Source organism: Streptomyces sp. NPDC058274 (assembly GCF_042881375.1).
Lineage (GTDB): Bacteria > Actinomycetota > Actinomycetes > Streptomycetales > Streptomycetaceae > Streptomyces.
In genome coordinates, this window is record NZ_JBHVXW010000001.1 from 287,287 (window position 1) to 399,096 (window position 111,810).

At 71.1% G+C, this 111,810-nt stretch carries 92 protein-coding genes, 1 tRNA gene and 2 pseudogenes; 40 read left to right on the top strand and 55 right to left on the bottom strand.

Going from position 1 to position 111,810, the window contains the following annotated elements:
- Window positions 1-431: 431 nt before the first annotated feature.
- The gene (gene polA / locus ACFVYF_RS01345) at window positions 432-3,158 is read right to left on the bottom strand and encodes a DNA polymerase I (RefSeq protein WP_389448969.1); all 2,727 of its coding nucleotides are present in this window, start codon (window positions 3,156-3,158) and stop codon (window positions 432-434) included.
- 177 nt (window positions 3,159-3,335) lie between these two features.
- On the opposite strand from polA, the gene ACFVYF_RS01350 reads away from it, so the two are divergent.
- The 8 genes from ACFVYF_RS01350 to ACFVYF_RS01385 all read left to right on the top strand — a co-directional run bounded on the left by ACFVYF_RS01350 (window position 3,336) and on the right by ACFVYF_RS01385 (window position 12,891).
- Window positions 3,336-5,615, top strand: a complete 2,280-nt coding sequence (locus ACFVYF_RS01350; RefSeq protein ID WP_389448972.1) for an FdhF/YdeP family oxidoreductase — start codon at window positions 3,336-3,338, stop codon at window positions 5,613-5,615.
- Between the two features lie 61 nt (window positions 5,616-5,676).
- Window positions 5,677-6,165, top strand: coding sequence for a PaaI family thioesterase (locus tag ACFVYF_RS01355; protein ID WP_389448975.1), 489 nt, complete (start codon window positions 5,677-5,679; stop codon window positions 6,163-6,165).
- 57 nt (window positions 6,166-6,222) lie between these two features.
- Complete coding sequence (locus ACFVYF_RS01360) at window positions 6,223-6,870, top strand: hypothetical protein (RefSeq protein ID WP_389448978.1); 648 nt, start codon at window positions 6,223-6,225, stop codon at window positions 6,868-6,870.
- Between the two features lie 295 nt (window positions 6,871-7,165).
- On the top strand, window positions 7,166-8,386 hold the full coding sequence (locus tag ACFVYF_RS01365) for a branched-chain amino acid ABC transporter substrate-binding protein (protein ID WP_389448981.1): 1,221 nt from the start codon (window positions 7,166-7,168) through the stop codon (window positions 8,384-8,386).
- A 146-nt stretch (window positions 8,387-8,532) separates the two neighbouring features.
- Window positions 8,533-9,465, top strand: coding sequence for a branched-chain amino acid ABC transporter permease (locus ACFVYF_RS01370; RefSeq protein ID WP_389448984.1), 933 nt, complete (start codon window positions 8,533-8,535; stop codon window positions 9,463-9,465).
- Between the two features lie 5 nt (window positions 9,466-9,470).
- Entirely contained in the window at window positions 9,471-11,255 is a 1,785-nt protein-coding gene (locus ACFVYF_RS01375; protein WP_389450581.1) for a branched-chain amino acid ABC transporter permease, read from the top strand.
- Window positions 11,256-11,260: 5 nt separating this feature from the next.
- Window positions 11,261-12,178: an ABC transporter ATP-binding protein gene (locus ACFVYF_RS01380; RefSeq protein WP_389448987.1), complete on the top strand. Its 918-nt coding sequence runs from the start codon at window positions 11,261-11,263 to the stop codon at window positions 12,176-12,178.
- The gene (locus ACFVYF_RS01385) at window positions 12,175-12,891 is read left to right on the top strand and encodes an ABC transporter ATP-binding protein (RefSeq protein WP_389448990.1); all 717 of its coding nucleotides are present in this window, start codon (window positions 12,175-12,177) and stop codon (window positions 12,889-12,891) included. Before ACFVYF_RS01380 ends, ACFVYF_RS01385 begins: the two co-directional genes overlap by 4 nt.
- An 87-nt stretch (window positions 12,892-12,978) precedes the next feature.
- Here the strand turns inward: ACFVYF_RS01385 and ACFVYF_RS01390 are convergent, their stop codons facing one another.
- Window positions 12,979-13,635, bottom strand: a complete 657-nt coding sequence (locus tag ACFVYF_RS01390; protein WP_389448993.1) for an ANTAR domain-containing response regulator — start codon at window positions 13,633-13,635, stop codon at window positions 12,979-12,981.
- 98 nt (window positions 13,636-13,733) lie between these two features.
- Between ACFVYF_RS01390 and ACFVYF_RS01395 the strand changes: the two genes are divergently transcribed.
- Window positions 13,734-13,816, top strand: a tRNA-Leu gene (locus ACFVYF_RS01395).
- 88 nt (window positions 13,817-13,904) lie between these two features.
- Window positions 13,905-14,690: a helix-turn-helix domain-containing protein gene (locus ACFVYF_RS01400; protein WP_389448996.1), complete on the top strand. Its 786-nt coding sequence runs from the start codon at window positions 13,905-13,907 to the stop codon at window positions 14,688-14,690.
- 11 nt (window positions 14,691-14,701) lie between these two features.
- Here ACFVYF_RS01400 and pyk read toward each other — a convergent pair whose 3' ends face one another.
- Window positions 14,702-16,138 (bottom strand): pyruvate kinase, encoded by a 1,437-nt coding sequence (gene pyk / locus ACFVYF_RS01405; RefSeq protein ID WP_389448999.1) that lies wholly within the window; start codon window positions 16,136-16,138, stop codon window positions 14,702-14,704.
- 127 nt (window positions 16,139-16,265) lie between these two features.
- A complete protein-coding gene (locus ACFVYF_RS01410; protein ID WP_389449002.1) occupies window positions 16,266-16,979 on the bottom strand; it encodes an SIMPL domain-containing protein in 714 nt (237 codons plus the stop codon).
- A gap of 138 nt (window positions 16,980-17,117) precedes the next feature.
- On the opposite strand from ACFVYF_RS01410, the gene ACFVYF_RS01415 reads away from it, so the two are divergent.
- Window positions 17,118-18,923, top strand: coding sequence for a bifunctional metallophosphatase/5'-nucleotidase (locus ACFVYF_RS01415; RefSeq protein ID WP_389449005.1), 1,806 nt, complete (start codon window positions 17,118-17,120; stop codon window positions 18,921-18,923).
- A 159-nt stretch (window positions 18,924-19,082) separates the two neighbouring features.
- Here ACFVYF_RS01415 and ACFVYF_RS01420 read toward each other — a convergent pair whose 3' ends face one another.
- The 6 genes from ACFVYF_RS01420 to ACFVYF_RS01445 all read right to left on the bottom strand — a co-directional run bounded on the left by ACFVYF_RS01420 (window position 19,083) and on the right by ACFVYF_RS01445 (window position 26,962).
- Complete coding sequence (locus tag ACFVYF_RS01420; RefSeq protein WP_389449008.1) at window positions 19,083-20,501, bottom strand: lysine N(6)-hydroxylase/L-ornithine N(5)-oxygenase family protein; 1,419 nt, start codon at window positions 20,499-20,501, stop codon at window positions 19,083-19,085.
- Window positions 20,498-21,868, bottom strand: a complete 1,371-nt coding sequence (locus ACFVYF_RS01425; RefSeq protein ID WP_389449010.1) for a pyridoxal phosphate-dependent decarboxylase family protein — start codon at window positions 21,866-21,868, stop codon at window positions 20,498-20,500. Before ACFVYF_RS01425 ends, ACFVYF_RS01420 begins: the two co-directional genes overlap by 4 nt.
- A 387-nt stretch (window positions 21,869-22,255) precedes the next feature.
- The gene (gene pepN / locus ACFVYF_RS01430; RefSeq protein WP_389449013.1) at window positions 22,256-24,793 is read right to left on the bottom strand and encodes an aminopeptidase N; all 2,538 of its coding nucleotides are present in this window, start codon (window positions 24,791-24,793) and stop codon (window positions 22,256-22,258) included.
- A 79-nt stretch (window positions 24,794-24,872) separates the two neighbouring features.
- Complete coding sequence (locus ACFVYF_RS01435) at window positions 24,873-25,505, bottom strand: two-component system response regulator (protein WP_389449016.1); 633 nt, start codon at window positions 25,503-25,505, stop codon at window positions 24,873-24,875.
- A 192-nt stretch (window positions 25,506-25,697) separates the two neighbouring features.
- Entirely contained in the window at window positions 25,698-26,066 is a 369-nt protein-coding gene (locus ACFVYF_RS01440; protein ID WP_389449019.1) for a chorismate mutase, read from the bottom strand.
- Between the two features lie 11 nt (window positions 26,067-26,077).
- Window positions 26,078-26,962, bottom strand: a complete 885-nt coding sequence (locus tag ACFVYF_RS01445) for a helix-turn-helix domain-containing protein (protein ID WP_389449021.1) — start codon at window positions 26,960-26,962, stop codon at window positions 26,078-26,080.
- A 109-nt stretch (window positions 26,963-27,071) separates the two neighbouring features.
- Here ACFVYF_RS01445 and ACFVYF_RS01450 point away from each other — a divergent pair, with 109 nt between their 5' ends.
- Window positions 27,072-28,895: a beta-galactosidase family protein gene (locus ACFVYF_RS01450; protein WP_389449024.1), complete on the top strand. Its 1,824-nt coding sequence runs from the start codon at window positions 27,072-27,074 to the stop codon at window positions 28,893-28,895.
- On the opposite strand, the gene ACFVYF_RS01455 is transcribed toward ACFVYF_RS01450, so the two are convergent.
- The 3 genes from ACFVYF_RS01455 to ACFVYF_RS01465 all read right to left on the bottom strand — a co-directional run bounded on the left by ACFVYF_RS01455 (window position 28,781) and on the right by ACFVYF_RS01465 (window position 33,344).
- Complete coding sequence (locus ACFVYF_RS01455) at window positions 28,781-31,945, bottom strand: endo-alpha-N-acetylgalactosaminidase family protein (protein ID WP_389449027.1); 3,165 nt, start codon at window positions 31,943-31,945, stop codon at window positions 28,781-28,783. The two genes, ACFVYF_RS01450 and ACFVYF_RS01455, sit on opposite strands and share 115 nt — an antisense overlap.
- Before the next feature lie 25 nt (window positions 31,946-31,970).
- Entirely contained in the window at window positions 31,971-32,426 is a 456-nt protein-coding gene (locus tag ACFVYF_RS01460) for a GNAT family N-acetyltransferase (protein WP_389449030.1), read from the bottom strand.
- A 138-nt stretch (window positions 32,427-32,564) separates the two neighbouring features.
- The gene (locus tag ACFVYF_RS01465) at window positions 32,565-33,344 is read right to left on the bottom strand and encodes a S1 family peptidase (RefSeq protein ID WP_389449033.1); all 780 of its coding nucleotides are present in this window, start codon (window positions 33,342-33,344) and stop codon (window positions 32,565-32,567) included.
- 234 nt (window positions 33,345-33,578) lie between these two features.
- Between ACFVYF_RS01465 and ACFVYF_RS01470 the strand changes: the two genes are divergently transcribed.
- A complete protein-coding gene (locus ACFVYF_RS01470) occupies window positions 33,579-34,478 on the top strand; it encodes a hypothetical protein (RefSeq protein WP_389449036.1) in 900 nt (299 codons plus the stop codon).
- Between the two features lie 41 nt (window positions 34,479-34,519).
- Here ACFVYF_RS01470 and ACFVYF_RS01475 read toward each other — a convergent pair whose 3' ends face one another.
- Both ACFVYF_RS01475 and ACFVYF_RS01480 read right to left on the bottom strand, forming a co-directional pair.
- Window positions 34,520-35,443: an SDR family oxidoreductase gene (locus ACFVYF_RS01475; RefSeq protein ID WP_389449039.1), complete on the bottom strand. Its 924-nt coding sequence runs from the start codon at window positions 35,441-35,443 to the stop codon at window positions 34,520-34,522.
- 1 nt (window position 35,444) lies between these two features.
- A complete protein-coding gene (locus tag ACFVYF_RS01480) occupies window positions 35,445-36,185 on the bottom strand; it encodes an SDR family oxidoreductase (protein ID WP_389450584.1) in 741 nt (246 codons plus the stop codon).
- Window positions 36,186-36,277: 92 nt separating this feature from the next.
- Here ACFVYF_RS01480 and ACFVYF_RS01485 point away from each other — a divergent pair, with 92 nt between their 5' ends.
- The 4 genes from ACFVYF_RS01485 to ACFVYF_RS01500 are packed head-to-tail and all read left to right on the top strand — an operon-like array spanning window position 36,278 to window position 39,754.
- Window positions 36,278-37,030 carry an enoyl-CoA hydratase family protein gene (locus tag ACFVYF_RS01485; protein WP_389449041.1) on the top strand — a complete coding sequence of 251 codons (753 nt, stop codon included), beginning with the start codon at window positions 36,278-36,280 and terminating at the stop codon, window positions 37,028-37,030.
- Complete coding sequence (locus ACFVYF_RS01490) at window positions 37,027-37,890, top strand: CoA transferase subunit A (protein ID WP_389449044.1); 864 nt, start codon at window positions 37,027-37,029, stop codon at window positions 37,888-37,890. Before ACFVYF_RS01485 ends, ACFVYF_RS01490 begins: the two co-directional genes overlap by 4 nt.
- Window positions 37,887-38,675, top strand: a complete 789-nt coding sequence (locus ACFVYF_RS01495) for a CoA-transferase subunit beta (protein WP_389449047.1) — start codon at window positions 37,887-37,889, stop codon at window positions 38,673-38,675. The genes ACFVYF_RS01490 and ACFVYF_RS01495 overlap by 4 nt, the downstream gene beginning before the upstream one ends.
- A complete protein-coding gene (locus tag ACFVYF_RS01500; protein ID WP_389450587.1) occupies window positions 38,675-39,754 on the top strand; it encodes an NAD(P)H-dependent flavin oxidoreductase in 1,080 nt (359 codons plus the stop codon). Before ACFVYF_RS01495 ends, ACFVYF_RS01500 begins: the two co-directional genes overlap by 1 nt.
- Before the next feature lie 226 nt (window positions 39,755-39,980).
- Here the strand turns inward: ACFVYF_RS01500 and ACFVYF_RS01505 are convergent, their stop codons facing one another.
- The 3 genes from ACFVYF_RS01505 to ACFVYF_RS01515 all read right to left on the bottom strand — a co-directional run bounded on the left by ACFVYF_RS01505 (window position 39,981) and on the right by ACFVYF_RS01515 (window position 42,639).
- Window positions 39,981-41,138 (bottom strand): acetyl-CoA C-acetyltransferase, encoded by a 1,158-nt coding sequence (locus ACFVYF_RS01505; RefSeq protein WP_389449050.1) that lies wholly within the window; start codon window positions 41,136-41,138, stop codon window positions 39,981-39,983.
- Window positions 41,139-41,157: 19 nt separating this feature from the next.
- Window positions 41,158-41,772 carry a TetR/AcrR family transcriptional regulator gene (locus ACFVYF_RS01510; protein ID WP_389449053.1) on the bottom strand — a complete coding sequence of 205 codons (615 nt, stop codon included), beginning with the start codon at window positions 41,770-41,772 and terminating at the stop codon, window positions 41,158-41,160.
- Window positions 41,773-41,847: 75 nt separating this feature from the next.
- Window positions 41,848-42,639 (bottom strand): SDR family oxidoreductase, encoded by a 792-nt coding sequence (locus tag ACFVYF_RS01515; protein ID WP_389449056.1) that lies wholly within the window; start codon window positions 42,637-42,639, stop codon window positions 41,848-41,850.
- A 73-nt stretch (window positions 42,640-42,712) separates the two neighbouring features.
- On the opposite strand from ACFVYF_RS01515, the pseudogene ACFVYF_RS01520 reads away from it, so the two are divergent.
- The 3 genes and pseudogenes from ACFVYF_RS01520 to ACFVYF_RS01530 all read left to right on the top strand — a co-directional run.
- Window positions 42,713-43,513, top strand: a pseudogene (locus tag ACFVYF_RS01520) (acyl-CoA dehydrogenase family protein); the annotation flags it as partial.
- 180 nt (window positions 43,514-43,693) lie between these two features.
- Window positions 43,694-44,077 (top strand): annotated as a pseudogene (locus ACFVYF_RS01525) (acyl-CoA dehydrogenase family protein); the annotation flags it as partial.
- Window positions 44,077-45,132: an acyl-CoA dehydrogenase family protein gene (locus tag ACFVYF_RS01530; RefSeq protein ID WP_389449059.1), complete on the top strand. Its 1,056-nt coding sequence runs from the start codon at window positions 44,077-44,079 to the stop codon at window positions 45,130-45,132. The pseudogene ACFVYF_RS01525 and the gene ACFVYF_RS01530, both read left to right, overlap by 1 nt.
- Here ACFVYF_RS01530 and ACFVYF_RS01535 read toward each other — a convergent pair.
- Together ACFVYF_RS01535 and ACFVYF_RS01540 are read right to left on the bottom strand one after the other, a co-directional pair.
- Window positions 45,107-46,768, bottom strand: a complete 1,662-nt coding sequence (locus tag ACFVYF_RS01535; RefSeq protein ID WP_389449062.1) for a cytochrome bc complex cytochrome b subunit — start codon at window positions 46,766-46,768, stop codon at window positions 45,107-45,109. The two genes, ACFVYF_RS01530 and ACFVYF_RS01535, sit on opposite strands and share 26 nt — an antisense overlap.
- Before the next feature lie 133 nt (window positions 46,769-46,901).
- Window positions 46,902-47,450 carry a HutD family protein gene (locus ACFVYF_RS01540; protein ID WP_389450590.1) on the bottom strand — a complete coding sequence of 183 codons (549 nt, stop codon included), beginning with the start codon at window positions 47,448-47,450 and terminating at the stop codon, window positions 46,902-46,904.
- 466 nt (window positions 47,451-47,916) lie between these two features.
- Between ACFVYF_RS01540 and ACFVYF_RS01545 the strand changes: the two genes are divergently transcribed.
- Window positions 47,917-48,837, top strand: coding sequence for a chitosanase (locus ACFVYF_RS01545; RefSeq protein WP_389449065.1), 921 nt, complete (start codon window positions 47,917-47,919; stop codon window positions 48,835-48,837).
- Between the two features lie 168 nt (window positions 48,838-49,005).
- Here the strand turns inward: ACFVYF_RS01545 and ACFVYF_RS01550 are convergent, their stop codons facing one another.
- The 3 genes from ACFVYF_RS01550 to ACFVYF_RS01560 form a co-directional block, all read right to left on the bottom strand.
- On the bottom strand, window positions 49,006-50,466 hold the full coding sequence (locus tag ACFVYF_RS01550) for a glutamate synthase subunit beta (protein ID WP_389449068.1): 1,461 nt from the start codon (window positions 50,464-50,466) through the stop codon (window positions 49,006-49,008).
- Window positions 50,459-55,051, bottom strand: a complete 4,593-nt coding sequence (gltB, locus tag ACFVYF_RS01555; RefSeq protein ID WP_389449071.1) for a glutamate synthase large subunit — start codon at window positions 55,049-55,051, stop codon at window positions 50,459-50,461. Before gltB ends, ACFVYF_RS01550 begins: the two co-directional genes overlap by 8 nt.
- A 400-nt stretch (window positions 55,052-55,451) precedes the next feature.
- A complete protein-coding gene (locus ACFVYF_RS01560) occupies window positions 55,452-56,183 on the bottom strand; it encodes a VIT1/CCC1 transporter family protein (RefSeq protein WP_389449074.1) in 732 nt (243 codons plus the stop codon).
- A gap of 282 nt (window positions 56,184-56,465) precedes the next feature.
- Between ACFVYF_RS01560 and ACFVYF_RS01565 the strand changes: the two genes are divergently transcribed.
- The 7 genes from ACFVYF_RS01565 to ACFVYF_RS01595 are packed head-to-tail and all read left to right on the top strand — an operon-like array spanning window position 56,466 to window position 64,816.
- On the top strand, window positions 56,466-57,605 hold the full coding sequence (locus ACFVYF_RS01565; RefSeq protein ID WP_389449077.1) for an ADP-ribosylglycohydrolase family protein: 1,140 nt from the start codon (window positions 56,466-56,468) through the stop codon (window positions 57,603-57,605).
- The gene (locus ACFVYF_RS01570) at window positions 57,602-59,167 is read left to right on the top strand and encodes an ADP-ribosylglycohydrolase family protein (protein ID WP_389449080.1); all 1,566 of its coding nucleotides are present in this window, start codon (window positions 57,602-57,604) and stop codon (window positions 59,165-59,167) included. Before ACFVYF_RS01565 ends, ACFVYF_RS01570 begins: the two co-directional genes overlap by 4 nt.
- A 7-nt stretch (window positions 59,168-59,174) precedes the next feature.
- Window positions 59,175-60,350, top strand: coding sequence for an ADP-ribosylglycohydrolase family protein (locus ACFVYF_RS01575; protein WP_389449083.1), 1,176 nt, complete (start codon window positions 59,175-59,177; stop codon window positions 60,348-60,350).
- Window positions 60,338-61,771: an ADP-ribosylglycohydrolase family protein gene (locus tag ACFVYF_RS01580; RefSeq protein WP_389449086.1), complete on the top strand. Its 1,434-nt coding sequence runs from the start codon at window positions 60,338-60,340 to the stop codon at window positions 61,769-61,771. Before ACFVYF_RS01575 ends, ACFVYF_RS01580 begins: the two co-directional genes overlap by 13 nt.
- Window positions 61,768-62,670 (top strand): ribokinase, encoded by a 903-nt coding sequence (gene rbsK, locus ACFVYF_RS01585; protein WP_389449089.1) that lies wholly within the window; start codon window positions 61,768-61,770, stop codon window positions 62,668-62,670. Before ACFVYF_RS01580 ends, rbsK begins: the two co-directional genes overlap by 4 nt.
- Window positions 62,671-62,711: 41 nt before the next feature.
- The gene (locus tag ACFVYF_RS01590) at window positions 62,712-63,980 is read left to right on the top strand and encodes a CaiB/BaiF CoA transferase family protein (RefSeq protein ID WP_389450593.1); all 1,269 of its coding nucleotides are present in this window, start codon (window positions 62,712-62,714) and stop codon (window positions 63,978-63,980) included.
- Entirely contained in the window at window positions 63,977-64,816 is an 840-nt protein-coding gene (locus ACFVYF_RS01595) for an HpcH/HpaI aldolase/citrate lyase family protein (RefSeq protein WP_389449092.1), read from the top strand. Before ACFVYF_RS01590 ends, ACFVYF_RS01595 begins: the two co-directional genes overlap by 4 nt.
- Before the next feature lie 58 nt (window positions 64,817-64,874).
- Here the strand turns inward: ACFVYF_RS01595 and lgt are convergent, their stop codons facing one another.
- The 11 genes from lgt to hisI form a co-directional block, all read right to left on the bottom strand.
- Window positions 64,875-65,957, bottom strand: a complete 1,083-nt coding sequence (gene lgt / locus ACFVYF_RS01600; protein ID WP_389449095.1) for a prolipoprotein diacylglyceryl transferase — start codon at window positions 65,955-65,957, stop codon at window positions 64,875-64,877.
- A gap of 118 nt (window positions 65,958-66,075) precedes the next feature.
- A complete protein-coding gene (locus tag ACFVYF_RS01605; RefSeq protein ID WP_389449098.1) occupies window positions 66,076-66,855 on the bottom strand; it encodes a DsbA family protein in 780 nt (259 codons plus the stop codon).
- Between the two features lie 112 nt (window positions 66,856-66,967).
- Window positions 66,968-67,783 carry a tryptophan synthase subunit alpha gene (gene trpA, locus ACFVYF_RS01610; RefSeq protein WP_389449101.1) on the bottom strand — a complete coding sequence of 272 codons (816 nt, stop codon included), beginning with the start codon at window positions 67,781-67,783 and terminating at the stop codon, window positions 66,968-66,970.
- Window positions 67,780-69,066, bottom strand: coding sequence for a tryptophan synthase subunit beta (gene trpB / locus ACFVYF_RS01615; RefSeq protein WP_389449104.1), 1,287 nt, complete (start codon window positions 69,064-69,066; stop codon window positions 67,780-67,782). The genes trpA and trpB overlap by 4 nt, the downstream gene beginning before the upstream one ends.
- A gap of 167 nt (window positions 69,067-69,233) precedes the next feature.
- Window positions 69,234-69,590: a tryptophan biosynthesis modulator TrpM gene (gene trpM / locus ACFVYF_RS01620; protein ID WP_389449107.1), complete on the bottom strand. Its 357-nt coding sequence runs from the start codon at window positions 69,588-69,590 to the stop codon at window positions 69,234-69,236.
- A 7-nt stretch (window positions 69,591-69,597) separates the two neighbouring features.
- Window positions 69,598-70,407 (bottom strand): indole-3-glycerol phosphate synthase TrpC, encoded by an 810-nt coding sequence (trpC, locus tag ACFVYF_RS01625; protein ID WP_389449110.1) that lies wholly within the window; start codon window positions 70,405-70,407, stop codon window positions 69,598-69,600.
- Between the two features lie 166 nt (window positions 70,408-70,573).
- Complete coding sequence (locus tag ACFVYF_RS01630) at window positions 70,574-71,032, bottom strand: DUF2752 domain-containing protein (protein ID WP_389449113.1); 459 nt, start codon at window positions 71,030-71,032, stop codon at window positions 70,574-70,576.
- A 108-nt stretch (window positions 71,033-71,140) separates the two neighbouring features.
- Window positions 71,141-71,401: an HGxxPAAW family protein gene (locus ACFVYF_RS01635; RefSeq protein ID WP_389449115.1), complete on the bottom strand. Its 261-nt coding sequence runs from the start codon at window positions 71,399-71,401 to the stop codon at window positions 71,141-71,143.
- 166 nt (window positions 71,402-71,567) lie between these two features.
- A complete protein-coding gene (locus ACFVYF_RS01640; protein ID WP_389449118.1) occupies window positions 71,568-72,206 on the bottom strand; it encodes a TIGR02234 family membrane protein in 639 nt (212 codons plus the stop codon).
- A 52-nt stretch (window positions 72,207-72,258) separates the two neighbouring features.
- Complete coding sequence (locus ACFVYF_RS01645) at window positions 72,259-73,746, bottom strand: anthranilate synthase component I (RefSeq protein WP_389449120.1); 1,488 nt, start codon at window positions 73,744-73,746, stop codon at window positions 72,259-72,261.
- An 11-nt stretch (window positions 73,747-73,757) separates the two neighbouring features.
- On the bottom strand, window positions 73,758-74,222 hold the full coding sequence (hisI, locus tag ACFVYF_RS01650; protein WP_389449123.1) for a phosphoribosyl-AMP cyclohydrolase: 465 nt from the start codon (window positions 74,220-74,222) through the stop codon (window positions 73,758-73,760).
- 119 nt (window positions 74,223-74,341) lie between these two features.
- On the opposite strand from hisI, the gene ACFVYF_RS01655 reads away from it, so the two are divergent.
- Window positions 74,342-74,977, top strand: coding sequence for a TIGR03085 family metal-binding protein (locus ACFVYF_RS01655; RefSeq protein ID WP_389449126.1), 636 nt, complete (start codon window positions 74,342-74,344; stop codon window positions 74,975-74,977).
- Between the two features lie 50 nt (window positions 74,978-75,027).
- Here the strand turns inward: ACFVYF_RS01655 and ACFVYF_RS01660 are convergent, their stop codons facing one another.
- From ACFVYF_RS01660 to hisD, 10 genes are all read right to left on the bottom strand, one after another.
- Complete coding sequence (locus ACFVYF_RS01660; protein WP_389449129.1) at window positions 75,028-76,311, bottom strand: MFS transporter; 1,284 nt, start codon at window positions 76,309-76,311, stop codon at window positions 75,028-75,030.
- 14 nt (window positions 76,312-76,325) lie between these two features.
- The gene (locus ACFVYF_RS01665; protein ID WP_389449132.1) at window positions 76,326-76,910 is read right to left on the bottom strand and encodes an ArsR/SmtB family transcription factor; all 585 of its coding nucleotides are present in this window, start codon (window positions 76,908-76,910) and stop codon (window positions 76,326-76,328) included.
- Between the two features lie 119 nt (window positions 76,911-77,029).
- Window positions 77,030-77,785 carry an imidazole glycerol phosphate synthase subunit HisF gene (hisF, locus tag ACFVYF_RS01670; protein WP_389449134.1) on the bottom strand — a complete coding sequence of 252 codons (756 nt, stop codon included), beginning with the start codon at window positions 77,783-77,785 and terminating at the stop codon, window positions 77,030-77,032.
- On the bottom strand, window positions 77,782-78,177 hold the full coding sequence (locus ACFVYF_RS01675; RefSeq protein ID WP_389449137.1) for a RidA family protein: 396 nt from the start codon (window positions 78,175-78,177) through the stop codon (window positions 77,782-77,784). The genes hisF and ACFVYF_RS01675 overlap by 4 nt, the downstream gene beginning before the upstream one ends.
- Window positions 78,174-78,914, bottom strand: coding sequence for a bifunctional 1-(5-phosphoribosyl)-5-((5-phosphoribosylamino)methylideneamino)imidazole-4-carboxamide isomerase/phosphoribosylanthranilate isomerase PriA (priA, locus tag ACFVYF_RS01680; RefSeq protein WP_389449140.1), 741 nt, complete (start codon window positions 78,912-78,914; stop codon window positions 78,174-78,176). The genes ACFVYF_RS01675 and priA overlap by 4 nt, the downstream gene beginning before the upstream one ends.
- Window positions 78,914-79,555, bottom strand: a complete 642-nt coding sequence (gene hisH / locus ACFVYF_RS01685) for an imidazole glycerol phosphate synthase subunit HisH (protein ID WP_389449143.1) — start codon at window positions 79,553-79,555, stop codon at window positions 78,914-78,916. The genes priA and hisH overlap by 1 nt, the downstream gene beginning before the upstream one ends.
- The gene (locus tag ACFVYF_RS01690) at window positions 79,552-79,716 is read right to left on the bottom strand and encodes a hypothetical protein (protein ID WP_383280151.1); all 165 of its coding nucleotides are present in this window, start codon (window positions 79,714-79,716) and stop codon (window positions 79,552-79,554) included. The genes hisH and ACFVYF_RS01690 overlap by 4 nt, the downstream gene beginning before the upstream one ends.
- Complete coding sequence (gene hisB, locus ACFVYF_RS01695) at window positions 79,713-80,306, bottom strand: imidazoleglycerol-phosphate dehydratase HisB (RefSeq protein ID WP_383280148.1); 594 nt, start codon at window positions 80,304-80,306, stop codon at window positions 79,713-79,715. The genes ACFVYF_RS01690 and hisB overlap by 4 nt, the downstream gene beginning before the upstream one ends.
- Window positions 80,303-81,427, bottom strand: coding sequence for a histidinol-phosphate transaminase (locus ACFVYF_RS01700; RefSeq protein WP_389449146.1), 1,125 nt, complete (start codon window positions 81,425-81,427; stop codon window positions 80,303-80,305). Before ACFVYF_RS01700 ends, hisB begins: the two co-directional genes overlap by 4 nt.
- On the bottom strand, window positions 81,424-82,749 hold the full coding sequence (gene hisD / locus ACFVYF_RS01705) for a histidinol dehydrogenase (RefSeq protein ID WP_389449149.1): 1,326 nt from the start codon (window positions 82,747-82,749) through the stop codon (window positions 81,424-81,426). The genes ACFVYF_RS01700 and hisD overlap by 4 nt, the downstream gene beginning before the upstream one ends.
- A gap of 209 nt (window positions 82,750-82,958) precedes the next feature.
- Here hisD and ACFVYF_RS01710 point away from each other — a divergent pair, with 209 nt between their 5' ends.
- The 4 genes from ACFVYF_RS01710 to ybaK all read left to right on the top strand — a co-directional run bounded on the left by ACFVYF_RS01710 (window position 82,959) and on the right by ybaK (window position 87,120).
- Window positions 82,959-84,539 (top strand): oxidoreductase, encoded by a 1,581-nt coding sequence (locus tag ACFVYF_RS01710; RefSeq protein ID WP_389449152.1) that lies wholly within the window; start codon window positions 82,959-82,961, stop codon window positions 84,537-84,539.
- Between the two features lie 163 nt (window positions 84,540-84,702).
- Window positions 84,703-85,842 (top strand): hypothetical protein, encoded by a 1,140-nt coding sequence (locus tag ACFVYF_RS01715; RefSeq protein ID WP_389449155.1) that lies wholly within the window; start codon window positions 84,703-84,705, stop codon window positions 85,840-85,842.
- 11 nt (window positions 85,843-85,853) lie between these two features.
- Window positions 85,854-86,594 (top strand): LON peptidase substrate-binding domain-containing protein, encoded by a 741-nt coding sequence (locus ACFVYF_RS01720; RefSeq protein ID WP_389449158.1) that lies wholly within the window; start codon window positions 85,854-85,856, stop codon window positions 86,592-86,594.
- A 25-nt stretch (window positions 86,595-86,619) separates the two neighbouring features.
- Window positions 86,620-87,120: a Cys-tRNA(Pro) deacylase gene (gene ybaK, locus ACFVYF_RS01725; protein WP_389449161.1), complete on the top strand. Its 501-nt coding sequence runs from the start codon at window positions 86,620-86,622 to the stop codon at window positions 87,118-87,120.
- A gap of 250 nt (window positions 87,121-87,370) precedes the next feature.
- Here the strand turns inward: ybaK and ACFVYF_RS01730 are convergent, their stop codons facing one another.
- The 4 genes from ACFVYF_RS01730 to ACFVYF_RS01745 form a co-directional block, all read right to left on the bottom strand.
- Window positions 87,371-88,039 carry an AAA family ATPase gene (locus tag ACFVYF_RS01730; protein WP_389449164.1) on the bottom strand — a complete coding sequence of 223 codons (669 nt, stop codon included), beginning with the start codon at window positions 88,037-88,039 and terminating at the stop codon, window positions 87,371-87,373.
- Window positions 88,040-88,073: 34 nt separating this feature from the next.
- Window positions 88,074-88,895, bottom strand: a complete 822-nt coding sequence (locus ACFVYF_RS01735) for an ABC transporter permease (protein ID WP_389449166.1) — start codon at window positions 88,893-88,895, stop codon at window positions 88,074-88,076.
- Between the two features lie 130 nt (window positions 88,896-89,025).
- Window positions 89,026-90,006, bottom strand: coding sequence for an ABC transporter ATP-binding protein (locus ACFVYF_RS01740; RefSeq protein WP_389449169.1), 981 nt, complete (start codon window positions 90,004-90,006; stop codon window positions 89,026-89,028).
- Window positions 90,007-90,109: 103 nt separating this feature from the next.
- Window positions 90,110-91,324 (bottom strand): NYN domain-containing protein, encoded by a 1,215-nt coding sequence (locus ACFVYF_RS01745; protein WP_389449172.1) that lies wholly within the window; start codon window positions 91,322-91,324, stop codon window positions 90,110-90,112.
- Between the two features lie 230 nt (window positions 91,325-91,554).
- Here ACFVYF_RS01745 and ACFVYF_RS01750 point away from each other — a divergent pair, with 230 nt between their 5' ends.
- Entirely contained in the window at window positions 91,555-91,734 is a 180-nt protein-coding gene (locus ACFVYF_RS01750) for a hypothetical protein (RefSeq protein ID WP_383280119.1), read from the top strand.
- Between the two features lie 112 nt (window positions 91,735-91,846).
- Here the strand turns inward: ACFVYF_RS01750 and dnaE are convergent, their stop codons facing one another.
- On the bottom strand, window positions 91,847-95,386 hold the full coding sequence (dnaE, locus tag ACFVYF_RS01755) for a DNA polymerase III subunit alpha (protein WP_389449176.1): 3,540 nt from the start codon (window positions 95,384-95,386) through the stop codon (window positions 91,847-91,849).
- Window positions 95,387-95,622: 236 nt separating this feature from the next.
- On the opposite strand from dnaE, the gene ACFVYF_RS01760 reads away from it, so the two are divergent.
- The 4 genes from ACFVYF_RS01760 to ACFVYF_RS01775 all read left to right on the top strand — a co-directional run bounded on the left by ACFVYF_RS01760 (window position 95,623) and on the right by ACFVYF_RS01775 (window position 100,459).
- On the top strand, window positions 95,623-96,951 hold the full coding sequence (locus tag ACFVYF_RS01760; RefSeq protein WP_389449178.1) for a DUF2252 domain-containing protein: 1,329 nt from the start codon (window positions 95,623-95,625) through the stop codon (window positions 96,949-96,951).
- 93 nt (window positions 96,952-97,044) lie between these two features.
- Window positions 97,045-97,731: a hypothetical protein gene (locus ACFVYF_RS01765; RefSeq protein ID WP_389449180.1), complete on the top strand. Its 687-nt coding sequence runs from the start codon at window positions 97,045-97,047 to the stop codon at window positions 97,729-97,731.
- Between the two features lie 126 nt (window positions 97,732-97,857).
- Window positions 97,858-98,667 (top strand): thioredoxin domain-containing protein, encoded by an 810-nt coding sequence (locus ACFVYF_RS01770; protein ID WP_389449182.1) that lies wholly within the window; start codon window positions 97,858-97,860, stop codon window positions 98,665-98,667.
- A 109-nt stretch (window positions 98,668-98,776) separates the two neighbouring features.
- Window positions 98,777-100,459 carry an alkaline phosphatase D family protein gene (locus tag ACFVYF_RS01775; protein WP_389449184.1) on the top strand — a complete coding sequence of 561 codons (1,683 nt, stop codon included), beginning with the start codon at window positions 98,777-98,779 and terminating at the stop codon, window positions 100,457-100,459.
- Window positions 100,460-100,517: 58 nt separating this feature from the next.
- On the opposite strand, the gene ACFVYF_RS01780 is transcribed toward ACFVYF_RS01775, so the two are convergent.
- A complete protein-coding gene (locus ACFVYF_RS01780; RefSeq protein WP_389449187.1) occupies window positions 100,518-101,087 on the bottom strand; it encodes a dienelactone hydrolase family protein in 570 nt (189 codons plus the stop codon).
- A 182-nt stretch (window positions 101,088-101,269) separates the two neighbouring features.
- Here ACFVYF_RS01780 and ACFVYF_RS01785 point away from each other — a divergent pair, with 182 nt between their 5' ends.
- Window positions 101,270-102,379 (top strand): mechanosensitive ion channel family protein, encoded by a 1,110-nt coding sequence (locus ACFVYF_RS01785; protein ID WP_389449190.1) that lies wholly within the window; start codon window positions 101,270-101,272, stop codon window positions 102,377-102,379.
- 195 nt (window positions 102,380-102,574) lie between these two features.
- On the opposite strand, the gene ACFVYF_RS01790 is transcribed toward ACFVYF_RS01785, so the two are convergent.
- The 5 genes from ACFVYF_RS01790 to ACFVYF_RS01810 form a co-directional block, all read right to left on the bottom strand.
- A complete protein-coding gene (locus tag ACFVYF_RS01790) occupies window positions 102,575-104,161 on the bottom strand; it encodes a Na+/H+ antiporter (protein WP_389449192.1) in 1,587 nt (528 codons plus the stop codon).
- Between the two features lie 208 nt (window positions 104,162-104,369).
- Window positions 104,370-104,834 carry a GNAT family N-acetyltransferase gene (locus tag ACFVYF_RS01795; RefSeq protein ID WP_389449195.1) on the bottom strand — a complete coding sequence of 155 codons (465 nt, stop codon included), beginning with the start codon at window positions 104,832-104,834 and terminating at the stop codon, window positions 104,370-104,372.
- Window positions 104,831-105,775 (bottom strand): RluA family pseudouridine synthase, encoded by a 945-nt coding sequence (locus ACFVYF_RS01800; protein WP_389449197.1) that lies wholly within the window; start codon window positions 105,773-105,775, stop codon window positions 104,831-104,833. Before ACFVYF_RS01800 ends, ACFVYF_RS01795 begins: the two co-directional genes overlap by 4 nt.
- Before the next feature lie 110 nt (window positions 105,776-105,885).
- A complete protein-coding gene (gene lspA, locus ACFVYF_RS01805) occupies window positions 105,886-106,512 on the bottom strand; it encodes a signal peptidase II (protein ID WP_389449199.1) in 627 nt (208 codons plus the stop codon).
- 228 nt (window positions 106,513-106,740) lie between these two features.
- Window positions 106,741-107,904 carry a TraR/DksA C4-type zinc finger protein gene (locus ACFVYF_RS01810; protein ID WP_389449202.1) on the bottom strand — a complete coding sequence of 388 codons (1,164 nt, stop codon included), beginning with the start codon at window positions 107,902-107,904 and terminating at the stop codon, window positions 106,741-106,743.
- Between the two features lie 674 nt (window positions 107,905-108,578).
- Here ACFVYF_RS01810 and ileS point away from each other — a divergent pair.
- Entirely contained in the window at window positions 108,579-111,725 is a 3,147-nt protein-coding gene (ileS, locus tag ACFVYF_RS01815) for an isoleucine--tRNA ligase (RefSeq protein ID WP_389449205.1), read from the top strand.
- The last annotated feature ends 85 nt before the right edge of the window (window positions 111,726-111,810 follow it).

The window sequence follows — 111,810 nt, forward strand, 5'->3', positions numbered from 1 at the left end:
GAACCCACCGCGGGCCAGACAACAGACGGCGCACGAACCCACCCGCAGGCCGGCCGACACACGAGACCTGAACCCACCGCGGACCAGACAACAGACGGCGCACGAACCCACCCGCAGGCCGGCCGACACACGAGACCTGAACCCACCGCGGGCCAGACAACAGACGGCGCACGAACCCACCCGCAGGCCGGCCGACACACGAGACCTGAACCCACCGCGGACCAGACAACAGAGGCGCACGAACCCACCCGCAGGCCGGCCGACTGGCAAGACCAGAACCCACCCGCGAGCCAGGTGCCGGGATGCCGGGATGCCGGATGGGCCTGGGCCCGGCTAGCTGGCTAGCTGGCTGACAGACCGGTGACAGGGCCGCCCCCCACGAGCCGTCCCGGGGGCTCATGCCCCCGGGAAACCCGCGTCCCGGCCGGAGGCTAGTGCGCCGCCGACTCCCAGTCGGGGCCCGAGCCGACGGAGACGTCGAGCGGGGCCCGCAACTGCACCGCGCCCGCCATCTCGCGGCGGACGAGCTCCTCGGTCCTGGCGCGCTCACCGGGGGCGATCTCCAGGACGATTTCGTCGTGCACCTGGAGGAGCATCCGGGACTCGAGGCCGGCCTCCCGCAGCGCACGGTCCACGTTCAGCATGGCGATCTTGACGATGTCCGCGGCCGTGCCCTGGATGGGCGCGTTCAGGGCCATGCGCTCGGCCGTCTCGCGGCGCTGCCGGTTGTCGCTGTTGAGGTCGGGAAGGTGACGGCGGCGGCCGAAGAGCGTCTCCGTGTAGCCCGTGGCCCGCGCCTCGTCGACCACGCGGCGCAGATAGTCCCGTACGCCTCCGAAGCGCTCGAAGTAGGTGTCCATCAGGGCGCGCGCCTCGCCCGCCTCGATGTTCAGCTGCTGGGAGAGACCGAACGCCGACAGACCGTAGGCCAGGCCGTACGACATCGCCTTGATCTTGCGGCGCATTTCCGCGTCGACCCCGGACCGCTCCACGGAGAACACCTGGGAGGCGACCGTGGTGTGCAGGTCCTCGCCGGAGGTGAACGCCTCGAGCAGGCCCTCGTCCTCGGACAGGTGGGCCATCACGCGCAGTTCGATCTGGCTGTAGTCCGCGGTCATCAGCGACTCGAAGCCCTCGCCGACGACGAAGCCGCGGCGGATGGCGCGGCCCTCGTCCGTACGGACCGGGATGTTCTGCAGGTTCGGGTCCGTGGAGGAGAGACGGCCCGTCGCCGCCACCGTCTGGTTGAAGGTGGTGTGGATCCGGCCGTCCGCGGCGATCGTCTTGATGAGGCCCTCGACCGTCGACCGGAGCCTTGCCTGCTCACGGTGGCGGAGCATGATCACCGGCAGTTCGTGGTCGGTCTGCGCGGCCAGCCAGGCCAGCGCGTCCGCGTCGGTCGTGAAGCCCGTCTTCGTCTTCTTCGTCCTGGGCAGGGCCAGCTCGCCGAAGAGGACTTCCTGGAGCTGCTTGGGCGAGCCGAGGTTGAACTCGTGGCCCACGGAGGCGTGCGCCTCCTTCACTGCCTGCTGGACCGCGCCCGCGAACATCTGCTCCATGGCTTCCAGATGCGCCCGGTCGGCCGCGATGCCGTGCCGCTCCAGGCGGGCCAGCAGCGCGGAGGTCGGCAGCTCCATGTCACGCAGCAGATCGGCCGCTCCGACCTCCTGGAGCTTCTCGCCGAACGCCTCACCCAGGTCGAGGATCGCGCGGGCCTGCACCATCAGCGCCTCGGCCTCGGCCTGGTCGTCCGTGCCGAAGGCGAGCTGGCCGTCGGCCGTGGCGGCAGGCGCCAGCTCCCGGCCGAGGTACTCCAGGGACAGCGCGTCCAGGGCGAAGGAGCGGCGGCCGGGCTTGACGAGGTAGGCGGCGAGCGCGGTGTCCATGGACACGCCCTCGATGGTCCAGCCGTGTTCGGCGAACACCCGCATCGCGCCCTTGGCGTTGTGCAGCACCTTGGGGCTGTCGGCATCGGCGAGCCACCGCGCGAACGCGTTCTCGTCGGCCTCGTCCACCTGGGAGGGGTCGAACCAGGCGGCCGCGCCGTCGGCGGCGGCGAGCGCGACCTCGGCCACCGAGCCGGCGCCCAGCGCCCACGCGTCGACCGTGGCCAGGCCCAGGACCGCCGTGCCGTGCTCGGCGAGCCACGGCTTCAGCTCGCCCGCGCCGAGCACGCTGCCGTCCAGCTCGACACCGGGGGCGGCCGGCTGGGCCGGCTCGGCCTCCTCCGCCCCGGGGTCGACGGCGAAGAGCCGCTCACGCAGCGAGGGGTTCCTGATCTCCAGGGTGTCCAGGACCATCGCGACGGTCTTGCGGTCGTACGCCGCGCGCTCCAGCTCCCCGACCGACTTGGGCAGCTCGACGCTCCGCTCCAGCTCGGTGAGCCGGCGGTTGAGCTTGACGGCCTCCAGGTGGGCGCGGAGATTCTCCCCGGCCTTCCCCTTGACCTCGTCGGCGCGCTCCACCAGCTCCGCGAACGAACCGAACTGGTTGATCCACTTCGCGGCGGTCTTCTCGCCGACGCCCGGGATGCCCGGCAGGTTGTCGGACGGGTCGCCGCGCAGCGCGGCGAAGTCGGGGTACTGCGCCGGCGTCAGACCGTACTTCTCGAAGACCTTCTCCGGGGTGAAGCGGGTCAGCTCCGAGACGCCCTTCGTCGGATACAGCACCGTCGTGTGGTCGGAGACCAGCTGGAAGGAGTCGCGGTCGCCGGTGACGATCAGCACGTCGAAGCCGGCGGCCTCGGCCTGCGTGGCGAGCGTGGCGATGATGTCGTCGGCCTCGAAGCCGTCCACCGCGAACCGCTCGGCGTGCATCGCGTCGAGCAGCTCGCCGATCAGCTCGACCTGCCCCTTGAACTCGTCCGGGGTCTTCGACCTGTTCGCCTTGTACTCGGTGAACTCCGCGGAGCGCCAGGTCTTGCGGGACACGTCGAACGCCACCGCGAAGTGCGTGGGCGCCTCGTCGCGCAGCGTGTTCGCCAGCATCGACGCGAAGCCGTAGATCGCGTTCGTCGGCTGGCCCGTCGCGGTCGTGAAATTCTCCGCGGGCAGCGCGAAGAACGCGCGGTACGCCAGCGAGTGCCCGTCCATGAGCATCAGCCGCGGACGGCTCGCGCCGGAGGTCTTCTCGGTCTTCTTCGATGCTGTATCTGCCACGCCCCCGATCCTGCCACGTACCACTGACAGTGCGGACCGTCCCGGACCCGCACCGCTCGCAGGACCCGCTGTCACAGCCGCGCGGTCCCGGACCGAGACCGCGCGCAGCGCTCGGTGTCACAGCTGCGTGCGAGGATCGAGGACGTACTTCTCACGTGCCTGCGAAGGGGTCCAGCGATGGCCAGCAAGCCGCCCAAGGGCGATCCGGTTCAGGACGCGCCGCAGGTCGCCGAGCCGAAGCACGCCGCGGCCGGACTGCCCGCCATCGGGCACACACTGCGCATCGCCCAGCAGCAGATGGGCGTGCGCCGCACCGCGCTCACCCTCCTTCGCGTCAACCAGAAGGACGGCTTCGACTGTCCCGGCTGCGCCTGGCCTGAGCCCGAGCACCGGCACACGGCGGAATTCTGTGAGAACGGCGCGAAGGCGGTCGCCGAGGAGGCCACCCTGCGCCGGGTCACCCCGGACTTCTTCGCCGCGCACCCGGTGGCGGACCTGGCCGGCCGCAGCGGTTACTGGCTGGGCCAGCAGGGCCGCCTCACCCACCCCATGTATCTGGCGGAGGGCGCCGACCACTACGAGGCGGTGCCCTGGGAGCGGGCCTTCGACATCGTCGCCGAGGAGCTCGCCGCACTCGGCTCCCCGGACGAGGCCGTCTTCTACACCTCGGGCCGCACCAGCAACGAGGCCGCCTTCCTCTACCAGCTCTTCGCCCGCGAGCTCGGCACGAACAACCTGCCGGACTGCTCCAACATGTGCCACGAGTCGTCGGGGTCGGCCCTGACCGAGACGATCGGCATCGGCAAGGGCAGCGTCCTACTGGAGGACCTCTACAAGGCGGACCTGATCGTCGTCGCCGGACAGAACCCGGGCACGAACCATCCGCGCATGCTCTCCGCGCTGGAGAAGGCCAAGGCGAACGGCGCGAAAATCATCACGGTCAACCCGCTGCCCGAGGCGGGCCTGGAGCGGTTCAAGAACCCGCAGACCCCCCAGGGCATGCTCAAGGGCGCCGCCCTCACCGACCTGTTCCTCCAGATCCGCCTCGGCGGCGACCAGGCACTCTTCCGCCTGCTGAACAAACTCATCCTGGACACCGAAGGGGCGGTGGACGAGGACTTCGTCCGCGAACACACCCACGGATACGAGGAGTTCGCCGCGGCCGCCCGCGCCGCCGACTGGGAGGAGACCCTTACCGCGACGGGCCTCACGCGCGCGCAGATCGACGAAGCCCTGCGGATGATCCTCGCCTCCCGGCGCACCATCGTGTGCTGGGCCATGGGCCTCACCCAGCACAAGCACGCCGTGCCGACCATCCGCGAAGTCGTCAACTTCCTTCTGCTGCGCGGCAACATCGGCCGCCCGGGCGCAGGCGTATGCCCGGTGCGCGGCCATTCGAACGTGCAGGGCGACCGCACGATGGGCATCTTCGAGCGACCCGCCCCCGCCTTCCTCGACGCCCTGGAGAAGGAGTTCGGCTTCACCCCGCCGCGCAAGCACGGCTACGACGTCGTACGGGCCATCCGCGCCCTGCGCGACGGCGAGGCGAAGGTCTTCTTCGCGATGGGCGGCAACTTCGTGTCCGCCTCACCGGACACGGACGTCACCGAGGCGGCCATGCGGCGCGCCCGCCTGACCGTGCACGTATCGACGAAACTCAACCGCTCCCACGCCATCACCGGCGCCCGGGCCCTGATCCTGCCCACCCTCGGCCGCACGGAGCGTGACCTCCAGGGCAGCGGCGAGCAGTTCGTGACCGTCGAGGACTCCATGGGCATGGTGCACGCCTCACGCGGCCGCCTGGAGCCCGCGAGCCCCCATCTGCTCTCCGAACCCGCCATCGTGTGCCGCCTCGCCCGTCACGTCCTCGGCCACGAGTCCCGCACACCCTGGGAGGAGTTCGAGAAGGACTACGCGACCGTGCGCGACCGCATCGCACGCGTGATCCCCGGCTTCGACGACTTCAACGCGCGCGTGGCGCACCCCGGCGGCTTCACGCTCCCGCACGCCCCGCGCGACCACCGCCGCTTCCCCACGGCCACCGGCAAGGCCAACTTCACGGCCGCCCCCGTCGAGTACCCGGCACTCCCGAAGGGCCGCCTCCTGCTGCAGACCCTGCGCTCCCACGACCAGTACAACACCACGATCTACGGCCTCGACGACCGCTACCGCGGCATCAGGAACGGCCGCCGGGTCGTCCTCGTCAACCCCGAGGACGCCGGCGCGCTCGGCATCGCCGACGGCTCCTACGTCGACCTGGTCGGCGAATGGCAGGACGGCGTGGAGCGACGCGCCCCCGGCTTCCGGGTCGTGCACTACCCGACCGCCCGGGGCTGCGCCGCCGGCTACTACCCGGAGACCAACGTCCTCGTCCCCCTGGACGCGACCGCCGACACCAGCAACACCCCTGCCAGCAAGTCCGTCGTCGTACGTCTGGAACAATCGACAACCGACTGAGCGTTTGGTCACCACCAGTGATCCACGACGAAATGATCCACGACGAACGGAGTCGGGCCCGATGGGCGAGCAGCACACCGTGAAGTTCCCGCAAGAGGTCATCGACGAGTACACCGCCCTCGGCGTCGACCTGTCCGCCCTGTTCTCGGCGGGCTACCTCGGCACCCGCATGGGAGTGCAGATCATCGAGGCCTCCGCGGAGCGCGTCGTCGCCACCATGCCCGTGGAGGGCAACACCCAGCCCTACGGCCTCCTGCACGGCGGCGCCTCCGCCGTCCTCGCCGAGACCATCGGCTCCGTCGGCGCCATGCTGCACGGCGGCAGCTCCAAGATCGCCGTCGGCGTCGACCTGAACTGCACCCACCACCGAGGCGTGCGCTCCGGACTCGTCACCGGCATCGCCACCCCCGTCCACCGGGGCCGCTCCACCGCCACGTACGAGATCGTCATCTCCGACGAGAACGACAAGCGCGTCTGCACCGCCCGCCTCACCTGCCTGCTCCGCGACCTCGACCCCGGCGACCCACAGCCCGCCCGCACCCAGGACTGACCGAAGCCTTTCCCGCCCGGGCCGCGCCACCTACCGTCTCCCCATGAGGCTGCGGCCATGAGCGGCACCGGGCCCGTCGAACCCGCCGACCCCACCAGGGCGACGCCGGCCGACGACCCCACCGGCACCAACTCCCCCCGGGCGGAGCCGAATCACGACATCATCGGCACCGACTCCCCCCGCCTGTCCGACCGCTGGCACGCGCTGCCACCGCGCAGGCGTGGCGGCGCCCTCGCGGCCGGCGCCGTGATCCTGGCCGCCGCCGCGGCCCTGCTGTTCCCGCGGCCGCCCGCCGCCGCACCCCCCGACCAGCCGCCGCCACCCCGGCCCTCGGCCGTAACCGACGTCCGCTACCTGGGAGTTGCCGGCACCCCGGACGCCGAACCCACCGGAGACTTCCTCTTCGAAGTGACCGTGCGCCACGGACCCCCCGTCACCGTCGAGACGATCACCGCCGCACACGCGGGACTCCACACCCGCACCACCCCCGACGCGCCGTTCACCGTCCGTTCCGGAACAACCCAGCGGCTCACCGTGCACCTCTCCGTATCCCACTGCACCGGACTTCCCCTCGACCCCGAGCTCCCCTTTCTCGACGTAACGCTGCGTAACACGGACGCAATACAGCAGCACAGTTTTATCTTCGGCGACCCCTACTCCCGTGATCTCTCCGAACTCCTCCACACGGCCTGCGACGACACCTAGGCCCACCCCCGCCCGCGTACAACCGGAAGTGCGGATTCTCAAAATGTGGACCCCGAGGAATTCCCGCCAAACCGGCTGAGAGCCCACTTCCGAGATGCTCACCAACCGGCACGTCATAACAAGAAAGTCACAAGCCAGCCCACGGCGACGCCGAGGCCCACAGACGGGCTTAGAGTCACGGCCAGTCACCGCGCCGCCGGGCGCGTCTGCAGCACGGCACCTGAAGCACCCCAGTACGGCCCGGCGAGACATACGGCAGCTCAGCAGGGCTGCTGCGCCAGGGAGAGGATTAAACGTGCGACACCGTTCTTTGGTCATACTCACCTCCGTGCTCACCACGGGAGCACTCACGCTGACTGCCTGCGGTTCGCGCGACGACAACAAGAGTGAGGGCAGCAGCAAGGACACCGAGGTCGTCATCGGCGTCGACGCTCCGCTCACCGGCCAGAACTCCGCCACGGGCCTCGGCATCCAGGGCGGCGTCCAGATCGCCGTCAACGACGCCAACAAAAACAAGCTCGTCCCCGGCGTGAAGTTCAAGGTCGTCGCCCTCGACGACAAGGCGATCCCGGCCAGCGGCCAGCAGAACGCCACCCAGTTCGTAGGCAACGACAAGGTCCTCGGCGTCGTCGGCCCGCTGAACTCCGGCGTCGCCACCCAGATGCAGCAGGTCTTCGCCACCGCCAACCTGGTCGAGATCTCGCCCTCCAACACCGCCCCCGAGCTCACCCAGGGCAAGAACTGGCAGACGAAGAAGACGCGTCCCTTCAAGACGTACTTCCGCACCGCCACCACCGACGCCCTCCAGGGCGGCTTCGCGGCCGACTACGCCTACAACAAGCTGAAGAAGCGCAAGGTCTTCGTCGTCGACGACAAGCAGACCTACGGCGCCGGCCTCGCCAAGCTGTTCAAGGCCGGCTTCACCAAGGCGGGCGGCAAGGTCGCAGGCGAGGACCACGTCAACACCGGCGACACCGACTTCTCCGCCCTCGTCACCAAGATCAAGAACTCCAAGGCCGACCTCGTCTACTACGGCGGCCAGTACGACGAGTCCGAGAAGCTCACCAAGCAGCTCAAGGACGCCGGCGCCAAGATCCCGCTCTTCGGCGGCGACGGCATGTTCACCCCCACCTACATCGAGACCGCCGGCAAGACCTCCGAAGGTGACCTCGTCACCTCCGTCGGCCAGCCCGTCGACTCCCTGCCCTCCGCCGCCGACTTCATCAAGAAGTACAAGGCCGCCGGCCTCAAGGGCGACTACGGCACCTACGGCGGCTACTCCTACGACGCCGCCACCGCCATCATCAAGGCGATCGGCAACGTCGTGAAGGACGGCAAGGTCCCCTCCGACGCCCGCGCGAAGGTCGTCACCGAGGTACAGAAGACCAAGTTCGACGGCATCGCCGGCCCCGTCGCCTTCGACCAGTACGGCGACACCACCAACAAGCAGCTCACCGTCTACCAGGTCGTCAACGGCAAGTGGAAGGCCGTCAAGAGCGGCACCTTCGAAGGCTGACCACAACACCGCTAGGGCCATCCGACCCTGAACCGCCGGACACGTCCTAGGCACCACCCAAGGGCCGCGCGGCACTGACCACACGTCACCGCGCGGCCCGCCCCATACGCCCTGCTCAACACTCCCCACCACATGGAGGCCATGCGGTGAACACCCTGCCGCAGCAGCTGGCCAACGGGCTGTTCCTCGGCTCGATGTACGGGCTGATCGCCATCGGCTACACGATGGTGTACGGCATCGTCCAGCTCATCAACTTCGCCCACGGCGAGATCTTCATGACCGGAGGCTTCGGCGCACTCACGGTCTACCTCTACGTCCTGCCCGACGGCACATCCATGTGGATAGCCCTGCCGGCCATGCTCATAGGCGGCGGACTAGTCTCCGTCCTCATCGCCGTCGGAGCCGAACGCTTCGCCTACCGACCACTACGCGGCGCACCACGCCTCGCCCCCCTCATCACCGCCATCGGCCTCTCCCTCGCCCTCCAGCAGGCCGTCTTCAACTGGTACCCGGACGCCAAGACCGACCGCAACTTCCCCCAGCTCAACGCCGGCCCCTGGCACCTCGGCTCCATCAACATCAGCAGCGGCGCCCTCTTCGTCATCGTCGCCGCCCCCCTCTGCATGGCAGCCCTCGCCCTCTTCGTCAGCCTCTCCCGCACCGGCCGCGCCATGCAGGCCACCGCCCAGGACCCGGACACCGCCCAGCTCATGGGCATCGACACCAACAAGATCATCGTGATCGCCTTCGCCATCGGCGGCTTCTTCGCCGCCGTAGCCGCCGTCTCCTACGGCCTGCGATACGGCTCGATCCAGTACAACATGGGCTTCCAGATGGGCCTCAAAGCATTCACCGCAGCCGTCCTCGGCGGCATCGGCAACATCTACGGCGCCATGATCGGCGGCCTCGTCCTCGGCCTCGCCGAAACCATGGCCACCAGCTACATCGACGGCATCCCCGGCATGCAGCAGCTCGGCGGCGGCGGCTGGTCCTCCGTCTGGGCCTTCGTACTCCTCATCCTCGTACTGCTGTTCAGGCCACAAGGCCTAGTCGGCGAACGCGTCGCGGACAGGGCGTGAGCACCATGGCAACCACCGAGAAGACCACAGCCCCCACCGTGCACACCCCGCGCGGCCTCATCGGGCTCCCCCAACCCGCCGCCCGAGCCCTCATCACCCTCGGCGCCATCGGCACCATCGCCAGCACCTTCATGTCCTGGACCTACACAGCCGACTTCCCCGGGGACCTCACCTACTACGGCTCCCCCGCCGGACTGCAGATCCTCGACCTCGTCGCCGGCACCCTCACCCTGCTCTACGCCCTCACCCTCTGGAACACCCGCGGCCTGCGCTGGCTCAACCCAGCAGGCGCCACCCAGCCCGTCGCCCTCGCCGCCGCCGCCGCGTTCAGCGTCAGCTGGTTCAGCGCCATCGCCATCGCCGTCGACCTCAAGGGCCTCGTCGCACTCGACCCCGGCGCCTACCTCGCCGCCACCGCCTCACTCATCGCCCTCCTCGGCACCCTCGCCCTCCCCAGCCCCGGCAACACCTTCAAAGACTGGGTCGGCAAAGCCGAAAACATCCCCACGGCAAAGAAACTCCCCGCCTGGGGCGAACGCCTCGTCATCACCGCCGCCACCGCCATCGCCCTCCTCGTCTTCACCTACGGCATCGGCGTCGACCCCGACGCCAGCGAAACCTTCATCGGCTACCTGCTGCTCGTCATCCTCGGCGCCTGGGCACTCCTCGCCGCCGGACTCTTCGACCGCTGCGCCGAACTCAACGCCCGCCACCAAGGATTCGCCACCTCCATGGCATTCCTCGCCGCGGCGATCTTCCCCTTCGTCGAGAAAAACGAACACAACGCCAACCTCGGCGTGAACATCCTCGTCGTCGCCACCGTCGCCCTCGGCCTCAACATCGTCGTCGGCCTCACCGGACTCCTCGACCTCGGATACGTCGCCTTCCTCGGCGTCGGCGCCTACGCCGCAGCCCTCGTCTCCGGCTCCGAATTCTCCCGCTTCTCCGGCGTCCAGTTCCCCTTCTGGGCCGCCATGCTCACCGGCATGGCCGCATCGCTCGTCTTCGGCGTCCTCATCGGCGCCCCCACCCTGCGACTGCGCGGCGACTACCTCGCCATCGTCACCCTCGGCTTCGGAGAAATCTTCCGCATCACCGTCAACAACCTCGACGGCGCCAGCGGACCCAACCTCACCAACGGCCCCAACGGCATCTCCATGATCCCCGACCTGTCGATCTTCGGATTCAACCTGGGCAACGCCCACGACATCGGCGGAATCACCCTCGGCCGCTTCGCCAACTACTTCCTGCTGATGCTGATCATCACCGGCATCGTCGTCGTCGTCTTCAACCGCGCAGCCGACTCCCGCATCGGCCGCTCCTGGATCGCCATCCGCGAAGACGAAACCGCCGCCACCGCCATGGGCATCAACGGCTTCCGCGTCAAACTCATCGCCTTCGCCCTCGGCGCCTCCCTCGCCGGCCTCGCCGGCACCGTCAGCGCCCACGTCGGCTACAGCGTCAACCCCGCCCCCTACCAGTTCGCCGGCTCCGTACCCCCGAACTCGGCGTTCCTCCTCGCCGCGGTCGTCCTCGGCGGCATGGGCACCGTCAACGGACCCATCCTCGGCGCCACCCTGCTCTACCTCCTCCCCGAAAAGCTCGGATTCCTCAAGGAATACCAGCTCTTCGCCTTCGGCATCGCGCTCGTCATCCTCATGCGCTTCCGCCCCGAAGGCATCATCGCCAACCGCCGCCGCCAGCTCGAATTCCACGACACCGGCCAACTCGACATCCCCGAACAAGGCCTGCCCGACACGACCGTCGGCGTCACCAAGGCAGGGGCGTGACCCACATGACCACCACCACGGCCACCACCCCCGTCCTCGAAGCCAAGGGCGTCACCATGCGCTTCGGCGGACTCACCGCCGTACGCAGCGTCGACCTCACCGTCAACAGCGGCGAAATCGTCGGCCTCATCGGACCCAACGGCGCCGGCAAAACCACCTTCTTCAACTGCCTCACCGGCCTCTACATCCCCACCGAAGGCACCGTCGCCTACAAAGGCACCGTCCTGCCGCCCAAACCCCACCTCGTCACCGCAGCAGGCATCGCCCGCACCTTCCAGAACATCCGGCTCTTCGCCAACATGACCGTCCTGGAAAACGTGCTCGTAGGCCGCCACACCCGCACCAAAGAAGGCCTCTGGTCCGCACTCCTCCGCGGCCCCGGCTTCCGCAAAGCAGAAGCAGCATCCCGCGAACGCGCCATGGAACTGCTGGAATTCATCGGCCTCGCCCACAAAGCCGACCACCTCTCCCGCAACCTCCCCTACGGCGAACAACGCAAGCTCGAAATCGCCCGCGCCATGGCCAGCGAACCCGGACTCCTCCTCCTGGACGAACCCACCGCCGGTATGAACCCCCAGGAAACCCGGGCCACCGAAGAACTCGTCTTCGCCATCCGCGACCGAGGCATCGCCGTCCTCGTCATCGAGCACGACATGCGCTTCATCTTCAACCTCAGCGACCGCGTCACCTGCCTCGTCCAAGGCGAAAAACTCGTCGAAGGCACCTCCGAAGTCGTCCAAGGCGACGAACGCGTCATCGCCGCCTACCTCGGCACCCCCTTCGAAGGCGCCCCCGGCGCCGACGAACTCGCCGAAGTCGAAGCCGCCGAAGCAACCGGGGCAACAGGAACGACAGGAACGACTGGAGCGACTGGAGCGACTGGAGCACAGAGCACCACCAGCAAGGAAGGAAACGCCCAGTGACCACACTGCTCGAGGTCGAAGACCTCAAGGTCGCCTACGGCAAGATCGAAGCCGTCAAGGGCATCTCCTTCACCGTCGAAGCCGGCCAGGTCGTCACCCTCATCGGCACCAACGGCGCCGGCAAAACCACCACCCTGCGCACCCTCTCCGGGCTCCTCAAGCCCAGCTCAGGACGCATCCTCTTCGACGGGAAACCCCTCACCGGAACCCCCGCCCACAAAATCGTCGCCCTCGGCCTCGCCCACTCCCCCGAAGGCCGCCACATCTTCCCCCGGCTGACGATCACCGAAAACCTCCAGCTCGGAGCCTTCCTGCGCACCGACAAGGCAGGCATCGAAAAAGACATCCAGCGCGCCTACGACCTCTTCCCCATCCTCGGAGAACGCAGGAAACAGGCCGCCGGAACCCTCTCGGGCGGCGAACAGCAAATGCTGGCCATGGGACGCGCACTCATGTCCCAGCCCAAACTCCTCATGCTCGACGAACCCTCCATGGGCCTCTCACCGATCATGATGCAGAAAATCATGGCCACCATCGTCGAACTCAAAGCCCAAGGCACCACCATCCTGCTCGTCGAACAGAACGCCCAAGCCGCGCTCTCCCTCGCCGACCAAGGACACGTCATGGAAGTCGGCAACATCGTCCTCTCCGGCAGCGGACAAGACCTCCTCCACGACGAATCCGTCCGCAAGGCCTACCTCGGCGAGGACTGAACCCCTCCCCGCCCGTCCGCCAGGCATACGAAGAGGCCCGCACCCCCCATCAGGAGTGCGGGCCTCTCGCATACACAGCGCCGGTGATCAGCCCTTCGCCGACTTCTTCTCCTCGGCATCCGCGATAACCGCCTCCGCCACCTGCTGCATCGACATCCGCCGATCCATCGACGTCTTCTGAATCCACCGAAACGCCGCCGGCTCCGTCAGCCCGTACTGCGTCTGCAACACCGACTTCGCACGATCCACCAGCTTCCGCGTCTCCAACCGCTGACTGAGATCCGCAACCTCAGCCTCCAACTGCTTCAACTCCGTGAACCGCGACACCGCCATCTCAATCGCCGGCACCACATCACTCTTACTGAACGGCTTCACCAAATACGCCATCGCACCCGCATCACGCGCCCGCTCCACCAGATCACGCTGCGAGAACGCCGTCAGCATCAACACCGGAGCAATCGACTCCTCAGCGATCTTCTCCGCCGCCGAGATGCCATCCAACTTCGGCATCTTCACATCCAGGATCACCAGGTCCGGCTTGTGCTCCCGCGCCAGCTCCACAGCCTGCTCACCGTCACCCGCCTCACCCACGACCGTGTAGCCCTCCTCCTCCAGCATCTCCTTCAGATCGAGACGGATCAGCGCCTCGTCCTCGGCAATGACGACACGGGTCGTCAGCGGAGGCACGTGCGACTTGTCGTCGTCGGGCGCGTCTACGGGCTGGGGCGACTCGGGGGCGGTCACGGGGTGCTCCTTGTTCCAGGGCAGGCAAGTACTGCTCCCAAGAGCGTACCTAGCTGCAGCTCCGAGCGGTGAACCGGTACACTCCTCTGGGTTGGCCAGCCGGGTTGGCGGAATGGCAGACGCTGATGTCTCAAACACATCTGTCCGAAAGGACGTGCGGGTTCGAATCCCGCACCCGGTACTTTTTGCCCCTTAAGCGGATGTTCACGTTCTCGTGAACATCCGCTTTTCGGTGCACACGGTCACGATCAGTGACACAGAGTGCTCGCATGAACTTTCACGGCACAGAGGTGCGACAGAAGGCGCTCACGCTGCTGCGCGGCGGGGCGCGCAACGCGGACGTGGCGCGAAAATTCGACGTCCCCCTCGGCACAGTCAGCTACTGGAAGCACATGGACCGCGCGAAACGAGGCGAGTGTCCAGGGCGGACTCAACCCCAGTGCCCCCGGTGTGACGGTGACCTGCACCATCCGGCCTACGCCTACCTGCTCGGCCTGTACCTCGGTGATGGCCACATCATCCAGAACCGAGCCATGCGAACGCCCAGCCTTTCGATCACTTGCGACGAGACGTATCCCGGACTCATGGACGAGTGCGAACGCGCGATGCGCACCGTGTTCGCCGGGAACTCCGTATGCAGAGTCCGCCGGAAGGGCTGCCGAGAGGTGAAGCTGTACTCCATGCACATGTGGTGCCTCTTCCCACAGCACGGCCCGGGCAAGAAGCACGAGCGCCCCATCGTCCTCGAGCCCTGGCAGCAGGAAATCGTCGATGCCCACCCTTGGGAGTTCATCCGCGGCCTCATCCACTCCGACGGTTGCCGCATCACCAATTGGACAACCCGCCTCGTCGGCGGCGAACGCAAACGCTACGAGTACCCCCGCTACTTTTTCACCAACAAGTCCGACGAAATCCGGAAGCTCTTCACCGACACCCTCGACAAGGTCGGCGTCGAGTGGACGACCCTGGCCCGTGGCAGCGACCCCTTCAACATCTCCATCGCCCGCAAGGCCTCCGTCGCCCTCATGGACACCCACGTAGGCCCCAAGTACTGACGTCGGCGTCCCTACTTGGGGCTGTCGTCCTCGCCGATGTGGTGGACGCGGACGAGGTTGGTCGTGCCGGAGACGCCGGGTGGGGAGCCGGCGGTGATGACGACGATGTCGCCCTTCTGGCAGCGGCCGATGCGGAGGAGTTGTTCGTCGACCTGGTCGACCATCGCGTCGGTGGAGTCGACGTGGGGGCCGAGGAACGTTTCGACGCCCCAGGTGAGGGTGAGCTGGGAGCGGGTCGCCGGGTCGGGGGTGAAGGCGAGCAGGGGGATGGGCGAGCGGTAGCGGGAGAGGCGGCGGACGGTGTCGCCGGACTGGGTGAAGGCGACGAGGAATTTGGCGCCGAGGAAGTCGCCCATTTCGGCGGCGGCTCGGGCGACGGCGCCGCCTTGGGTGCGTGGTTTGTTGCGTTCGGTGAGGGGTGGGAGGCCTTGGGTGAGGAGGTCTTCTTCGGCGGCTTCGACGATGCGGGCCATGGTGCGGACGGTTTCGACGGCGTATTTGCCGACGCTGGTTTCGCCGGAGAGCATGACGGCGTCGGTGCCGTCGAGGACGGCGTTGGCGACGTCGCTGGCTTCTGCTCTGGTGGGGCGGGAGTTGTCGATCATCGAGTCGAGCATCTGGGTGGCGACGATGACGGGTTTGGCGTTGCGTTTGGCGAGTTTGATGGCGCGCTTCTGGACCATCGGGACTTGTTCGAGGGGCATTTCGACGCCGAGGTCGCCGCGGGCGACCATGATGCCGTCGAAGGCGGCGACGATGTCGTCGATGTTGTCGACGGCTTGGGGTTTTTCGACTTTGGCGATGACGGGGAGGCGGCGGCCTTCTTCGTCCATGATGCGGTGGACGTCGTCGATGTCGCGTCCGTTGCGGACGAAGGAGAGGGCGATGACGTCGAATCCGGTGCGCAGGGCCCAGCGGAGGTCTGCTTCGTCTTTGTCGGAGAGGGCGGGGACGGAGACGGCGACGCCGGGGAGGTTGAGGCCTTTGTGGTCGGAGACGATGCCGCCTTCGATGACGGTGGTGTGGATGCGGGGGCCGTCGACTGCGGTGACTTCGAGGCAGACTTTGCCGTCGTCGACGAGGATGCGTTCGCCGGTGGTGACGTCGGTGGCGAGTCCGTCGTAGGTGGTGCTGCAGGTGTGGCGGTCGCCGGTTACGTCGGTTTCGACGGTGATGGTGAAGGTGTCGCCGCGTTCAAGGAGTACGGGTCCTTCGGTGAAGTTGCCGAGTCGGATCTTCGGGCCTTGAAGGTCGGCGAGGATTCCTACGCTGCGGCCGCTTTCGTCGGAGGCTTTTCGTACGCGTTGGTAGCGCTCCTCGTGTTCGGCGTGGGTGCCGTGGCTGAGGTTGAAGCGGGCTACGTCCATTCCGGCTTCGACCAGTGCTTTGATCTGGTCGTACGAGTCGGTGGCGGGGCCCAGGGTGCAGACGATTTTTGCTCGGCGCATGGTGTGAGCCTAGGCCTTACCGGTGGGTAGGGAATTGGTCGAGTGTGACTGCTCAACGGCCTTTGGGTGAAGCGCTCTTGACAAGTGTTGAATCGTGCGCCGGGGTGCTCTGATGAGCGTTTGGGGTTTACAGCGTTGGGGGTGCCATGGTGAATCGGGCATTGACCTGGGCGTAGACGGTTTGGCGTTGGGGTTCGAGGTCGAGGGGTGCGGTTTCTTCGTCGGCGGCGGCGCCGTAGGCCATGGAGCGCATGCCGCGGCCGGTGGCTGTGGGGTAGGGCTGGGTGTTCTCGGCGCCGATGTCGGCGAGTTCGACGAGGGCGGTGAGGGTGGTGCCGAGGGCTTCGGCGTATTCGCGGGCGCGTTGGACGGCTTCGCGGACGGCTTGTTGGCGGGCTTGGCGGTGGGCGGGTGAGGTGGGGCGTAGTGCCCAGTAGGGGCCGTCGACGCGGGTGAGGTCGAGGTCGGCGAGGCGGGTGGTGAGTTCGCCGAGTGCGGTGAAGTCGGTGAGTTCGGCGGTGATGTGGACGCGGCCGTGGTAGGCGTGGATGCGTTCGCCGCGGCCGTGTTTGGTGAGTTCGGGGCTGATGGAGAGGGCGCCGGTTTCGAGGCGTTCGACGGTGTCTGCGTAGGTTTTGATGAGGTCGAGGGCGGTGGTGTTGCGGCGGGTGAGGTCGGCGAGGGCATCTCGTCGGTCGGTGCCCCGGGCGCTGACGGTGATGCCGATGCGGGCGATTTCGGGGTCGATTTCGAGGTGGGCTTCGCCGCGGACGGCGATGCGGGGGGCGTCGGGGGTGCCGTAGGGGACGGCGGGGTGGGGGTCGTCGGGGGTGGGGGTCATACGTCCCACTCTGTCATCGGGGGGGCGGGGTGTGGTGGCCGGCGGTCATCAGATCGCAACCTGCGGGGCCTGTTCGGGGGTGTGGTGGGTGGGTCAGAATCTACGCGCGTCATCGACTTAGGCCGAGGAGTTGTGGACATGCCGTTGAACCGCCGGAAGTTCCTGAAGAGGTCCGCTGTGACGGGTGCGGGGGTGGCGTTGACCGGTGCGGTCGGTGCGCCGGCCGCTGAGGCTGCGGTGGCGGAGGGGGGCGGGAAGCACGTGAAGCGGTATGCGTTGACGGTGCTGGGCACGACCGATCTTCATGGGCATGTTTTCAATTGGGACTATTTCAAGGACGCGGAGTATTCGGACGCCGCGGGCAATGCGATGGGGCTGGCCCGGATCTCGACGCTGGTGGCGCAGATCCGTAAGGAGAAGGGCCGCCGTAACACTCTGCTGCTGGACGCGGGCGACACGATTCAGGGCACGCCGTTGACGTATTACTACGCGAAGGTGGATCCGATCACCGCCAAGGGTGGTCCGGTGCATCCGATGGCGCAGGCGATGAATGCGATCGGGTATGACGCGGTGGCGTTGGGGAATCACGAGTTCAACTACGGCATCGAGACGTTGCGGAAGTTCGAGTCGCAGTGTGATTTCCCGTTGTTGGGTGCGAATGCGCTGGATGCGAAGACGTTGAAGCCGGCTTTCCCGCCGTATTTCATGAAGCGGTTCCATGTGCCGGGTCTGCCGCCGGTGAAGGTGGCGGTGCTGGGGTTGACGAATCCGGGTATCGCGATCTGGGACAAGGCGTATGTGCAGGGCAGGTTGACGTTCCCGGGGCTTGAGGAGCAGGCGGCGAAGTGGGTGCCGAAGCTGCGGTCGATGGGTGCGGATGTGGTGGTGGTGTCGGCGCACAGTGGTTCGTCGGGGACGTCGTCGTACGGTGATCAGTTGCCGTATGTCGAGAATTCGGCGGCGTTGGTGGCGCAGCAGGTGCCGGGGATCGACGCGATCCTGGTGGGGCATGCGCATGTGGAGATCCCGGAGTTGAAGGTCACGAACGTGAAGTCGGGGAAGACGGTCGTGCTGTCGGAGCCGCTTTGTTATGCGGAGCGGCTGAGTGTGTTCGACTTCGAGTTGGTCTTCGAGAAGGGGCGGTGGCAGGTCGAGTCGGTGGCGGCGTCGCTGCGCAACTCGAAGTCGGTCGCGGATGATCCGGAGATCACGAAGCTGCTGAAGGATGAGCATGCGGCGGTCGTGAAGTACGTGAACCAGGTCGTGGGTACGGCGACGGAGACGTTGACGACGGTGGAGGCGCGTTTCAAGGACGCCCCGATCATCGACCTGATCACGAAGGTGCAGGAGGACGTGGTCAAGGCGGCGTTGGCGGGGACGGAGTATGCGTCGTTGCCGGTGATCGCGCAGGCTTCGCCGTTCTCGCGGACGTCGCAGATTCCGGCGGGTCAGGTGACGATCCGGGATCTGTCGGGTCTGTACGTGTACGACAACACGTTGGTCGCGAAGTTGCTGACGGGTGCGCAGGTGCGGGCGTATCTGGAGTATTCGGCGGAGTATTTCGTGCAGACGGCGGCGGGTGCGGTGGTCGACACGGAGAAGCTGACGAATGCGAACAACCGGCCCGACTACAACTACGACTATGTGTCGGGGCTGCGGTATGACATCGATGTGGCGCAGGTGGCGGGTGCGCGGATCAAGAATCTGACGTTCAACGGGGCGGCGTTGGACGATGCGCAGCAGTTCGTGCTGGCGGTGAACAACTACCGGGCGAACGGTGGGGGTGCGTTCCCGTATGTGGCGTCCGCGAAGGAGTTGTGGTCGGAGTCGACGGAGATCCGGACGCGGATCGCGGAGTGGGTGACGGCGAAGGGTTCGCTGGATCCGAAGGAGTTCGCTTCGGTGGACTGGAGGTTGACGCGGGACGGGACGCCGGTCTTCTGACCGGGGCTGGTCCGTCCGACCGTCCTCTGACCTGAGCTCGTTTTCTGAGTGGGGTCCGCCCGTTTTCCGACCGGTGTTCATGCCCCGGGCCGCCTTGGTTGCGGCCCGGGGTTTGTCGTGCGGCCGTTGGTCCGAGGTGGCTTGCGGGTGACGGGTTGCTCAGCGTCCGTCGATGAGGGGTGTCAGGACTTGGGACCGGCGTGCGCTCGGGATGTGGGGCCGGGGGTCGAGTCCGAAGGTGGTGAAGGCCGTTCGGTCGGGGAGGGGGTAGGGGTCTTTGCCGGTGAGGGAGTTGAGGATGGTGGCGCTGCGCCAGGCGGCGAGGCCGAGGTCGGGGGCGCCGACGCCGTGGGTGTGGAGTTCGGCGTTCTGGACGTAGACGCGGCCGGTGACGGAGGGGTCGAGGACGAGGCGGAAGTGGTCGTCGATGCGGGGGCGGTCGGAGCTGTCGCGGCGCAGGTAGGGGTCGAGGCCGGCGAGGATGCGGCCGAGGGGGCGTTCGCGGTAGCCGGTGGCGAGGACGACGGCGTCGGTGGTGAGGCGGGAGCGGGTGCCCTGCTGGACGTGTTCGAGGTGGAGTTCGACTTTGGTGGTGGCGACGCGGCCGGCGGTGCGGACTTGGACGGCGGGGGTGAGGGTGGCGTCGGGCCAGCCGCCGTGCACGGTGCGGCGGTAGAGCTCGTCGTGGATGGCGGCGATGGTGTCGGCGTCGATGCCTTTGTGGAGTTGCCATTGGGCGGCGACGAGGCGGTCGCGTACGGGTTCGGGGAGGCCGTGGAAGTAGCGGGTGTAGTCGGGGGTGAAGTGTTCGAGGCCGAGTTTGGAGTACTCCATGGGGGCGAAGGCCTCGGTGCGGGCGAGCCAGTGGATCTTCTCGTGTCCGGCGGGCCGGTTGCGCAGGAGGTCGAGGAAGACTTCGGCGCCTGACTGTCCGGCGCCGATGACGGTGATGTGTTCGGCTGTGAGGAACTGGTCGCGGTGCTTGAGGTAGTCCGCGGCGTGGATGACGGGCACGCCGGGGGCTTCGACGAGGGGTTTGAGGGCGTCGGGGATGTAGGGGGCGGTGCCGACGCCGAGGACGATGTTGCGGGTGTAGGTGCGGCCCAGGGCTTCGGCTTCGCCGTCGGTGTCGAGTTGGGTGAAGTCGACTTCGAAGAGGGCGCGTTCGGGGTTCCAGCGGACGGCGTCGACCTGGTGGCCGAAGTGGAGGCCGGGGAGGTTGTCGCTGACCCAGCGGCAGTAGGCGTCGTATTCGGCGCGCTGGATGTGGAAGCGCTCGGCGAAGTAGAAGGGGAAGAGGCGGCCGCGGTCCTTGAGGTAGTGGAGGAAGGACCAGGGGCTGGTGGGGTCGGCGAGGGTCACGAGGTCGGCGAGGAAGGGGACTTGGAGGGTGGCGCCGTCGATGAGGAGGCCGGGGTGCCAGTCGAAGCCGGGTCGTTGTTCGTAGAAGACGGTGTCGAGTTCGGGGAGGGGGTGGGCGAGGGCGGCGAGGGAGAGGTTGAAGGGGCCGATGCCGATGCCGACGAGGTCGCGGGGCGCTTCGGGTTCGTGGTGCGGGGGGTGGGGCGTCGGGCTCATCGGGGTGTGTGTCCTTCCACCAGTTTCAGGAGCGCGGCCAGGTCGCCCGGCCGGGTGTGGGGGTTGAGCAGGGTGGCTTTGAGCCAGAGGCGGCCGTCGAGGGTGGCGCGGCCGAGGACGGCGCGGCCTTCGGTGAGGAGGGTGCGTCGTACGGTGGCGACGGCGTCGTCGGAGGCTTCGGCGGGCCGGAACACGACGGTGCTGATGGTCGGGGTGTCGTAGAGCTCGAAGCCGGGGTGGGCGGCGAGGAGGTCGGCCAGCTCTGTCGCTTGTGCGCAGACGTGGTCGACGAGGGCGCCGATTCCTTGCCGGCCCAGTGTTTTGAGGGTGACGGCGATTTTGAGGATGTCGGGGCGTCGGCTGGTGCGCAGGGAGCGGCCGAGGAGGTCGGGGAGTCCGGCGTCGGTGTCGTCGTCTGCGTTGAGGTAGTCGGCGTGGTGGTCGAGGGCGTGCAGGTCGTGGGGGTTGTGTACGGCGAGGAGGCCGGCGGCGATGGGTTGCCAGCCGAGTTTGTGCAGGTCGAGGGTGACGGTGTGGGCGCGGGCGAGGCCGTCGAGTCGGCTGCGGTGGTGGTCGCTGAACAGGAGGCCGCCGCCGTATGCGGCGTCGATGTGCAGGCGGCTGCCGTGGGCTTCGCAGAGGTCCGCGATGTCGGGGAGTGGGTCGATGAGTCCGGCGTCGGTGGTGCCGGCGGTGGCGGCGACGAGGAAGGAGCCGCGGGGGCCCTGGAGTTCGGTGAGGGCTTCGTCGAGGGCGGCGGGGTCCATGGTGCCGGCGGGTGCGGGGACGACGACGGGGTCGGGGAGGCCGAGGAGCCATGTGGCGCGGTGCAGTGAGTGGTGGGCGTTGGCGCCGCAGACGAGTTGGACGCTGCCGTGTGCCTCGCGGGCGAGGAGTAGGGCGAGTTGGTTGGATTCGGTGCCGCCGGTGGTGACCAGCGCGGTGGCTTGGGTGCCGTACACCTCGCGGGCGAGGGCCCCGGTGATGAGTGCTTCCAGTTCGGATGCGGCGGGTGCCTGGTCCCAGGAGTCCAGGGAGGGGTTGAGTGCGCCGGCGGCGAGGTCGGCGGCGACCGCGACGGCGAGGGGTGGGCAGTGGAGGTGGGCCGCGCTGAGGGGGTCGGCGGGGTCGGCGGCGCCTTCGGCGAGGGTGCGGACGAGGGCCCGCAGGGCGTCGTCGGTGCCTTCCTGGGGCAGTGGCTCTCCCAGCGCGTCCCTCACTCGGTGGGCCACCTGGCGGGGGCCTCCTGCGGGCAGTGGGCCGCCGCGTGTCTCGGTTCCTTCGCGTAGTGCGTCGAGGACGGTGTCGAGCAATGGCCGCAGTGCGTCGGGGCCTTGGGGGCCTGAGGCGAGGGGCGGCGTGCTCATGGGGGCCTCCGGGGCGCAGGGCAGGGAGTTCCAGCTTGTACGCGTGTGGGTCGACGCGCCCGGAAAGCCCAACGACCGGAACCCGAAAGGGGGTACTGCCGTGCGGAGGAAATGTGTTGGGGTGCCTGAGGTGCTAAGTGTCGCGCGCGCGGGCCGGGTTGACGTCCGGCGTTGACGCCGGGGCGGGGCGGGCGGTTTTTCGCCCCCTCCGCTCCTGCCCGTCCCGTACCTGGGGGGCTCCGCCCCAGACCCCCGTATCGCGCCGGCGCGCCCGTCCTCAATCGCCGGACGGCGCTGGAGACGTTCCAGCGCCGTCCGGGAGAAGGATGCAGCCCCTTCGGCGTTTGAGGAGCGGGGTCTGGGGTGGAGCCCCGGGTGTGGGCGGGGTTACGCCTCCCTCACGCGCAGTGCCCGGGCGAGGTCGTCGAGTTGGTCGGCGAGTTTGCGGCGCAGGGCGGGGATGGGGTCGGCGTCGCGGAGGCAGGTCTCGCCGAGGCGGAGGGTTGAGGTGGAGACGGCGTGGACGGGGAAGGCCCAGCGGCCGACGGCTTCGGCGATGGCGGGACCGCGGCGCGCGGCGACGGCGACGGCGTCGGTCCAGTACCGCTCGACGTACTGGCTGAGCAGGTCGGCCTGTTCGGGCTGCCAGAAGCCCTGGGCGGTGGCGGTGAGGAGGTAGTTGGAGAGGTCGTCGGAGGTGAACATCGAGTCCCAGGCGGCGCGCTTGGCCTGCGGGTCGGGCAGTGCGGCGCGGCAGCGGGCGGCGCCTTCCTGGCCGGTGGCGCTGGGGTCCTGGACGAGTTCGGCGTCGATGACGGCGTCGTCGATGGCTCCGAGGACGGCGAGCCTGCCGAGGATGCGCCAGCGCAGTTCGGGGTCGAGTTCGGGGCCGCCGGGGACGGTGCCTTCGGAGAACCAGGCGCTGATGGTGTCGGGGTGGGCGGCGACGTCGATGAAGTGGCGTACGGCGGTCAGGCGCAGGCCGGGGTTGGAGCCGTCCTCGGTGCGGCGGATGAGGTCGCGGCACAGGTCGGTGAGGGTGGCGAGGGCGGCGGGCCGTTCGGTGGGGTGGAGGTAGCGGTCGGCGACGTGGGCGGAGGCGAAGGACAGGACGCCTTGGACGAGGGCGAGGTCCGTCTCGCGCGGGAGGTGGGCGCGGGCGGTCTCCACGTAGGCGGCGGCGGGGAACGGGGGTTCGGGTGCGGTGTCCGGGGAGGTGCCGCCGTCGCGTACGGCGTCGCGCAGGGCGTTCCACACGACGGCGCGGGTGAGGGGTTCGGGCAGGCCGGAGAGGGTGCGGCTGACGGTGGTGAAGGAGTCGGGGTCGAAGCGGACCTTGGCGTAGGAGAGGTCGCCGTCGTTGAGGAGGAGCAGCGCGGGGCGTTTGCCGATGGGCTTCGCGGTGGTTCCCGGGACGTCGAGTTCGACGCGTTCGCGCAGGATGAGGCGTCCGTCGTCGGTGAGGTCGCGGTCGTAGAGGCCGGCGGCGATGCGGTGCGGGCGGCTGCCGTGGTGGTCGACGGTGAGGGTGCAGGTGCCGTCGTCGGCCGGGGTGATGGTGGGGGTGAGGGTGTCGACGCCGGTGGTGCGGAGCCAGGCGTCGGCCCAGGCGTGGACGTCGCGTTCGGTGGCGCCGGCGAGGGAGTCGATGAAGTCGGCGAGGGAGGCGTTGGCGAATTTGTGGCGGGCGAAGTGGGTGTTGATGCCGGCGAGGAAGTCCTTCTCGCCGAGCCAGGTGACGAGTTGGCGGAGGGCGGAGGCGCCCTTGGCGTAGGAGATGCCGTCGAAGTTGAGCATCGCGGAGGCGGTGTCGGGGACGGCGTCCGGGTCGGGGGCGACGGGGTGGGTGGAGGGGCGCTGGTCGGCGTCGTATCCCCAGGATTTGCGGGCGACGCCGAAGTCGGTCCAGGTGTCGGTGAAGCGGGTGGCTTCGGTGAGGGTCTGGTAGCCCATGTACTCGGCGAAGGACTCGTTGAGCCAGATGTCGTCCCACCAGCGCAGGGTGACGAGGTCGCCGAACCACATGTGGGCCATTTCGTGGGCGATGACCATGGCGCGGGTCTGGCGTTCGGTGTCGGTGACGGCGGAGCGGTAGACGAATTCGTCGCGGAAGGTGACCAGGCCCGGGTTCTCCATGGCGCCGGCGTTGAACTCGGGGACGAATGCCTGGTCGTAGGAGTCGAAGGGGTAGGGCTCTTCGAACTTTTCGTGGTAGCGGTCGAAGCAGGCGCGGGTGATGTCGAGGATTTCGTCGGCGTCGGCGTCGAGGTGGGGGGCCAGGGAGCGGCGGCAGTGGATGCCGAAGGGCAGGCCGCGGTGTTCGGTGCGTACGGAGTGCCAGGGTCCGGCGGCGACGGCAACGAGGTAGGTGGAGATCGGCGGGGTGGGGGCGGCTTTCCAGCGGCCTGCGCCGAGGTGTTCGGTGACTCCGTTGGCGAGGACGGTCCAGCCTTCGGGTGCGGTGACGGACAGTTCGAAGGCGGCCTTGAGGTCGGGCTGGTCGAAGGCGGCGAAGACGCGCTGTACGTCTTCCATGAACAGCTGGGTGTAGAGGTAGGTCTCGCCGTCGGTGGGGTCGGTGAAGCGGTGCATGCCTTCGCCGGTGCGGGAGTAGTGCATGGTGGCGTCGACGTGCAGTTCGTGTTCGCCCGGGGTGAGGTGGGTGAGCGGCAGTCGGTTGCCGTTCAGGGTCTCCGGGTCGAGTGGTTGTCCGTCGAGGGTGACGGAGCGCAGTTCGGCGGGCTTGATCTCGACGAAGGTGTCCGCGGTCTCCTGGTCTCCGCGCACCGTGAAGTGGATGGCGGTGCGGGAGTCGAAGGTGTCGTCTGCGCCGGTCACGTCGAGCTCGATCGTGTAGCGGTGGACGTCGAGGAGCTTGGCACGGGTCTGCGCTGCGTCGCGCGTCAGTACGGACATGGGGGACATGCTGCCCGATGGTCCGGGGATGACACAGAGGTGGTTCGGTACGTGGCCTTTGTCCGGGCGGGCGCCGGCCCGTAGCCCGTTACGACCGGTCCTGCTGAAGCTTCTCGCTCTGAGCACCGGGAACATCGTGAACACCCCGACCACCGGGAACACCGGGAACACCGGGAACACCGTGGATGTCGTGGACGCCGTGGACCTCGCGCTGCACGGGGACGCGGGTGTCGGGGTGGATGCGGGTGGTGTCGGGGTGGGTGAGGGCGGGGTCCCGGGGCCGCCGGCCGGCGACGCGGGCGCGCAGGTCGCGCACTTCGCGTTCCAGGGTCTGGAAGCGCTGGTGGGCGTCGTACAGGTAGCGGACCTTGGTGCGCAGGGTCCAGGGGTCGATGGGTTTCATCACGAGGTCGGCGACGCCGAGTGCGAAGGCGGTGGAGGTGAGTTCGGCGTCGGGGCCGAAGCCGGTGAGCAGCAGGATGGGGATGTGCTGGGTCTGCTCCAGGCGCCGCATGTAGCGCACCACGTCCAGGCCGCTGACCTTGGGCATCCGTACGTCGAGGAGCAGCAGCCCGACCTGGCCGCGCAGGACTTCCTTGAGCGCGTCGTCGCCGTTGGTGGCGCGCGTGAGCCGGTAGCCCAGTGGGGCCAGCGCGCTCTCCAGTGCGTACAGCGTGTCCTCATGGTCGTCGACGATGAGGATCCTGGCATTCGACTGCATGGCCCGACGTCCCCTCGTCCCGACGTCCTCTGCGCCGCAAGCTCAGGCCCGGACCGGTTCACGGTGCGTGCGTCGGGCCTGACACGGAGTGGTCAAGGCAGGATGCCGTGTCGGGCGCCCGGTGTCACTCCCCCGAACCGGCCTCCGTGGCCGGTCTCGTACCCCCGGCCTCCGTGGCCGCTCCCGTGCCGGCTACGGACCGGCAGGTCCGTCCACCGCGCCGTCCGCGATGCTCTCGTGGTGGCGGATCACCTCGGCGATGATGAAGTTGAGGAGTTTCTCCGCGAAGGCCGGGTCCAGTTTGGCGTTCTCCGCGAGCCGGCGCAGTCGGGCGATCTGCTGGGACTCGCGGGCCGGGTCGGCGGGCGGCAGTTGGTGCGCGGCCTTGAGGTGGCCGACCTGCTGGGTGCATTTGAAGCGCTCGGCGAGCATGTGGACGACGGCGGCGTCGATGTTGTCGATGCTGTCGCGCAGCCGGTCGAGTTCGGCTCGCACGGCGGGGTCGACGTCACTGCCGCCCGCGGCGTCTGCTGCCGTTTCGTTGGTGTTGCCGGTGGTCATGAGCGCCAACCCTACGTGGCGTGGAGCCGTTCGATCATCGGTGGATCGTCGGGGTCCGGTATCCGGTTGCTCCAGCCGCCGGGCACCGTACGGCTCTGTTGGGCGCGGAAGCGGACGGGGGCCGTGCCGACGCGGCGGGTGAACAGCCGGGAGAAGTAGGCGGGGTCGTCGTAGCCGACGCGGCGGGCGACGGCGGCGACGGGCAGTTCGGTGGCGGCGAGGAGTTCCTTGGCGCGGCCCAGCCGGATGCCGACGAGGTAGTCCTTGGGGCTGCAGCCGGCGCCGCGGCGGACGGCGGTGCGCAGTTCGGCGGGGCTCATGCCGTGCCGGGCGGCGTGCTCGGCGACGGACAGGGGCTGGAAGGCGTCGCGGGCGAGGGCCTGGAGGACGGGGTCGCCGTCGGGGGCGAGGTCGGCGCGGGCGCGGCGCAGGGCGACGAGGAGTTCGTGGACGGCGGCGCCTGTCTCGACCTCGAGGAGGGGGTTGCCGCGGCGGGCGGCGCGGGCGATCCGGCCCACGGTGGCGCGGGGGCCCGTGGCGTCCGCGAGGGGCACCACGGGCCGGTCCGGCTCGATGTAGCCGAGTTCGGTGTACGTGGCGGTGGCGGGCCCGGTGAAGTCGACGAAGCACTCGTCCCAGCCGTCGTCGGGCCCGTAGTGGTGGGGTGTGCCCGGGGTGAGCCAGAGCAGGGCGGGCGCGGTGACGGTGTGGCGGCGTCCGTGGGCGTCCTGGAACCAGCCGTTGCCGGCGCTGATGACGACGGCCACGTGGTGGTCGAGGGTGCGCGGTCCGACGGTGGGGAGTTGGCCGTGCTGGAGTCCGACGCCGAGGCAGACCAGGCCGAGCCGGTGGTGCACCGGGCCGGGGGTGAAGTACCGCATCCACGTGTGGTACATCCGGTTTCCTCCCGCCCGTTCGGTGTCGTGGTTCTTGCTGTTTGTTGCGTCCAACCAGCGCTGATCTTTGTCCATGGACGCGGCTGCCGCCAGGGGTGAGGGTGAGCGCATGAGCGAGTTCACGGTGGGGGACACCGATTTTCTGCTGGACGGGCGGCCGGTGCGGCTGCTGTCCGGGGCGCTGCACTACTTCCGGGTGCACGAGGCGCAGTGGGGGCATCGGCTCGGGATGCTGCGGGCGATGGGGCTGAACTGTGTGGAGACGTATGTGCCGTGGAATCTGCACGAGCCGCGTCCCGGTGATTTCCGTGATGTGCAGCAGCTGGGGCGTTTCCTGGACGCGGCGCGGGAGGCGGGGCTGTGGGCAATCGTGCGCCCGGGTCCGTACATCTGCGCGGAGTGGGAGAACGGCGGGCTGCCGCACTGGCTGACGGGCACGCTGCGGACCCGGGACGAGGAGTATCTGCGGCAGGTGGAGCACTGGTTCCACCATCTGCTGCACGAGATCGTGCCGCGGCAGATCGACCGGGGCGGTCCGGTGCTCATGGTGCAGGTGGAGAACGAGTACGGCAGCTACGGCTCGGACCAGGTGTATCTGCGGTGGCTGGCGGACCTGTTGCGGGCGAAGGGGGTGAGTGTGCCGCTGTTCACGTCGGACGGTCCCGAGGACCACATGCTCACCGGCGGTTCGGTGCCGGGTGTCCTGGCGACCGTCAATTTCGGTTCGCACGCGCGCGAGGCGTTCGAGACGCTGCGCAGGCACCGGCAGCGGGGGCCGCTGATGTGCATGGAGTTCTGGTGCGGCTGGTTCGATCACTGGGGCGCCGAGCACACCGTGCGCGATCCCGCCGAGGCGGCCGGGGCGCTGCGGGAGATCCTGGAGTGCGGGGCGTCCGTCAATGTGTACATGGCGCACGGCGGTACGAGTTTCGCGGGCTGGGCGGGCGCGAACCGGGGTGGCGGCGATCTGCACGACGGGCCGCTGGAGCCGGATGTGACGTCGTACGACTACGACGCCCCGATCGACGAACTCGGGCGGCCCACCGAGAAGTTCTGGCGCTTCCGGGAGGTTCTCGCCGATTATGCGGACGGCCCGCTGCCGGCTGTGCCGACCGTGCCGGCGCCGCTGGGTGCGCCGGCCACGGCCGCGCTGACGGGATGGGCGCCGCTGGATGCCGTACTGGAGACGTTCGGTGGCCCGGAGCGCGAGTACCCGGTGCCGCCGACGTTCGAGGAGCTCGGCGTGGACCGGGGGCTCGTCAGGTACGAGGTGAGCGTGCCGGGTCCGCGGCAGCCGTATCCGCTGCGGGTGCGCGGGCTGCGGGATCTCGCGGTGGTGCACGTCGACGGGAAGCCGGCCGGGGTGCTCACCGAGGAGGACGCCGTCCTGGGGGAGCCGGTCGCGGGGTACGCGCGCGTGGAGCTCTGGGTGGAGTCCCTGGGGAGGGTCAACTACGGGCCGCGCGTGGGTGAGCCGAAGGGCATCACGGGGGGTCTGCTGCACGAGCGGCAGTATCTGCACGGGGTGCGGGCGCGGGCGCTGCGGCTGGACGCGCTGGACGGCGGCGTCGGCCGGGTGCCGTTCGGGGAGCTGCCCGCGGACGGCGCCCCCGGCCTGTACCGCGGGACCTTCTCGGTGCGCGGGGCGGGGGACGCTTTCCTCGAACTGCCGGGCTGGACGCGGGGGTTCGTGTGGGTGAACGGTTTCAATCTGGGCCGTTACTGGTCGGCGGGTCCGCAGCGCGCGTTGTACGTCCCCGGGCCGGTGCTGCGCGAGGACGTCAACGACGTGTGGATCCTGGAGTTCGAGGGCGCCGGTCAGTCGGCCTCCGACACCTCGAACGAGTCCAGTACGAACTCGGCGGTGCCGTCGTCCCCGGTCTTGCGCAGCCCGACCCAGGCCTCTCCTTCGGCGGGTGCGGTGAACTCGTAGACGAGCGTGGTGGGTTCGGTGGCGGCCGGCAGGTCGCGGCGGTCCAGTTCCCGGGTCGTCGTGGCCCGGTCGACGGCGGTGATCCAGGTGTACTGGCCGGCTTTCTCGTTCTCGTGCCGCAGCGTGACCCGGTAGCGGCGGCCGGGCCGGAACCTGACGGTGTGCGGCACGGTCCGGTAGACCAAACCGTCGTTCTCGCCGCGCGACTTCAGCGACTGCGTGCCGTCGATGACGTCGTCGATCGCCTTGCCGTTCCAGCCGCGCCGGGTGAAGGGGGCGTGCCGCTGGGCGATGTGGGTGCGCGGGTCGGTGACGCCGCCCGCGTCGCCCTTCACGAAGGGGCCCCAGCCCTGCGGGACGTCCTCGAAGTCCTCGAAGACCAGGGCCCCTTCCTTCACCGGCTGCCGTGCGGGCACGATCCGCACGTTGTCGAACCGCACCCGCGCCTGTCCGGCGTCGGCGCGCAGCGACAGGTCGACGGGGCCGCCGCCCTCGGGGACGGTGAAATAGGTGAACATGCGCTGGAAGCGGGTGCCGTGCTTGCGGTCGGCGGCGACGTGGTTGCCGGCCGTGGACGTCGCGGTCCAGTTGGCGGCGGTGACCCCGTCGGCGGTCCGCACCACGAGGGACGCCTTGCGGGTGTCGCCCGCCTTTTCGCCCACCTCGACCTGGACGGAGGCGACGTAGCTGCCGGGCTGGAGGCGGGTCAGCCGCTGCCCGGCCGAGGCGGCGGCGCCCGCGGTGATCACCAGCTCGTAGTCGCCGAGCCCGCTCGCTCGCACGGACACGGGTCCGGTGACCGTCCAGCCTTTCAGGGAGCCGGAGTTGAAGCCGGGGTCGTACAGCGGGGTGGCCTGACCCCAGCGGGGGGCGGGGTCGTCGGCGACGCGGGTGGGGTACAGGACGTACGGCTGTTTCGCGCGGGCGTCGATGGTGACCTTGCCGGCGCGTACGGAGACGTACGAGACGAAGACGCGTCCCTGGTCGGTGAGCCGGTACAGGGCGACGCGGGAGAGGCTCTCCCAGGTGCGCGGGAGCCGCCAACTGCTGCTGCCGCCACGGGGGTTGTAGTGGTACAGCTTGGTGGCCCTGCGGGGCTCCCAGGGCAGCAGGTAGCTGCCGTCGTCGTAGACGAGGCGTCCGTCGGTGGTGATGCGGCGGGTGCCGTCGGTGTCGGAGACCGCGGTGGCTCCGGGTCCGAAGAAGGTGATCTCGTGCTCGCCCCAGGTCTTGATCGGCTGGGCCTGGAGGTACTTGGCGGGCAGTGAGTCGGTCCAGATCAGGTCGTAGAAGTGGTTCCAGTCCGTCTTGCCGGTCCAGCCCTCGAAGTTGCCCATGCGGGCGATGCCGAGCAGGGTCGGCCATTTGTCGGCGAAGACGTCCTTCTGGTGGTTGCGGATGAAGCGGATGAGGCGGGAGTTGATGCCGCGGGAGGTGTCGGGGCCGTAGTCGGTCTCGGTCGCCCAGTGGGACCACAGGGAGGAGCGTTCCAGGCCGTGCCCCCACTCGCTGGTGACGCGCCAGCCCTGCGCGCGCAGGGCACGCTGGAGGCGGTCGGAGGTCCAGCCGGACTCGCGGAAGACGTCGATGTAGAGGGAGTCGAGGGACGGGTCGGCCTCCGCGCGCAGGTCGGCGAAGCGCCGGACGATGTCACCGGAGACCAGGTCGCGGCGCTGGTCGATGCGGTAGCTCTGGTCGAGCCAGTCCCACTGTTCGTCGGTCTTGTCGACGAGGGTCTCGGAGAAGGCGTGGGCGACGGGGTACGACTCGGTGGCGTTGACATGGACGGCGAAGTCGCTGTTCCACCGTTTGCCCTCGCGGACCAGGGTGTTGAGGTCGTCGAGGCCGCCGGCGCGCTGGTTGTGGTTGCCGGCGTAGTCGGGGTGCGCGGAGTCGTGGCCCTCGGACTGGTAGCCCTTCAGCAGGGTGAACTGGCGCAGTCCGTCGGTGGCGAGCGAGATCCGCTTGACGTTGTCGAGCGTCGCGAGGAACGGATTGGTGGCCTGGGAGGCGAAGTTGAAGGGGATGTGCGGGACGACCCGCAGATGCTGTTCGTCGGCGCCGAGCGGGTTGGTCATGATGTCGCGGAAGGCGATCGCGGCGTCCTGCCAGTCGACTCTGCCGTCGCCGTTGCGGTCGCCGGTGACGATCACCTTCGCGTACGGCAGCGGCTCGGTGCCGGCCGAGGTCGCCGCGCGGTGGGTCCACTGGCCGGGCGCGAGCCGTGCCTCGACGTATCCGTCCTTGCGCACGGTGCTGCGCCAGAGCCGGCCGTTCTCCCAGGAGCTGTTGCCGTCGGGCTTGTCGTAGCTGGTGTTCGTCTCCACGGCACCCGCGAGCGTGTCGTGTGCGACGACTGCGTACGCGCATCCGGTCGCCGCCTCGGCGGGAGTGGCGGCCGTAGGAGTGACCAGGGTGTCGCCGCTTTTCGCCTTGTCCAACTGGACGCGGGCGGCGAGCAGATGGGCGCCCGGCTGGTCGCTGCGGACGGAGAGCAGGGCGAGGCCGGGAATCTGGAGGGTGCCGACCGGGCGCGCGGTGGTGTCGTCGATACCCGTGACGCGCCAGGTGACCTGACGGCCCGTCACCGTGATCTCGGCGTCGACGGTGGTGCCGCCGTCGAAGGCGAGGCGGTAGGCGACGCGGTCCTCGCCGGGGGTGGCCGTGACCGTCGGGGTGCGTTCGGCGCCGTCGATCAGGACCGAGGTGAGCGCGTCCTGCCGGCCGTGCAGGACGGCGCGGGTGGCGCGGTCGGTGTAGGAGACGATCCGCGGGAAGGCGGCGGCCACGCGGACGTCGAGGGCACCGGAGCGGATGACCAGCTCGTCCGGGAGGGCGCCCGGCGCGGCGCCGGGCGGGGTGTCGGGCGGGGTGTCGGAGGCGGCAGCGGCGGCGGGCAGGCCGAGCGCGGTTCCGATCCCGGCCGTGGCGCCCGCCGCGACGACGGCTCTGCGGCTGGGGGCATTCGTGTCTGACGGCTGCAAGACGCTCCTCCTCAAGGCGGCTTTCCGTGCCCGCCACCTTGCGACGCGGGGAGCGGAGGTGCCCATGGACAAAGGAGGGGCGGCAGTTGGACTAACGGGCGGCGGGCCCCAGTGTCTTGTGGAGGTGCACGTCCTGGTGGCCGCCCGGGATGCCGTCGGTGCGGCCGGTCTCGCGGTAGCCGTGGCCGCGGTAGAAGTCCGGGGCCTGGAAGGTGAAGGAGGAGACGATCACCTCGGTGCAGCCGCGGCGTACGCTCTCCTCCTCCGCGGCCCGCAGCAGCCTGCTCCCCCAGCCCGCGTGCCGCTGGTCCTCGCGCACCCACAGCATGTCGACGGCGCAGCAGCTGCCCCACACCCAGGCGGTGAGTCCGCCGACCAGCTCGCCCGCGCTGTCGGTGACGCGCACCGACAGCGGGGCCGGTGTACCGGCGCCGGTGGCGGTGGCGTTGAAGGCGGTGAGCTCGTCGTCGAGCCGCTTCTCCAGATCGTCGTCCTGGGCGCCGACCTGCAACGAAGCGGTGACGGGAGCCTGCGGTCCGGTACTCATGGCGGGGAGTATGTCACCGCCCAGGGCGCCAAGCCGAACGCTTTTCGGTGACGTGGGAGCGGGGTGCGCGCAGGCACCCCGCTCCACGTATCAGCAGGTCACGGGATGGGCCGGTGGGTCACGGGATGGGCCGGTGGGTCACAGCGTGGACGCCGCCTGGGCTATGGCCGCCGCGAAGGTCGACACCTCGCTGTAGACGCCGGGGTATCCGGCGCGCGCGCAGCCCTCGCCCCAGCTGACGATCCCGATCTGGATGTAGGCGCCCGCGTTGTCCTTGCGGAACATGGGGCCACCGGAGTCGCCCTGGCAGGTGTCGACCCCGCCCTGCTCGAATCCGGCGCAGATCTCGTCACCGGGGACGAGATCGCTGCCGTACGCGTCCTGGCAGCTGGCGTCGTCGACGAAGGGGACGGTGGCCTTGAGGAGGTAGCGCTGCTGGGCGCCGCCCTCGCGCGCGGCTCCCCAGCCGGCGACGGTGAAGTTCCCGTTGTTGTACGCGGTGGTGGTGGCGATGTTCAGGGTGGGCTGGTTGATGGGTGCGGCGAGTTTGATGAGGGCCCAGTCCTTGCCCTTGCCGTTGTAGCCGGGCGCCTGGAGGACCTTCGTCGATTTGACCTTGGTGGCGCTGGTGCTCTGCAGGTCGACGACGCCGGCGGTGGCGGTGATGGAGGTGTTGTTGCCCGAGCCGCTCACACAGTGTGCGGCGGTCAGGACGATGTTCTTGGCGTACAGGGCGCCGCCACAGCCCATGGAGAGCCGGACCATGAACGGGAACTCGCCCTGCGCGGCGCGGGTGCCGCCGACGACGGGCTGGGGTGCGGCCTGCGCGGAGAGGGGCTGGAGGGAGACGGCGGCGAGCACGACGGCTCCGACAGCGAACAGTCTTCGGAGGCCGGTGAGCTTCTTCAAGGTCTTCAACGTGCTTCCTTCCGTGGGGGGTTGCACAAGGAAGCCGGGCCACAATGGCATGACCCCGCCAATGCGCGGTTGGATTATCGAAAGGGCCGCGCTCGCCCCACAAGGGCCCCTTTCCGGCCACGGCCCCGGCGCCCCGTCCCACGCGCCCGCCCCGACCGGCGGCGATCGCCTTAGAGTGGAAAGGAGTCCAGGTCCCGCCAGGGCCTGTTCCGGCGTCTTCCAGGGGGTGCGGGCGTGGCCAACGGCGGACCGGTCGAGCACGGCTACCCGCATCTGGACACCGTGCGGGCCGCGATCACCGCGCTGTACAAACGGCTCTCGTACGACACCGTCCAGACGTTCGCGACCAGCGTGGCCCCCGCCGACGTGGCCTTCTGTGACACCGACGACCTGCATCTGGGCGCGCAGCGCGTGGCCCGCGAGATGGTGCGGCACTACCGGCTGCCGGACGCCCGGATGATCGTCGGCTTCCGCGAGATGACCCACGCGGCCAACGTCGAACTCGCCGCGGGGCCCGAGTACTTCATCGAGCTCAATGACCGTTTCCGCACCCACCGCCGGGACATCGGCGCCGCCCTCGCCCACGAGGTGATGCACGTCTATCTGCACCGCCTGGACCTCTCCTTCCCGGGCACCCGGGACAACGAGATCCTCACGGACACGGCGGCCGCCTATCTCGGGGCGGGCTGGCTCCTCCTCGACGCCTACCGCGAGGACGCGGACTCCTCGCAGAAGCTCGGCTATCTCACCCCGGAGGAGTTCGGTTACGTCCTCGCCAAACGCGCCCTCGTCTTCGGCGAGGACCCGTCGATCTGGTTCACCAGCCCGCAGGCGTACACCGCGTACACCAAGGGCATGGCCCGGGCCCGCCGCGACGAGCAGCAGCCGCCGCTGACCGCGGCCGGCTGGGCGGGCCGCCGCCGCTACGCGAAGGACCGGCGCTACGCCCAGGACCACCACCCGGCGCCTGACACGCACCCCGACGTGCCGTACTCCTTCGTCCCGGACCCCGGCGGCCCGCTCCGCGTCTCCTTTCCCTGCCCGACCTGCTTCCAGCGCATCCGGATCCCGGTCCGCGGCCGGGTCCGCGCGCGCTGCGCGGTGTGCCGGACGGTGCTGGAGTGCGACACCTAGGGGGACCAGCGGGGCCTAGGGGGACCTAGGGGATGGGCGCCTCACCCTTCCGCTCCGTAGACCCTTCCGGGGGCCTCCGCCTCCGCCAGCAGCTTCAGTGCGGTGTCCCCGGCCTCCGACGGGGTCCACCGCCCGCCCCGGTCGGCGGTCGGGCCGGGCCGCCAGCCCTCCATCACGGTGATCCGGCCGCCCTCGGTCTCGAAGACCCGGCCGGTGACACCCTCGCCCGCGGCGGAGCCCAGCCAGACGACCAGCGGCGACACGTTCTCGGGGGCCATCGCGTCGAAGGAACCGGCGGCGTCCGGCGCGGCCATGGCCTGTGCGAAGGTCCGCTCGGTCATCCGGGTACGGGCCGCGGGAGCGATCGCGTTGACCTGGACGCCGTAGCGCCCCAGCTCCGCCGCCGCGACCAGCGTCAGCCCGAGGATGCCGGCCTTGGCCGCGCTGTAGTTCCCCTGCCCGACCGACCCCAACAGCCCTGCCCCGCTGCTGGTGTTGACGACCCGGGCCCGGGGCGTGCGGCCAGACTTCGCCTCCGCCCGCCAGTGGGCCGCCGCGTGCTTCAGCGGCAGGAAATGACCCTTCAGATGGACCCGCATCACGGCGTCCCAGTCGTCCTCGTCGAGGTTGACCAGCATCCGGTCGCGCAGGAATCCCGCGTTGTTGACGAGGGTGTCGAGGCGCCCGTACGTCTCCAGGGCGGCGCGGACGAGGGAGGCGGCACCCTCGGTCGTCGCGATGTCGCCCCCGTGGGCCACGGCCTCACCGCCCGCCGCGCGGATCTCCTCGGCCACCTGCCCGGCCGGGCTGTCCGGGCCGGGGGTGCCGTCGAGGCCGACTCCCAGGTCGTTCACCACGACCCGCGCGCCCTCGGCGGCGAACGCGAGCGCGTGCGCCCGGCCGAGCCCGCGGCCCGCGCCCGTCACCACCACGACCCGCCCGGCACACAGCAACGGTGCACTCATCTCAGCTCTCCTTGTTGACGGTTGCGGCATCCAGGAAGGCGGGCCGTTCCCCGCCCCCGTGCACGAGCAGGCTCGCCCCGCTGATGTAGGCGGCCGCGTCCGAGGCGAGGAAGACTGCGGCGTCGCCGACATCGGCGGGCTCGGCGAGCCGGCCCAGCGGGACGGTCCGCCCCACGGCCTCGACGCCGTCCTCGTCCCCGTAGTGCAGCCGCGAGCGCTCGGTGCGGACCATGCCGACGACCAGGGTGTTGACCCGCACGGCGGGGGCCCACTCGACGGCCATCGAGCGGGCGAGGTTCTCCAGCCCCGCCTTGGCGGCCCCGTACGCCGCCGAACCGGGTGAGGGTCGCGTCCCGCTCACGCTGCCGATCATCACGATCGAACCGCTCGCCCGTTCCAGGTGGGCGTGGGCGGCGAGCGAGGCGGTCAGGGGTGCGGTCAGGTTGAGCTCGATCACGCGCGCGTGCCGCTCGGCGTCGGCTCCGGCCAGCAGCCGGTACGGGGCGCCGCCCGCGTTGTTGACCAGCACGTCGAGCCGGGGCAGCCCGTCGAAGAAGGCGTGCACGGCGGCCGGGTCGCGCAGGTCGAGGGGCACGAACTCGGTTCCCTCCAGCGGCTTTTCGGGCGGCCGGCGGGCGCAGACCACGACGTCGGCGCCCGTCCGGGCGAAGGCGCGCGCGATCCCGGCCCCGACCCCGCGGGTGCCGCCCGTGACGACGACGGTCCTGCCGCCGAGATCCACGTTGTCCACAGGGCCTCCCGCTGGGATGCGTTCGCTGCTAGCTTCGGAATCGCACCTAACAAACGTTTGGTGGAAAGGTAGCTGATGTGCCCATGGGTGTCTCCACCTCGTCCCCGGAAAAGGGGATTTCCGTCGTCACGGCCGACTTCCCGCCGGTGAACGCACTGCCGGTGCGCGGCTGGTTCGACCTGGCCGACGCCGTCCGCGCGGCGGGCCGCGACCCCGGCACCCGCTGCGTGGTGCTGACCGCCGAGGGACGCGGTTTCAACGCGGGCGTGGACATCAAGGAGATGCAGCGCGACACCACCGGTCATGGCGCGCTGATCGGCGCCAACCGCGGCTGCTTCGAGGCGTTCGCGGCGGTGTACGAGTGCGAGGTCCCGGTGGTGGCGGCGGTCCAGGGCTTCTGTCTGGGCGGCGGAATAGGCCTCGTGGGCAACGCGGACGCGATCGTGGCGAGCGACGACGCGACGTTCGGGCTGCCCGAGCTGGACCGCGGGGCGCTCGGCGCGGCCACGCATCTGGCCCGGCTGGTCCCCCAGCACCTGATGCGCGTCCTGTACTACACCTCGCGCACCGCGACCGCGGCCGAGCTGCACGCGCACGGCTCGGTGTGGAAGGTCGTTCCGCGCGGTGAACTGCGCGAGGCGGCCCTGGAGCTGGCCCGCGAGATCGCCGCGAAGGACGGCCGTCTCCTCCGGCTCGCCAAGGCCGCGATCAACGGCATCGACCCCGTCGACGTACGCCGTAGCTACCGCTTCGAGCAGGGCTTCACCTTCGAGGCCAATCTCAGCGGGGTGGCCGACCGCGTCCGCGACACCTTCGGCAAGGAGGCCGCTCAGTGAGCGACAAGACCATGTCGGCCGAGGAGGCCATCAGCCGCCTGGAGAGCGGGATGACGCTCGGCATCGGCGGCTGGGGCTCGCGCCGCAAGCCGATGGCCCTGGTCAGAGCGGTGCTCCGGTCCGAGATCACCGATCTGACCGTCGTCTCGTACGGCGGTCCGGACGTGGGCCTGCTCGCCGCCGCCGGACGGATCCGGAAGCTGGTGACCGCCTTCGCGACCCTCGACTCGATCCCGCTCGAACCGCACTACCGCGCGGCGCGCGAGCGGGGCGCCTTCGAGCTGACGGAGGTCGACGAGGCGATGTTCATGTGGGGGCTGCACGCGGCCGCGAACCGGCTGCCCTTCCTGCCGGTGCGGGCCGGGATCGGCTCGGACGTGATGCGGGTCAACCCCGGCCTGCGGACGGTCACTTCGCCCTACGCCGACGAGGTCTCGGGGGTGCGCGAGGAGTTCGTCGCCATGCCGGCCCTGCGCCTGGACGCCGCCCTGGTCCACATGAACCGCGCGGACCGCCTCGGCAACGGCCAGTATCTGGGCCCCGACCCGTACTTCGACGACCTGTTCTGCGAGGCGGCCGACGCGGCCTACGTGTCCTGCGAGCGGATCGTGGACACCGCCGAGCTGACCAAGGAGGCCGCGCCGCAGACGCTGCTGCTCAAGCGGTCGAGCGTGACGGGCGTCGTCGAGGCGCCCAGCGGCGCGCACTTCACCTCCTGCGCCCCCGACCACGGACGCGACGAGGCCTTCCAGAAGCTGTACGCCACGACGCCGTACGCCGAGTTCGCCGAGCGGTTCCTCGGCGGCGACGAACAGGAGTACCAGCGCGCCGTCCAGGCCTGGCAGAAGGAGCAGCGGTGACCGCCACCGGAGCCGAGCAACCACCCGTGACCCGGGCCGAGTACTGCGTGATCGCCTGCGCCGAGGCCTGGCGGGACAACGGGGAGGTGCTCGCCAGCCCCATGGGCCTGATCCCGTCCGTCGGCGCCCGCCTCGCCAAGCGCACCTTCTCCCCCGACCTGCTGCTGACCGACGGCGAGGCGCTGCTCGTCGGCCTCGACGGCACCCCGGAGGGCTGGCTGCCGTACCGACAGCATCTGACGATGGTGACCGGCGGCCGGCGGCACGTGATGATGGGCGCGAGCCAGATCGACCGCTTCGGCAATCAGAACATCGCGTGCATCGGCGACTGGGCCCGGCCCGCGCGCCAACTGCTCGGGGTCCGCGGCGCGCCGGTCAACACCCTCAACAACCCGACCAGTTACTGGGTCCCGCGGCATTCCCGGCGGGTCTTCGTCGAGAAGGTCGACATGGTGTGCGGTGTGGGGTACGACCGTGCCGCCGCCGCGGGCCCGAGCGCCACCCGCTTCCACCACCTCCCGCGGGTGGTGTCCGACCTCGGCGTCTTCGACTTCACCGGCCCCGGCCACGCGATGCGCCTCGCCTCCCTGCACCCCGGGGTCACGGTCGGCCAGGTGCGGGAGGCGACGGGCTTCGACCTGCACATCCCGCCGGACGTGCCGTACACCAGGGAACCGACCGCTGAGGAGCTGGAGTTGATCCGCGTGGTCATCGACCCGAAGGACACGCGCAGCCGCGAGGTCGCCGGCCCCCGCCCGCTCGGCACCCCGGAGGCGGGGCGGTGATGGAGACCGCCCTCACCCGGCTCGTCGGGGTCCGCCACCCTCTCGTACAGACCGGGATGGGCTGGGTGTCCGGGCCGCGCCTGGTCTCCGCCACGGCGAACGCGGGCGCGCTCGGCATCCTGGCCTCCGCGACGATGACTCTCGACCAGCTGCGGGACGCGGTGCGGGAGGTCAAGTCCCGTACGGACGCGCCGTTCGGGGTGAATCTGCGCGCGGACGCGGGGGACGCGGGCGACCGGGTCCGGATCATCGTCGACGAGGGCGTGCGCGTCGCTTCCTTCGCCCTGGCCCCGTCGCGCGAGCTGATCGCCGAGCTGAAGGCGGCGGGGGTGGTCGTCATCCCGTCGGCCGGGGCGCGCCGGCACGCGGAGAAGGTCGCGGCCTGGGGCGCCGACGCGGTGATCGTGCAGGGCGGCGAGGGCGGCGGCCACACCGGCGAAGTGGCGACGACCGTGCTGCTGCCGCAGGTGGTGGACGCGGTGGACATACCCGTGGTGGCGGCCGGCGGTTTTCACGACGGGCGGGGTCTGGTGGCCGCGCTCGCGTACGGCGCGGCGGGCGTCGCGATGGGCACGCGGTTCCTGCTGACGTCGGACTCGACGGTCCCGGATGCCGTGAAGGCCCGGTATCTGGCCGCGACGGTCAAGGACATCACGGTCACGACGGCCGTCGACGGACTCCCGCACCGCATGCTCCGTTCCGATCTGGTCGACTCCCTGGAGCGGTCCGGCCGTACGAGGGCGCTCGTCCAGGCGGTCCGGCGGGCCGCCGTCCTCCGCAGGACCTCCGGGCTCTCCTGGCCGCGGATGGTCCGCGACGGCCTCGCCATGAAGCACGGCAGAGACCTGACCTGGAGCCAGGTCCTGCTCACCGCCAACACCCCCATGCTCCTCAAGTCCTCGATGGTGGACGGCCGTACGGATCTGGGTGTCATGGCGTCGGGCCAGGTCGCGGGCGTGATCGAGGACCTGCCCTCGTGCGCGGAGCTGGTCGAGCGCGTGATGGCGCAGGCGCACGAGACGCTCGCCGCCCTTTCCGCACCGGCGCTGCGGGACCCACGCGGGCCGGTCGCTTCCTGACGGCCGGCGGCCGAAATCCGGAGGCGCGGAAGTCCGAAGGCACGGAGGAGCGGAGGCCCGGAAGCGCGGAAGCGCGGAAGTCCGGAAGCGCGGAACTCCGGAAGCGCGGAACTCCGGAAGCGCGGAAGCGCGGAAGCGCGGAAGCGCGGAAGCAACGTACGGCGGCCTACGGGCGCCGAGGGCATCGGCGCCCGGAGGCGTCGGCTGGGCCCGTCGGCCGGGCCGTTCAGAGGCGTTCGATGATCGTCACGTTCGCCTGGCCGCCGCCCTCGCACATGGTCTGGAGGCCGAAGTGGCCGCCCGTGCGCTCCAGTTCGTGCAGGAGTGTGGTCATCAGCTTGACGCCGGTGGCGCCGAGGGGGTGGCCGAGGGCGATCGCGCCGCCGTTGACGTTGACCTTGGCGGGGTCCGCTCCGGTCTCCTTGAGCCAGGCGAGGACGACGGGCGCGAAGGCTTCGTTGATCTCCACGAGGTCGATGTCCTCGAGGGACATGCCGGTCTTCTTCAGGGCGTACGCGGTGGCCGGGATGGGGGCCGAGAGCATGCGGATGGGGTCCTCGCCGCGTACGGAGAGGTGGTGGACGCGGGCCCGGGGCGTCAGCCCGTGTTCCCGGACCGCGCGCTCGGAGGCGAGCAGCATCGCGGCGGCGCCGTCGGAGACCTGCGAGGAGCAGGCGGCGGTGATGGTACCGCCCTCGACGACCGGTTTCAGGCCGGCCATCTTCTCCGGCGAGGTGTCCCGGCGCGGACCCTCGTCGACCGTGACCTCCCCGTACGCCACCGTCTCGCGGGCGAAGCGGCCCTCGTCGATGGCGTGGATCGCCCGCTGGTGGGAGCGGAGCGCGAACTCCTCCTGATCGCGGCGGCTGATGCCCCACTTGGCGGCGATCAGCTCGGCGCCGTGGAACTGGTTGACGGGCCGGTCGCCGTAGCGGGCCCGCCAGCCCGCGCTGCCGGCGAAGGGGCCCTCGGTGAGGCCGAGCGGTTCGGCGGCCTGGCGGGAGGCGAAGGCGATGGGTATCTGGGACATGTTCTGCACGCCGCCCGCGACCACCAGGTCCTGGGTGCCGGACAGGACCGCCTGGGCCGCGAAGTGCACGGCCTGCTGGGAGGATCCGCACTGCCGGTCGACGGTGACACCCGGCACCTCCTCGGGCAGTCCGGCCGCCAGCCAGCAGGTGCGGGCGATGTCCCCGGCCTGCGGCCCCACCGCGTCCAGACACCCGAAGACGACGTCCTCGACGGCGGCCGGATCCACTCCGGACCGCTCGACCAGGGCCACGAGGACGTGGGCGCCCAGGTCCGCCGGGTGCACCCCCGCGAGCCCTCCTCCGCGCCGTCCGACGGGTGTGCGGACCGCTTCGACGATGTAGGCCTCGGCCATGGCGGTGTCCCTTCCGGGGTCAGGTGTCGCGTAGGGAGATCCCGTCGAGCACCATCGACAGGTACTGCCGGGCGATCTCCTCGGGGCTGTGCTGTCCGCCGGGCCGGTACCAGGACGCGGCGACCCAGACGGTGTCGCGCACGAAGCGGTAGGTGAGCCGGATGTCCAGGTCGGCCCGGAAGACCTGGGCGTCGACGCCGCGCTCCAGCGTGCTCAGCCACGCCTTCTCGAAGTTGCGCTGCGACTCGGCGAGAAAGGCGAACCGCTCCTGCGCGGCGAGGTGCTTGGACTCCTTCTGGTAGATCGCGACGGCGGCGCGGTGCCGGTCGATCTCCCGGAAGGACTCGGTGACCAGGGCCTCCAGCGTTTCCCGGGGGCCCAGTTCGGCGTCCAGGACGGTGTCGTAGCCGTCCCACAGCTCGTCGAGGAACGTCCGCAGGATCTCCTCCAGCATCGATTCCTTGGAGTCGAAGTGGTAGTAGAGGCTGCCCGCGAGCATTCCGGCGTGGTCGGCGATCTTGCGCACGGTGGTGGCGTTGTAGCCCTGCTCGGCGAAGACCTCGGCGGCGGTGCCGAGGAGTTCACGGCGCCGCTCGGGTGAGGCGGTCACCTGGGGCTTCTTCTTGGTAGGCACGCAGCCATTGTGGTCCTTCGGTCCCCGGGCCCAGGCCCTGTCGTCGCGGGGCAGACGGGAATGTGCCGACAGGGCCTACGCATGCCGGCTGCTGACGGAGACGACCTCACCCGTCATGTACGAGGAGTAGGACGACGCCAGGAACACGATGACGTTGGCCACCTCCCACGGCTCCGCGTACCGCCCGAAGGCCTCCCGGGCGGTGAGCTCCTCCAGCAGCTCGGGGGTGGTGACCTTCACCAGGTGCGGGTGCATGGCGAGGCTCGGGGAGACGGCGTTGACCCGCACCCCGTAGGCCGCGGCTTCGACGGCCGCGCACCGGGTGAGGGCCATGACTCCGGCCTTGGCGGCCGCGTAGTGCGCCTGCCCGGCCTGGGCGCGCCAGCCGACGACCGAGGCGTTGTTGACGACGACGCCGCCCCGCCCGTGCCGCCTGAGCAACCGCAGTGCGGCACGGGTGCAGCGGAAGGTGCCGTTCAAGGTCACGTCCAGGACCTTCGACCACTGGTCGTCCGTCATGTCGACGAGCGCCGAAGTCCCGCCGAGGCCCGCGTTGTTGACGACGATGTCCAGGCCGCCGTGGAGGCCGTCCGCGTGGGCGAACAGGGCGCCGACCTGCTCCTCGTCCGTCACGTCGCAGGGCAGGGAGGCGACATTTGCCGCGCCGAACTCCTCGGCGAGGGCGTCCGCGCTCTCCTTGAGCCGGCGGGCGTGGGCGTCGCCGAGCACGACGCGGGCGCCCTCCTCCAGGAACTTGCGGGCCGTGGCGCCGCCGATGCCGGCGCCCGCGGCGGCCGTGATGACGGCGGTGCGCCCCTTCAGCAGCCCGTGCCCGGGTACGTACGCCGGACTCTCGACGTCGCTCATGACGCCACGCTAACCTACCAAACACTTGTTAGGGAAGGTTGCCGCCGAGGCCCGCCACCGGAAGGTGCCGTCGATGGATCTCACGCACTCCCCCGCCGACGAGGCGTTCCGCGCCGAGGCCCGGGCCTGGCTCGCCGATCATGTGCCGTCCGTCCCGCTGCCCTCCCTGGAGACGGCGGAGGGCTTCGCGGCGCACCGCCGGTGGGAGGCCGAACTGGCCACGGACCGCTGGTCGGTGGTGTCGTGGCCGGCGGAGTACGGCGGGCGGGACGCGGACATCGTCCGCTGGCTGGTCTTCGAGGAGGAGTACTACGCGGCGGGCGCCCCTGGCCGGGTCAGCCAGAACGGCATCAGCCTCCTCGCCCCCACGCTCTTCGACCACGGCACACGCGAGCAGCGCGCCCGGATCCTGCCCCCCATGGCGTCCGGCGAGGTGGTGTGGGCGCAGGCCTGGTCCGAGCCGGAGGCGGGCTCCGACCTGGCGTCGCTCACCTCCCGCGCGGTCCGCACGGACGGGGGCTGGCTGCTGAGCGGGCAGAAGACGTGGTCGTCGCGGGCCGCGTTCGCGGACCGGGCCTTCGGTCTTTTCCGCAGCGACCCGGACACCCCGAAGCCCCATCAGGGCCTGACGTATCTGATGTTCGACCTGCGGGCGCCCGGCGTGACCGTCCGCCCGATCGGCCGCCTCGACGGGAAGCCCGCCTTCGCCGAACTGTTCCTGGACGAGGTCTTCGTGCCGGACGAGGACGTGATCGGCGAGCCCGGCGGGGGCTGGCGGGTCGCCATGTCCACCGCGGGCAATGAACGCGGTCTGACACTCCGCTCGCCCGGCCGCTTCCTCGCCGCCGCCGACCGGCTGACCGAGCTGTGGCGCACCCACGTCCAGGCGTCCGGCCCTACGGACACCTCGGAGACCGCGTTGCGCGACCAGGTGGCCTCGCCCCAATCGCAGGCGTCCGGCCCTACGGACACCGCGGACACGGCGCTGCGCGACCAGGTGGCCTCGCCCCAATCACAGGCGTCCGCCCCTACGGACACCTCGGAGACCGCATTGCGCGACCAGGTGGCCGACGCGCCCCAACCGCAGGCGTCCGGCCCTACGGACACCGCGGACACGGCGCTGCGCGACCGGGTCGCCGACGCGGTGATCGGCGCCCGCGCCTACCAGCTGTTCACCTACGCCAACGCGTCCCGCTTCGCCGCGGGCGAGACCATCGGTCCCGAGTCCAGCCTGAACAAGGTGTTCTGGTCCGAGTACGACATCGCGCTGCACGAGACGGCGCTCGATCTCCTGGGCCCCGAGGGCGAGTTGGCCGACACCGACTGGTCCGAGGGGTACGTCTTCTCGCTCGCCGGGCCCATCTACGCGGGCACCAACGAGATCCAGCGCGACATCATCGCCGAGCGTCTGCTCGGCCTGCCGAAGGGCCGCCGCTGATGCGCTTCCTCCTCGACACCGAGCAGCGCGCGTTCGCCCGTTCGCTGGACGCCATGCTGACGGCCGCGGACACTCCCGCGGCCGTGCGCGCCTGGAGCGGGGGCGACCACGCACCCGGCCGTGCGGTGTGGTCCCGCCTCGCCGACGCCGGCGTCTTCGCGCTGGCCGTGCCCGAGGCGTACGAGGGAGTGGGGCCGCTGCCTGTCGAACTCGCCCTGGCTTTCGTGGAGTTGGGGCGGCACGCGGTTCCGGGACCGCTGGTGGAGACGGTCGCCGCCTGCGTCCTGTTGGCCGGTCTCGAGGAGTCGGAACCCGCGAAGCGGCTGCTGCCGGCGCTCGCCTCGGGCGGGACAGCGGCGACGGTGGCCCTGCCGGGCGGGAGCCCGTATGTGCTGGACGGGGACACGGCGGAGGTGCAGCTGACCGTACGCGGCACCGGCGAGGACACCGCCCTGCACCTGACCCGGCCCCCGGCCCCCGCACCCGCCCCGCACGACTCCCCCGGCCCCACCCCGCGTGGTTCCCTCACCCCCGCCCCGCGCCCCTCCCTCGACCCCGCGCGCCGGCTCACCCGCCCCCTGCCCGGCGGGAAGGTCCTCGCCACCGGGCCCCAGGTCACCCGTGCCGCCGCCGAGGCACTCGCCTGGGCCCGGCTCGCCACCGCCGCGCAGGCCCTCGGTGTCGGTCTTGCGCTGCTCGACCGGACGGTCTCCTACGTGCGGCAGCGGACGCAGTTCGGGGTGCCCGTCGGCTCGTTCCAGGCCGTCAAGCACCGGCTGGCCGACGCGAAGATCGCCCTGGAGTTCGCGCACCCGATGGTGTTCGGCGCGGCTCTCACCCTGGCCCCCGCGGACCTCGCCGCCGCCAAGGTCACGGCCTGCGAGGGGGCGTACGCCACGGCGCGGACCGCGCTGCAACTGCACGGCGCGATCGGCTACACCGCCGAGTACGACCTCTCGCTCTGGCTGACCAAGGCCCGCGCGCTGCGCACGGCGTGGGGCACCCCGTCCCAGTGCCGGGCCGAAGTCCTCAGTGGTGGTGCTCGCCGCTCGTGACCTCGCGGTACTCCTCCACCGTCGGCTTCTCGATCCGCGTGCCCGGCCCGTACAGGGCGCGGGCGAGCCGGGCGCGCAGCCGTCGGGAGGGGGCGACGCGGCGCGTGACGCCGTTCGCGTCCACCAGCGGGCCCACCTCGTACGGCGGCGCCTGCTCGTGCTGGGTGAGCGTGAACCGCTGCGCCTGCGAGAGGGGTTCGTGCACCTCGACGTACTCGCCGTGCGGGAGCCGCTTGATGGTGCCCGTCTCCCGTCCGTGCAGCACCTTGTCGCGGTCGCGGCGCTGCAGCCCCAGGCAGATGCGTTTCGTGACGACGAAGGCGAGCACCGGCCCGAGGAAGGAGCCGATCCGCACGAACCAGGTGATCGAGTTGATCGAGAGATGGAAGTGGGTGGCCCACAGGTCGTTGCCGCCGCCGACCAGCAGGACCGCGTACAGCGTCAGGAAGGCGACGCCCAGCGCGGTGCGGGTGGGCACGTTGCGCGGGCGGTCCAGGATGTGGTGCTCGCGTTTGTCGCCGGTGATCCAGGCCTCGACGAACGGGTAGACGCCGATGGCCATCAGGACGAGCGGGAAGAGCATGAAGGGAATGAAGACGCCCAACTGCAGGGTGTGGCCCCAGGCGTTGATCTCCCATCCCGGCATCACCCGGATCAGTCCCTCGGAGAAGCCGAGGTACCAGTCGGGCTGGGCGCCGGTGGTCACCAGGTCGGCCCGGTAGGGGCCGAAGGCCCACACGGGGTTGATCGTCGCGACCGCGCCCATCATCGACAGCACGCCGAAGACGAGGAAGAAGAAGCCGCCCGCCTTGGCCATGTAGACCGGCATGAACGGCATGCCGACGACGGACTTCTCGTCGCGGCCGGGGCCCGGGTACTGGGTGTGCTTGTGGTAGATGACGAGCACGAGATGGGCCACCACCAGACCGAGGATCACCCCGGGCAGCACCAGGACGTGCATCGGGTAGAGGCGCGAGATGATGTCGTGCCCCGGGAACTCTCCGCCGAAGAGGAAGAAGGAGAGGTACGTGCCCACGACCGGTATGGACAGGATGGCGCCCTGGGCGAACCGGATGCCGGTGCCGGACAGCAGATCGTCGGGGAGCGAGTAGCCGGTCAGTCCGGTGATGAGCGCGAGCATGAACATGGTCCAGCCGAACAGCCAGTTGACCTCACGGGGCTTGCGGAACGCGCCGGTGAAGAAGACCCGCATCATGTGCACCAGCATCCCGGCGAGGAAGATCAGCGCCGCCCAGTGGTGGATCTGCCGGATGAGCAGACCGCCGCGCACCTCGAAGCTGATGTCGAGCGTCGACTCGTACGCGCGGGTCATGATGACGCCGTTCAGCGGCTCGTACGTGCCGTGGTAGACGACCTCGGCTCCGCTGGGCTCGAAGAACAGGGTGAGGTAGACACCGGTGAGGATCAGGATGATGAAGCTGTAGAGGCAGACCTCGCCCAGCATGAAGGACCAGTGGTCCGGGAACGCCTTGCGCATCAGGAACTTGGCCTGCGGATAGAGGCCAAGACGGCCGTCCGCCCAGTCCGCCACCCGCTCGCCCTTGCCGGCGTCCGCGGGCCTGCCGGCCCGCGAAGTCCCCGTACCCCGGCCGGTTTTGATCTCTTCCGCGACCATGACCCCGCTCCCCCCTCGGATCGCCCCAGGGTGTCACGAGGTCCCTTCGAAGCCAACGGGTCCTGCAAACAGGCCATTTGGCCGGAGCCAGGCAGGCAACCGCCTCGGCCTCGGCGTGGTGTCCCGGCCTCAGTCAGGCGGGGGTGAAACCGACGACGGCGGTACGGCCCCTGGCGTGCAGGACGGTGTCCGTGCCGCTCAGCAGGGCCGCGTCGTAGCGACCGAGGGTCACCCCGGCCACCTCGGTGCCCCCGTCGAGCGCGACGACCAGGGCGGGCGCGGCGGCCAGGAGCAGCCGGCCGCGTACGACCGCGACGTGCGGGGCCGAACGGCCGCCGCCCCGGCGCCACATGACGTTGAGGTTGACCACCGGGCCGTCGAGCAGCCGGCAGTCGGTCGGCACGTCACCGCGGAAGTCCTGGGGGACGTCACGCGTGTCGACCAGCCGGGACGCGCCGTCCACCGTCAGATCCATGCCCGCTCCCTCGGCGAGGGTGAGGGTCCGGTCGACGTCGGGGAACGCGGAGAACGGTCCGTCCGCACCGACCTCGGCGAGGCTGACCCGCCAGTCGAAGCCGGCCATGTCCGCGCCCGGCGGCCAGGCCGCGATCTCGCGGGTGACACCGCCGCCGTTCTTCCAGGGCACGGCCGCCCGTACGGCGGCGGGGAGCAGCCGGGTCACTGGACGCTGCCCGCCGTGCGGGCGAGACCGGTCCCGGCCATACGGGCTCTCCTTCGCGATGCGGTGGGGTGCGGTGACGTGCGTGCGGCGTGCGTGCGTGCGTGCGGTCACGCAAGCGCGTGACGGAAGGCGAGATTACGTCACCGGCGCACCCGCGCACCCGCGCACCCGCGCACCCGGCACCCGGCACCCGGCACCCGGCACCCGGCACCCGCACGCTCGCAGACGCGCACGCCCGGGCACCCGCGCCCCCGCAGACCCGGGCTCGCCCGCCCCCGCCCCGCCACATGCCCCCGCACACCCATGCCTCCGCGCCTCCGGGTCCCCGTCGCGGCCCGGCGCTCACGCGCGGCGCGCTCACACACGGCACTCGCACCTGGCACTCGAACCCGAGCCCCACGCCCGGCCCCCACGCCCGCCGCGGGCCGATCCGTCGTCCGGGCGCCGCCGCCGTACCCTGTGCCCCATGAAACGAGCCGTCGGCCTGTTGTTCGCCGCCGTCCCGCTCCTGGCCGCGGCGGCCTGGTTCGCCACCCCGTCCGAGCACACGGTGACGGATGACGCCGGGGGCGGGGTGACCGCGTCGCGGCAGGCCCCGCCCGACACCTCGGCGCCGAGCGGGAAGCCTGCCGACAGCGAGCGGCCCACCGACCCGCCGAGCCCTCCCGCCGACCCGGACAAGGGTCTCGCCGCCCCGGACAAGAAGGAGCTGGCCCAGAAGCTCGTGGCGAGCGCCGAGAACGCCACGCTCGACTGGCGCGGGCAGTACGGCTACATCGAGGACATCGACGACGGCCGGGGCTACACCGCGGGCATCATCGGCTTCTGCACCGGCACCCACGACCTGCTCGTCCTGGTCGAGCGCTACACCGCGGACCACCCGGGCAACGGGCTCGCCCGCTATCTCCCCGCCCTGCGCGCGGTCGACGGCTCGGACTCGCATCAGGGACTGGACCCCGGTTTCACGGCGGCCTGGCGGGCGGAGGCCAAGGTCGCCGCCTTCCGCGAGGCCCAGGACGGCGAGCGGGACCGCGTGTACTTCGACCCCGCGGTCCGCCTCGCCAAGCTCGACGGCCTCGGCACGCTCGGCCAGTTCATCTACTACGACGCGATGGTCATGCACGGCCCCGGCACCGGCCCCGGCAGCTTCCACGGGCTGCGGGCCCGCGCGATGGCCGAGGCGGACACCCCGGCCGAGGGCGGCGACGAGAAGACGTACCTCGGCCGCTTCCTCGACACCCGCCGCAGCGCCATGAAGGCGTCCCCCGACCACCACGACACCACCCGCATCGACACCGCCCAGCGCCGCTTCCTCAACGAGGGCAACCTCGACCTGGACCCGCCCCTGAAGTGGCAGGTCTACGGCGAGCCCTACGAGGTGCGATAGCCCCTCAGCCCTCGGCACCCGGCGGGTTCCACCGCCCGTCCGGCGGTCACCCGCGAACCCGCCGGAGGCGGACGCACCACGGCGCCCACCCAGGTCCGGTCGGGGACTAGGCAGGCGCCGCGTTCAGTTCCGTACGCCTTTGTACGGGACGTCTGTGGGGGCGGAGCGTCAGACCATCAGCGCACGGTCGGTCGGGCGGATCGGCGCCGGCAGGTCGCTCGCGCCGGTCAGGAAGCGGTCCACACCACGGGCGGCCGAGCGGCCCTCCGCGATGGCCCAGACGATGAGCGACTGACCGCGGCCCGCGTCGCCGGCGACGAAGACGCCGGGGACGTTGGTCTGGAAGTCGCCGTCGCGGGCGATGTTGCCGCGCTCGTCGAGCCCCAGGCCGAACTGCGAGACCAGGCCGTTCTCCACGTCCGTGCCGGTGAAGCCCATGGCCAGCGTCACGAGCTGCGCGGGGATCCTGCGCTCCGTGCCGGGCTTCTGGGTCAGCTTGCCGTCGACGAACTCGACCTCGACGAGGTGCAGCCACTGGACGTTGCCGTCCTCGTCGCCCTCGAAGTGGGTGGTGTTGACGGAGTAGACCCGCTCGCCGCCCTCCTCGTGCGCGGAGGTGACCTTGTAGAGCATCGGGAACGTCGGCCAGGGCTGGCCGGGGTGCCGCTCGTCGCCCGGGCGGGGCATGATCTCCAGCTGGGTGACGGAGGCGGCGCCCTGGCGGTGGGCCGTGCCCACGCAGTCCGCGCCCGTGTCACCGCCGCCGATGACGACGACGTGCTTGCCCTCGGCCGTGATCGGAGGCGCCACGAAGTCGCCCTCCTGGACCTTGTTGGACAGGGGCAGGTACTCCATCGCCTGGTAGATGCCGGTCAACTCCCGCCCGGGGACGGGGAGATCACGGGCGGTGGTGGCGCCGGCGGCGACGACCACGGCGTCGTACCGCTTGCGCAGGTCCGTCGCCTTGAGGTCGCGGCCGATCTCGATGCCCGTACGGAACCGGGTGCCCTCCGCGCGCATCTGCTCGATACGGCGGTTGATGTGCCGCTTCTCCATCTTGAACTCGGGGATGCCGTAGCGCAGGAGGCCGCCGACGCGGTCGGCGCGCTCGTACACCGCGACCGTGTGACCGGCCCGGGTCAGTTGCTGGGCGGCGGCGAGACCGGCCGGGCCGGAGCCGACGACCGCGACCGTCTTGCCGCTGAGGCGCTCGGGGGCCTGCGCGGCGACGTCGCCGGTGTCCCACGCCTTGTCGATGATCGAGACCTCGACGTTCTTGATGGTCACGGCGGGCTGGTTGATGCCGAGGACACACGCCGACTCGCAGGGAGCGGGGCACAGCCGGCCCGTGAACTCCGGGAAGTTGTTCGTGGCGTGCAGGCGCTCGGAGGCGGCGGACCAGTCCTCGCGGTAGGCGTAGTCGTTCCACTCGGGGATCAGGTTCCCCAGCGGACAGCCGTTGTGGCAGAACGGGATACCGCAGTCCATGCAGCGGCTGGCCTGCTTGCTGATGATGGGCAGCAGCGAGCCCGGGACGTAGACCTCGTTCCAGTCCTTGAGGCGCTCCTCGACGGGACGGGTCGGGGCGACCTCGCGGCCGAGGTTGAGAAAGCCCTTGGGATCAGCCATTGGTCGCCGCCTCCATCATCTTCTCGGTGATCTCGGTCTCGGTGAGACCGGCTCGCTCGGCGGCGTCCTTGGCGGCGAGCACTGCCTTGTACGTGCTGGGGATGATCTTGCTGAAGCGGTCCACGGACACGGACCACTCGGCGAGGAGCTTCTCGGCGACCGTCGAGCCGCTCTCCTCGGCGTGCCGGCGCACCACGTCGTGCAGCCACTGCTTGTCGGTGTCGTCGAGAGCCTCGACGGCGCCCGCGTTGCCGACGTTCACGTTGTCGGGGTCCAGGTCGATGACGTACGCGATGCCGCCGGACATGCCGGCCGCGAAGTTGCGTCCCGTCTCGCCGAGGACGACCGCGTGGCCGCCGGTCATGTACTCGCAGCCGTGGTCGCCCACACCCTCGGCGACGACGGTCGCGCCGGAGTTGCGGACGCAGAAGCGCTCGCCGGTGCGGCCGCGCAGGAACAGCTCGCCGCCCGTCGCGCCGTACGCGATGGTGTTGCCCGCGATCGTGGAGAACTCGGCGAGGTGGTCGGCGCTCCGGTCGGGACGGACGATCACCCGGCCGCCGGAGAGGCCCTTGCCGACGTAGTCGTTGGCGTCGCCCTCCAGGCGCAGCGTGACACCGCGCGGCAGGAAGGCGCCGAAGGACTGTCCCGCGGAGCCGGTGAAGGTGATGTCGATGGTGTCGTCGGGCAGGCCCGCGCCACCGAACTTCTTGGTCACCTCGTGGCCGAGCATGGTGCCGACCGTGCGGTTGATGTTGCGGATGGCGACCTGGGCGCGGACCGGCTGGGCGTCGGTCGCGGAGTTCGCGGCCAGCGCGTCGCCCGCCAGCTTGATCAGCTCGTTGTCGAGCGCCTTCTCCAGGCCGTGGTCCTGCTGGATGACCTGGTGCAGGGGCGTGCCCTCGGGCAGCTCCGGCACGTAGAAGAGCGGGGTCAGGTCCAGGCCCTGCGCCTTCCAGTGGTCGACGGCGCGGGTGACGTCGAGGCTCTCGGCGTGGCCGACGGCCTCCTCGATGGTGCGGAAGCCCAGCTCGGCGAGGATCTCGCGGACCTCTTCGGCGATGAACTTGAAGAAGTTCACGATGTACTCGGCCTTGCCGGCGAACCGCTCGCGCAGCACCGGGTTCTGCGTGGCGATGCCGACCGGGCAGGTGTCGAGGTGGCAGACGCGCATCATGACGCAGCCGGAGACGACGAGCGGCGCGGTCGCGAAACCGAACTCCTCGGCGCCGAGCAGCGCGGCGATGACCACGTCACGGCCGGTCTTCAGCTGGCCGTCGGTCTGCACGACGATGCGGTCGCGCAGGCCGTTGAGCAGCAGGGTCTGCTGGGTCTCGGCGAGGCCGAGCTCCCAGGGACCGCCCGCGTGCTTCAGAGAAGTGAGGGGGGAAGCGCCCGTACCGCCGTCGTGTCCGGAGATGAGCACCACGTCCGCGTGTGCCTTGGAGACACCCGCGGCGACCGTGCCGACGCCGACCTCGGAGACCAGCTTCACGTGAATCCGCGCCTGCGGGTTCGCGTTCTTCAGGTCGTGGATCAGCTGGGCCAGGTCCTCGATGGAGTAGATGTCGTGGTGCGGCGGCGGGGAGATGAGGCCCACGCCTGGGGTGCTGTGCCGGGTCTTGGCGACCCAGGGGTAGACCTTGTGGCCGGGCAGCTGGCCGCCCTCGCCGGGCTTGGCGCCCTGGGCCATCTTGATCTGGATGTCGTCCGCGTTGACGAGGTACTCGCTCGTCACACCGAAGCGGCCGGAGGCGACCTGCTTGATCGACGAACGGCGCGCGGGGTCGTAGAGACGGTCCGCGTCCTCGCCGCCTTCACCGGTGTTGGACTTGCCGCCCAGCTGGTTCATGGCGATGGCGAGGGTCTCGTGCGCCTCCTTGGAGATGGAGCCGTACGACATGGCGCCGGTGGAGAAGCGCTTGACGATCTCGCTGACCGGCTCGACCTCGTCGACGGAGATCGGCTGCCGGTCCGACTTGAAGCCGAACAGGCCGCGGAGCGTCATCAGGCGCTCGGACTGCTCGTTCACCCGGTTCGTGTACTTCTTGAAGATGTCGTAGCTGCCGGTGCGCGTCGAGTGCTGGAGGCGGAAGACCGTCTCGGGGTCGAACAGGTGCGGCTCGCCCTCGCGGCGCCACTGGTACTCGCCGCCGATGTCGAGCGCGCGGTGCGCGGGCGCGATGCCGGAGGCGGGGTACGCCTTGGCGTGGCGGGCGGCGACCTCCTTGGCGATGACGTCGAGACCGGCGCCGCCGATCTTCGTCGCCGTACCGCTGAAGTACTTCTCGACGAAAGCCTCGTCCAGGCCGACGGCCTCGAAGACCTGGGCGCCGCGGTAGGAGGCGACCGTCGAGATGCCCATCTTGGACATGACCTTCAGGACGCCCTTGCCGAGGGCGTAGATCAGGTTGCGGATGGCCTGCTCGGCCTCGATGCCCTCGAGGAACGTGCCCGCGCGGACGAGGTCCTCGACGGACTCCATCGCCAGGTACGGGTTGACGGCCGCGGCGCCGAAGCCGATCAGGAGGGCCACGTGGTGGACCTCGCGGACGTCGCCCGCCTCGACGAGCAGGCCGACCTGGGTGCGCTGCTTGGTGCGGATCAGGTGGTGGTGGACGGCCGCGGTGAGCAGCAGCGAGGGGATCGGCGCGTGCTCGGCGTCCGAGTGCCGGTCGGAGAGGACGATCAGCCGCGCGCCGTTCTCTATGGCGGCGTCGGCCTCCGTGCAGATCTCCTCCAGGCGCGCGGCGAGCGAGTCGCCGCCGCCGGAGACCCGGTACAGGCCGGACAGCGTCGCGGCCTTCATGCCGGGCATGTCGCCGTCGGCGTTGATGTGGATGAGCTTGGCCAGCTCGTCGTTGTCGATCACCGGGAAGGGCAGGGTGACCGAGCGGCACGAAGCGGCGGTGGGCTCCAGCAGGTTGCCCTGCGGGCCGAGGGAGGAGCGCAGGGAGGTGACGAGTTCCTCGCGGATCGCGTCCAGCGGCGGGTTGGTGACCTGCGCGAACAGCTGGGTGAAGTAGTCGAAGAGGAGACGCGGGCGCTGCGAGAGGGCGGCGATCGGCGTGTCCGTGCCCATCGAACCGATGGGCTCCGCACCGGCCTTGGCCATCGGCGCGACGATGATGCGCAGCTCTTCCTCGGTGTAGCCGAAGGTCTGCTGGCGGCGGGTGACCGAGGCGTGGGTGTGCACGATGTGCTCGCGCTCGGGCAGGTCGGAGAGCTCGATCTCGCCGGCTTCCAGCCATTCCGCGTAGGGCATGTCGGTGGCGAGACCGGCCTTGATCTCGTCGTCCTCGATGATGCGGTGCTCGGCGGTGTCCACGAGGAACATCCGGCCGGGCTGCAGGCGGCCCTTGCGGACGACCTTCGCGGGGTCGATGTCGAGGACGCCGACCTCGGAGCCGAGGACGACGAGGCCGTCGTCGGTGACCCAGTAGCGGCCGGGGCGCAGGCCGTTGCGGTCGAGGACCGCGCCGACCTGGGTGCCGTCGGTGAAGGTGACACAGGCCGGGCCGTCCCAGGGCTCCATCATCGTGGCGTGGAACTGGTAGAAGGCGCGGCGGGCCGGGTCCATGGAGTCGTGGTTCTCCCACGCCTCCGGGATCATCATCAGGACGGAGTGCGGGAGGGTGCGGCCGCCGAGGTGCAGCAGCTCCAGGACCTCGTCGAAGGACGCCGAGTCGGAGGCGTCGGGCGTACAGACGGGGAAGATGCGGTCCAGCTTCTCGCTGCCGAACAGGTCGGAGACGAGCTGCGACTCGCGGGCCTTCATCCAGTTCCGGTTGCCCTTGACCGTGTTGATCTCGCCGTTGTGCGCGACGAAGCGGTACGGGTGGGCGAGCGGCCAGCTCGGGAAGGTGTTCGTGGAGAACCGGGAGTGCACGAGCGCGATCGCGGAGGCGAAGCGGCGGTCGGACAGGTCCGGGAAGAAGGGCTCCAGCTGGCCGGTGGTCAGCATGCCCTTGTAGACGATGGTGCGCGCGGAGAGGGACGGGAAGTAGACACCGGCCTCGCGTTCGGCGCGCTTGCGCAGCACGAATGCCTTGCGGTCCAGCTCGATGCCCCGGCTGCTGCCGTCCGCGACGAAGAGCTGACGGAAGGCGGGCATCGTGGAGCGGGCGGTGGCGCCGAGCAGCCCGGGGGCGACCGGAACGTCACGCCAGCCGAGGACGGTGAGGCCCTCCTCGGCCGCTGCCGTCTCGATGTGTGAGACAGCCGCTTCGACGCCGAACGGAGGCAGGAAGGCGATACCGACCGCGTACGCACCGGCCTCGGGGAGCTCGAACTCCGCGACCTCGCGGAAGAAGGCGTCCGGAACCTGGGACAGGATGCCCGCGCCGTCACCCGAGTCGGGCTCGGAGCCGGTGGCACCGCGGTGTTCCAGATTGCGCAGCACCGTGAGCGCCTGCTCGACCAGCGCGTGGCTCGCCTCACCGGTGAGGGTCGCCACGAAGCCGACGCCGCAGGCGTCGTGCTCGTTGCGGGGGTCGTACATGCCCTGCGCGGCAGGGCGAGCATCCATGAAGGACCAGTTCTGGCCATTCGTGGAGTGCTGGGACGGCTGGCGCGGCGTGCGCATCGGCTCTCCCGTCGTCGTCGTGGCTGGGGGCGCCTCCCAGGTCTTTGGAACTCTGGGGGAGCTAATAACCGAGGGACGACGTTGGCCCTCTGCGGTGGAGTGCAAAATTTCGTGCAGGTTACATGATGGAGCGATTCTCGGGAACCGGGATATCTCGTTCCAACATGCGGACACCGCGGGGTCGCGGCGGGGGTACCGCGCACGGCGGTGAAGGTAAGGGGCCCAAGCGGACAGATCGATGACCGTCGGCCCGGAGCGCGGCAGGCAACGTCGCCCGCCGTACTCGATGCGGAGCAGGCCTCATTGCCCACAGCGCTTACGGCTCATGCCCGGTGGTTAAGCGTTCGAAACCGCCGGGTAACGGCTACTTATGCAGTCCCTTGCATAAGAGCTCGATGCGTCATCCTACGGCCGTCCCGAACCAGCTGCCCAGGGCGTACGTCACACCCGCCGCGGCGCCGCCCAGCGCGAGCTGCCGCAGGCCGCTGTACCACCAGGACCGCGCGGTCACCCGGGCCACGATCGCGCCACAGGCGAAGAGCCCGATCAGCGCGAGCAGCAGGGCGGGCCACAGCGAGGTCGCGCCCAGGAGGAACGGCAGGACGGGGAGCAGGGCGCCGAGGGCGAAGGAGCCGAAGCTCGACACGGCGGCGACGCCCGGCGAGGGCAGATCGCCGGGGTCTATGCCCAGCTCCTCGCGCGCGTGGATCTCCAGGGCCTGATCGGGGTCGCGGGACAGCTGCCTGGCCACCTCGCGGGCCAGCTCGGGCTCGACGCCACGGGCCGCGTACAGCTCGGCGAGCTCCCGCTCCTCGTCCTGGGGGTGCTTGCGCAACTCGCGCCGCTCGACGTCGAGTTCGGCCTCGACGAGTTCGCGCTGCGAGGCGACGGAGGTGTACTCGCCGGCGGCCATCGAGAAGGCGCCGGCGGCCAGGCCCGCGAGCCCGGTGATGACGATCGTCGGGTGGGAGACCGACCCGCCGGCGACACCGGTCATCAGGGCGAGGTTGGAGACCAGTCCGTCCATCGCGCCGAAGACCGCGGGGCGCAGCCAGCCGCCGTTGACATCGCGGTGCGTGTGGTTGTCGCGGTGCGCCTCGTGCAGCGTCGCCTCGGTGTCGATGATCGCCATGCCGGCCCCCGGAGGTGCTTGATTGGACTGTTTCCACTTTTTGACAGCACCAAAAGTACGCCGGAAATTTCTGGCCCGCTAGCAAGGAAGGCCGTACTTACCTGCACCTTTGCGCCTCATCGCTCATCCGTGGCGACCTGCGCACAGATGTCGACCGGGTGACGCTGCGGTGCGTGAGGCTCTGCCCAACCGCTCAGGTGGGACACATGCGCAAAGGGGTCCGCGCACGGTTCCGCTCTGTGGTTCCGCGCTGTGACAGGAGCCCTGAGAGGAGAGGCACGTATGGCTTCCATCGCCTGCATTCCCTCGGCCCCGGCACCCGGGGACGCCGCCGATCTCCGCGACCGGGCCCGCGGTGCGCTGCTCGGTCTCGCCGTCGGGGACGCCCTGGGGGCACCCGCCGAGAACCTGAAGCCGTCCGAGATCCGCGCGCGGTGGGGCCGTATCACGGGGTACGTCGCCGAGCACCCGGCCGGGACCGACGACACCGAGTACGCGATCTTCTCGGGTCTGCTGCTGGCCCGCCACGGCTCGGCCCTCACGGTGACCCATGTGGAGACGGCCTGGCACCAGTGGATCGCGGACCGCGACGAGGGGCCGTTCCGGGGCGCCGGGTTCAGCGAGCGCGGCACGCTGGAGAACCTGCGCCGGGGGCTGGCGGCGCCGATCTCCGCCCAGCACCGGCACGCGTGGAGCGACGGACTGGCGATGCGCGCGGCGCCCTTCGGGGTCTTCGCGGCGGGCCGCCCGGCCGAGGCGGCCCGCCTGGTGGCGATCGACGGTTCGGTGAGCCACGACGGGGAGGGCATCTACGGCGGCCAGGCGGTGGCGGCCGGAGTCGCCGCGGCGATGACCGGCGCTCCCACGATCGCCGTGGTGGCCTGCGCCCTCGCCGTGATTCCCGACGACTCCTGGACGGCCCGCTCGCTGCGGCGCGCGGTCGCGGTGGCCCACCGGGGCGAACGCGCGGTCCGCTCCGCGGTCGTCATCGGCGGCTACCCGTGGACGGACCTCGCGCCCGAAGCGGTCGCCCTCGCCTTCGGCGCGTACGCGGCCGCCGACGGCGACTTCACGGAGTCGGTCCTCACCGCGGTCAACATGGGCCGCGACGCGGACACGACGGCGGCGGTGGCGGGCGCGCTGGCCGGCGCCACCCGCGGTGCCGCGTCGATCCCGGCCGCCTGGGCGGCGGCCATCGGCCCGGCCCGCGGCAGCTGTCTCCCCTCCATGGCGGGCCACCACGTGCTGGACGTGGCCGAGCTGCTGACGCCCGGCGACGACACCAAATGGGAGACGGGCGTGATCGCGCGCGGCGGTCTCACGCTCAACCCGCACCACTTCCTGCCGGACCCCGGTGCCGACTGGCCGCCACCGGACCCGGGCGCGTTCCTGGCGGCCGACGACGAGGAGGTACGCCCATGAGCCCCGGGCTGGTGGGAGACGAGCCGGACGAGGGTCCGGCCGCGGGCATCCCGACGATCACGATCACCCCGGCTCCGGCCACGGACACCCCCGCCGGCCAGCCGCCCCGCCCGGCCGGCACACCTGCGGTCACGGACACCCCCGGCGACCGGACGTCCGTCACGGCTTACGCGCCTCCGATCACGAACGCCCCTGGCGACCAGACACCCCTCACGGCGTACGCGCCTCCGGTCACGGACAGACGCGGCGACCAGACGCCTGTCACGGACGCCCCCGGTCTCCCCGCGGATCCCACGACCCGCACGACAGACCCGACTCCGGTCACGGACACCCCCGGCGACCAGACACCCCTCACGGCCTACGCGCCCCCGGTCACGGACGCCCCAGGTCACCGCCCGGCACGCGCGAGCGGACCCCGTACGGAGGAAGGCGCCTTCCCCGCCCCCCACCCCCGGCGGATCGAGGGCCTTCTCCTGGGTCTCGCCGCGGGGGACGCAGCCGGGTGGCCGGCGGCGCGGCACCGGGCCGCGCGGATGCCCGAGTGGACACGGCGGCTGACCCGGGAGCTGGACACCTTCGCGGAGCAGAACGCGACCACGACACTGCCGGTGCCGATCGCGCTCAACCAGCCGCCGGAGCCGCTGCGGCTCGGCCCGTCGGACGACGCCGAGTGGGCCGCCTTCGCGGCGGAAGCCGTCCTGCGGGCCGGGGACGGCAGCGTGCTCGGCGACCTGAGCCGGGAGCGCCGGACGCGGGCGGCGATCGACCTGTCCTGGAACGCCGTGGCCAGTGAAGTGGCCGCCGCGGCCGAGCGCGCCCCCGAGGTCGAGTCCGCGCTGCTCCCGCTGCGCGCCCGGATCTCCGTACGGGCCGGCCTCGGCAATCTCGCCACCGGTCTGCGCCCGCCCGCCACCGGACACGACAACCCCCACTACTTCGACGACGCGGCCTGCGTACGGGCCTGTGTGCTGGCCGTCGCCCACCCCGGCGACCCCCGGCTCGCCGCGGAACTCGCCGAGTTCGACGCCCGCTACACCCAGGACGGCGACGGAGTGCACGGCGCCCGGGCCATGGCCGCCGCCGTCGCTCTCGCGCTGGCCGGCGCGGACGTCGACGCCTGTGTGGCGGCGGCGCTCGCCGAACTCCCCGAGGAGACGGAGATCGGCCGCAACGCCCGGCACGCGATCGGCCTCGCGCGAGCCGCCGAGAGCGCCTTCGGCGTCGTACCCCTGCTGGAGCACCAGATCGTCGACCACGTCTACAGCTACGGCATCGCCGCGGCCGAGACCGTCCCGGTCGCCCTCGCCCTGGCCATCGCCTCGCGCGGCCGGATCGCCGAGGCGGTGCCCGCCGCCGCCTGTCTGTCCCGGGTCGCCGACTCGGCCCCGGCCCTGGCGGGCGCCCTGACCGGCGCGCTCGGCGGCGGCGCGGCGATTCCCGCCGCCTGGCGCGACGCCTGCCGGACCCTCTCCGGATGCGCCCTGCCCCGGCTCACCGGCACCGACCTCGTAGAACTCGCCGAACTCCTGGCAGCCACGGAACTGGACACCCCGGGAGGATGATTCGGACATGACGCCCAAAGGAGCAGAGACAACCACAGGAACCCTGGACGAGCGGCTGACCGGAGCCCTCGTCGGAGCCGCCGTCGGCGACGCCCTCGGCGGACCGGTCGAGGGCTACTCGCCGGAGCAGATCGTGGAGCGCCACGGCGGCCGCGTCCACGGCGTCGTCGGCCCCTGGAACGGCGACACCTGGCGCACGGCCCGCCCGATCGCCCCGTACCACAAGGGCGACGGACACGTCACCGACGACACCTTGATGACCCACGCGCTGGTACGGGTGTACGCCACCGTCCGCGACCACCTCGACGCGTACGCGGTCGCCGAGCACCTGGTTCCCGACCTGATGGGCACCCCGCGGTGGATCCCCGAGCTGGAGGCCGAGGCACTCCCCCTCCAGCGGATCTTCCTCGCCGAGAAGTGGCTGGTGGCCCGGCTCCACTACGGGCACGTGGATCCGCGGGAGGCCGGCGCGGGGAACATCGTCAACTGCGGCGCCGCGATGTACATGGCGCCGGTCGGCCTGGTCAACGCGGCGAACCCGGCGGGCGCGTACGCCGAGGCGCTCGACATCGCGGGCGCCCACCAGTCGTCGTACGGGCGCGAGGCCGCCGGTGTCTTCGCGGCGGCGGTCGCCGCGGCCTGCGCACCCGGGGCCACCCCCGCATCGGTCGTCGAGGCCTGCCTCGCGCTGGCGAAGGACGGCACGCGGGCCGCCATCGAGGCGGTCTGCGACGTCGCCGCCCGGCACACGGACTTCGAGTCGGCGCTGCGACCGCTGCGCGAGGCGGTGGCACCCTACGACACGGTCGGCCCCGACTACCGCGCGCCGTCGCTGGGCGCCCGCCGCCCGTCCCGGCTGCACGCGATCGAGGAACTCCCGGTCGCGCTGGGCATGTTGGTGGTCTCCGGCGGCGACTACCGGCACGCGGTCCTCGGCTCCGTCAACTACGGCCGTGACTGCGACTCCATCGCCACGATGGCCGGCGCCCTCGCCGGCGCGCTGGGCTGCGAGGTCCCCCGCGACTGGTCCAAGACGGTCGCCGAGGCCAGCCGCCTCGACCTGCACGCTCCCGCGACCGCGCTCGCGGCGGCCGCCCGCGAGATCTTCGACCGGGACGTACGACGCCGGCGGGCCCACGAGGCCGCGTTCGCCGGGCTCACGGGGGCATCGTGCTCCGGCTGACCTGGGTCCAGCCCGAGGACCTCCTCGGCCACGAACTTCGCCAGGCGGCCCAGGACGGCCGTGAGCCCGCGGCGGTCGCCGCCCGCTGGCGAGGGGCGGGCGGCCCCGAGTCCCCGCTCCGCGCGGGCGCCTCCCCGGCTCCGGCCTCCCCGTATCTGCGCCTGCTGGCGGAGGACCTGCTCGACGAACTGGCCGACCTGCCCAGCAGATCGGCGGAGCAGGAGCCGACGGATCTCGCGCGGCTCAAGGACCTGTGTCCCGATTGGCCGCCCGCACCGGCCGCGGTCCGTCGTGCCGCGGTGGCGGACGCGGGCGGCATCCCGCCCGCACCGGACCGCGCGTCCGCCCAGGCGCGCCTGGAGGCCTCCTGGCTGGGCAGAGCGGCCGGCTGCCTCCTGGGCAAACCCGTCGAGAAGCTCCCCCTGCAAGGGATCAGGGAACTGGCCCGCGCCACCGGCAACTGGCCCCTGAACACCTGGTTCACGGCCCGCGGACTCCCCCCGGAACTGGCGGCGGCCCACCCCTGGAACAGACGCTCCGCGCCCACCTCCCTCGCCGAGAACATCGACGGCATGCCGGAGGACGACGACCTCAACTACCCCTTGCTGAACCTCCTGTTGCTCCAGCGTCACGGCCGCGGCTTCACCACCGCGGACGTGGCCCGCCTCTGGCTGGACGAGCTCCCCGCGGGCCGCACCTTCACCGCGGAACGCGTCGCGTACCGCAATCTCCTCACCGGCGTCGAGCCCCCGCGCACGGCCCGCCACCGCAACCCGTTCCGGGAGTGGATCGGCGCGCTGATCCGCGCGGACGTGCACGGCTGGACGAACCCCGGTGACCCGGCGGCCGCCGCGGAGCAGGCCCACCGCGACGCCTGCCTCACCCACACCGCGAACGGTGTCTACGCGGCGATGTTCGCGGCGGCCACCATCGCCGAGGCGGCCGCCGGTAGCCACGACGTCCACCACTGTCTGCGTACCGGACTCACCGTCGTCCCGCCCGCCTCCCGGCTGGCCCGGGCGGTCACGCACGCCGTCGAACTCGCCCGCACGACACGGGACTTCGACGCGGTCGTGGACCAACTGCACGCCACCCACCGCACCTACCACTGGGTGCACGCCGTCCCCAACACCGCCCTGATCGCCGCCGCCCTCACGCACGCGGACGGCGACTTCACCGGCTCCGTCTGCCGTGCCGTGTCGGGCGGCTGGGACACGGACTCCAACGGGGCGACGGCGGGCAGCGTCGCCGGCCTGCTCGCGGGTGGCCCCGCCGCGATCCCGGAGCGCTGGACCGCCCCCCTCAAGAACCGGCTGGCCACCTCGATCGCCGACTTCAACGGCATCGGCTTCGACACCCTCGCCCAGCTCACCCACCGCCTCAGCCGCTCCGAGACCCGCCAGGAGATCCCCCACTCATGACCCACATCGCCGTACTCGGCAGCACCAACATGGACCTCGTCGCGTACGTCGCCAAGGCCCCGCAGCGCGGCGAGACCGTGACCGGGCGGGAGTTCCGCACGATCCCCGGCGGCAAGGGCGCCAACCAGGCGATCGCCGCGGCCCGTGCGGGCGCCGACGTCTCGATGATCGGCGCGGTGGGCGCCGACACCTTCGGCACCGGACTGCGCTCCACGCTCGAACACTCCGGCGTGGACACCGACCATCTGCGCACCACCGAGGGCCCGTCCGGTACCGCCCACATCGTGGTGGACGCCGAGGGCGGCAACGCGATCGTCGTCATCCCCGGCGCGAACGGCACCGTGGACCACCTCGCGCCCGGCGACGACGGTCTCATCGCCACCGCCGACGCGCTCCTGCTCCAGCTGGAGATCCCGCTGAAGGCCGTCGTCGCGGGCGCCGAATCCGCCCGCAGCCACGGCGTCCGCACGATCCTGACGCCGTCCCCCGTGCAGCCCCTGCCACCCGAACTCCTCGCCGCCACCGACCTGTTGGTGGCCAACCAGTACGAGGCCGCCGCACTCACCGGCATCACCGAGCCCCGGGCCGCGGCGGCGGCCCTGCTCGACCGGGTCCCCGCCGTGGTCGTCACCCTGGGCGCGGCGGGCAGCCTGTACGTGGCCCAGGGCGCCGAAAGCCTGCGCATCCCCGCGCCGCGGGTGACCGCCGTGGACTCGACCGGTGCGGGCGACACGTTCGTCGGCACCCTCGCCGTGGGGCTCAGCGAGGGCCGGCCGGTGCGCGACGCCCTCGTCTGGGCCTCGGCGGCGGCCGCCCTGTCCGTGCAGCGGGTGGGCGCGTCGTCCTCGATGCCGTACCGCTCCGAGATCGAAGCCCAGACGTCACGGGCCGCCTCATGAACGCCCGCCCGCAGGACGCCGCGACGAACACCGCGTGCCTCATGAACGGCCGCCCGCAGGACGCCACGACACCTGCGGAGAGCAGCGGCACCCACGCCGAGCCCGGTCCGGGCGCGCCCCCGCGCCAGGGCCCGCTCACCGGTCTGCGCGTGCTCGACCTCGCGACCCTCTTCGCCGGACCGCTGGCGGCCACCATGCTCGGTGACTTCGGCGCCGAGGTGATCAAGGTCGAGCACCCGGTCAGGCCGGACCCGTCCCGCGGCCACGGCCCGTCGAAGGACGGCGTGGGCCTGTGGTGGAAACTCCTCGGCCGCAACAAGCGCACGATCACCCTCGACCTGTCCGCGCCCGGCGGCCGGGACACCCTCCTGCGGCTCGCCGCCACCGCCGACGTGATCATCGAGAACTTCCGGCCGGGCACACTGGAGAAGTGGGACCTGGGCTGGGGCGAGCTTTCGGCGGCGAACCCGCGGCTGGTGCTGGCCCGGGTCACCGGCTTCGGCCAGTTCGGCCCGTACGCGCACCGGCCGGGCTTCGGCACGCTGGCGGAGGCGATGAGCGGTTTCGCGGCGATCACCGGGGAGCCCGACGCCCCGCCGACCCTGCCGCCCTTCGGCCTGGCCGACTCGATCGCGGGCCTGGCGACGGCGTACGCGGTGATGACCGCGCTGACGGCCCGCGAGCGCACCGGCGAGGGCCAGGTCGTCGACATGGCGATCATCGAGCCGATCCTCACGGTCGTCGGCCCGCAGCCCCTCTGGTACGACCAGCTGGGCCACGTCCAGCCCCGCACCGGGAACCGCTCCGCCAACAACGCGCCCCGCAACACCTACCGCACGGCGGACGGCGAGTGGGTCGCGGTCTCCACCTCGGCGCAGTCGATCGCGGAGCGGCTGATGCGGCTGGTCGGACGGCCCGAGCTGATCGACGAGCCGTGGTTCGCGACGGGCGCGGACCGCGCCCGGCACGCCGACGTCCTGGACGAGGCGGTCGGCACGTGGATCGCCCGGCACACCCGGGACGACGTCCTGGAGGCCTTCGACAAGGCCGAGGCGGCGGTGGCCCCCATCCAGGACGTACGGGACGTCATGACCGATCCCCAGTACGCGGCCCTCAACACGATCACCACGGTCGACGACCCCGAACTGGGCCCCCTGCGCATGCAGAACGTCCTCTTCCGCCTATCCGCCACCCCCGGCGCCATCCGCTGGGCGGGCCGCCCGCACGGCGCGGACACGGCGGCCGTCCTGACCGAACTCGGCCTGACCGGGGACGAGATCGGGGCTCTGCGCGCGGAGGGCGCCCTGTGAGCGCGGACGCCCACCCCCTCACCTGGCTGTACGTCCCGGGTGACCGGCCCGAGGTGGTGGTGAAGGCCTTCGCGTGCGGCGCGGACGTCGTCGTCGTCGACCTGGAGGACGCGGTCGCCCCGGACCGCAAGGAGTACGCCCGCGCGGCCACCGCGGAACTGCTCGGCGAACCGCCGCCGGTCCCGGTCCACGTCCGCGTGAACGCACTGGGCGGCCCGCTGGCCGAGGCCGACCTCCGGGCGCTCTCCGCCCTCCCCGGCGTCTCCGGGCTCCGGCTGCCCAAGGTGACGTCCCCGTCCGACGTCGTACGGGTCGCGGAACGCGCCGCCCCCGCGGACGGCGGCGCCATCCCGCTCTACGCCCTGCTGGAGACCGCCCTCGGCGTGGAGCAGGCCTTCGCCGTCGCGTCCTCGCACCGGGCGCTGCGCGGCATCGCGCTGGGCGAGGCCGACCTCCGGGCGGATCTGGGCGTACGGGAGGACTCGGGGCTCGACTGGGCCCGCTCCCGCGTGGTGGTGGCCGCCCGCGCCGCGGGCCTGGCCCCGCCGGCCCAGTCCATCTACCCCGACCTCCGCGACCTCGACGGCCTGGCCGCGTCCTGCGCCCACGGCCGGGCGCTGGGCTTCCTGGGCCGTACGGCCATCCACCCCCGGCAGCTCCCGGTGATCGAGCGGGCGTATCTGCCCGGCCCTGAGGAGATCGAGTCCGCCGAGGCCGTGGTCAAGGCCGCCGCCGCGGACCCGGGCGCCCAGGCGCTGTCCGACGGCCGCTTCGTCGACGCCGCGGTGGTGGCCGCCGCCCACCGCACGCTGGCGCTGGCCCGCAGCCGCCGATGAGAGACGGAAGGGGCGCCGCATCCAGGATGCGGCGCCCCTCCCCACGTATCGAGAGCTCTCAGCCCTTCTTGGCCGACTCGGCCTCGTCCACCGAGGCCTCCGAGGCTTCTGAAGACTTCGGGGTTTCCGAAGACTCCGAGGTTTCCGAAGACTCCGAGGTTTCCGAAGACTCCGGCGCCTCCGAGGATGCTTCGGCCTTCTTCTCGGATTCCTCAGGCTTCCCGGACTCCTTGGCCTCGGCGGAGTCCGAGGCGTCGGTGTCGGCGTCCGCCTTCTTGTCGAGGTCGACCGCGGCACCGTCGGCCGGGTCGTCGCCCTCGCCGGAAGCGCCCGGCTCCACGACCTCCTCACGCCCCGGCCGCAGCCGCGCGGAGAGGACGAAGTAGACGACGGCGAGGACGAAGACGCCCATCGCGGTCCAGTCGTTGAGACGCAGGCCCAGGATGTGGTGGGCGTCGTCGACGCGCATGTACTCGATCCAGCCGCGGCCCACGCAGTACGCGGCGACGTACAGCGCGAACGCCCGCCCGTGCCCGAGCTTGAAGCGGCGGTCGGCCCAGATGACGAGGAAGCCGACGCCGATGCACCACAGGGACTCGTACAAGAACGTCGGGTGGTAGTAGCCCGGCACGCGGCCGGCCGCAGAGGACGTGATGTGCAGCGCCCAGGGAAGGTCCGTGGGCTTGCCGTACAGCTCCTGGTTGAACCAGTTGCCCCAGCGCCCGATGGCCTGTGCGAAGGCGATGCCGGGCGCGAGGGCGTCGGCCCACGCGGGGAGCGGGATGCCCCGGCGGCGACAGCCGATCCACGCGCCCACGGCACCGAGCGCGATCGCACCCCAGATGCCGAGGCCGCCCTCCCAGATCTTGAAGGCGTCCACCCAGTCGCGGCCCTCGCTGAAGTACAGCTCGTAGTCCGTGATCACGTGGTAGAGCCGTCCGCCGACGAGGCCGAAGGGGACGGCCCAGACGGCGATGTCGGCGACCGTGCCGGCTCGCCCGCCGCGGGCGATCCAGCGCTTGTTGCCGAGCCAGACGGCCACGAAGACGCCGATGATGATGCAGAACGCGTAGCCGCGCAGCGGAATGAAGCCGATGTGGCGCACACCGCTCGCCGGGCTGGGGATGTAGGCAAGTTCCATGGCAGGGTCGACGCTACCGTGCCGAGCGGGACCGACGGCAGGCAGCCCGGCTACGGGTCCATAACAGGCGGTGCCCCCGGCCTGCGGGAGACCGGGGGCACACGGGCGGACAGGGCACTCAGCTCTTGTTCTCCGCCTGCACCAGCTGCTTCAGCTTCGCCGGGGTCATCGTCTGGTCCGCGTAGATGTTCTTGCCGCCGAACAGCACGGTCGGAGTGCCCGTGAACCCGCCGGCCCCGAAGGCGCTGTTCGACTTCACGACCCAGCTGTCGTGCGTGCCGTCGTTGACGCACTTCTGGAACGCCGGGGTGTCCAGCCCGTCGACCTTGCCCGCCAGCTCGATGAGCCTGGCGTTGCCGGCGAAGGCGTCGTCGGTCTCCTTGGGCTGGTTGTCGTAGAGCACGTCGTGGTACGCGCTGAACTTGCCCGCGTCCTGGGCGCAGGCCGCCGCGTTGGCCGCGTGGCGGGAGCCGCTGCCGCCCATGTTCCCGTCGATGAGGGTGACGAGGTGGTAGTCGACCTTCAGCTGGCCGGCGTCCACCAGCTCATGGATCGTCGGGCGGTACGTCACCTCGAAGGACTGGCACGCCGGACAGCGGAAGTCCTCCCACACGGTGAGGGACGACTTGGCGCCGGCCTTGCCGACGGGGATCGCGAGACTGTCCTTGCCCTGCGCCCCCGAGGGCGAGACGACGGGGCCCGCCGCCGTCTCGCTCTTCTTGTCCTGGCCGGAGTTGGCGGCCAGGACGCCCACCACCGCGGCCAGAGCCAGGACGCAGACCACCGAAGCTCCGACGATGAACGTCCTTCGGCGCTTCTCCGTGGCCTTCTGCTTCTCTCGCTCGACCGCCAGCCGCTCGCGGGCGGTGCGCTTACCGTCACGGTTCTTCTCGCTCACATCCGGCAGAACGAACCGGGGAGGCGCAGCGCGCCTCCCCGGTCCCAGGTCCACCCGTTCGAGTGAGCGGATTGTCCGTTACGTACAGGTACGTGAACGGACAGAGGGAGCACTACGCCGTGCCGCGCACACCTCGCGCCAGCTCGCCCGCGAGGACGCGTACGGCGTCCAGGCCGGCCGCCTCGTCCGGCGCGTCCAGCATCCGCTTCACGAAGGCCGAGCCGACGATCACGCCGTCGGCGAAGCCGGCCACCTCGGCGGCCTGCCCGGCGTCGGAGACGCCGAGGCCCACGCAGACGGGCAGGCCGGTGGTGGCCTTGGTACGCCGCACCAGGTCCTGTGCCTGCGCGCCCACCGACGCCCGGGTGCCGGTGACACCCATCAGCGAGGCCGCGTAGACGAAGCCGGAGCCCGCCGCGGTGATCTCGGCGAGCCGGGCGTCCTTGCTGCTCGGGGCCACGACGAAGACGGTCGCGAGGCCGTGCTTCTCGGCGTGCTCCCTCCACAGGGCCGACTCCTGCACGGGCAGGTCGGGCAGGATGCACCCGGCGCCGCCCGCCTCGGCGAGCTCGGCGGTGAAGCGCTCGACGCCGTAGCGGTCGATGGGGTTCCAGTACGTCATGACGAGCACCGGCTTGCCGGTGGCCGCGAAGGCCTCGCGCACCGTGCGCATCACGTCCGCGATCTTGACGCCGCCGCGCAGCGCGATGTCGTCGGCGGTCTGGATGACGGGCCCGTCCAGGACGGGGTCGCTGTGCGGCAGCCCCACCTCGACGACGTCCGCCCCGCCGTCGAAGACGGCCTTGATGGCCTCGATCCCCCCGTCCACGGTCGGGAACCCGGCCGGGAGGTACGCGATGAGGGCGGACCGGCCCTCGGCCCTGGCGCCGGCGAGGGTGTCGCTCAACAGCTGGATGTTGCCGCTCACTTGGCGTCCCCCTCGATCTCGGCGCCGTCGCCGGCCTCGTCCGCCTCGACGACGGCGTCGGTGTCGTACAGCCCGAAGTAGCGGGCGGCCGTGTCCATGTCCTTGTCGCCGCGCCCGGACAGGTTGATGACGATCAGCCCGTCCTTGCCCAGCTCCCGCCCGACCTCCAGGGCACCGGCGAGCGCGTGCGCGCTCTCGATCGCCGGGATGATCCCCTCGGTACGGGAGAGCAGGCGCAGGGCCTGCATGGCCGCGTCGTCGGTGACCGCGCGGTACTCGCCGCGGCCACTGTCCTTCAGGTACGAGTGCTCCGGACCGATGCCCGGGTAGTCGAGGCCCGCCGAGATCGAGTAGGGCTCGGTGATCTGGCCCTCCTCGTCCTGGAGGACGTAGGACCGCGAGCCGTGCAGGATGCCCGGCTCGCCGGCCGTCAGGGTGGCCGCGTGCTCGCCGGTCTCGATGCCGTGTCCGGCGGGCTCGCAGCCGATGAGGCGTACGTCCGCGTCCGGGATGAAGGCGTGGAAGAGGCCGATGGCGTTGGAGCCGCCGCCGACGCAGGCCACGGCCGCGTCGGGCAGCCGCCCGGCGCGCTCCAGGATCTGCCGCCGGGCCTCGACTCCGATGACCCGGTGGAAGTCGCGCACCATGGCCGGGAAGGGGTGCGGTCCGGCCACGGTCCCGAAGAGGTAGTGGGTGCGGTCCACGTTGGCGACCCAGTCGCGGAAGGCCTCGTTGATCGCGTCCTTGAGGGTGCGGCTGCCGGACTTCACGGCGATGACCTCGGCGCCGAGCATGCGCATCCGGGCGACGTTGAGCGCCTGGCGCTGGGTGTCGATCTCACCCATGTAGATGGTGCATTCGAGGCCGAACAGGGCGCAGGCGGTGGCGGTCGCGACACCGTGCTGGCCGGCGCCGGTCTCCGCGATGACGCGGGTCTTGCCCATCCTCCTGGTGAGCAGAGCCTGCCCGAGGACGTTGTTGATCTTGTGCGATCCGGTGTGGTTGAGGTCCTCGCGCTTGAGGAACACCCGCGCACCACCGGCGTGTTCGGCGAACCGGGGGACCTCGGTGAGCGCGCTCGGCCGTCCGGTGTAGTGGACGAGCAGGTCGTCGAGCTCACGGGCGAACTCGGGGTCGGACTTCGCCTTGTCGTACTCGACGGCGACCTCGTCCACGGCGGCGACCAGCGCCTCCGGGATGAACTTGCCGCCGAAGGCGCCGAAGTAGCCCTCGGCGCTGGGGACTTGGCCTTCGGGGTCGGGAATGAAGAACTCGCTGGGCATGCGTTACCTCGCAGGGGCGTCAGCCCCGGTCACGGGTCGGACAGTGGTCACGTCGGCGACGCACGCACGCGGCACGGCCTTCGTCCGGCACCCGCGAAGACCGGGCCCCTCCCGCCCGACGGCGAGAACCTCCGGCACGGATGAGGACCGGCGGAGTCGGGCCCGGCTCAGCGCACCCGCAGGGGGCGACCGGCCGCAGACGGCACGAGCGTGCGCACGTGGGCACGCCATCGCATTCCGTTGACCTGTCCCGGCTCGTCGCCGATGACATAGCGGACCCGGCGCCCGTGCACCCGTCGTGCGGGCGCCCGGCAGCCGCGCGGACGGCAGCCGCGGGCAAGGCGGGCGTAGGGGTTCCGCGCGGCAGAGGCGGCCGCCTCAGGCGCGGCCGACCGCACGCAGGGGCGGCCGGCGTACGGGACCGGGGGCCCCGGGAGCGGCAGCGGCCCGGCCGGCCCGGCGCAACCGCCGGCGCCGGGCGAGCGCGGGCTCTCCCGGTGTCGGCGTGCGGTCAGGTCGGCCACGGTGGGGTCAGCCCCGTCCGTGCCGCAGCGCGGGGTGGGCCCCGGCCGCGACGAGGTCGGAGACCGCGGTCCTCGGGTCGCGGCCGGTGACGAGCGACTCGCCCACCAGGACCGCGTCGGCGCCGGCGTTGGCGTACGCGATGAGGTCGTGCGGCCCGCGGACGCCGGACTCGGCGATCTTGACGAGGCCGGCCGGGATCTCGGGCGCGACGCGCTCGAAGGTGGAGCGGTCCACCTTGAGGTCCTTGAGATTGCGCGCGTTGATGCCGATCACCTTCGCGCCGGCGTCCACCGCCCGCTCGGCCTCGTCCTCGTCGTGCACCTCGACGAGCGGGGTGAGCCCGATGGACTCGGCGCGCTCGATGAGGGACTCCAGGGCGGACTGGTCGAGGGCGGCCACGATCAGCAGGGCGAGGTCGGCGCCGTACGCACGGGCCTCCCAGAGCTGGTACGAGGTGACGATGAAGTCCTTGCGCAGGACCGGGATGTCGACCTTGGCGCGGACGGCCTCCAGGTCGGCCAGCGAGCCGCCGAAGCGCCGCTGCTCGGTCAGCACGGAGATGACGGCCGCGCCGCCCGCCTCGTAGTCCGCGGCCAGCGCGGCCGGGTCGGCGATCGCGGCCAGCGCGCCCTTGGAGGGGCTGGAGCGCTTGACCTCGCAGATGACCTTGACACCGTCACCCCGCAGGGCCGCCACGCCGTCCTTGGCCGCCGGAGCCTTCGCCACGCGCTCCTTGAGCTCGTCGAGGCTGACGCGCGCCTGCCGTTCCGCGAGGTCGGCACGGACTCCGTCGATGATCTCGTCGAGCACACTCACGCGAGCGGCCCCCTTCCCTGCGGTGGACGGTTGAAGCGGGTTGAGCGTCTGACCTCCGTCACCGCCCCGGGCGGTTCAGAAGGGTCACTGTGATGGTATCCGGAGGAAGGCGTAGGCCTGACATCCGGTTGACGGCGGTCCCACTACCTGGACATTTGTCATTTGATCAAGGATGCAGCCAGCCACCCGAGGGCAGGTTCCGGACAACCGTGAAGACCAGCAGCAACGCGCCCACGCCCCACAGCTGCACGGGGCCGGGATCGATCCGCACCGGCCGGCCGCGCACGGTCCGGACCACCCAGACGGTCCACACCACCGCGAACCCCAGAAAGCCGGCGAAGGCGAGCGCGTTGTCCGTGAACGCCGCCGCGAAGTCCCCGTGCACGAAGGCGTGCGCGCTGCGCAGTCCGCCGCAGCCGGGGCAGTACAGCCCGGCGTAGCGCAGCAGCGGGCAGACGGGGTAGTGGCCCGGCTCGTTCGGGTCGACGGCGCCGACGTAGGCGAAGGCGCCCGCGACGGCGGCGAGCAGACCGGCGGGGACGGCCAGCCTGCGCGCCAGGCCGGCGGGGCCGGTGGCCGCGGCCGGTGGAGTCACCCGGTGGGTTTCGGCGTTCACCCGACGCATTCTGCCCCGCCCCCGGACTGGATGCCCGTCGTGGCGCCGGCGGGCGGCCGGGCACGGCAGAGGCGGCCCGGACGCGCCGGGCCGCCTCTCACGAAGTCGTGGGAGCGGTCAGCTCTCCGCGCCGACGGCCTGGCGGGCCGGCTCCGGCTGCGGCACGGTCTGGGGTCCCCGGTCGGCCTTCGGCTGGCCGAGACCCATCAGCCGCATAATGCCGCCGACGACACCGCCGAGGGCGACGATGACCAGGCCGGCCCAGAAGCCCAGCGGGTCGGCCAGCACGGTGAAGGCACCGGAAACGCAGAAACCGATGAACGCGATGATGACACCGGTCCAGGCGGCCGGGGTGTGACCGTGGCTGCTGCCCGCCATGACTTGCTCCTCGTTGCTGTGTGCGTGTGTGAGTCGGACGCTCACCGACCATTGTCCCGTACTCGCGCGTGTGCCGTGAGCGGGGGGTCGCTCCTCGCGAGTCGAGTGGGCGAGGTCGTGACCAGGGGCCCGGGGCGAAGGTCCCGGACAGCCGGCCCGGCCGCCCTCAGGTGCCTGTCGGGTCCTCGCCGCGGTCCAGGGCCTTCCACAGGTCCTCGGGCCGGTCGGGGTCGACGGGCTCGGCCTTGCGGGGCCGGGGGGTGCCGTCCCGCTCGTAGCGGCCGGACATCGCGGGCCACAGCCGCCCGTAGCGCAGCGCGAGCAGTCCCGCGAGGAGGATGAGCCCGCCGCCGAAGGCCGCGACGTACGGCCAGGCGGTGTGGCTGAGGGCGTCCGCGGTCGCGGAGGTGTCGCCGGACGCCTGCGCGGCCTTCTCGTCGAGCGCGGAGCTGTCGTTCAGGCCGATCAGCGCGGCGGCGACGGTGCCGGCGCCGGAGAGCGCGAGCAGCGCGGAGACCAGGAGGCGCCCGGAGCGGCGGACGGCGAAGACGGCGACGAGTGCGGCGAGGCCCACTATGGCGAGGGCCGCGGGCACGCCCGTGACGTCGCTGCCCCTGGCGGTCAGCGGGAAGGCGCCGCCGGCCACCGACGCCGTGCCCTCCGACCAGCTCTGCCGGGTGGAGAGCAGCGCCACGGCCGCGCCGAGCGCGCCGCAGAACAGGGCTACGCCGAGGCTGCGGCGGCCGGACCGGGCGGGTCCGGCGGCTTCGGATCGGGGGTGCGGTACAGCAGTCACGTACCCCACTATCGCCTGAACCCCGGGGGAAGCGTCACCCGGGGTTCACGTGAGACTCGTCCTATTGCCCGAGCCGGTTCGCCGTGTGCACCGCGCGGAGCACCGCCGCGGCCTTGTTGCGGCACTCGGTGTCCTCCGCGACCGGGTCCGAGTCGGCGACGACACCGGCGCCGGCCTGCACGTACGCCGTGCCGTCCCGCAGGAGGGCGGTTCGGATGGCGATGGCGGTGTCCGAGTCGCCCGCGAAGTCGAGATACCCGACACATCCGCCGTACAGCCCGCGCCGGGAGGGTTCGAGTTCGTCGATGATCTGCATCGCGCGCGGCTTGGGCGCTCCGGAGAGGGTGCCGGCCGGGAAGCACGCGGTCAGCACGTCGAAGGCCGTACGCCCCCGCGCGACCCGGCCGGTCACGGTCGAGACGATGTGCATGACGTGCGAGTACCGCTCGACGGACATGAAGTCGACGACCTCGACCGAGCCGGGCTCGCAGACCCGCCCCAGATCGTTCCGTCCCAGGTCGACCAGCATCAGGTGCTCGGCGCGCTCCTTGGGGTCGGCGAGCAGCTCCTCGGCCAGGCTCTGGTCCTCGTGGGGGGTGGCGCCGCGCGGCCGGGTGCCCGCGATGGGGTGCACCATCGCCTGCCCGTCCTCGACCTTGACCAGGGCCTCGGGGGAGGAGCCCACGACGTCGAAGCCGTCGAAGCGGAAGAGGTACATGTACGGGGAGGGGTTGGTGGCCCGCAGGACTCGGTAGACGTCCAACGCGCTTGCCGTGCACGGCGTTTCGAAGCGCTGGGAGGGGACGACCTGGAAGGCCTCGCCGGCCCGGATGCGCTCCTTGATGTCCTCGACCGCGTCCTGGTAGTCCGGACCGCCCCACAGCGCGGTGTACTCGGGGAGCTCGGACGGCGGGAGGGCGGCCGGGGGCTGCGAGACGGCGCGCGAGAGGTCCGCCTCCATGGCGTCGAGGCGGGCGACGGCGTCCGCGTACGCCTCGTCGACACCGGTGTCCAGGTCGTTGTGGTTGATCGCGTTGGCGATCAGCTCGACCGTCCCGTTCCAGTGGTCGAGGACGGCGAGGTCGCTGGTGAGCAGCATGGTCAGCTCGGGCAGCTTCAGGTCGTCCCGCTCGCCCGGGCCGATCTTCTCCAGGCGGCGCACGACGTCGTAGCCGAGGTAGCCGACCATGCCGCCGGTGAAGGGCGGCTGGTCCTCGCCGTGGGGGGTGTGCAGGGTCTCGATCGTGGCGCGCAGGGCGGCCAGCGGGTCGCCCTCGACGGGGACGCCCACGGGGGGTGTGCCCAGCCAGTGGGTCTTGCCGTCGCGCTCGGTCAGGGTGGCGTGGCTGCGGACGCCGACGAAGGAGTAGCGAGACCAGGTGAACGCCGCGCGGCCGTTCTCGGCGGATTCCAGGAGGAAGGTGCCGGGGCGCTCGGCGGCCAGCTTGCGGTAGAGCGCGACCGGCGTGTCGCCGTCCGCGAGGAGCTTGCGGCTGACGGGGATCACACGGCGGTCGGTGGCCAGCTTGCGGAACGTCTCGAGGTCCATGGCGGCTGACCTTACTGAGCGGCGGGAGGTACGTCGGACAGGGCTTCCCCTGCCGATTCGGGCGGCGCCGTCCCGGCCGGTCCGGACCGTGCCGACCCCGCCGCTTCGGGCCCTCCGTCCTTGAGCAGGACGTCGGCGTCGAAGCAGGTGCGGGCGCCGGTGTGGCAGGCGGCGCCGACCTGGTCGACCCGGACGAGGACGGTGTCCGCGTCGCAGTCGAGGGCGACCGACTTCACGTGCTGGACGTGGCCGGAGGTGTCGCCCTTGACCCAGTACTCCTGGCGGCTGCGCGACCAGTACGTGCAGCGGCCCGTGGTCAGCGTGCGATGCAGTGCCTCGTCGTCCATCCAGCCGAGCATCAGCACCTCACCGGTGTCGTACTGCTGGGCGATGGCGGGGACGAGCCCGTCGGCGCTGCGCCTGAGGCGCGCGGCGATCTCGGGATCCAGGCTGCTGGGCGGGGGCGTGCTGGTCATGCCGACCATTGTGCCGCGCCGCGCGGACACGTCCGACGGAGGTCCACTGGGCGGACCGCGTGCCGTGGTGGCCGGGTGTCCACTGGGCGGACCGGAGCGGCGGTCGTAGGCTGGCTGTCATGTCGACCCATGCCAAGCGTGAACGACTTCTCCTCGCCGACCTGTTGGAAGCCGAGGGACCGGACGCCCCCACCTTGTGCGGGGACTGGAACACCCGTGATCTGGCGGCCCACGTGGTGGTGCGCGAGCGCCGCGCGGACGCCGCGGGCGGGATCCTGATCAAGCAGCTCGCGCCCCGGCTGGAGCGGGTTCAGGCCGAATTCGCCGAGAAACCCTACGAGGAGCTGATCCAGCTGATCCGTACGGGACCGCCGCGGTTCTCGCCGTTCTCCCTGAAGCAGATCGACGAGGCGTCGAACACCGTCGAGTTCTACGTCCACACGGAGGACGTACGCCGGGCGCGGCCCGACTGGACGCCGCGCCCGCTGGACGCCGTCTTCCAGGACGCGCTGTGGTCCCGTCTCGACCGCACGGCCCGGCTGGTGGGCCGCGGGGTGCCGACCGGCCTGGTGCTGCGCCGCCCGGACGGCCAGACGGCGGTCGCGCACAAGGGGACGCCGGTAGTCACGGTGACGGGCGAGCCCTCGGAGCTCCTGCTGTTCGCGTACGGGCGCCAGAGCGTGGCCGATGTGGCGCTGGACGGCGAGAAGGACGCGATCGCGAAGCTCCAGGAGGCCAAGCAGCTCGGAATCTGACGCTCCGGCCCTCCGGCGGCTCGGCTGCTGCCGGGACCCGGGGCTGGGCCTCACTTCGGCAGCTCGGCCCGCCGCAGCGGGCCGGAGCACAGGGCGACCACGCCGCCGAGGCCGCAGACCGCCGCGCTGACGACGAAGACGGGGCCGGTGCCCCACAGGCCGATGGCGGCCGCGGACACCGGCATGCTGAGCGGCGCGATCCCGAGGCTGACGATGCCGGAGACGGCGCTGACCCGCCCGAGGTAGGAGGGCGCCGTCTCGGTCTGCAGCAGCGCGCCGCACAGGGCGCCGCTCAGCCCCGCGAGCAGCCCGACGAGCAGTGCCACGCCGACGGCGGCGACCACGCCGGGTACGTAGGCGAGCGAGCCGATCGCGACACAGCCCGCGAGGATCGAGCCGGCCATGACGTACCCCGCGTGCGGCAGCCGTCCGCGCACGGTCAGCAGCAGGGAGACGGCCCCCGCGCCGGTCCCGAACCCGGCGAGCACCCAGCCCATGCCGGCCGCTCCCCAGCCGCGCTCGTCGGCCAGCAGGGTCAGGCCCACGTTGAGCGGTCCGACGAAACCGAGGTCGCCGAGCGCGATGGCGACGATCAGCGGCGCGAGGACCCGGTGGCCCCGGATGTACCGCAGTCCGTCCCGCAGGTCCTGCCAGGCACTGCGGGACTCCGCGAGCGGCGCCGGCCCCTCGGCGCCCTCTGCCCCGTCCCCGCTCGCCGCCGGCAGGTCCCGCATCCGTACGGAGATCAGCAGCGGTACGGACACCGCGATCAGGAGGCCGGCGAGGCCGAAGGCGGCCGCCGCGCCCCCGAGGGCCACCCCGAGGCCGCCGAGCGGGGCGCCCACGACGTTGGCGAAGCGGATCGCCAGGCCGCGCATGCCCTGGACGCGGGCGAGCTGGCCGCGGCTCGTGACCCGGGCCGGGAGGGCGCCCACGGCCGGCATGAAGACCGCGTCGACCGTGCCGAAGACCAGGGCGAGCAGGGCGAGGAGCCACAGCCCGGGACTGGCGGCGAACAGCAGCGCGGCCACCGCGAGGACGGCCGCGCAGCGCACGGCGTCGCTGCCGATGACGACCTTCCGCGGTCCGAAGCGGTCGGCCACCACGCCCCCGCCGAGCATCAGCAGGGCCCGCGGTACGGCGCTGGCGGCCATCACGAGCCCGGCCTGCGAGGGCGTGCCCGCCTGGACGGCCGCCCAGGACAGGGCGATGTAGTAGACGTTGTCGCCCACCATCGAGGCGGTGTACGCGCCCAGCCAGCGCAGCACGTTGCCGTCGCGGTGGGCGGGCCGGTCGGCGGCGACGGAGGCGGAGGGAATGACGGTCGTGGTCATGGAGGGGCGTCCTCTCAGGCGCGGAACGGAAAGCCGTACACGTGGATCGCGACGTTCTCCCGGCCCTGGTCGTCGCCCGCCTCCTCGGCGGACCGGCCCCTGGCCTGGTACTTCTTGATCAGGTCGTCCAACTCGCGCTGCAGTTCACCGAGTTCGGACGCGTTGAGACGCGGAAGGTACTCGCCCTCGAAGCCGGCCGAGCGCCACGCGTCGCTCCATGACTCGGACTCGTCGAGGTGCCGCCGGTAGAGGTCGACCCGCTGTTCCAGCAGGGTCCGCGTGAGCGCACTCTGGGCCGCGAGCTTCTCCGGTGCGTCCTTGATGTCCTCGTGCCGCACGGTGAGCCCCTCCGCGGCGGGCTGCCACCAGCGCTCCCGGCCGTCACCGCTCTGCGTGGCCTCTTCGATCAACCCGTGCTCGGCGAGCTTGCGCAGGTGGTAGCTGACCAGCGAGACGGCCTCGTCCACCTGGTCGGCGAGCTGCGAGGCGGTCGCGGTGCGAGCCACGTGCAGCGCCCGGTACAGCTTGAGGCGCAGCGGGTGTGCGAACGCCTTGAGTGTCCCCAGGTCGGTGATGTTGCGGGTCTGGTCCGAGGTCATGCAGCAAACCCTAGACGCGAAAGAAAAGTTGCGCAACATAAATTGCGCAACTTTTCTTTCGCATCCCCCCGGTGAAAAGCCCCGGCCACCAGTGACCGGGGCTCAAGCCGAGCGCAGCGTCACCGCACGGGATGCCCCGCCTCCCGCAGCGTCTGCTTCACCTCGCCGATCCGCAGATCACCGAAGTGGAAGACGGAGGCGGCCAGCACCGCGTCGGCGCCCGCGGCGACGGCGGGCGGGAAGTCGGCGAGCCGCCCCGCTCCCCCGCTGGCGATGAGCGGCACGGTCACGTGCTTGCGGACGGCCTCGATCATCTCGATGTCGTAGCCGTCCTTCGTGCCGTCCGCGTCCATCGAGTTGAGCAGGATCTCGCCCGCGCCCAGCTCGGCCGCCCGGTGGGCCCACTCGACGGCGTCGATGCCGGTGCCCTTGCGGCCGCCGTGCGTGGTGACCTCGAAGGACCCGCTCCCGGTGCGGCGCGCGTCCACCGACAGCACCAGCACCTGCCGGCCGAACCGCTCCGCGATCTCGCGGATCAGCTCGGGCCTGGCGATGGCGGCCGTGTTCACGCCCACCTTGTCCGCGCCGGCACGCAGCAGCTTGTCGACGTCCTCGGCCGTGCGCACACCGCCGCCCACCGTCAGCGGGATGAACACCTGCTCGGCCGTACGGCGCACCACGTCGTACGTCGTCTCACGGTTGCCGGAGGACGCCGTGATGTCCAGGAACGTCAGCTCGTCCGCGCCCTCGGCGTCGTACACCTTCGCCATCTCGACGGGGTCGCCCGCGTCGCGCAGGTTCTGGAAGTTGACCCCCTTGACCACCCGGCCGTTGTCCACGTCCAGGCAGGGGATGACACGTACCGCCAGGGTCATGACGGCGCCCCTCGGTACGCCTCCACCTCGACCTCGACGACCAGGCTGGGGTCCACGAAGCCGGAGACGATGACCAGGGACGCGGCGGGCCGTACGGAGTCGAAGAGCTCCTTGTGGGCGCGTCCGACGTCGTCCACGTCCCGGGCGTGCGTGAGGTACAGCCGCGTACGCACCACGTCCTCCCGGCCGAGGCCCAGCCCCTCCAGGGCCGCGAACGCGACGTTGAAGGAGTTGATCGTCTGCTCGTAGGGACCACCGCCGGCGATCTCGCCGTCCACTATCGAGGTGCAGCCGGAGACCAGTACCAGGCCGTTGGGCAGTTCCACCGCGCGGGAGTACCCGAAGGTGTCCTCCCAGGGTGCGCCGGTCGTGACTCGTCGTACGTCGCTCACTTGGCTACCGCCTCCAGGGCCTCTTCCAGGGTGAACGCCTTCGCGTACAGGGCCTTCCCGACGATGGAGCCTTCGACACCGAGGGGCACCAGCTCGGCGATCGCCCGCAGGTCGTCCAGGGAGGACACACCTCCGGAGGCCACCACCGGGCGGTCGGTCGCCGCGCAGACGTTCCTCAGCAGCTCCAGGTTCGGGCCCTGGAGTGTGCCGTCCTTGGCGATGTCGGTGACGACATACCGCGCGCAGCCCTCGGAGTTGAGGCGCTCCAGCGTCTCGTAGAGGTCACCGCCGTCGCGGGTCCAGCCGCGGCCGCGCAGGGTCGTGCCGCGGACGTCGAGACCGACCGCGATCTTGTCGCCGTGCTCGGCGATGACCTTGGCGACCCACTCGGGGGTCTCCAGGGCGGCCGTGCCCAGGTTCACCCGGGTGCACCCGGTGGCGAGGGCGGCCGCGAGCGAGGCGTCGTCCCGGATGCCGCCGGACAGCTCGACCTTGATGTCCATCGCGCCGGTCACCTCGGCGATCAGCGCGCGGTTGTCGCCGGTGCCGAACGCGGCGTCCAGGTCGACCAGGTGCAGCCATTCGGCGCCCGCGCCCTGCCAGGCGAGGGCGGCCTCCAGGGGAGAGCCGTACGAGGTCTCCGTCCCGGACTCGCCGTGCACCAGACGGACGGCCTGGCCGTCGCGGACGTCGACGGCGGGGAGGAGTTCGAGCTTTCCTGAGGACTTGGCAGACATCAGAGGGTTCCGATCCAGTTGTTCAGCAGCTGCGCTCCGGCGTCGCCGGACTTCTCGGGGTGGAACTGCGTGGCCCACAGGGCGCCGTTCTCGACGGCGGCCACAAAGGGCTTGCCGTGCGTCGACCAGGTCACCAGGGGTGACCGCATCGCCGGGTTCGCCACCTCCAGGGACCAGTCGTGGACGGCGTAGGAGTGCACGAAGTAGAAGCGCGCGTCGGCGTCGAGCCCGGCGAAGAGCTGGGAGCCGGCCGGAGCCTCGACGGTGTTCCAGCCCATGTGCGGCACGATCTCGGCCTGGAGCGGCTCGACCGAGCCGGGCCACTCGTCGAGGCCCTCGCTCTCCACACCGTGCTCGATGCCGCGGGCGAAGAGGATCTGCATCCCGACGCAGATGCCCATGACCGGGCGGCCGCCGGCGAGGCGGCGGCCCACGATCCAGTCGCCGCGCGCCTGCCTCAGCCCCTGCATACAGGCGGCGAAGGCGCCGACGCCCGGCACGAGGAGCCCGTCCGCGTTCATCGCCGTGTCGTAGTCACGCGTTATCTCGACCTCGGCGCCGGCGCGGGCGAGGGCCCGCTCGGCGGACCGGACGTTCCCGAAGCCGTAGTCGAAGACGACGACCTTCCTGGGGGCGCTCACGTCCACACCGCCAGCCGCATGACACCGGCCACGAGACACATCGCGGCGCCGATGGAGACGAGCACGATGAGGCTCGCCGGCATCTTCTGCTTGACGAACGAGTAGACACCGCCGAGGAGGAAGAGTCCGACGACGATCAGGATGCTCGACAGGCCGGTCACAGCGCGCCCTTCGTGGAGGGGAGGATGCCGGCGGCGCGCGGGTCACGCTCGGAGGCGTACCGCAGCGCGCGGGCGAGCGCCTTGAACTGGCACTCCACGATGTGGTGCGCGTTGCGTCCGTAGGGCACGTGCACGTGCAGCGCGATCTGGGCCTGCGCGACGAAGGACTCCAGGATGTGCCGGGTCATCGTCGTGTCGTACTCGCCGATCATCGGCGCCATCTTCTCGGGCTCGGTGTGCACCAGGTACGGGCGGCCGGAGAGGTCGACGGTCACCTGTGCGAGGGACTCGTCCAGCGGCACCGTGCAGTTGCCGAACCGGTAGATCCCGACCTTGTCGCCGAGCGCCTGCTTGAAGGCGGCGCCCAGCGCGAGGGCGGTGTCCTCGATGGTGTGGTGGGAGTCGATGTGCAGGTCGCCCTCGGTCTTCACGGTCAGGTCGAACAGACCGTGCCGGCCGAGCTGGTCGAGCATGTGGTCGTAGAAGCCGACGCCTGTCGACACATCGACCTTGCCGGTACCGTCGAGATCGATCTCGACGACGACCGACGTCTCCTTGGTCGCCCGCTCCACTCTTCCGACGCGGCTCATGCGCTCTGCTCCTTCTTCACATCACGGACCGCGTCCAGGAACGCGTCGTTTTCCGCCGGGGTGCCCGCGGAGACCCGCAGCCAGCCCGGTACTCCGTTGTCCCGGACCAGGACGCCCCGGTCGAGGATCTTCTGCCAGACCTCGTGCGCGTCGGCGAACCGCCCGAACTGCACGAAGTTGGCGTCCGATGCGGTCACCTCGTAACCGATCGCCCGCAGTTCGGCGACCAGGCGGTCCCGCTCGGCCTTCAGCTGCTCCACGTACCCCAGCAGGGTGTCGGTGTGCTCCAGGGCGGCCAGCGCGGTCGCCTGGGTGACGGCCGACAGGTGGTAGGGCAGCCGTACGAGCTGGACGGCGTCGACGACCGCCGGGTGGGCGGCGAGATAGCCGAGGCGCAGGCCGGCCGCGCCGAAGGCCTTCGACATCGTGCGCGAGACGACGAGATTCGGCCGACCTTCGAGCAGCGGCAGCAACGAGTCGCCGTGGCTGAACTCGATGTACGCCTCGTCCGCGATCACCATCGACGGCTTCGCGGCCTGAGCGGCCTCGTACAGCGCGAGGACCGTCTCCGGCGGGACCGCGCTGCCCGTGGGGTTGTTCGGCGTGGTGATGAAGACGACGTCCGGCCGGTGCTCGGCGATGGCCGCTTCGGCCGCCGCCAGGTCGATCGTGAAGTCCTCGTTGCGGGGACCGGAGATCCAGCCGGTGCCCGTGCCGCGCGCGATGAGCGAGTGCATCGAGTACGACGGCTCGAAGCCGATCGCCGTACGGCCGGGCCCGCCGAAGGTCTGCAGCAGCTGCTGGATGACCTCGTTCGAGCCGTTCGCCGCCCAGACGTTCTCGATGCCGACGCGGTGCCTGCCGGTCTTCGTCAGGTACTTGGCCAGCTCGGTGCGCAGCTCCACCGCGTCCCGGTCGGGGTAGCGGTTGAGGTTGCGGGCGGCCTCGCGCACCCGCTCGGCGATCCGCTCGACGAGCGGTTCGGGCAGCGGGTACGGGTTCTCGTTCGTGTTGAGCCGTACCGGGACGTCGAGCTGGGGCGCCCCGTAGGGGGACTTGCCGCGGAGCTCGTCCCGTACGGGGAGCTCGTCCCAGGGGGACGAAGAGGAGTCGCCAGTCACTTGCTCTCCGGAACCTTCCACCCGAACCGGGCCTTGATCGCCGCGCCGTGCGCCGGCAGGTCCTCCGCCTCCGCCAGCGTCACCACGTGCTGGGCGACCTCGGCGAGGGCGTCGCGCGTGTAGTCCACGATGTGGATCCCGCGCAGGAACGACTGGACGCTCAGCCCCGAGGAGTGACAGGCGCAGCCGCCGGTGGGCAGCACGTGGTTGGAGCCGGCGCAGTAGTCGCCCAGGGAGACGGGGGCCCAGGGACCGACGAAGATCGCGCCCGCGTTCTTCACCCGGTCGGCGACGGCGGCCGCGTCGGCGGTCTGGATCTCCAGGTGCTCGGCGCCGTACGCGTCGACCACCCGAAGCCCCTCGTCGATACCGTCGACCAGCACGATCGCGGACTGCCGGCCGCGCAGCGCGGGCACGATCCGGTCGTCCACGTGCTTGGTGGCGGCGACCTGGGGAGCCAGCTCCCGCTCGACCGCGTCGGCCAGCGCCACGGAGTCCGTGACGAGGACGGCGGCGGCGAGCGGGTCGTGCTCGGCCTGGCTGATCAGGTCGGAGGCGACGTGCACCGGGTCGGCGCTCCCGTCGGCGAGGACCGCGATCTCGGTGGGGCCGGCCTCGGTGTCGATGCCGATCTTCCCGGTGAAGTACCGCTTGGCGGCGGCGACCCAGATGTTGCCCGGGCCGGTGACCATGTTGGCGGCGGCGCAGGACTCGGTGCCGTGCGCGAACATCGCGACGGCCTGGGCGCCGCCGACCGCGTACACCTCGTCGATGCCGAGGAGGGCGCAGGCGGCGAGGATCGTCGGGTGCGGAAGGCCGTCGAACTCCTTCTGCGGCGGGGAGGCGAGGGCGATGGAACCGACGCCGGCCTCCTGGGCCGGGACCACGTTCATGATCACGGAGGACGGGTAGACCGAGCGGCCACCGGGCGCGTACAGCCCGACGCGCTCGACCGGAACCCACTTCTCGGTCACCGAGCCGCCCGGCACGACCTGTGTGGTGTGCGTGCGGCGGCGCTGCTCGCGGTGGACCAGACGGGCACGGCGGATCGACTCCTCCAGGGCCGCGCGCACGGCCGGGTCGAGCCGCTTGAGGGCGTCGGTGAGCGCCTGGGCCGGGACCCGTACGGAGTCGAGCCGGACGCCGTCGAACCTCTCCGCGTAGTCGATCAGCGCCGCGTCGCCCCGATGATGCACGGCCTCGCAGATCGGGCGCACCTTCTCCAGGGCGGCCGAGACGTCGAAGTCGGCTCGGGGCAGCAGGTCGCGCAGGGCGGTGCCCTCGGGGAGGGCGTCGCCGCGCAGGTCGATTCGGGAGATCACATGGCCAATTCTCTCAGACCGCCATCGAGCGTCGGACGGCTGTATCAGTGACTGATACAGGACCTGGGACGACGGCTGGACCATGGCCGGAATCAATGGCCGATACGCGCCCCGGAAGATCCCCTTCACCGCTAGCGTTCCGCCCGTCACAGAGCGGGCATTGAACGGTTGTACGAACCCGCGAGTAGCTGGGGTGGAAGGGAAGTGCCGTGACCGAGGGTGCCGGCATCCGGAACGGGGACCTGCCGGACGAGCTGACCGCCGCCGAGGCCGGCATGTGGCAGGCCTTCCGCAACGGCAGCGTGTACGACCTGCGCAGCGGGGACACCGTCGTGGACGACCCGCACGGGGGTCACCCCTGGGGCCCCGAGCGCAGTGTCCGGGCGCGGATCGTGGCCTGGCTGCTGCTGGCCGGGCCGCCCGCGCTGGACGGCCGGGTCGCCTCGCTGAAGCTGACCGGCGTGCAGATCCGGGACGTCCTCGATCTGGCGGGCGGCACGATCGAGCCTTACGTCGAGCTGAAGGGCTGCCGGTTCGAGAAGGAGGTCCTGCTGCCGGAGGCCCGGTTCACGACCGTGCGCCTGGTGGACTGCTCGGTGCCGCGCCTCGAGGCGGCCCGGCTGCACACCGAGGGCGATCTGCATCTGCCGCGCTGCCGTTTCCACAACGGCGTCCGCCTCACCGACGCGCACATCGGTACGGATCTGCTGCTCAACCAGGCCGTCGTCTACCGGGACCGGCGCATGCGGTCGATCACCGGCGACGGCATGACCGTGGGCCAGGACCTCCAGGCCGAGATGCTGGAGTCGCACGGCGAGCTGAGCCTGCGCGGCGCCCAGGTCGGTGTCTCGCTGAGCCTGCGCGGCAGCCGGCTCACCAACCCCTACGGCCGCCTCGCGCTGAACGCCCCTCAGCTGACCGTCGAGCGCACGCTGTATCTGACCCCCGCCGGCCTCGGCAATCCGCTGCAGACGGGCGGCACCACCCCCGCGCACGGGACCCGGGTGCAGCGGTTCGTGTGCCAGGGCGGGATCCGGCTGGACGACGGACGGTTCGGTGACGCGCTCGACTTCGAGCAGGCCCGTTTCACCTTCGAGGACGACCAGGAGCTGTCCCTGCGCCGGGTACAGACGCCCGAGCTGCGTTTCCTCGGGGAGAGACCGGAGCGCGGGAAGGTGGTTCTGTCAGGCGCGCGGATCGTCAACCTGGTCGACAGGGCGGCCAGCTGGCCCGGCCCGGGCAGCCTCCACATGGGCGGCTTCAGCTACGAGAACCTGGTTCCGCAGGGCGCGTTCCCGCTGACCCGGCGGCTGGAGTGGGTCGCGGCGGCGACCGCCGAGTACAACCCGGAACCGTACGAACGCCTGGCGGCCGTGCTGCGCAACTCCGGCGAGGACGAGGACGCGCGCGAGGTGCTGCTGGCCAAGCAGCGCCGCCGCCGGGAGACCCTGCCGCTCGCGGGCAAGCTGTGGGGGTACGCGCAGGACTGGACGGTGGCCTACGGGTACCGGCCCGGCCGGGCCGCCGTATGGATGGCGGTGCTGTGGGCGGCCACCTCGTTCGCCTTCGCCCACGCGAGCCATCTCCCGCTCAAGGGCGAGGAGCATCCGCCGTGGAACGCCTCGCTGTTCGCCCTGGACCTGCTGCTGCCCGTCATCGACCTCGGTCAGGTGGGCTACTGGCAGTTGCGCGGCGGCTGGCAGTGGCTGGCCGTGGTGGTCATCCTCCTCGGCTGGATCCTGGCCACGACGGTCGCGGCCGGCGCGACCCGGCTGCTGCGCAGGAGCTGACCGGATCCGGCCCCCGGAAGCCGGCCGCGCTGGGCGCGCTGGGCGCACAAGAGTAGAACAACGCTCATCTTTTACTGGTCCTTGACCGTCCCGCACACAACCAATCGACGGTTACGAAAGCTTCACCGCAACTCCCTGGCTCAGTCCCGACCTGCGGTTTTCAATGGTCTCCACCATGGCACTGCTGCGCGCGCTCATCCGTACGGCCCGGATGACCAGGAACACTCCGCGCCTCGCGGTCGGGCTGCCCGACGACGACGAGGTACTCCTCGACGCGCCCGACGAGCGGCTGGCGCCCGCGCTGCTCGCGGCCGGCCGCGGCGAGTACGCGCCCGCCGCCAAGCTCCTCACCACCACCCGCGAGTCCGCCGAGTGGGAGAACCGCGACCGGTACGCGATGCGCCTGGCCACGTTCGCCCGCTCCCGCGACGAGTGGCTGCGGGAGTGGCAGGACGCGGCGCCGCACGACCCGGACGCGCTGCTGGTCAAGGCCGAGCTGGCGGTGCGCCGCGGCTGGGAGTCCCCCGCCCGCGTCGAGCTGCTGCGCCAGGTCGGCCCGCTGATCACCGCGGCCGCCGAGGGTGACCAGCGCGACCCGGTGCCCTGGCGGATCGCCCTCGACCACGCCCGCGGCACCAATGCCGGACACACCGAGTTCGAGCAGCTCTGGGGCGAGGCCGTACGCCGTTCCCCGCACCACTACGGCTGCCACGTGGCCGCCCTGCAGTACCTGTCGGCGGCCTGGTACGGCTCGCACCGCGAATGCTTCGACTTCGCCGAGCGGGCCGCGCAGGACGCCCTGCCCGGTTCCCTGGTCCAGGCCCTGCCGGTGCGCGCCGCCTTCGCCTATCTGACCGAGGGCGGCGGACCCGCGGTGCCGCGCGACCGTCTCGACGCGGCGGCCGACCTGGCGATCGCCGTCTCCGCGACCTACGCGGCCGCCGACCCCTGGCCCGCCGAGGTCCGCAACCTCCTGACCTACGTGCTGGTCAGGCTCGAACGCTGGGAGGACGCCCTGGAGCAGCTGCGGCGGACCGGCCCCTACGCCACGTCGTTCCCCTGGGACCGGGTCTCGGACGACCCGCTCGGGCAGTTCCTGGAGCTGCGGGACGGGATACGGCTGGAGGTCGCGGCCGGGAGACCGCTGGGGTCCGTCGCGCGAGTGCCGCGGCCGTCCGAGCGGCGCTCCGGGCCGTCCGGGGGCCGTTCCGGGCCGCCTGCGGGCCGCTTCGGACCGTCCGGGGGCCGCTTCGGGCACCCGCAGAATGAGCGGGGCGGACGTTCCGCCTCCGGCGACCATTAGGCTTTCCCGTCGTGACCACCGTCCGGCTCCCGCTCTTCCCGCTGAACTCGGTGCTTTTCCCCGGGCTCGTGCTTCCGCTGAACATTTTCGAGGAGCGCTATCGCGCCATGATGCGCGATCTGCTCAAGACCCCTGAGGACGAGCCGCGCCAGTTCGCCGTCGTCGCCATCCGCGACGGCCACGAGGTCGCGCCCAGCGCGCCCGGTATGCCGGACCCGACGGCGGTGCTGGCGCGCGGTCCCGCCGCCGGCTTCGGCGACGACCCGGCCCAGGCCTTCCACGAGGTGGGCTGCATCGCCGACGCGGCGACCATCCGGGAGCGCGCCGACGGCAGTTTCGAGGTGCTGGCCACCGGGACGACCCGCGTCCGGCTGCTGTCCGTGGACGCGTCCGGCCCGTTTCTGACGGCCGAGCTGGAGGAGCTGCCCGAGGAGCCCGGCGAGGAGGCCGGGGCGCTCGCCGAAGGCGTCCTGCGGGCCTTCCGCCAGTACCAGAAGCGGCTGGCCGGCGCCCGGGAGCGGTCGTTGTCGACCGGGGCCGACCTGCCGGACGAACCGGCCGTCGTCTCGTATCTCGTCGCGGCCGCCATGATGCACGACATCCCGGCGAAGCAGCGGCTGCTCCAGGCCCCGGACACCGCCTCCCGGCTGCGCGAGGAGCTGACCATGCTGCGCGCGGAGACGGCGATCATCCGCAATCTTCCGTCGTTGCCCGCGTCCGAGCTGACGCGCGGCCCGACGAGTCTCAACTGACGCATCTCCCGTATCCGAGAAGGCGATGGCGAAGAAGACGAAGAAGCAGCAGCCCGGCGGCACCCCGGCGACGGTCGCCCTGACGGCCGCGGGAGTCCCGTACACCGTGCACGCGTACGAGCACGATCCCGCGCACCCGTCCTACGGCGAGGAGGCGGCCGAGGCGATGGGCGTCTCCCCCGACCGGGTCTTCAAGACCCTGGTGGCGGACGTGGACGGCTCGCTGGTGGTCGCCGTCGTTCCTGTCGCGGGCTCCCTCGATCTGAAGGCCCTCGCCACGGCGGTGGGCGGCAAGCGCGCGGCCATGGCGGACCCGGCGGCGGCCGAGCGCACCACCGGCTACGTCCGCGGCGGCATCTCCCCCCTGGGCCAGCGCAGGAAGCTCCCCACGGTCCTGGACGCCTCGGCCGCCGCCCACCGCACGATCTGCGTCTCGGCGGGCCGCCGCGGCCTGGAGGTCGAACTCTCCCCCACCGACCTCACCCACCTCACGGAAGCCGTCTCCGCCCCCGTCGCCCGTGCCTGACCCCTCGACGTACGCCCCGTCCTCGGTTAAGTACGAGAGACATGTCGAAGAGAACCCGAAAGCGCAAATGGCGCACCAGAAAAGGCCGTTCCAACCACGGAAGGCGCCCGGCGTAGACGCTTTCAGCCCGCCCGGCGTTTGAGGACGAGGCCGTCCGGGCCGAAGCGGGGGTCTGGGGGCGGCAGCCCCCAGGGACGGGACGGGCAGGGGCGGAGGGGGCGAGAAACCCCGGGCCCGCCCCAACGAACCGCTACCCGGCCGGAGGCACCGGCGGCGACGCGGCATACGGGCTCGGATACGGCTCGGGATCCCGCGGCCCGAACAGGGCCGTCAACCCCAGGTGAACCACCAGCGCGGCCAGGGACCAGGCCAGCAACGCCCCCTTCGCCCCCAGCTTCAACGGCGCGGAGAAGGTCACCCCCTTGCCCACAGCCTTGGCATGCGCGATCACGTCGGTCGTGGGTCCCAGCCACACCCCCACCCGCCAGGCGAGCAGCGACCCGAGCAGCCCGCCCACCGCGAGCGCCACGACCAGCGGCACACCGCCGCGCCGCCGCAGCAGGAACACGGCCAGCGCACTGCCCGCCCCGAACGCGAGTGCGAGGAGAGTGAACGTTCCGTCGACCCCGATGGCCTGCTCGCCCTCGCTGTCCTTGAAGTAGACGACCCACTTCTTGTCGACGAGACCCCCGACCAGCGGCACATGCGGCGCCAGCCACCACCACAGCAGCCCGAGCAGCACCCCGCCGACTGCCACCGCCACCGTGATCACGGCGGCCTCCCGCACTTCGGTCTTCATCCCGGGGCCGCCCTGCGCGTACTCGGAGAACCCTGCGCCACCGTCGGCGGGCGGAGCCTGCCAGGCGTGGTGCGAGGGCTGCTGGTGCGGGGGCGGCGGCGGAGTAAGCGGTGCGGTCACCCTGACATCGTGCCAGGCCCGGCTGCCGGCCGCGTCACCGGACGGCCGCCCGGCGGTAGGCCCAGGTCGCGACGGCCAGCGAGGCGACCCCGACACCCGCGCAGACGGCCAGGTCACCGAGGACGAAGGCCCAGTCGGGGTGACGGTCGAAGGCACGGGCGAAGGCCTCGACGCCGTAGGTCGAGGGCAGCAGATCCCGCGCGTACTGGACGACCGTCGGCAGCCGGTCCGGCGGCAGGACGCCCAGCAGCAGCGCCGCGGACATCCCCAACTGGCCGAGCAGCGTGGCGAGTTCGGGCCGGGGCGCGAGCAGGCCGAGGGCGGCGCCGAGACCCGCGAGCGCGGCCCCGGCGAGCGGGATCACCGCGAGGAGCACCCACAGATGGGTCATCGGCAGCCCGAAGAGCACACAGCCGAAGACGGCGGTCGCGAGCGTCCCCGGCACGGTGAACGAGGCGTACGCGCCCGCGGCGCCGAGCACCACGGCGGCCGGCGGCACCGGCAGCGTCGCGTAGTGGTCGAGCCCGCCGCCGGCCCGCAGCTGGCCGAAGTACTGCGCAAGGAGGTTGAGGGCGACGAAGGCCACCACGAGGACCGAAGCGCCGGCCACCACGGACCGCGCCTCGCCCCCGCCGTCCACCACGCCCCGCATCAGGACCATGATCCCGACGGACTGGAAGGTGGCCACGAACAGCAGCGGGATCCGCGCGACCCGCGCCCGGGAGAGCTGCGCCCGGTACACGGCGGCCAGCGACGGCCACAACCGGGCACGCGGCCCCAGTTCCGCGGCATGCCCGGCATCGTCGGCCACGGGCAGCGCACTGCCCGGCAGAACCCCAGCGGGTACGACACTCACGTCGAGCTGCTCCCCTTCGCTCCGGCAGCCGTCCTGTTCCCAGCGCCCACAGCTTCTCGCAGGTTCCGCCCGCGCACCGCCCCGCGTCCCCTCCGGACAGCCTCCGGTACGGATTCCACGCCCCTGGTACTCATGTCTTCACCAGCCCCTGCAGCCCGAGGGTGTTCCCGCCCAGCGCCAGATACACGTCCTCCAGGCTGGGCGTGGCCAGCGTGAAGTCGTCCAGGGCCGCGAAGGCGGCGCCTCCGGTGACCGTGGCGACGGCCGCGCGGGCCTCCTCGGGCGCGAGCCGCAGCGTCCAGCGGCGGCCCGACTCGACGGCGCGGGCACGCAGCGCGGCGACCTCGGGGACGTCCAGCGGGGCGCTCTGGCGCCAGACGAGCTCGACCCGCACCTCCCCGGCGACCCGTTCCTTCAGCCCGGCCGGGGTGTCGCAGGCGATGACCCGGCCCTGGTCGAGCACGGCGACGCGGTCGAGAACCGTCTCCGCCTCGATGACGTTGTGGGTGACCAGCAGGACGGTCGTGCCGCGCTCGACCCGGCGCCGGTCGACGGCGGCCCAGACGGCACGCCGGGCGACGGGGTCCATGCCGGTGGTCGGCTCGTCGAGGACGAGCAGCGGCCGCTCCCCGATCAGGGCGGCGGCGAAACAGGCCAGCCGCCGCTGTCCGCCGGACAGCTTCTTGAGGGGGCGGCCGGCCAGCGGGGTGAGGCCGAGCTCGTCCAGCACCGCGTCGCGCTCGGCCCGTGCCGCGCGCAGTTCGAGCCCGCGCAGCCGTCCGGTGGTCTCCGCGGCCAGGGACACGGTCAGCTCGTCGAGGGCGGTCGACTCCTGCCCGAGGTACGCGAGGATCCGCGCCGCCCGCTCCGGGTGGCGCACGATGTCGTGCCCGAGGATCTCGACGCTGCCGCTGTCGGGCCGCATCAGCCCGGTCAGCTGCCGTACGAGGGTGGATTTGCCGGCGCCGTTGGGCCCGAGGAGGCCGAAGATCTCTCCGCGCCGGATGTCGAGACGCACCTCGTCGGTGGCCCGCACCTCGGGAGTGGCGGGGGTGCCGCGTCGTCCGCGCACCGCCGGATAGGTCTTGGTCAGCCCTCGGACCGCGCACACGACATCGTCACCGTGTCCCCTTCGGACTGCCTGTGCCGTGCGCGTACTCACGAGGGACGAGACTACGGGGTCCGATGGCCCGTTATGCGCCCGGGGCCGTCGCTCACTCCCCCGCGGGCGCGTGCTCCGTCGCCGTACGCACGTCGATCTCGCGCCAGAAACCGGCCCGGATCGCGTACCGGTCGTGCTCGTCGATCTGGTCGTCCTTGTGCGCGAGCAGCCCGAACCTGGCCGCGTACCTCAGCAGTTCCCCGTCCACCCGGTGCGGGACACGCGGATACATGGCGGACAGCTTCTGCAGATGGGTCTGGTCGGTCAGGCGCTCCATCCAGCGGCGCGCGAAGACCTGCCCCACCTCGAAGGGGTCGCCGCCGACGGTGGTGATGTCCTCCTCGCGGTCCGCCCAGCGCTGCTCGGCCGAGGTGAGCTGGGCGAGCGTGGGCAGCGCGGCGGCCTCCGCCGACTCGGCGGAACCGCCGGGTCGCTCGACCCAGCCCTTGTCGGAGGACCAGCGCAGGGTGGCGCTCGCCGGGTGCTGAGCGGGCTGGGTGCCGGGGCCGCGCAGGGCGGCCAGGTCCTTGGGGGTGGGGACCCCCTTGGGCGCGGGAACCCGCTCCTGTACGCCGTTGCGGGAATCGGACGCCGTGACGTGCTCGGTCTCCTCGGAGCGCTCGGCGGCGGCGGAGAGGGCGGATTCGGGCAGCGGCGCGGAGAGGATGGCCGCGATCTCGGGCCGCGGCACCGGCGGCGGCGCGCAGATCCCGCCGAGGTCCTTGGCCCGTACGGCCTTGGTGATCCAGGTCCGGTCCAGCACGCGGCGCTCGTCGGCCTCGGCCACCAGGTCCTCGGACTGGTTGTAGTCGCCGTCGGCGGCCTGTACGGCCCACAGGTGTACGGCGACCCCGTGCTCCTTGGCCGCCATCATGCCCGGCAGCAGATCCCCGTCACCGGTCACCAGGACCACGTCGGAGCAGGCGCGGTTGCGGGCCAGCTCGGTGAGCTCGGCGTGCATGGCGGCGTCGACGCCCTTCTGCGCCCACCGCCCGTCGCTGCGGGTCAGCGCACCGAGGCGCACCGTCACGCGCGGCATCACCCGCAACCTGCGGTGTTCGGGCTGCGGTACGCGGTCGGGGGCGCCGTCGAACCAGTAGATGCGCAGCAGGGGCCGTTCCGTGTCGGACTCGGCGCGCTCGCGCAGCCCCTGGATCAGGGCGGCGTGGTCGACGGTGATCCGGGAGCGAGAGGGTTCCCCGGCGAGCAGACTGGCGGCAGCCCCGAGCAGATACCCGGCGTCCACCAGGACGATGCAGCGGTCCACGGGGTCCACCCTCTTTCCGGTTTCCGGGAGGTTTGCTTCGGGCTTGCTTCGAGTCTGCCCGACGGCGCGAAGGTTAACGGCCCGAACTCGATCTTCGGCGTGGCGCATCGGCGGATCACTCTCCGACAGCGCTTATTACGCACGGTAATTCTCCGAAATGCGCGAGTTGTCGGCCTATGTGAATCTGGTCCCGGCCCTGGCCCCTAGATCCCCCTCAGGAGGCAGTCACCATGGCCAAGAACAAGAACCGTAAGCAGGGTGCCCAGCAGGACCGCTCCTCGCAGTCGGAGCAGGCGCAGGAGCACGCGCGGTCCACCGCGTCCGAGGCGCAGGACACGCCGGTCCAGCACATCCAGGGCAGCCCCGCTGATGTTGCCCGTAAGCACCAGAAGCGCTTCGGCCACAACTGAGGCCGGCGCATGGGCTGTTGAAGCCCCGGTACACACCGCGAGGGGCGCACCTTTTCCGGGTGCGCCCCTCGCGTACATCACTCTCCGCGGCCGCCGGCCGGCCGTCCTGCCGTCAGCCCGCCAGGCAGGCCGGCCCCAGCAGCACCTTCAGGTCGCCGAAGAGCGCGGGATCCGGCTTCACGCGGTGCCGGTCGAGCCGTAGCACCGTCGTCTTGCCGGGGCCCTGGAGCTTGATGCGCACCTCGCTGTCGCCCTTGTGGTGGGTGAGGATCTCACCGAGCCGGCTGACCATGGGCGGGGTGACCTTCATCGCCGGAATGGTCAGGATCACCGGCGCGTTGGTGCCCGCGTTCGACAGGTCGGGGACCATCAGCTCCATCGCGACCAGCCGCGGCACGTCCTCACGCTTGTCGAGGCGTCCCTTGACGAACACCACGGCGTCCTCGACGAGTTGGGTCGACACCAGCTGGTACGTCGCCGGGAAGAACATGCACTCGATGGAACCGGCGAGGTCCTCCACCGTCGCGATCGCCCAGGCGTTGCCCTGCTTGGTCATCTTGCGCTGCAGGCCCGAGATGATGCCGCCGATGGTGACCACCGCGCCGTCCGCGTGCTCACCGCCGGTGAGCTGGGAGATGCCGGCGTCCGCCTTGTCGGACAGGACGTGTTCCAGGCCGAAGAGCGGGTGGTCGGAGACGTAGAGACCGAGCATCTCCCGCTCCTGGGCGAGCAGATACGTCTTGTCCCACTCGTCGGTCGTGAACTCGACGTCGAGTCCGAAGCCCGGCTCGTCCGCTGCGTCGTCGCCCATGCCGCCGAAGAGGTCGAACTGCCCCTCGGCCTCCTTGCGTTTGACCTGCACCACGTTGTCGATCATCGGCTCGTAGTGCGCGGTGAGGCCCTTGCGGGTGTGCCCCATCGTGTCGAACGCGCCTGCCTTGATGAGCGATTCGGTGGTGCGCTTGTTGCAGACGACCGCCTCGACCTTGTCGAGGTAGTCGGGGAAGGAGGCGTACTTCCCCTTGGCCTTGCGGCCGCGGATGATCGCCTCCACGACGTTCGTACCGACGTTGCGCACCGCGGACAGGCCGAAGAGGATCACGTCGTCGCCCTGGGCGGCGAAGTTGGACATGGACTCGTTCACGTTCGGCGGCAGGACCTTGATGCCCATGCGGCGGCACTCGTTGAGGTAGACGGCCGACTTGTCCTTGTCGTCCTTCACCGAGGTGAGCAGCGCCGCCATGTACTCGGCCGGGTAGTTCGCCTTGAGGAACGCGGTCCAGTAGGTGACCAGTCCGTACGCGGAGGAGTGCGCCTTGTTGAACGCGTAGCCGGCGAAGGGGACCAGCACGTCCCACAGGGCCTGGATCGCCTGGTCCGAGAAGCCGTTCTTCTTGGCGCCGGCCTGGAAGATGGTGAAGTTCTTCGCCAGCTCCTCGGGCTTCTTCTTGCCCATCACGCGGCGCAGGATGTCGGCCTCGCCGAGCGAGTAGCCGGCGATGATCTGGGCGGCCTTCTGCACCTGCTCCTGGTAGACGATGAGGCCGTAGGTCAGGCCCAGCGTCTCCTTCAGGGGCTCTTCGAGCTCCGGGTGGATCGGGGTGATCTCCTGGCGCCCGTTCTTGCGCTCCGCGTAGTTGATGTGCGAGTTCATGCCCATCGGGCCCGGCCGGTACAGGGCCGAGACGGCGGAAATGTCCTCGAAGTTGTCGGGCTGCATCTGGCGCAGCAGCGAACGCATCGGGCCGCCGTCGAACTGGAACACACCGAGCGTGTCACCGCGGCAGAGCAGTTCGAAGGTCTTGGGGTCGTCCAGCGGGAGGGCGAGCATCTCCAGGTCGACGCCCTTGTTGGCCTTCACCATCTTGATGGCGTCGTCCATGATCGTCAGGTTGCGCAGGCCCAGGAAGTCCATCTTCAGGAGGCCGAGCGACTCGCACTGGGGGTAGTCCCACTGCGTGATGGTGACGCCGTCGGTGTGCCGCACCCAGATCGGGGCGTGGTCGACGATGGGCTCGCTGGACATGATCACGCCGGCCGCGTGCACACCCATCTGCCGGACCAGGCCCTCGACGCCCTTGGCGGTGTCGATGACCTTCTTGACGTCCGGCTCGTTCTCGTACATTCCGCGGATCTCGCCGGCCTCGCTGTAGCGCGGGTGCGAGGGGTCGGTGATGCCGTTCAGATCGATGCCCTTGCCGAGGACGTCGGCCGGCATCGCCTTGGTGAGGCGGTCACCCATCGCGTACGGGTAGCCGAGCACGCGCGCGGAGTCCTTGATCGCGTTCTTCGCCTTGATCTTTCCGTACGTGCCGATCATGGCGACCTTGTCGGCGCCGTACTTCTCCGTCACGTACCTGATCACCTCGACGCGCCTGCGCTCGTCGAAGTCGATGTCGACATCGGGCATGGAGACGCGCTCGGGGTTGAGGAACCGCTCGAAGATCAGCCCGTGCTCGATCGGGTCGAGGTCGGTGATGCCCATGGCGTACGCGACGATCGAGCCGGCCGCGGAGCCTCGGCCGGGGCCGACCGCGATGCCGTTCTTCTTGGCCCACATGATGAAGTCGGCGACGACGAGGAAGTAGCCCGGGAACCCCATCTGGATGATGACGTCCATCTCGTACTCCGCCTGCTTCTGGCGGTCTTCGGGGACGCCGCCCGGGTAGCGGCGGTTCATGCCGACCCGGACCTCCTCCTGGAACCAGGTGACTTCGGTGAAGCCGTCCGGGATGTCGAACTTCGGCATGAGGTCGCGCTTCTCGAACATCCCGGCGGTGTCGATCTGCTCGGCGACCAGGAGGGTGTTGGCGCAGCCCTCCTGCCAGGCGTCCGAGGCGTCGACGGCGTACATCTCGTCGGTGGACTTCAGGTAGTAGCCGGTGCCGTCGAAGCGGAAGCGGTCCGGGTCCGAGAGGTTCTTGCCGGTCTGGATGCAGAGCAGGGCGTCGTGCGCGGTCGCCTCGTGCGCGTACGTGTAGTGCGAGTCGTTCGTCACCAGGGGCGGGATGCCGAGCTTCTTGCCGATCTCCAGGAGGCCGTCGCGGACCCGGCGCTCGATCTCGATGCCGTGGTCCATCAGCTCCAGGAAGTAACGGTCCTTGCCGAAGATGTCCTGGTACTCGGCGGCCGACTTCAGGGCCTCGTCGAAGTGGCCGAGGCGCAGCCGGGTCTGGAGCTCACCGGAGGGGCAGCCAGTGGACGCGATGAGACCCTCGGACCACTGGGAGATGGTCTCCTTGTCCATGCGCGGCCACTTCTGCAGCCAGCCCTCGGCGTACGCGTCCGAGGAGAGCCGGAAGAGGTTGTGCAGGCCCGTCTTGTTCGCCGCCCAGATCGTCTTGTGCGTGTATCCACCCGAACCGGACACGTCGTCGCGCTTCTGGTGCGGCTGACCCCACTTGATCTTCCGCTTGTTGCGCCGGGACTCCGGGGCGACGTACGCCTCGATGCCGATGATGGGCGTGACGCCCGCCTTCTGCGCCGTGTGGAAGAAGTCGTACGCCCCGTGGAGGTTGCCGTGGTCGCTCATCGCGATATGGGTCATGCCCATCTCGTTGCACGCGTTGAACATGTCCTTGAGCCGCGCGGCACCGTCCAGCATCGAGTACTGGGTGTGGACGTGCAGGTGCGTGAACGGCGGCTTTGACACGGCTTGGGCCTCCAAGGGAAACGGGCGTCGAACGGCTGCGGACAGTCCGGGGGACAGCGTCGAAGTCTATGCCGGAGCACTGACACTCCGGGGGCTGACCCACGTACCTTCGTGCGGGGAACGCGGGCACTCCCGCGTACCTTCGTCCGTTGGAAGTGGACGGAAGACCCGTCCCGGGGGACGGCCCGCCCGTTCCGCCCATGTCACGCACCACCTGCACCAGGAGGCACCCAGCGATGTCGGTCCCGCAGCTCAGCGCCGAGCAACGCGGCGAGCAGATCCTCGCCGTCTTCGACACCGCCTTCGGCGAGCTCCTGGCCGCCGACCCGGCCGCGTTCCGCGTGAAGTTCCGGAAGATGGCCGCGTCGGCGTTCGCCTTCTACCGGGGCACGGCGGGCCTCTTCTACCACGACCTCGACCAGGACAAGCGGGGCGGCCCGTATCTGGACGAGCGGACCTCGCGGGTCTGGATCCACGGCGACCTGCACGCGGAGAACTTCGGCACGTACATGGACGCCCAGGGCCGGCTGATCTTCAACGTCAATGATTTCGACGAGGCCTACGTGGGGCCCTTCACCTGGGACCTCAAGCGCTTCGCGGCCTCCGTGGCCCTCGTCGGGTACGCGAAGGCGCTCAGCGACGAGCAGATCACCGAGCTGGTCAAGGTCTACGCGGGCGCGTACCGCGAGCGGATCCACGCCCTGTCCACCGGCGCCAAGAGCGACGAGGTGCCGCCCTTCACGCTGGACACGGCCGAGGGCCCGCTCCTCGACGCGCTGCGCGACGCCCGCTCGCTGACCCGCTTCGAGCTGCTGGACTCGATGACCGAGATCCGCGACTTCGAGCGCCGCTTCGCGCCCGGCGGCGGCGCCATCGAGCTGGACGCGGCCACCCGCTACAAGGTGCTGGCGGCCTTCGACGGCTATCTGGAGACGCTCCCGGAGTCGTCCCTGGCCCGCCCGGACTCCTACCGGGTGAAGGACGTCGTGGGCCGCCGCGGCATCGGCATCGGCTCGGCGGGCCTGCCCTCGTACAACATCCTTCTGGAGGGCAACAGCGACGCCCTGGAGAACGATGTGGTGATCTACATCAAGCAGGCCCAGACCCCCGCCGTCTCCCGGCACATCACGGACACCTCGATCCGCGACTACTTCCAGCACGAGGGCCACCGCACGGTGATCTCGCAGCGCGCCCTCCAGGCGCACGCCGACCCGTGGCTGGGCTGGACGGAGCTGGACGGGGCGGGTCAGCTGGTCGCCGAGGTGTCGCCGTACGCGGTGGACCTCGACTGGGGCGACATCGACGACCCGGAGGAGATCGCCTCGGTCGTCGCCGACCTCGGCCGGGCCACGGCCACCATGCACGCGGCGGCGGACGACGAGAGCGGCCACTCGGAGCTGGTGCCGTTCTCCACCGAGCGGGCCATCGACGCGGCGATCGCGGCCGACGAGGCCGGTTTCGCGGACCTCCTGGTGGACTTCGCGCACGACTACGGCGCACGCGCGCGTGCGGACCACCAGATCTTCGTGGACCTGTTCCGCAACGGCCGGATCCCGGGCCTGTAGCCGCCCGCCGGCAGCGGTCTCACAACGCTCCCGTAACGCACAGGGACCCTTTAGGGGGCGCTTACGGGAGCGCGTGGGACACTCTCCAGCGCTATGGACATATCCGGGACCCAGCTCAGAGCCCTTCGCGCGGCTCTGTTCACGGCCGTCGTCGTGACGCTCTCGACGACGTCGCACGTGCTGCTGTCCCGGATGCCGCTGCCGCTGAACACCGTGGCCGCGATCGCGGGTGCCGTCTTCGTCGTCGCCTACGCGCTGGCGGGCCGCGAGCGCCGCTTCGGCCCGATCGCGGCCCTGCTGATCCCGCTGGAACTGGCCGCCGACACGGTGTTCACCACCGGCCAGCACGTCTGTTACGGCAGGGCGGGCGGCCCGGTCGCGGGCCCGCTGCGCTCGGTCGGCTTCGACGTGCTGTGCGGCGGCGGCACCGTCGGCTCCCCGCTCGCCCGGGTGACCGGCGGCAACGGCGACCGCGCGGCGGTTCTGCTCGCGCACGCCGACCCGGCCGCCGCCTGGCTGCTGCTGGGCGCGCACCTCTGCGTCGGCCTCCTCGCGGCCGCCTGGCTGCGGCGCGGCGAGCGCGCGCTGGCCCAGCTGCTGCGCGCGGTGGCCGCGTCCACCTTCCGGCCGCTGCTGCTCGCGGTCGCGGCGGTCGCCGTGCACCTCACTCCCGCGCGCCGGCCGGTCCGTCCCGCACCGCGGCCGGCCACCGCCCGTACCCGGCTGTTCGTGCACTCCCTGGGACGGCGTGGACCGCCGCGCTCGGCCGCTTTCGCCTGAGCCATCGCTTCTGCGACAGCCCATTCGCCTGAGCCATCGCCCCTGCGCGAGGGCCCTTGAGCACCAGCAGTCCCCCATACGTATCCCGCGTACGACGTGTGCGCGTCCCCCATGGAGATCACCAACATGAGCAAGCGGAACAGCCTGGCGGCGAAGACGGCGGCCCGGGAGAAGCTGCGCCTCGAGCGCGAGCGCCAGGCCAAGCGCGACAAGGTCAAGCGCCAGGCCATCGTGGGCGGCGCCATCGTCGCCGTCCTCGCGATAGCCGGCGGCATCGGCTACGCGGTCGTGCAGAACAACAAGCCGGGTTACTGGGAGGGCCTGAAGGACGCCAAGGTCGTCGCCCCGGCCAACACCACGGGCACCAAGGGCACCACCGTCGTCATCGGCAAGAGCACCGCCAAGAAGACCCTCAAGGTCTTCGAGGACCCGCGCTGCCCGGTCTGCGCCCAGTTCGAGCAGACCGTCGGCTCGACGGTCAAGAAGGACATCGACGACGGCAAGTTCAAGTTCCAGTACGTCGGCGCCACGTTCATCGACAGCCACGACAACGGCCAGGGCTCCAAGAACGCGCTGAGCGCCCTGGGCGCCGCCCTGAACGTCAGCCCCGAGGCGTTCCTCGAGTACAAGACCGCGCTGTACTCGGCGAAATACCACCCGGACGAGACGACCGACAAGTTCAAGGACGACGCCTACCTCATCAAGGTCGCGAACACCGTCTCCGCGCTGAAGAACAACACGAAGTTCCAGAACGCGGTCAAGAAGGGCACCTACGACGCCTGGGCGATGGCCATGTCGAAGACCTTCGACGACAACAAGGAGGGTGTGACCGGCACCCCGGGCTTCGCCATGGACGGCAAGCAGCTCAACAACGGCTCCCCGCTCCTGACGGTGGCCGACTTCAACAAGGTGGTGGACGCGGCCCTCAAGGGCTGACGGCGACCGGGAATCCGGCCTCCGCCTGAAGTGCGGGCGAACGAAGAGCGGGCGAACTTTTACCGGTTCGCCCGCTCTTCGTTCGTACCGATCAGTAATCTGATCGCCCGTGACCAGTCGATACAGATCTCCCGAGCCGCAACAGACCCCGGGCGCAGCCCACTTCCGCGCCCCTCGCCGCCGTACGGTGGTCAAGGCCGCGGCCGCCGGCGCCGTGCTCGCCGCTCCGCTCACCTCCGCGCTCCCGGCCCGCGCCGCCGCCGAGACGCCCGCGTTCCTGCACGGTGTCGCCTCCGGCGACCCGCTGCCCGACGGCATCCTGCTGTGGACCCGGGTGACGCCGACCGAGGAGGCCGCACCCGGTTCCGGGCTCGGCCCGGACGTCGAGGTGTCCTGGACCGTCGCCCTGGACAAGGCGTTCACCCACGTCGTCGCCAAGGGCTCCCTCACCGCGACCGCCGCCTCCGACCACACCGTCAAGGCCGACATCCGCGGCCTGGAACCGGCCACGGACTACTGGTTCCGCTTCTCCGTCGGCGGCACCGACTCGTCCGTCGCCCGCACCCGCACCGCCCCGGCCGCGGGCGCCGCGGTGGCGGGCCTGCGCTTCGGGGTGGTCTCCTGCGCCAACTGGGAGGCGGGCTACTTCTCGCCGTACCGCCACCTCGCCGCGCGCGGCGACCTGGACGCCTGGCTGCACCTGGGCGACTACATCTACGAGTACAAGTCCGGCGAGTACGCGGCGCGCGGCACGGTCGTACGGCCGCACTCCCCCGCGAACGAGATCCTCACGCTCGCCGACTACCGCACCCGGCACGGCCGTTACAAGACCGACCCGGACCTCCAGGCCCTGCACCTGAAGGCGCCGGTGGTGGCGATCTGGGACGACCACGAGTTCGCCGACAACGCCTGGCCGGGCGGCGCGGTCAACCACACCGAGGGCGCCGAGGGCACCTGGGCGGCACGTCAGGCGGCCGCGAAACAGGCCTACTTCGAGTGGATGCCGGTCCGTCCGGCGATCGAGGGCACCACCTACCGCCGGCTGCGCTTCGGCAAGCTGGCCGATCTCTCACTGCTCGACCTGCGGTCCTTCCGCTCCCAACAGGCGTCCACCGGCAGCGGATCGGTCGACGACCCGGACCGTACGATCACGGGCCGGGCGCAGCTCGACTGGCTGAAGGCCGGGCTCAAGGCCTCGGACACCACCTGGCGGCTGGTCGGCAACTCGGTGATGATCTCGCCGTTCGCGGTGGGCTCGCTCCCCGCCGACCTCCTCAAGCCGCTCGCCAAACTGCTGGGACTCCCGCAGGAGGGCATAGCCCTCAACACCGACCAGTGGGACGGCTACACGGACGACCGCCGCGAACTGCTGGCCCACCTGCGCTCCAACGCCATCCGCAACACGGTCTTCCTGACCGGCGACATCCACATGTCGTGGGCCAACGACGTGCCGGTGGACGCCGGTACGTACCCGCTCTCGGCCTCCGCCGCCACGGAGTTCGTCATCACCTCGGTCTCCTCCGACAACCTCGACGACATCGTCAAGGTCCCCGAGGGCACCGTCTCCGCCGTGGCCGCGCCGATCATCCGCGCGGCCAACCGGCACGTCCACTGGGTCGACACCGACCGCCACGGCTACGGCGTCCTGGACATCACCGCCGACCACGCGCAGATGGACTACTACGTCCTGTCCGACCGCACGGACCCCGACGCGACCTCGTCCTGGGTCCGTTCGTACCGCACGCGGACCGGCACGCAAAAGGTCGAGCGGGTGTACGGCCCCGTGCGCTGACCGGGCGCCGGAGGAGACGGCCGGCTGCGCCCCGGGGTGCGCGGGGCGGGCCGGCGTCTCACAGCGCGTCGAGGAAGCCGAGCGCCACCTTCCAGGTCGCCTCGGCCGCCTCGGCGTCGTAGTCGGGCAGATCGGGGTCGGTGTACAGGTGCCCGGCACCGGGGTAGCGGTAGATCTCCACGTCGGCGCCCGTCCGCTGCATCTGCAGATACCAGGCGCTCAGCCAGTCGTCCGTCTCGAACGCGTCGGGCTCGGCGACATGGAGCTGGACCGGCAGCTCGTCCGCCGAGGCGTTCTCCGCGATGTCCGACGTGCCGTGCAGGAGCAGCAGCCCGCGGGCCTTGTCGTCGCCGAGCGCCAGGGTCTGCGCGATCGAGGCACCGAGCGAGAAGCCCGCGTACACCAGCCCCCGCTCGGAATAGGGCGCGGCGGCCAGGATCGCGCGCTTGAGCAGCTCGTCCTTGCCGATCTCCTCCTGGGCGATCCTGCCCTCCTCGACGGTCTCGAAGACGCGGCCCCCGAAGAGATCGGGTGTCCACACCTCGTGTCCCGCCGCACGCAGCCGGTCGGCCGCCGCACGCACCGCGGGGCGCGGCCCGTAGGTCGAGTGAAAGAGCATGATGTTCATGAGGCCATGGTGCCAGCCTGCACCGACAGCGCCGCGGGGAGCCGGGGGCCGAGCCCGGGACCCCAGGGAGTCTGTCGAACCCGCCGACCCGGCACCGGGGGAAGAGGCGGGCGCGGGCCCCTACCCCGGATCGAGCCGAGATCACATGTTCATGTGCGTCCGGGACGGTTACGTTCGGAGGCATGGAGAACGTACTGCGTCCGCTGATCGTCGTCGGCGGTTCGGTCGTCATCACGCTGGTCATCGGCTGGGCCGTCGACCAGCTGTTGCGACGAACCGACGCCCGACACCACGAGACCCCGCTGTGGGGCCTGCTGCGCCGCGGCCGTGTCCCCTTCCAGCTCGTCCTGTTCGCGGCCGTGCTCAGAGGGTCCTACGACCAGGCCCAGCTGCTGCAGGACCATCGCGTCGGCCTGGGCAGGACCCTGACGCTGGTCCTCATCGGGTCGGCGGCCTGGCTGGTCGTGCGCATCGCGACGGCGATCGTGGAGGCCTCGTACTCGCGCTACGCGACCGTCCACCGCGATCCCGCCCGGGTCCGCCGGGTGCGCACCCAGGTGTCGCTGATCCAGCGGGTGGTGACCGCGATCGTCGGCGTGATGGCGGTCGCCGCGATGCTGCTCACCTTCCCCGCGATGCGGGCGGCCGGCGCCTCGCTGCTGGCCTCGGCCGGCATCCTCGGCATCGTCGCCGGTGTCGCCGCCCAGTCCACGCTGAGCAACCTCTTCGCCGGGCTGCAGATCGCCTTCGGTGACATGGTGCGGCTCGGCGACACCGTGGTGGTGGACGGGGAATGGGGCGTGGTCGACGAGATCACCCTGACGTTCCTGACCGTACGCACCTGGGACGAGCGCCGGATCACCATGCCCGTCTCGTACTTCACGTCCAAGCCCTTCGAGAACTGGTCACGCGGCAGCGCCCAGATGACCGGCATCGTCTTCTTCCACCTCGACCACACCGCGCCCGTGGACGCCATGCGCGACAAGCTCAGGGACATCCTGCGCGAGTGCGCGGCCTGGGACGGCCGGGACTGGGGACTCGCCGTCACGGACACCACCCCCAACACCATGCAGGTCCGCGCCCTGGCGACCGCCAAGGACGCGGACGACATCTGGACGGTGCGGGTCACCGTGCGCGAGCAGATGATCCGCTGGCTGACCAGGGAACATCCCTACGCGCTGCCCCGGGTCAACACGACCGACGCCGTGCTGCCCCCCGGCAACAGCAACGGACGGGTCCACGGCGGAACGGGCCGCCGTGCCCACGAGCCGCCTCGGACGGGGCGGGGCTGAACGCGAGGACCGGCCCGGTCGCGGCCGGTCCGGTCCTGCCCGGGCAACCGCATCCGTCCCGTCGCAGCCGCACAGACCGCGGCTGGACGGAAGTGGGCCCGGAACGGGGCACGGACACCGGCACCGGCACCGGCACGTACACACGCAGGTACGCAGGCACGCAGGCACGCAGGCACGCAGGCACGCAGGCACGCGTCAACGCAAGCTGCGCACATCCAGGTGCCGCAGTACCCGGTCCACGATCTCCGGGTCCGCCCCGGGCTCGCTCCGCGCGGACAGCACCTCGTGCCGGGCCGCGCTCATCATCTCCCCCTGGATGCGCCGCACCCGCTTCACCCGCCGCACCCGCTGCTCGTGCGCCTCGCGCCGTTCGTCGTCCCCCAGATCGGGGCTGATCCGCACCCCGATGTCGAAGGCCCGCCGCAGCAACTGCTCGGACAGCTCCTCGGGCAGGTCCTCCACCTCCTCGATCTCCTTCAGCCGCCGCTTCGCGGCCTTGGCCGCCCGGACCGCGAGCGTCTTCTCGAACGCCTTCTCGCTGTCCGTGTCGGCCCGCACGTCGAGCTTCCTGACCAGCCAGGGCAACGTGAGCCCCTGGATCACGAGCGTCGCCATGATGACCCCGAAGGCGATGAAGATGATCTCGTCCCGGTTGGGGAACGGCGACCCGTCCTCCATCTCCAGCGGAATCGCCAGCGCCAGCGCCACCGAGGCGACGCCCCGCATCCCCGCCCACCACATCACCAGGGTCTCGCGCCACGACGTCGGGATCTCCTCGTCGTAATCCCGCTTCGCGTGCAGCCGTTTGGTGAGCCAGGTAGCCGGCAGCAGCCACAACAGCCTCAGGAGTACGACGACAACGACGATGGCGGCCGCCCACCCGAGCATCTCGCCCCAGCGCCCCGCGGCCGTTCTGATGGCGTTGTGCAGCTCCAGTCCGATCAGCCCGAACGCGACCCCGGTGACCAGTGTGTCCACCACGCTCCAGAACGTGTGCCCGGCGAGCCGGGTCAGCACGTCGTCGGCGTCGGTGGAGTACTCGGCCAGGAACAGCGCGGTGGTCAGTACGGCGAGCACTCCGGACCCGTGGAGCTCCTCGGCCAGGATGTAGGAGGCGTACGGCACCAGGAGCGTCAGGCCGATCTGCAGCGTGGCGTCGTCGAGCAGATCCATCAGCTTGTTCGCGGCCCAGCCGAGCGCCACTCCGATGGCGATCGCCACGACCGCGGACAGCACCAGGTCGAGCGCGGCGCGCGGCAGCGAGAAGGTGCCGCTGATCGCGGCGGCGATGGCCACGTGGTAGAGCACGATGGCCGTGACGTCGTTGAAGAGACCCTCGCCCTCCAGGATCGACACCAGCCTGCGCGGCAGTCCGAGTTGTCCGGCGACGGCGGTGGCCGCGACCGGGTCGGGCGGCGCGACCAGAGCTCCGAGCGCGACGGCGGCGGCGACCGGCAGTCCGGGCACGATCGCGCCTGCGACCACGGCCACCACCACCGTCGTGACGAACACCAGCGCCACGGCCAGCAGGAAGATGGGCCGTTTGTTGGCCGTGAACTGCCGCCACGAGGTACGCCGTACGGAGGCGTAGAGCAGCGGGGGCAGCAGCGCGGGCAGGATCAGGTCCGGCGGGATGTCCACATTGGGCACGAAATCCAGCACGGCCAGCACGATGCCGAGGAGCGTCATCAGGACCGGGGCGGGCAGCCCGAACCGGTCGCCCACCGGGACGCTCACGACGGCCCCGAGCAGCAGCACGAACAACAGGGCCAACTGATCCACGGTCAGCGCTCCGACGGTCTAGACGATCAAGGACAGCCAGAGGTCCAGCGTGCCACGCGGAGAATGCGCGCGCCGCAGCGGCGGTGCGCGCTGCGGCGGTTCCTGCGGTGCCGGGCCGACGACGCCCGCGCCCGGTGACACCCGCCGGCCGGTCGGCGGGCTCCCCGTCGCGACCGCTCGGCCGGCCCGGGTACCCGCCGGACGGTGGCTACAGAGCGCGCCGCATCGACCGGTGCGGAATGCCCGCGTCGGGGAACTCCGGCCCGTACGCCACGTATCCGAGACGCTCGTAGAAGCCCAGCGCGTGCGTCTGTGCGTGCAGGTCCACGGCCACCAGGCCACGCGCGCGGGCCGCGTCCTCGATGGCCCGCACCAGGGCGACCCCGACGCCGAGCCCACGCGCCTCGCGCGTCACGGCGAGCCGTCCGAGGGAGCCCACGAGCGGGTCGCCGGTCCTGGCGACGGCCGCCTCACCGTGCAGCAGCCGCCCGGTGCCCAGCGGTGTCCCGTCCGCGCGGAGGGCCAGGACATGCAGCGCGTCGGCGTCGTACGCGTCGTACTCGAGGTCCTCGGGGACGCTCTGCTCGACGACGAAGACCTCCTTGCGCACCGCGAAGCACGCCTCACGGTCGGTGGTGTCCTCCGCGACCCGCAGGACCAAGCCGTCGCTCATGCGTAGCTTTCCTCCCGCACCTTGTCCAGCGCCTGCTGGAGGTCCTCGGGGTACTCGCTCGCGAACTCGGCCCACTGGCCGTCACCGGGGTGCTCGAAGCCGAGCCGCATCGCGTGCAGCCACTGCCGGGTCAGGCCGAGGCGCTTGGCGAGGGTGGGGTCCGCGCCGTAGGTCAGGTCGCCGACACAGGGGTGGCGGTGGGCGGACATGTGGACGCGGATCTGGTGCGTGCGCCCGGTCTCCAGCTTGATGTCGAGGAGGCTGGCGGCGCGGAAGGCCTCGATGAGGTCGTAGTGCGTGACCGACGGCTTGCCTTCCGCCGTCACGGCCCACTTGTAGTCGTGGTTCGGGTGGCGGCCGATCGGAGCGTCGATCGTGCCGCTCATCGGGTCGGGGTGCCCCTGGACAAGCGCGTGGTAGCGCTTGTCGACGACGCGCTCCTTGAACTGCCGCTTCAGCGACGTGTACGCGCGCTCCGACTTGGCAACGACCATCAGCCCGGAGGTGCCGACGTCCAGCCGGTGCACGATGCCCTGGCGCTCGGCGGCACCCGAGGTGGAGATCCGGTACCCGGCGGCGGCGAGACCGCCGATGACCGTCGTACCGCTCCAGCCGGGGCTGGGGTGCGCGGCCACGCCGACCGGCTTGACGATGACGACGATGTCGTCGTCGTCATGCACGATCTCCATGCCCTCGACGGGCTCGGCGACGATCTGCACGGGCGCGGGCGCCTGTGGCATCTCCACCTCGAGCCAGGCACCGCCGTGCACCCGCTCGGACTTCCCGACCACCGAGCCGTCGACCGTGACCTTCCCCGCCGCGGCAAGCTCGGCGGCCTTCGTACGGGAGAAGCCGAACATGCGGGAGATGGCGGCGTCGACACGCTCGCCCTCCAGGCCGTCGGGCACGGGCAGGTTACGGATCTCGGGAATCGTGCTCACTCGTCGAGTATGCCGGACGGGTCCGACACCGCCCGACCAGAGCCCGAACATCCGTACCCGTGGAAGCCGCGGTACGTACACCCCGAGCGGCCCGTACGCCGCCCCGTGACTCAGTCCTTGTGGACGGTCCCGTCCGGGTCGAGGCCGCGGAAGGACAGCAGCACGATCAGGATGCCGCCGCAGACGATCGCCGAGTCGGCCAGGTTGAAGACCGCGAAGTGCTTGGGCGCGATGAAGTCGACGACCGCGCCCTCGAAGAACCCGGGCGTGCGGAAGATCCGGTCGGTCAGATTGCCCAGGGCCCCGCCGAGGAGCAGACCGAGCGCGATCGCCCAGGGCAGGCTGTAGAGCTTGCGCGCCAGCCGGGCGATCACCACGATGACGGCCGCCGCGATCACCGTGAAGATGATGGTGAAGGCCTCCCCGAAGCCGAAGGCGGCGCCCGGGTTGCGGACCGCCTCGAACTTCAGCCAGTCCCCGATGACCGCGATCGAGTCGTGGTGCTCCAGCTTCGCGACCACGAGCAGCTTGCTGACCAGGTCGAGGGCGTACGCCAGTGCCGCGACCGTGAACAGGACGGCGATCCGGCGCCCGCCCCTGGGCCGCTCGGCCGGGGCCTGCGCGTCCTCGGCGCCGGACGGCTCGCCCGATGCCGTGTTCTCGTCGGGCCGCTCCGGCTCGGCCCCCGAAGCGTCCGGGGTATCCGGCGTACCGATGATGCGCTCCGCCTCTGCCACGTGAGTCCCTCAACCTAGGTGCCTGACTGAGGACGAGGGTACGGCACACCCCCTCCCGGCCTCGTGCTCAGGCGGCCTCCCGCGCCGACGGGAAAACGGCCGGCCACCGGTCGGCGGCGAACGGACCACGGCGCTCCCCGGCCCGCCGTGACCGGCGGAGCAGACCGGCTCTGCGCCGCCTGGAGGGTGTCCGCAGAGTCCCGTCTGCCCCGCGACGCCTGGCACGCCCTAGTAGCGGCGCTCCTGCTTCTGCTTGCACTCGACGCACAGCGTGGCGCGCGGGAAGGCCTGCATGCGCGCCTTGCCGATGGGGTTGCCGCAGTTCTCGCAGAGCCCGTAGGTGCCCGCCTCGAGACGCAGCAGGGCGCGATCGGTCTGGTCGAGCATCTCGCGCGCGTTGGCCGCGAGGGCCATCTCGTGCTCGCGGGTGATGTTCTTGGTGCCGGTGTCCGCCTGGTCGTCGCCCGCGCCGTCCCCGGAGTCCCGCATCAGCCCCGCCAGCGCCTGCTCGGAGGCGGTGATCTCGGCGCTCAGGCGGGCCGACTCGGAGGCCAGCTCCGCACGCGCCTCCTCGGCCTCCTGCGGGGTCCAGGGGTCCTCACCGGGGCGTACCGCGAGCTCGCCGGGCTCCGCCGCGGCGATCCGTGCCTTGGGAACCGCGGTGGGGTTCTTCGCCGCCGTGGCCGTGCCAGGAGTCTTCTTCGCAACCACCGTCGTGGCTCCCGTCTTCTCCGCGGCCTCGGCCGCGCCCTCGGCCGCCGAGGCGGCCGTTTTCTTGGCCCTGCTGCTGCTCTTCCCGGCCGTGCTCTTGGCCCCCGCCCTCTTGGCGGACGCCTTCCTGGCCGGAGCCTTCGCGGCCCCCGCCTCGGAAGCGGCCGCCTCCGTAACGCCCGCCTCAGTAACCGCTGCCTTCTTGGCGGCCGTTTTCCTGGCAGGCGCCTTCTTGGCGGTCGCCTTCGTAGCCGACGTCTCCTTGACGGCCGCTTCCGTAACCGCTGCCTTCTTGGCGGCCGTCTCCTTGACGGCCGCTTCCGTAACCGCTGCCTTCTTGGCGGCCGTCTTCTTGGCAGCCGTCTTCTTTTCGGCCGTCTTCTTAGCGGCCGGTTTCCCCCCGACCGTCTTCTTGGCGGCCGTCTTCTTGGTGGCCGCCTTCCCCGCGGCCGTCTTCTTGGTGATCTTCTTCGCTCCCGAGGCCCCCTCTGCGGCGACCCCGTCCACCGGGGACCCGCTCCCCTTCGCCTTCGCGGCGGCCGCCCGCACCGTCTTCACGGGCTTGGCTCCGCCCGCCGCGGGTGCACCGTGCGTGGTCTTCTTGCCGCTCACATCCTTGGCCGCCGGACCCGTGGATCTGCCGGACGCCGACTGCTGTACGGCGGTCTTCTTCGCCACCATGGCCGCGGCCCCTTCACATATTGTGATCTTGCTCGCGAATCGTGCTGGGACGATAAATCGACTTCAGGCCCGCGGCAACGGGGCACGCCAGCGATTCGCCCGCCCCACGGGTGCCGCGCGGCAAGCCTGCAAGCGTTGTGCCCAGCTCCCCGCCCGGTAATCCGCCGAGCCCGCCGTCCCAGGATCCGGACGCCGGGACGTCGCCATTCGGGTCAGTTCGCAGGCCAGGGCGGTACCCCGGGGAAGGGCCCCGACGGCGCCTCGGCCGCGGGTCGCGCCGTACCCCCGGAGCACTCGGCCGCGGCCCCCGTAAACCGGTCGGCCGCTGTCCCCGCGGCGCCGTACACTGGGCGGAGCGAAAAGCATGGATGGGGACGAGTAGCGGCGTACGCAGCCAAGAGCGACCCGGGGACGGTGGAAGCCCGGGGGCGAGCGCGACGCGAAGATCACCCCGGAGCCGCCGGAAGAAAGCCGAAGCCCCCGGGCAAGGCCGGTAGACCCGGTATCGCGACCCCAATGAGGGGGCTCACCAGTGCACACCGCGCACAGGGGAGCCAAGGAGGGTGGTACCGCGGGAGCGCGCCGCACACGGCGTAGGACGCAGCTACTTCGTAGCAGCTCAGGCTCTCGTCCCTCCGACGGAAGGCAGAAAGTCCGTTGGAGGAAGCTCGCTGATGACAGCGCCGACGTACCGCCAGGTGCCCGCCCAGGTCGACCTGCCCGCCCTCGAGCACGCCGTGCTCGACTTCTGGCGCGAGCAGAAGATCTTCGCCAAGAGCCTTGAGCAGTCCGAGGGCCGCCCCGAGTGGGTGTTCTACGAGGGCCCGCCCACCGCCAACGGCATGCCGGGCGCCCACCACATCGAGGCACGCGTCTTCAAGGACGTCTTCCCGCGCTTCCGCACCATGCGCGGTTACCACGTCGCCCGCAAGGCCGGCTGGGACTGCCACGGCCTCCCGGTCGAGCTCGCCGTGGAGAAGGAGCTCGGCTTCAACGGCAAGAAGGACATCGAGGCGTACGGCATCGCCGAGTTCAACGCCAAGTGCCGCGAGTCCGTGACCCGCCACACCGACGCCTTCGCCGACCTGACGACCCGCATGGGCTACTGGGTCGACCTCGACGAGGCCTACCGCACCATGGACCCCGAGTACGTGGAATCGGTCTGGTGGTCGCTCAAGGAGATCTTCAACAAGGGCCTGCTGGTCCAGGACCACCGCGTCGCCCCCTGGTGCCCGCGCTGCGGCACCGGCCTGTCCGACCACGAGCTGGCGCAGGGCTACGAGACGGTCGTCGACCCGTCCGTGTACGTCCGTTTCCCCCTCACCTCCGGTCCGCTCGCCGGCCAGGCAGCGCTCCTGGTGTGGACGACGACCCCCTGGACACTGGTCTCCAACACCGCGGTCGCCGCGCACCCCGACGTCACGTACGTCGTCGTGACGAACGGCGAGGAGAAGCTCGTCGTCGCCGAGCCGCTCGTCGAGAAGTCCCTCGGCGAGGGCTGGGAGACCACCGGCGAGTCCTTCACCGGCGCCGAGATGGAGCGCTGGACGTATCAACGTCCGTTCGAGCTGGTGGAGTTCCCGGCCGGCACACAAGCCCACTACGTGGTCAACGCGGACTACGTGACGACCGAGGACGGTACGGGTCTGGTCCACCAGTCCCCCGCCTTCGGTGAGGACGACCTCAAGGTCTGCCGCGCCTACGGCCTGCCGGTCGTGAACCCGGTCCGCCCGGACGGCACCTTCGAGGAGGACGTCCCGCTCGTAGGCGGTGTCTTCTTCAAGAAGGCGGACGAAAAGCTCACCGAGGACCTCCTGGACCGCGGACTGCTCTTCAAGCACATCCCGTACGAGCACAGTTATCCGCACTGCTGGCGCTGCCACACCGCGCTGCTCTACTACGCCCAGCCGTCCTGGTACATCCGCACCACCGCCATCAAGGACCGCCTCCTCCAGGAGAACGAGAAGACCAACTGGTTCCCCGATTCGGTCAAGCACGGCCGCTTCGGCGACTGGCTGAACAACAACATCGACTGGGCGCTGTCCCGCAGCCGTTACTGGGGCACCCCGCTCCCGCTCTGGACCTGCGAGGAGGGCCACCTCACCTGCGTCGGCTCCCGCGCGGAGCTCTCCGAGCTGACCGGCACGGACCAGTCGGACCTGGACCCGCACCGTCCGTTCATCGACGAGGTCACCTTCCCCTGCCCGCAGTGCACGCAGCCGGCCACCCGGGTCCCGGAAGTCATCGACGCCTGGTACGACTCGGGATCGATGCCGTTCGCGCAGTGGGGATACCCGCACAAGAACAAGGAGCTCTTCGAGAGCCGCTACCCGGCGCAGTTCATCTCGGAGGCCATCGACCAGACGCGCGGCTGGTTCTACACGCTGATGGCGGTCGGCACCCTCGTCTTCGACAAGTCGTCGTACGAGAACGTGGTGTGCCTCGGTCACATCCTCGCCGAGGACGGCCGCAAGATGTCCAAGCACCTGGGCAACACCCTGCAGCCGATCCCGCTGATGGACCAGCACGGCGCGGACGCGGTCCGCTGGTTCATGGCGGCCGGCGGCTCCCCCTGGGCGGCCCGCCGCGTGGGCCACGGCACGATCCAGGAGGTCGTCCGCAAGACGCTCCTCACGTACTGGAACACGGTCGCCTTCCAGGCCCTGTACGCGCGTACGGCGGGCTGGTCGCCCAGCGAGGCCGACCCGGCCCCGGCCGAGCGCCCGGTCCTCGACCGCTGGCTCCTGTCCGAGCTGCACGCGCTCACCGACCAGGTCACGGGGGCCCTGGACGCGTACGACACCCAGCGCGCCGGCAAGCTCCTCTCGGCCTTCGTCGACGACCTGTCCAACTGGTACGTGCGCCGCTCGCGCCGCCGCTTCTGGCAGGGCGACAAGGCCGCGCTGCGCACGCTGCACGAGGTCGTGGAGACGGTCACGCGGCTGATGGCCCCGCTGACCCCGTTCATCACCGAGCGGGTCTGGCAGGACCTCGTCGTCCCGGTCACCCCGGACGCACCGGACTCCGTCCACCTCTCGTCCTGGCCGGAGGCGGATCTGTCCGTCATCGACCCGGAGCTGTCGCGGCAGATGGTGCTCGTACGCCGTCTCGTGGAGCTCGGCCGGGCCACGCGCGCGGAGTCGGGTGTCAAGACCCGCCAGCCGCTGTCCCGCGCGCTGGTCGCCGCGACCGGCTTCGAGTCCCTGGACCGCGAGCTGCACGCGCAGATCACCGAAGAGCTGAACGTGTCCTCCCTGGCCTCGCTCTCCGAAGTGGGCGGCTCGCTGGTCGACACAACGGCCAAGGCGAACTTCCGCGCGCTCGGCAAGCGCTTCGGCAAGGGCGTCCAGGCGGTCGCGAAGGCCGTCGCCGAGGCGGACGCGGCAGCACTGTCCCTGGCCCTGCGCGAGGGCAAGGCCTCGGTGGAGGTCGACGGCGAGACCGTCACCCTGGCCCCCGACGAGGTGATCATCACGGAGACCCCGCGTGAGGGCTGGTCGGTGGCGTCCGACTCGGGCGCGACGGTGGCCCTGGACCTCGAGATCACCGAGGAGCTGCGCCGGGCGGGCCTCGCCCGTGACGCGATCCGGCTGATCCAGGAGGCCCGCAAGAACAGCGGCCTCGACGTGGCCGACCGTATCGCCCTGCGCTGGACGTCCACGGACCCGGCCGTCATCGCCGCCCTGTCCGAGCACTCCGCCCTCATCGCCGACGAGGTCCTCGCCACGGACTTCGCCCAGGGCGAGCCCGACGACACCTACGGCCCCCCCTTCACCGACGAGCCCCTCTCCCTCACCTTCCACCTCCACAAGTCCCACTAGGCAGTTTCAGCCCGTCCGGCGTTTGAGGACGAGCGCGCAGCGCGACAAGGGGGGTCTGGGGGCGCAGCCCCCAGGGACGGGACGG

Bases quoted from the DNA above. Each gene is read 5' to 3' on its own strand.
- hisI (WP_389449123.1), bottom strand. From the start codon at position 74,222: ATGACCAGCACGCCCCCGCCCAGCAGCCTGGATCCCGAGATCGCCGCG.
- ACFVYF_RS01475 (WP_389449039.1), bottom strand. From the start codon at position 35,443: ATGAGTGCACCGTTGCTGTGTGCCGGGCGGGTCGTGGTGGTGACGGGC.
- ACFVYF_RS01435 (WP_389449016.1), bottom strand. From the start codon at position 25,505: ATGCAGTCGAATGCCAGGATCCTCATCGTCGACGACCATGAGGACACG.
- ACFVYF_RS01505 (WP_389449050.1), bottom strand. From the start codon at position 41,138: ATGGCCGAGGCCTACATCGTCGAAGCGGTCCGCACACCCGTCGGACGG.
- ACFVYF_RS01530 (WP_389449059.1), top strand. From the start codon at position 44,077: ATGCGCTTCCTCCTCGACACCGAGCAGCGCGCGTTCGCCCGTTCGCTG.
- rbsK (WP_389449089.1), top strand. From the start codon at position 61,768: ATGACCCACATCGCCGTACTCGGCAGCACCAACATGGACCTCGTCGCG.
- ACFVYF_RS01770 (WP_389449182.1), top strand. From the start codon at position 97,858: ATGAGCAAGCGGAACAGCCTGGCGGCGAAGACGGCGGCCCGGGAGAAG.
- ACFVYF_RS01765 (WP_389449180.1), top strand. From the start codon at position 97,045: ATGGACATATCCGGGACCCAGCTCAGAGCCCTTCGCGCGGCTCTGTTC.
- ACFVYF_RS01535 (WP_389449062.1), bottom strand. From the start codon at position 46,768: ATGGTCGCGGAAGAGATCAAAACCGGCCGGGGTACGGGGACTTCGCGG.
- ACFVYF_RS01760 (WP_389449178.1), top strand. From the start codon at position 95,623: ATGTCGGTCCCGCAGCTCAGCGCCGAGCAACGCGGCGAGCAGATCCTC.
- ACFVYF_RS01785 (WP_389449190.1), top strand. From the start codon at position 101,270: ATGGAGAACGTACTGCGTCCGCTGATCGTCGTCGGCGGTTCGGTCGTC.
- ACFVYF_RS01375 (WP_389450581.1), top strand. From the start codon at position 9,471: ATGGCAACCACCGAGAAGACCACAGCCCCCACCGTGCACACCCCGCGC.
- hisB (WP_383280148.1), bottom strand. From the start codon at position 80,306: ATGAGCCGCGTCGGAAGAGTGGAGCGGGCGACCAAGGAGACGTCGGTC.
- ACFVYF_RS01455 (WP_389449027.1), bottom strand. From the start codon at position 31,945: ATGGGCACCTCCGCTCCCCGCGTCGCAAGGTGGCGGGCACGGAAAGCC.
- ACFVYF_RS01560 (WP_389449074.1), bottom strand. From the start codon at position 56,183: ATGGCGATCATCGACACCGAGGCGACGCTGCACGAGGCGCACCGCGAC.
- ACFVYF_RS01655 (WP_389449126.1), top strand. From the start codon at position 74,342: ATGTCGACCCATGCCAAGCGTGAACGACTTCTCCTCGCCGACCTGTTG.
- ACFVYF_RS01810 (WP_389449202.1), bottom strand. From the start codon at position 107,904: ATGGTGGCGAAGAAGACCGCCGTACAGCAGTCGGCGTCCGGCAGATCC.
- ACFVYF_RS01660 (WP_389449129.1), bottom strand. From the start codon at position 76,311: ATGACCACGACCGTCATTCCCTCCGCCTCCGTCGCCGCCGACCGGCCC.
- ACFVYF_RS01360 (WP_389448978.1), top strand. From the start codon at position 6,223: ATGAGCGGCACCGGGCCCGTCGAACCCGCCGACCCCACCAGGGCGACG.
- ACFVYF_RS01575 (WP_389449083.1), top strand. From the start codon at position 59,175: ATGACGCCCAAAGGAGCAGAGACAACCACAGGAACCCTGGACGAGCGG.
- lgt (WP_389449095.1), bottom strand. From the start codon at position 65,957: ATGGAACTTGCCTACATCCCCAGCCCGGCGAGCGGTGTGCGCCACATC.
- ACFVYF_RS01445 (WP_389449021.1), bottom strand. From the start codon at position 26,962: ATGTACCACACGTGGATGCGGTACTTCACCCCCGGCCCGGTGCACCAC.
- ACFVYF_RS01635 (WP_389449115.1), bottom strand. From the start codon at position 71,401: ATGGCGGGCAGCAGCCACGGTCACACCCCGGCCGCCTGGACCGGTGTC.
- ACFVYF_RS01400 (WP_389448996.1), top strand. From the start codon at position 13,905: ATGAACTTTCACGGCACAGAGGTGCGACAGAAGGCGCTCACGCTGCTG.
- ACFVYF_RS01460 (WP_389449030.1), bottom strand. From the start codon at position 32,426: ATGAGTACCGGACCGCAGGCTCCCGTCACCGCTTCGTTGCAGGTCGGC.
- pepN (WP_389449013.1), bottom strand. From the start codon at position 24,793: ATGTCCCCCATGTCCGTACTGACGCGCGACGCAGCGCAGACCCGTGCC.
- ACFVYF_RS01415 (WP_389449005.1), top strand. From the start codon at position 17,118: ATGCCGTTGAACCGCCGGAAGTTCCTGAAGAGGTCCGCTGTGACGGGT.
- ACFVYF_RS01750 (WP_383280119.1), top strand. From the start codon at position 91,555: ATGGCCAAGAACAAGAACCGTAAGCAGGGTGCCCAGCAGGACCGCTCC.
- ACFVYF_RS01630 (WP_389449113.1), bottom strand. From the start codon at position 71,032: ATGCGTCGGGTGAACGCCGAAACCCACCGGGTGACTCCACCGGCCGCG.
- ACFVYF_RS01780 (WP_389449187.1), bottom strand. From the start codon at position 101,087: ATGAACATCATGCTCTTTCACTCGACCTACGGGCCGCGCCCCGCGGTG.
- ACFVYF_RS01570 (WP_389449080.1), top strand. From the start codon at position 57,602: ATGAGCCCCGGGCTGGTGGGAGACGAGCCGGACGAGGGTCCGGCCGCG.
- ACFVYF_RS01715 (WP_389449155.1), top strand. From the start codon at position 84,703: ATGGTCTCCACCATGGCACTGCTGCGCGCGCTCATCCGTACGGCCCGG.
- ACFVYF_RS01545 (WP_389449065.1), top strand. From the start codon at position 47,917: ATGAAACGAGCCGTCGGCCTGTTGTTCGCCGCCGTCCCGCTCCTGGCC.
- ACFVYF_RS01410 (WP_389449002.1), bottom strand. From the start codon at position 16,979: ATGACCCCCACCCCCGACGACCCCCACCCCGCCGTCCCCTACGGCACC.
- ACFVYF_RS01380 (WP_389448987.1), top strand. From the start codon at position 11,261: ATGACCACCACCACGGCCACCACCCCCGTCCTCGAAGCCAAGGGCGTC.
- ACFVYF_RS01485 (WP_389449041.1), top strand. From the start codon at position 36,278: ATGGGTGTCTCCACCTCGTCCCCGGAAAAGGGGATTTCCGTCGTCACG.
- ACFVYF_RS01645 (WP_389449120.1), bottom strand. From the start codon at position 73,746: ATGGACCTCGAGACGTTCCGCAAGCTGGCCACCGACCGCCGTGTGATC.
- trpB (WP_389449104.1), bottom strand. From the start codon at position 69,066: ATGCCCAGCGAGTTCTTCATTCCCGACCCCGAAGGCCAAGTCCCCAGC.
- ACFVYF_RS01665 (WP_389449132.1), bottom strand. From the start codon at position 76,910: ATGACCTCGGACCAGACCCGCAACATCACCGACCTGGGGACACTCAAG.
- ACFVYF_RS01565 (WP_389449077.1), top strand. From the start codon at position 56,466: ATGGCTTCCATCGCCTGCATTCCCTCGGCCCCGGCACCCGGGGACGCC.
- ACFVYF_RS01515 (WP_389449056.1), bottom strand. From the start codon at position 42,639: ATGAGCGACGTCGAGAGTCCGGCGTACGTACCCGGGCACGGGCTGCTG.
- priA (WP_389449140.1), bottom strand. From the start codon at position 78,914: ATGTCTGCCAAGTCCTCAGGAAAGCTCGAACTCCTCCCCGCCGTCGAC.
- ACFVYF_RS01440 (WP_389449019.1), bottom strand. From the start codon at position 26,066: ATGACCACCGGCAACACCAACGAAACGGCAGCAGACGCCGCGGGCGGC.
- ACFVYF_RS01425 (WP_389449010.1), bottom strand. From the start codon at position 21,868: ATGAGCACGCCGCCCCTCGCCTCAGGCCCCCAAGGCCCCGACGCACTG.
- ACFVYF_RS01500 (WP_389450587.1), top strand. From the start codon at position 38,675: ATGGAGACCGCCCTCACCCGGCTCGTCGGGGTCCGCCACCCTCTCGTA.
- ACFVYF_RS01590 (WP_389450593.1), top strand. From the start codon at position 62,712: ATGAACGGCCGCCCGCAGGACGCCACGACACCTGCGGAGAGCAGCGGC.
- ACFVYF_RS01420 (WP_389449008.1), bottom strand. From the start codon at position 20,501: ATGAGCCCGACGCCCCACCCCCCGCACCACGAACCCGAAGCGCCCCGC.
- ybaK (WP_389449161.1), top strand. From the start codon at position 86,620: ATGGCGAAGAAGACGAAGAAGCAGCAGCCCGGCGGCACCCCGGCGACG.
- pyk (WP_389448999.1), bottom strand. From the start codon at position 16,138: ATGCGCCGAGCAAAAATCGTCTGCACCCTGGGCCCCGCCACCGACTCG.
- ACFVYF_RS01450 (WP_389449024.1), top strand. From the start codon at position 27,072: ATGAGCGAGTTCACGGTGGGGGACACCGATTTTCTGCTGGACGGGCGG.
- ACFVYF_RS01550 (WP_389449068.1), bottom strand. From the start codon at position 50,466: ATGGCTGATCCCAAGGGCTTTCTCAACCTCGGCCGCGAGGTCGCCCCG.
- ACFVYF_RS01350 (WP_389448972.1), top strand. From the start codon at position 3,336: ATGGCCAGCAAGCCGCCCAAGGGCGATCCGGTTCAGGACGCGCCGCAG.
- gltB (WP_389449071.1), bottom strand. From the start codon at position 55,051: ATGCGCACGCCGCGCCAGCCGTCCCAGCACTCCACGAATGGCCAGAAC.
- ACFVYF_RS01355 (WP_389448975.1), top strand. From the start codon at position 5,677: ATGGGCGAGCAGCACACCGTGAAGTTCCCGCAAGAGGTCATCGACGAG.
- ileS (WP_389449205.1), top strand. From the start codon at position 108,579: ATGACAGCGCCGACGTACCGCCAGGTGCCCGCCCAGGTCGACCTGCCC.
- ACFVYF_RS01795 (WP_389449195.1), bottom strand. From the start codon at position 104,834: ATGAGCGACGGCTTGGTCCTGCGGGTCGCGGAGGACACCACCGACCGT.
- hisF (WP_389449134.1), bottom strand. From the start codon at position 77,785: ATGACCCTGGCGGTACGTGTCATCCCCTGCCTGGACGTGGACAACGGC.